General features: G+C 71.0%; 119 protein-coding genes and 4 tRNA genes (1 of these 123 running past the window's edge). 95 read left to right on the top strand and 28 right to left on the bottom strand.

Annotated features, from left to right (window positions below):
• The 3 genes from AB0469_RS08120 to AB0469_RS08110 all read right to left on the bottom strand — a co-directional run.
• Positions 1-3, bottom strand: partial view of a response regulator transcription factor gene (locus AB0469_RS08120; protein ID WP_366450496.1) — the beginning only. 657 nt of this gene lie to the left of the window's left edge; only the first 3 of its 660 coding nucleotides appear in the window; it begins with the start codon at positions 1-3; its stop codon lies beyond the left edge, outside the window.
• Between the two features lie 135 nt (positions 4-138).
• Positions 139-1,431, bottom strand: coding sequence for a sensor domain-containing protein (locus AB0469_RS08115; protein ID WP_366450481.1), 1,293 nt, complete (start codon positions 1,429-1,431; stop codon positions 139-141).
• A gap of 110 nt (positions 1,432-1,541) precedes the next feature.
• Complete coding sequence (locus AB0469_RS08110) at positions 1,542-2,702, bottom strand: sensor domain-containing protein (protein ID WP_366450480.1); 1,161 nt, start codon at positions 2,700-2,702, stop codon at positions 1,542-1,544.
• Between the two features lie 156 nt (positions 2,703-2,858).
• Here AB0469_RS08110 and AB0469_RS08105 point away from each other — a divergent pair, with 156 nt between their 5' ends.
• The 14 genes from AB0469_RS08105 to AB0469_RS08040 all read left to right on the top strand — a co-directional run bounded on the left by AB0469_RS08105 (position 2,859) and on the right by AB0469_RS08040 (position 15,820).
• On the top strand, positions 2,859-3,266 hold the full coding sequence (locus AB0469_RS08105; RefSeq protein ID WP_042820021.1) for an NADH-quinone oxidoreductase subunit A: 408 nt from the start codon (positions 2,859-2,861) through the stop codon (positions 3,264-3,266).
• On the top strand, positions 3,257-3,859 hold the full coding sequence (locus tag AB0469_RS08100; RefSeq protein WP_366450479.1) for an NADH-quinone oxidoreductase subunit B family protein: 603 nt from the start codon (positions 3,257-3,259) through the stop codon (positions 3,857-3,859). The genes AB0469_RS08105 and AB0469_RS08100 overlap by 10 nt, the downstream gene beginning before the upstream one ends.
• Positions 3,856-4,998: an NADH-quinone oxidoreductase subunit C gene (locus tag AB0469_RS08095; protein WP_366450478.1), complete on the top strand. Its 1,143-nt coding sequence runs from the start codon at positions 3,856-3,858 to the stop codon at positions 4,996-4,998. The genes AB0469_RS08100 and AB0469_RS08095 overlap by 4 nt, the downstream gene beginning before the upstream one ends.
• On the top strand, positions 4,995-5,963 hold the full coding sequence (locus AB0469_RS08090) for a complex I subunit 1 family protein (RefSeq protein ID WP_366450477.1): 969 nt from the start codon (positions 4,995-4,997) through the stop codon (positions 5,961-5,963). The genes AB0469_RS08095 and AB0469_RS08090 overlap by 4 nt, the downstream gene beginning before the upstream one ends.
• A complete protein-coding gene (locus AB0469_RS08085; protein ID WP_366450476.1) occupies positions 5,963-6,562 on the top strand; it encodes an NADH-quinone oxidoreductase subunit I in 600 nt (199 codons plus the stop codon). Before AB0469_RS08090 ends, AB0469_RS08085 begins: the two co-directional genes overlap by 1 nt.
• A complete protein-coding gene (locus AB0469_RS08080) occupies positions 6,559-7,221 on the top strand; it encodes an NADH-quinone oxidoreductase subunit J (RefSeq protein ID WP_366450495.1) in 663 nt (220 codons plus the stop codon). The genes AB0469_RS08085 and AB0469_RS08080 overlap by 4 nt, the downstream gene beginning before the upstream one ends.
• Positions 7,221-7,580: an NADH-quinone oxidoreductase subunit NuoK gene (nuoK, locus tag AB0469_RS08075; protein ID WP_366450475.1), complete on the top strand. Its 360-nt coding sequence runs from the start codon at positions 7,221-7,223 to the stop codon at positions 7,578-7,580. Before AB0469_RS08080 ends, nuoK begins: the two co-directional genes overlap by 1 nt.
• The gene (locus AB0469_RS08070) at positions 7,577-9,580 is read left to right on the top strand and encodes an NADH-quinone oxidoreductase subunit L (protein ID WP_366450474.1); all 2,004 of its coding nucleotides are present in this window, start codon (positions 7,577-7,579) and stop codon (positions 9,578-9,580) included. Before nuoK ends, AB0469_RS08070 begins: the two co-directional genes overlap by 4 nt.
• A gap of 14 nt (positions 9,581-9,594) precedes the next feature.
• A complete protein-coding gene (locus tag AB0469_RS08065; protein WP_366450473.1) occupies positions 9,595-11,172 on the top strand; it encodes an NADH-quinone oxidoreductase subunit M in 1,578 nt (525 codons plus the stop codon).
• The gene (locus tag AB0469_RS08060) at positions 11,169-12,710 is read left to right on the top strand and encodes an NADH-quinone oxidoreductase subunit N (protein WP_366450472.1); all 1,542 of its coding nucleotides are present in this window, start codon (positions 11,169-11,171) and stop codon (positions 12,708-12,710) included. Before AB0469_RS08065 ends, AB0469_RS08060 begins: the two co-directional genes overlap by 4 nt.
• 204 nt (positions 12,711-12,914) lie before the next feature.
• Positions 12,915-13,778 carry a zinc metalloprotease HtpX gene (gene htpX, locus AB0469_RS08055; RefSeq protein WP_366450471.1) on the top strand — a complete coding sequence of 288 codons (864 nt, stop codon included), beginning with the start codon at positions 12,915-12,917 and terminating at the stop codon, positions 13,776-13,778.
• Positions 13,775-14,167 (top strand): YccF domain-containing protein, encoded by a 393-nt coding sequence (locus tag AB0469_RS08050; protein ID WP_366450470.1) that lies wholly within the window; start codon positions 13,775-13,777, stop codon positions 14,165-14,167. The genes htpX and AB0469_RS08050 overlap by 4 nt, the downstream gene beginning before the upstream one ends.
• Complete coding sequence (locus AB0469_RS08045; protein ID WP_366450469.1) at positions 14,164-15,255, top strand: hypothetical protein; 1,092 nt, start codon at positions 14,164-14,166, stop codon at positions 15,253-15,255. Before AB0469_RS08050 ends, AB0469_RS08045 begins: the two co-directional genes overlap by 4 nt.
• Positions 15,256-15,304: 49 nt before the next feature.
• A complete protein-coding gene (locus AB0469_RS08040; RefSeq protein WP_366450468.1) occupies positions 15,305-15,820 on the top strand; it encodes an SMI1/KNR4 family protein in 516 nt (171 codons plus the stop codon).
• Here AB0469_RS08040 and AB0469_RS08035 read toward each other — a convergent pair.
• The 3 genes from AB0469_RS08035 to AB0469_RS08025 all read right to left on the bottom strand — a co-directional run bounded on the left by AB0469_RS08035 (position 15,804) and on the right by AB0469_RS08025 (position 19,204).
• A complete protein-coding gene (locus tag AB0469_RS08035) occupies positions 15,804-17,039 on the bottom strand; it encodes an APC family permease (protein ID WP_366450467.1) in 1,236 nt (411 codons plus the stop codon). The two genes, AB0469_RS08040 and AB0469_RS08035, sit on opposite strands and share 17 nt — an antisense overlap.
• Positions 17,040-17,058: 19 nt before the next feature.
• On the bottom strand, positions 17,059-18,486 hold the full coding sequence (locus AB0469_RS08030; protein WP_366450466.1) for a SulP family inorganic anion transporter: 1,428 nt from the start codon (positions 18,484-18,486) through the stop codon (positions 17,059-17,061).
• A 229-nt stretch (positions 18,487-18,715) separates the two neighbouring features.
• On the bottom strand, positions 18,716-19,204 hold the full coding sequence (locus AB0469_RS08025; RefSeq protein ID WP_042817112.1) for a YajQ family cyclic di-GMP-binding protein: 489 nt from the start codon (positions 19,202-19,204) through the stop codon (positions 18,716-18,718).
• A 204-nt stretch (positions 19,205-19,408) separates the two neighbouring features.
• Here AB0469_RS08025 and AB0469_RS08020 point away from each other — a divergent pair.
• A tRNA-Tyr gene (locus AB0469_RS08020) sits at positions 19,409-19,490 on the top strand.
• 70 nt (positions 19,491-19,560) lie between these two features.
• Here AB0469_RS08020 and AB0469_RS08015 read toward each other — a convergent pair.
• Positions 19,561-20,064, bottom strand: coding sequence for a hypothetical protein (locus tag AB0469_RS08015; protein WP_366450465.1), 504 nt, complete (start codon positions 20,062-20,064; stop codon positions 19,561-19,563).
• 104 nt (positions 20,065-20,168) lie between these two features.
• Between AB0469_RS08015 and AB0469_RS08010 the strand changes: the two genes are divergently transcribed.
• Positions 20,169-20,609, top strand: a complete 441-nt coding sequence (locus AB0469_RS08010) for a DUF3574 domain-containing protein (protein WP_366450464.1) — start codon at positions 20,169-20,171, stop codon at positions 20,607-20,609.
• A 205-nt stretch (positions 20,610-20,814) separates the two neighbouring features.
• On the opposite strand, the gene AB0469_RS08005 is transcribed toward AB0469_RS08010, so the two are convergent.
• Complete coding sequence (locus AB0469_RS08005; RefSeq protein WP_366450463.1) at positions 20,815-21,471, bottom strand: SDR family oxidoreductase; 657 nt, start codon at positions 21,469-21,471, stop codon at positions 20,815-20,817.
• Between the two features lie 55 nt (positions 21,472-21,526).
• Complete coding sequence (locus AB0469_RS08000; protein ID WP_366450462.1) at positions 21,527-22,981, bottom strand: amidohydrolase family protein; 1,455 nt, start codon at positions 22,979-22,981, stop codon at positions 21,527-21,529.
• A 369-nt stretch (positions 22,982-23,350) separates the two neighbouring features.
• On the opposite strand from AB0469_RS08000, the gene AB0469_RS07995 reads away from it, so the two are divergent.
• The 10 genes from AB0469_RS07995 (at position 23,351) to AB0469_RS07950 (ending at position 28,997) form a co-directional block, all read left to right on the top strand.
• A tRNA-Thr gene (locus AB0469_RS07995) sits at positions 23,351-23,423 on the top strand.
• 48 nt (positions 23,424-23,471) lie between these two features.
• A tRNA-Met gene (locus tag AB0469_RS07990) sits at positions 23,472-23,547 on the top strand.
• Between the two features lie 88 nt (positions 23,548-23,635).
• The gene (gene rpmG, locus AB0469_RS07985; protein WP_007265873.1) at positions 23,636-23,800 is read left to right on the top strand and encodes a 50S ribosomal protein L33; all 165 of its coding nucleotides are present in this window, start codon (positions 23,636-23,638) and stop codon (positions 23,798-23,800) included.
• Between the two features lie 121 nt (positions 23,801-23,921).
• On the top strand, positions 23,922-24,374 hold the full coding sequence (locus tag AB0469_RS07980) for a MaoC family dehydratase N-terminal domain-containing protein (RefSeq protein ID WP_042818570.1): 453 nt from the start codon (positions 23,922-23,924) through the stop codon (positions 24,372-24,374).
• 1 nt (position 24,375) lies between these two features.
• The gene (locus AB0469_RS07975) at positions 24,376-24,804 is read left to right on the top strand and encodes a MaoC family dehydratase (RefSeq protein ID WP_045945265.1); all 429 of its coding nucleotides are present in this window, start codon (positions 24,376-24,378) and stop codon (positions 24,802-24,804) included.
• 145 nt (positions 24,805-24,949) lie between these two features.
• Complete coding sequence (locus AB0469_RS07970) at positions 24,950-25,507, top strand: helix-turn-helix domain-containing protein (RefSeq protein ID WP_366450461.1); 558 nt, start codon at positions 24,950-24,952, stop codon at positions 25,505-25,507.
• A 101-nt stretch (positions 25,508-25,608) separates the two neighbouring features.
• Positions 25,609-27,036: an MFS transporter gene (locus tag AB0469_RS07965; protein ID WP_366450460.1), complete on the top strand. Its 1,428-nt coding sequence runs from the start codon at positions 25,609-25,611 to the stop codon at positions 27,034-27,036.
• Between the two features lie 22 nt (positions 27,037-27,058).
• Positions 27,059-27,478: a DUF3291 domain-containing protein gene (locus AB0469_RS07960; RefSeq protein ID WP_366450459.1), complete on the top strand. Its 420-nt coding sequence runs from the start codon at positions 27,059-27,061 to the stop codon at positions 27,476-27,478.
• Positions 27,479-28,579: a UDP-N-acetylmuramate dehydrogenase gene (locus AB0469_RS07955; RefSeq protein WP_366450458.1), complete on the top strand. Its 1,101-nt coding sequence runs from the start codon at positions 27,479-27,481 to the stop codon at positions 28,577-28,579.
• A gap of 1 nt (position 28,580) precedes the next feature.
• Positions 28,581-28,997, top strand: a complete 417-nt coding sequence (locus AB0469_RS07950; RefSeq protein ID WP_366450457.1) for a hypothetical protein — start codon at positions 28,581-28,583, stop codon at positions 28,995-28,997.
• Here AB0469_RS07950 and AB0469_RS07945 read toward each other — a convergent pair.
• Together AB0469_RS07945 and AB0469_RS07940 are read right to left on the bottom strand one after the other, a co-directional pair.
• Positions 28,987-30,006, bottom strand: a complete 1,020-nt coding sequence (locus AB0469_RS07945) for an adenosine deaminase (RefSeq protein WP_366450456.1) — start codon at positions 30,004-30,006, stop codon at positions 28,987-28,989. The two genes, AB0469_RS07950 and AB0469_RS07945, sit on opposite strands and share 11 nt — an antisense overlap.
• Before the next feature lie 136 nt (positions 30,007-30,142).
• Positions 30,143-31,369 (bottom strand): pyridoxal phosphate-dependent aminotransferase, encoded by a 1,227-nt coding sequence (locus tag AB0469_RS07940; protein WP_366450454.1) that lies wholly within the window; start codon positions 31,367-31,369, stop codon positions 30,143-30,145.
• A 192-nt stretch (positions 31,370-31,561) separates the two neighbouring features.
• Here AB0469_RS07940 and AB0469_RS07935 point away from each other — a divergent pair.
• The 10 genes from AB0469_RS07935 (at position 31,562) to AB0469_RS07890 (ending at position 44,870) form a co-directional block, all read left to right on the top strand.
• Positions 31,562-31,634 (top strand) — tRNA-Trp (locus tag AB0469_RS07935).
• Positions 31,635-31,741: 107 nt separating this feature from the next.
• Positions 31,742-32,023, top strand: a complete 282-nt coding sequence (gene secE, locus AB0469_RS07930; protein WP_366450453.1) for a preprotein translocase subunit SecE — start codon at positions 31,742-31,744, stop codon at positions 32,021-32,023.
• 84 nt (positions 32,024-32,107) lie between these two features.
• Positions 32,108-33,007: a transcription termination/antitermination protein NusG gene (gene nusG, locus AB0469_RS07925; protein WP_366450452.1), complete on the top strand. Its 900-nt coding sequence runs from the start codon at positions 32,108-32,110 to the stop codon at positions 33,005-33,007.
• A 172-nt stretch (positions 33,008-33,179) separates the two neighbouring features.
• Positions 33,180-33,614, top strand: coding sequence for a 50S ribosomal protein L11 (gene rplK, locus AB0469_RS07920; RefSeq protein ID WP_042818558.1), 435 nt, complete (start codon positions 33,180-33,182; stop codon positions 33,612-33,614).
• A gap of 87 nt (positions 33,615-33,701) precedes the next feature.
• Positions 33,702-34,430 carry a 50S ribosomal protein L1 gene (gene rplA, locus AB0469_RS07915; RefSeq protein WP_042818557.1) on the top strand — a complete coding sequence of 243 codons (729 nt, stop codon included), beginning with the start codon at positions 33,702-33,704 and terminating at the stop codon, positions 34,428-34,430.
• A gap of 149 nt (positions 34,431-34,579) precedes the next feature.
• Positions 34,580-35,488: an LppX_LprAFG lipoprotein gene (locus tag AB0469_RS07910; protein ID WP_366450451.1), complete on the top strand. Its 909-nt coding sequence runs from the start codon at positions 34,580-34,582 to the stop codon at positions 35,486-35,488.
• Between the two features lie 288 nt (positions 35,489-35,776).
• Entirely contained in the window at positions 35,777-36,307 is a 531-nt protein-coding gene (gene rplJ / locus AB0469_RS07905) for a 50S ribosomal protein L10 (RefSeq protein ID WP_042818555.1), read from the top strand.
• A 111-nt stretch (positions 36,308-36,418) separates the two neighbouring features.
• On the top strand, positions 36,419-36,805 hold the full coding sequence (gene rplL, locus AB0469_RS07900; RefSeq protein ID WP_042818554.1) for a 50S ribosomal protein L7/L12: 387 nt from the start codon (positions 36,419-36,421) through the stop codon (positions 36,803-36,805).
• 587 nt (positions 36,806-37,392) lie between these two features.
• On the top strand, positions 37,393-40,875 hold the full coding sequence (gene rpoB, locus AB0469_RS07895) for a DNA-directed RNA polymerase subunit beta (protein ID WP_366450450.1): 3,483 nt from the start codon (positions 37,393-37,395) through the stop codon (positions 40,873-40,875).
• 95 nt (positions 40,876-40,970) lie between these two features.
• Positions 40,971-44,870, top strand: a complete 3,900-nt coding sequence (locus AB0469_RS07890) for a DNA-directed RNA polymerase subunit beta' (RefSeq protein ID WP_366450449.1) — start codon at positions 40,971-40,973, stop codon at positions 44,868-44,870.
• A 61-nt stretch (positions 44,871-44,931) separates the two neighbouring features.
• On the opposite strand, the gene AB0469_RS07885 is transcribed toward AB0469_RS07890, so the two are convergent.
• From AB0469_RS07885 to AB0469_RS07855, 7 genes are all read right to left on the bottom strand, one after another.
• Positions 44,932-45,897: a M48 family metalloprotease gene (locus AB0469_RS07885; RefSeq protein ID WP_366450448.1), complete on the bottom strand. Its 966-nt coding sequence runs from the start codon at positions 45,895-45,897 to the stop codon at positions 44,932-44,934.
• Between the two features lie 25 nt (positions 45,898-45,922).
• Positions 45,923-46,417: a Pycsar system effector family protein gene (locus AB0469_RS07880; protein ID WP_366450447.1), complete on the bottom strand. Its 495-nt coding sequence runs from the start codon at positions 46,415-46,417 to the stop codon at positions 45,923-45,925.
• Positions 46,414-47,538, bottom strand: a complete 1,125-nt coding sequence (locus AB0469_RS07875) for a hypothetical protein (RefSeq protein ID WP_366450446.1) — start codon at positions 47,536-47,538, stop codon at positions 46,414-46,416. Before AB0469_RS07875 ends, AB0469_RS07880 begins: the two co-directional genes overlap by 4 nt.
• 13 nt (positions 47,539-47,551) lie before the next feature.
• Complete coding sequence (locus AB0469_RS07870; RefSeq protein ID WP_366450445.1) at positions 47,552-49,672, bottom strand: hypothetical protein; 2,121 nt, start codon at positions 49,670-49,672, stop codon at positions 47,552-47,554.
• The gene (locus AB0469_RS07865; protein WP_366450444.1) at positions 49,669-50,394 is read right to left on the bottom strand and encodes a hypothetical protein; all 726 of its coding nucleotides are present in this window, start codon (positions 50,392-50,394) and stop codon (positions 49,669-49,671) included. The genes AB0469_RS07870 and AB0469_RS07865 overlap by 4 nt, the downstream gene beginning before the upstream one ends.
• Positions 50,395-50,487: 93 nt before the next feature.
• On the bottom strand, positions 50,488-51,210 hold the full coding sequence (locus tag AB0469_RS07860) for a Crp/Fnr family transcriptional regulator (RefSeq protein WP_366450443.1): 723 nt from the start codon (positions 51,208-51,210) through the stop codon (positions 50,488-50,490).
• Between the two features lie 79 nt (positions 51,211-51,289).
• Entirely contained in the window at positions 51,290-53,779 is a 2,490-nt protein-coding gene (locus tag AB0469_RS07855) for a YfhO family protein (RefSeq protein ID WP_366450442.1), read from the bottom strand.
• A 401-nt stretch (positions 53,780-54,180) separates the two neighbouring features.
• Between AB0469_RS07855 and rpsL the strand changes: the two genes are divergently transcribed.
• From rpsL to glmM, 41 genes are all read left to right on the top strand, one after another.
• Positions 54,181-54,552 carry a 30S ribosomal protein S12 gene (gene rpsL, locus AB0469_RS07850; RefSeq protein ID WP_007265893.1) on the top strand — a complete coding sequence of 124 codons (372 nt, stop codon included), beginning with the start codon at positions 54,181-54,183 and terminating at the stop codon, positions 54,550-54,552.
• A 2-nt stretch (positions 54,553-54,554) separates the two neighbouring features.
• Entirely contained in the window at positions 54,555-55,025 is a 471-nt protein-coding gene (gene rpsG, locus AB0469_RS07845) for a 30S ribosomal protein S7 (RefSeq protein WP_007265894.1), read from the top strand.
• Between the two features lie 39 nt (positions 55,026-55,064).
• Positions 55,065-57,197, top strand: coding sequence for an elongation factor G (gene fusA / locus AB0469_RS07840; protein ID WP_042812323.1), 2,133 nt, complete (start codon positions 55,065-55,067; stop codon positions 57,195-57,197).
• A 149-nt stretch (positions 57,198-57,346) separates the two neighbouring features.
• Positions 57,347-58,540 (top strand): elongation factor Tu, encoded by a 1,194-nt coding sequence (gene tuf, locus AB0469_RS07835; RefSeq protein WP_042812325.1) that lies wholly within the window; start codon positions 57,347-57,349, stop codon positions 58,538-58,540.
• Positions 58,541-58,731: 191 nt separating this feature from the next.
• Positions 58,732-59,922: a hypothetical protein gene (locus AB0469_RS07830; RefSeq protein WP_366450441.1), complete on the top strand. Its 1,191-nt coding sequence runs from the start codon at positions 58,732-58,734 to the stop codon at positions 59,920-59,922.
• 455 nt (positions 59,923-60,377) lie between these two features.
• Entirely contained in the window at positions 60,378-60,686 is a 309-nt protein-coding gene (gene rpsJ / locus AB0469_RS07825) for a 30S ribosomal protein S10 (protein WP_003948644.1), read from the top strand.
• Between the two features lie 14 nt (positions 60,687-60,700).
• Positions 60,701-61,345: a 50S ribosomal protein L3 gene (gene rplC / locus AB0469_RS07820; protein WP_042812328.1), complete on the top strand. Its 645-nt coding sequence runs from the start codon at positions 60,701-60,703 to the stop codon at positions 61,343-61,345.
• 4 nt (positions 61,346-61,349) lie between these two features.
• Positions 61,350-62,000 carry a 50S ribosomal protein L4 gene (gene rplD / locus AB0469_RS07815; protein WP_042812330.1) on the top strand — a complete coding sequence of 217 codons (651 nt, stop codon included), beginning with the start codon at positions 61,350-61,352 and terminating at the stop codon, positions 61,998-62,000.
• Complete coding sequence (rplW, locus tag AB0469_RS07810; protein ID WP_007265901.1) at positions 62,000-62,323, top strand: 50S ribosomal protein L23; 324 nt, start codon at positions 62,000-62,002, stop codon at positions 62,321-62,323. The genes rplD and rplW overlap by 1 nt, the downstream gene beginning before the upstream one ends.
• A 39-nt stretch (positions 62,324-62,362) precedes the next feature.
• Positions 62,363-63,199, top strand: coding sequence for a 50S ribosomal protein L2 (rplB, locus tag AB0469_RS07805; protein WP_007265902.1), 837 nt, complete (start codon positions 62,363-62,365; stop codon positions 63,197-63,199).
• Between the two features lie 12 nt (positions 63,200-63,211).
• Positions 63,212-63,493: a 30S ribosomal protein S19 gene (gene rpsS, locus AB0469_RS07800; RefSeq protein ID WP_007265903.1), complete on the top strand. Its 282-nt coding sequence runs from the start codon at positions 63,212-63,214 to the stop codon at positions 63,491-63,493.
• A gap of 43 nt (positions 63,494-63,536) precedes the next feature.
• A complete protein-coding gene (gene rplV / locus AB0469_RS07795) occupies positions 63,537-63,884 on the top strand; it encodes a 50S ribosomal protein L22 (RefSeq protein WP_007265904.1) in 348 nt (115 codons plus the stop codon).
• Entirely contained in the window at positions 63,884-64,723 is an 840-nt protein-coding gene (rpsC, locus tag AB0469_RS07790) for a 30S ribosomal protein S3 (RefSeq protein WP_007265905.1), read from the top strand. The genes rplV and rpsC overlap by 1 nt, the downstream gene beginning before the upstream one ends.
• A gap of 5 nt (positions 64,724-64,728) precedes the next feature.
• Entirely contained in the window at positions 64,729-65,148 is a 420-nt protein-coding gene (gene rplP / locus AB0469_RS07785) for a 50S ribosomal protein L16 (RefSeq protein ID WP_007265906.1), read from the top strand.
• Entirely contained in the window at positions 65,148-65,372 is a 225-nt protein-coding gene (gene rpmC, locus AB0469_RS07780; RefSeq protein ID WP_007265907.1) for a 50S ribosomal protein L29, read from the top strand. Before rplP ends, rpmC begins: the two co-directional genes overlap by 1 nt.
• Positions 65,372-65,653, top strand: a complete 282-nt coding sequence (rpsQ, locus tag AB0469_RS07775) for a 30S ribosomal protein S17 (RefSeq protein ID WP_054222531.1) — start codon at positions 65,372-65,374, stop codon at positions 65,651-65,653. The genes rpmC and rpsQ overlap by 1 nt, the downstream gene beginning before the upstream one ends.
• A gap of 99 nt (positions 65,654-65,752) precedes the next feature.
• The gene (rplN, locus tag AB0469_RS07770) at positions 65,753-66,121 is read left to right on the top strand and encodes a 50S ribosomal protein L14 (RefSeq protein ID WP_003956455.1); all 369 of its coding nucleotides are present in this window, start codon (positions 65,753-65,755) and stop codon (positions 66,119-66,121) included.
• A gap of 2 nt (positions 66,122-66,123) precedes the next feature.
• Positions 66,124-66,435, top strand: a complete 312-nt coding sequence (gene rplX, locus AB0469_RS07765; RefSeq protein ID WP_007265909.1) for a 50S ribosomal protein L24 — start codon at positions 66,124-66,126, stop codon at positions 66,433-66,435.
• On the top strand, positions 66,435-66,986 hold the full coding sequence (rplE, locus tag AB0469_RS07760) for a 50S ribosomal protein L5 (protein ID WP_358893649.1): 552 nt from the start codon (positions 66,435-66,437) through the stop codon (positions 66,984-66,986). The genes rplX and rplE overlap by 1 nt, the downstream gene beginning before the upstream one ends.
• A 5-nt stretch (positions 66,987-66,991) precedes the next feature.
• Positions 66,992-67,177, top strand: coding sequence for a type Z 30S ribosomal protein S14 (locus AB0469_RS07755; protein WP_003956452.1), 186 nt, complete (start codon positions 66,992-66,994; stop codon positions 67,175-67,177).
• Positions 67,178-67,400: 223 nt separating this feature from the next.
• Entirely contained in the window at positions 67,401-67,799 is a 399-nt protein-coding gene (gene rpsH / locus AB0469_RS07750) for a 30S ribosomal protein S8 (protein WP_007265911.1), read from the top strand.
• Positions 67,800-67,819: 20 nt separating this feature from the next.
• Positions 67,820-68,359 carry a 50S ribosomal protein L6 gene (rplF, locus tag AB0469_RS07745; protein WP_344163490.1) on the top strand — a complete coding sequence of 180 codons (540 nt, stop codon included), beginning with the start codon at positions 67,820-67,822 and terminating at the stop codon, positions 68,357-68,359.
• 2 nt (positions 68,360-68,361) lie between these two features.
• Positions 68,362-68,745 (top strand): 50S ribosomal protein L18, encoded by a 384-nt coding sequence (rplR, locus tag AB0469_RS07740; RefSeq protein WP_030026334.1) that lies wholly within the window; start codon positions 68,362-68,364, stop codon positions 68,743-68,745.
• Positions 68,746-68,790: 45 nt separating this feature from the next.
• Positions 68,791-69,393: a 30S ribosomal protein S5 gene (gene rpsE, locus AB0469_RS07735; protein ID WP_007265914.1), complete on the top strand. Its 603-nt coding sequence runs from the start codon at positions 68,791-68,793 to the stop codon at positions 69,391-69,393.
• Positions 69,393-69,575: a 50S ribosomal protein L30 gene (gene rpmD / locus AB0469_RS07730; protein ID WP_005313525.1), complete on the top strand. Its 183-nt coding sequence runs from the start codon at positions 69,393-69,395 to the stop codon at positions 69,573-69,575. Before rpsE ends, rpmD begins: the two co-directional genes overlap by 1 nt.
• A gap of 2 nt (positions 69,576-69,577) precedes the next feature.
• Complete coding sequence (rplO, locus tag AB0469_RS07725) at positions 69,578-70,033, top strand: 50S ribosomal protein L15 (protein ID WP_042812339.1); 456 nt, start codon at positions 69,578-69,580, stop codon at positions 70,031-70,033.
• 184 nt (positions 70,034-70,217) lie between these two features.
• Positions 70,218-71,531: a preprotein translocase subunit SecY gene (gene secY / locus AB0469_RS07720; RefSeq protein ID WP_366450440.1), complete on the top strand. Its 1,314-nt coding sequence runs from the start codon at positions 70,218-70,220 to the stop codon at positions 71,529-71,531.
• The gene (locus tag AB0469_RS07715; RefSeq protein ID WP_366450439.1) at positions 71,531-72,178 is read left to right on the top strand and encodes an adenylate kinase; all 648 of its coding nucleotides are present in this window, start codon (positions 71,531-71,533) and stop codon (positions 72,176-72,178) included. The genes secY and AB0469_RS07715 overlap by 1 nt, the downstream gene beginning before the upstream one ends.
• 100 nt (positions 72,179-72,278) lie before the next feature.
• Positions 72,279-73,130 (top strand): type I methionyl aminopeptidase, encoded by an 852-nt coding sequence (gene map, locus AB0469_RS07710; RefSeq protein ID WP_366450437.1) that lies wholly within the window; start codon positions 72,279-72,281, stop codon positions 73,128-73,130.
• A gap of 139 nt (positions 73,131-73,269) precedes the next feature.
• Positions 73,270-73,491 (top strand): translation initiation factor IF-1, encoded by a 222-nt coding sequence (infA, locus tag AB0469_RS07705; protein ID WP_003956442.1) that lies wholly within the window; start codon positions 73,270-73,272, stop codon positions 73,489-73,491.
• Positions 73,492-73,553: 62 nt separating this feature from the next.
• On the top strand, positions 73,554-73,667 hold the full coding sequence (gene rpmJ, locus AB0469_RS07700; RefSeq protein WP_003956441.1) for a 50S ribosomal protein L36: 114 nt from the start codon (positions 73,554-73,556) through the stop codon (positions 73,665-73,667).
• A 196-nt stretch (positions 73,668-73,863) separates the two neighbouring features.
• The gene (gene rpsM / locus AB0469_RS07695) at positions 73,864-74,244 is read left to right on the top strand and encodes a 30S ribosomal protein S13 (RefSeq protein WP_007265919.1); all 381 of its coding nucleotides are present in this window, start codon (positions 73,864-73,866) and stop codon (positions 74,242-74,244) included.
• Positions 74,245-74,298: 54 nt separating this feature from the next.
• Complete coding sequence (gene rpsK, locus AB0469_RS07690; RefSeq protein ID WP_003956432.1) at positions 74,299-74,703, top strand: 30S ribosomal protein S11; 405 nt, start codon at positions 74,299-74,301, stop codon at positions 74,701-74,703.
• A 149-nt stretch (positions 74,704-74,852) separates the two neighbouring features.
• Positions 74,853-75,875 carry a DNA-directed RNA polymerase subunit alpha gene (locus tag AB0469_RS07685; RefSeq protein WP_030201531.1) on the top strand — a complete coding sequence of 341 codons (1,023 nt, stop codon included), beginning with the start codon at positions 74,853-74,855 and terminating at the stop codon, positions 75,873-75,875.
• Positions 75,876-75,959: 84 nt separating this feature from the next.
• Positions 75,960-76,424, top strand: coding sequence for a 50S ribosomal protein L17 (rplQ, locus tag AB0469_RS07680; protein WP_366450436.1), 465 nt, complete (start codon positions 75,960-75,962; stop codon positions 76,422-76,424).
• A 102-nt stretch (positions 76,425-76,526) separates the two neighbouring features.
• A complete protein-coding gene (truA, locus tag AB0469_RS07675; protein WP_366450435.1) occupies positions 76,527-77,378 on the top strand; it encodes a tRNA pseudouridine(38-40) synthase TruA in 852 nt (283 codons plus the stop codon).
• 41 nt (positions 77,379-77,419) lie between these two features.
• Complete coding sequence (locus AB0469_RS07670; protein ID WP_366450433.1) at positions 77,420-79,048, top strand: ATP-binding cassette domain-containing protein; 1,629 nt, start codon at positions 77,420-77,422, stop codon at positions 79,046-79,048.
• A 66-nt stretch (positions 79,049-79,114) separates the two neighbouring features.
• Positions 79,115-80,386 (top strand): glycosyltransferase family 87 protein, encoded by a 1,272-nt coding sequence (locus AB0469_RS07665; RefSeq protein ID WP_366450432.1) that lies wholly within the window; start codon positions 79,115-79,117, stop codon positions 80,384-80,386.
• Positions 80,387-80,620: 234 nt separating this feature from the next.
• Entirely contained in the window at positions 80,621-81,064 is a 444-nt protein-coding gene (rplM, locus tag AB0469_RS07660; RefSeq protein ID WP_366450430.1) for a 50S ribosomal protein L13, read from the top strand.
• 41 nt (positions 81,065-81,105) lie between these two features.
• Positions 81,106-81,621, top strand: a complete 516-nt coding sequence (gene rpsI, locus AB0469_RS07655) for a 30S ribosomal protein S9 (RefSeq protein ID WP_045945298.1) — start codon at positions 81,106-81,108, stop codon at positions 81,619-81,621.
• Positions 81,622-81,757: 136 nt separating this feature from the next.
• The gene (gene glmM / locus AB0469_RS07650; protein WP_366450428.1) at positions 81,758-83,116 is read left to right on the top strand and encodes a phosphoglucosamine mutase; all 1,359 of its coding nucleotides are present in this window, start codon (positions 81,758-81,760) and stop codon (positions 83,114-83,116) included.
• A gap of 104 nt (positions 83,117-83,220) precedes the next feature.
• On the opposite strand, the gene coaA is transcribed toward glmM, so the two are convergent.
• Positions 83,221-84,243, bottom strand: coding sequence for a type I pantothenate kinase (gene coaA, locus AB0469_RS07645; protein WP_366450427.1), 1,023 nt, complete (start codon positions 84,241-84,243; stop codon positions 83,221-83,223).
• Positions 84,244-84,618: 375 nt separating this feature from the next.
• Between coaA and AB0469_RS07640 the strand changes: the two genes are divergently transcribed.
• From AB0469_RS07640 to AB0469_RS07605, 8 genes are all read left to right on the top strand, one after another.
• Positions 84,619-85,419 (top strand): hypothetical protein, encoded by an 801-nt coding sequence (locus AB0469_RS07640; RefSeq protein ID WP_366450426.1) that lies wholly within the window; start codon positions 84,619-84,621, stop codon positions 85,417-85,419.
• 136 nt (positions 85,420-85,555) lie between these two features.
• The gene (glmS, locus tag AB0469_RS07635) at positions 85,556-87,427 is read left to right on the top strand and encodes a glutamine--fructose-6-phosphate transaminase (isomerizing) (RefSeq protein WP_366450425.1); all 1,872 of its coding nucleotides are present in this window, start codon (positions 85,556-85,558) and stop codon (positions 87,425-87,427) included.
• Positions 87,428-87,441: 14 nt separating this feature from the next.
• Positions 87,442-87,810 carry a holo-ACP synthase gene (locus tag AB0469_RS07630; protein ID WP_366450423.1) on the top strand — a complete coding sequence of 123 codons (369 nt, stop codon included), beginning with the start codon at positions 87,442-87,444 and terminating at the stop codon, positions 87,808-87,810.
• Between the two features lie 26 nt (positions 87,811-87,836).
• Positions 87,837-89,252: an NAD(P)H-hydrate dehydratase gene (locus tag AB0469_RS07625; RefSeq protein ID WP_366450422.1), complete on the top strand. Its 1,416-nt coding sequence runs from the start codon at positions 87,837-87,839 to the stop codon at positions 89,250-89,252.
• Between the two features lie 246 nt (positions 89,253-89,498).
• The gene (gene alr, locus AB0469_RS07620) at positions 89,499-90,635 is read left to right on the top strand and encodes an alanine racemase (protein WP_366450421.1); all 1,137 of its coding nucleotides are present in this window, start codon (positions 89,499-89,501) and stop codon (positions 90,633-90,635) included.
• Between the two features lie 40 nt (positions 90,636-90,675).
• Positions 90,676-91,866: an alpha/beta hydrolase gene (locus tag AB0469_RS07615; protein ID WP_366450420.1), complete on the top strand. Its 1,191-nt coding sequence runs from the start codon at positions 90,676-90,678 to the stop codon at positions 91,864-91,866.
• Positions 91,823-92,383, top strand: a complete 561-nt coding sequence (tsaE, locus tag AB0469_RS07610; RefSeq protein WP_366450419.1) for a tRNA (adenosine(37)-N6)-threonylcarbamoyltransferase complex ATPase subunit type 1 TsaE — start codon at positions 91,823-91,825, stop codon at positions 92,381-92,383. Before AB0469_RS07615 ends, tsaE begins: the two co-directional genes overlap by 44 nt.
• Positions 92,384-92,514: 131 nt before the next feature.
• Positions 92,515-92,697: a hypothetical protein gene (locus AB0469_RS07605; protein WP_366450418.1), complete on the top strand. Its 183-nt coding sequence runs from the start codon at positions 92,515-92,517 to the stop codon at positions 92,695-92,697.
• A gap of 70 nt (positions 92,698-92,767) precedes the next feature.
• Here the strand turns inward: AB0469_RS07605 and AB0469_RS07600 are convergent, their stop codons facing one another.
• A complete protein-coding gene (locus tag AB0469_RS07600) occupies positions 92,768-93,328 on the bottom strand; it encodes a hypothetical protein (protein WP_366450417.1) in 561 nt (186 codons plus the stop codon).
• Positions 93,329-93,485: 157 nt separating this feature from the next.
• Here AB0469_RS07600 and tsaB point away from each other — a divergent pair, with 157 nt between their 5' ends.
• The 5 genes from tsaB to AB0469_RS07575 are packed head-to-tail and all read left to right on the top strand — an operon-like array spanning position 93,486 to position 96,913.
• The gene (tsaB, locus tag AB0469_RS07595; protein ID WP_366450416.1) at positions 93,486-94,163 is read left to right on the top strand and encodes a tRNA (adenosine(37)-N6)-threonylcarbamoyltransferase complex dimerization subunit type 1 TsaB; all 678 of its coding nucleotides are present in this window, start codon (positions 93,486-93,488) and stop codon (positions 94,161-94,163) included.
• Complete coding sequence (gene rimI / locus AB0469_RS07590) at positions 94,160-94,750, top strand: ribosomal protein S18-alanine N-acetyltransferase (RefSeq protein ID WP_366450415.1); 591 nt, start codon at positions 94,160-94,162, stop codon at positions 94,748-94,750. Before tsaB ends, rimI begins: the two co-directional genes overlap by 4 nt.
• Positions 94,743-95,885 carry a tRNA (adenosine(37)-N6)-threonylcarbamoyltransferase complex transferase subunit TsaD gene (gene tsaD / locus AB0469_RS07585; protein ID WP_366450414.1) on the top strand — a complete coding sequence of 381 codons (1,143 nt, stop codon included), beginning with the start codon at positions 94,743-94,745 and terminating at the stop codon, positions 95,883-95,885. The genes rimI and tsaD overlap by 8 nt, the downstream gene beginning before the upstream one ends.
• A gap of 17 nt (positions 95,886-95,902) precedes the next feature.
• A complete protein-coding gene (locus tag AB0469_RS07580) occupies positions 95,903-96,163 on the top strand; it encodes a hypothetical protein (protein WP_366450494.1) in 261 nt (86 codons plus the stop codon).
• Positions 96,164-96,220: 57 nt separating this feature from the next.
• Positions 96,221-96,913: a hypothetical protein gene (locus tag AB0469_RS07575; protein ID WP_366450413.1), complete on the top strand. Its 693-nt coding sequence runs from the start codon at positions 96,221-96,223 to the stop codon at positions 96,911-96,913.
• A gap of 214 nt (positions 96,914-97,127) precedes the next feature.
• On the opposite strand, the gene AB0469_RS07570 is transcribed toward AB0469_RS07575, so the two are convergent.
• Positions 97,128-98,318, bottom strand: coding sequence for a methyltransferase domain-containing protein (locus AB0469_RS07570; RefSeq protein WP_366450493.1), 1,191 nt, complete (start codon positions 98,316-98,318; stop codon positions 97,128-97,130).
• 150 nt (positions 98,319-98,468) lie between these two features.
• Between AB0469_RS07570 and AB0469_RS07565 the strand changes: the two genes are divergently transcribed.
• Positions 98,469-99,341: a polysaccharide deacetylase family protein gene (locus AB0469_RS07565; RefSeq protein WP_366450412.1), complete on the top strand. Its 873-nt coding sequence runs from the start codon at positions 98,469-98,471 to the stop codon at positions 99,339-99,341.
• Positions 99,338-100,228 (top strand): polysaccharide deacetylase family protein, encoded by an 891-nt coding sequence (locus AB0469_RS07560; RefSeq protein ID WP_366450411.1) that lies wholly within the window; start codon positions 99,338-99,340, stop codon positions 100,226-100,228. The genes AB0469_RS07565 and AB0469_RS07560 overlap by 4 nt, the downstream gene beginning before the upstream one ends.
• A 1,360-nt stretch (positions 100,229-101,588) precedes the next feature.
• Here the strand turns inward: AB0469_RS07560 and AB0469_RS07555 are convergent.
• Genes AB0469_RS07555 through AB0469_RS07540 form a run of 4 tightly spaced genes read right to left on the bottom strand, consistent with a single transcriptional unit; the run spans position 101,589 to position 106,328 of the window.
• Positions 101,589-102,995, bottom strand: coding sequence for an FtsW/RodA/SpoVE family cell cycle protein (locus tag AB0469_RS07555; RefSeq protein WP_366450410.1), 1,407 nt, complete (start codon positions 102,993-102,995; stop codon positions 101,589-101,591).
• Positions 102,983-104,209 carry an LCP family protein gene (locus AB0469_RS07550; RefSeq protein WP_366450409.1) on the bottom strand — a complete coding sequence of 409 codons (1,227 nt, stop codon included), beginning with the start codon at positions 104,207-104,209 and terminating at the stop codon, positions 102,983-102,985. Before AB0469_RS07550 ends, AB0469_RS07555 begins: the two co-directional genes overlap by 13 nt.
• Before the next feature lie 52 nt (positions 104,210-104,261).
• Entirely contained in the window at positions 104,262-105,632 is a 1,371-nt protein-coding gene (locus AB0469_RS07545) for a HAMP domain-containing sensor histidine kinase (protein ID WP_366450408.1), read from the bottom strand.
• 6 nt (positions 105,633-105,638) lie between these two features.
• Positions 105,639-106,328 carry a response regulator transcription factor gene (locus AB0469_RS07540; RefSeq protein WP_366450407.1) on the bottom strand — a complete coding sequence of 230 codons (690 nt, stop codon included), beginning with the start codon at positions 106,326-106,328 and terminating at the stop codon, positions 105,639-105,641.
• A 291-nt stretch (positions 106,329-106,619) separates the two neighbouring features.
• Here AB0469_RS07540 and groES point away from each other — a divergent pair, with 291 nt between their 5' ends.
• Positions 106,620-106,928 carry a co-chaperone GroES gene (groES, locus tag AB0469_RS07535; protein ID WP_030230757.1) on the top strand — a complete coding sequence of 103 codons (309 nt, stop codon included), beginning with the start codon at positions 106,620-106,622 and terminating at the stop codon, positions 106,926-106,928.
• A gap of 111 nt (positions 106,929-107,039) precedes the next feature.
• Positions 107,040-108,668 carry a chaperonin GroEL gene (gene groL / locus AB0469_RS07530; protein ID WP_366450406.1) on the top strand — a complete coding sequence of 543 codons (1,629 nt, stop codon included), beginning with the start codon at positions 107,040-107,042 and terminating at the stop codon, positions 108,666-108,668.
• 79 nt (positions 108,669-108,747) lie between these two features.
• Here groL and AB0469_RS07525 read toward each other — a convergent pair whose 3' ends face one another.
• Both AB0469_RS07525 and AB0469_RS07520 read right to left on the bottom strand, forming a co-directional pair.
• A complete protein-coding gene (locus AB0469_RS07525) occupies positions 108,748-109,446 on the bottom strand; it encodes an ester cyclase (RefSeq protein WP_366450405.1) in 699 nt (232 codons plus the stop codon).
• Between the two features lie 86 nt (positions 109,447-109,532).
• Entirely contained in the window at positions 109,533-110,306 is a 774-nt protein-coding gene (locus AB0469_RS07520; RefSeq protein WP_366450404.1) for an SDR family oxidoreductase, read from the bottom strand.
• A gap of 107 nt (positions 110,307-110,413) precedes the next feature.
• Here AB0469_RS07520 and AB0469_RS07515 point away from each other — a divergent pair, with 107 nt between their 5' ends.
• Complete coding sequence (locus AB0469_RS07515) at positions 110,414-111,310, top strand: LysR family transcriptional regulator (RefSeq protein WP_366450403.1); 897 nt, start codon at positions 110,414-110,416, stop codon at positions 111,308-111,310.
• Between the two features lie 160 nt (positions 111,311-111,470).
• Here AB0469_RS07515 and AB0469_RS07510 read toward each other — a convergent pair whose 3' ends face one another.
• Complete coding sequence (locus tag AB0469_RS07510; protein ID WP_366450402.1) at positions 111,471-111,797, bottom strand: WhiB family transcriptional regulator; 327 nt, start codon at positions 111,795-111,797, stop codon at positions 111,471-111,473.
• Between the last annotated feature and the right edge of the window lie 42 nt (positions 111,798-111,839).

The following is a 111,839-nucleotide window of genomic DNA, read 5'->3' as shown; positions in this document are numbered from 1 at the left end:
CACCCTGTTTTCCACGTTGTGAAGCTCCCGCCCGCTCGCATACCCGTCTGGCACGCCAAGCATCCCAGCCGAAGCCACGGTTCCGGTCCGGCCGGGATCAAGGGCGGGGTCAAGGGCGGGGTGCAGGGCGGGCCACCCTCAGGCGCGCCAGGGGAGCTCCGCCGTCGCCGTCGTGCCGTGGCCCTGTGACGAGTCCACGACCAGTACCCCGTCCACCGCGTCCAGCCGCTCCGCGAGCCCCGCCGGCCCGCTCCCGGCCGAGGGGCCGTCCGGGTGCGGGCCGTCACCCGCGACCCGGATCATCAGCCGCTCCCCGGACCTCCACACCTCCACGCTGGCGCTCCGCGCCCCGGCGTGCCCGCTCACGTCCCGGAGCAGCTCGGACACGGTGAAGTACGCGAGCCCCTCGATCGCCGCCGCGGGCCGGGACGGCAGGTCCACGTCGACCCGTACCGGAACGGCGCACCGCGAGGCCACCGCCGACAGCGCCGCGTCCAGCCCCCGGTCGGTCAGCACCGCGGGGTGGATCCCCCGGGCCAGGTGCCGCAGCTCCCGCAGGGCGGTCTTCACCTCCCCGTGGGCCTCGTCCACCATGCGGGCGGCGGCCCGCGGGTCCTCGGCCAGCCGCTCCTTCGCCAGCCCCAGGTCCATGGCCAGCGCCGCCAGCCGCGCCTGGGCCCCGTCGTGCAGCTCCCGCTCGATCCGACGCAGGTCGGCCGCCGCGGTGTCGACGACCACCCCGCGGTCGGACTCCAGCTCGCTGACCCGCTCGTCGAGCCGCGACCGGCCGAGCAGCCCGGTGACCAGGACCCGGTCGACGGTCACCAGGGCCCGGATGACCCAGGGGGCGGCCAGCGTGAGGCACAGCCCGGCCAGAGCGGCGACGGCGACGGCCAGGGGCGAATCCAGGTAGAAGGTGTAGCCGTCGTTCTGGAACAGCTGCAGTCCGGGCTGGTCGGTGAAGGCCGGGAAGACCCAGAACCACAGCGGGTACAGGAGCATGCCCCACCCGTAGCCCCACAGGACGAGGGCGAGGCAGGCGGAGAACAGCGCCCAGGGGAAGTGGACCAGCGAGTACAGCACGTGCCGCCAGGCGCTGCCGCTCTTCAGCAGCGCCCCCATCGCGGCCGGCACCCCGGCCCTGCCCGCCCGCACCGGCGCCGGCGCGCCGACCGGCACCCGCAGCAGCCCGCGCACCCGGGCCCGCTCCACGATCCCGAACCCGCGGCACATGGCGAGCACCCCGGCCAGGACCGGCACCCCGACGAAGGTCACGAGCAGGCCGGCCCCGGCGGACACCCCGGCGATCGCGAGCCCGAAGTACACCGTGCTCAACGGCAGCCCGACCACCAGGTACAGCAACTCCCGCCAGGTCCGCCCGGCCACGGGCGCCAGCAGCGCCGCCCGCATCCCACCCCTGCGCTCCGCCATGTCCCGGACCCCTTCCATCCCGTTCGCCGACCCCTCCACCCTCCGTCGGCCCCCCGCCCCGGAACCATCCGGCGGGTCGGCGTCCCGCCCGGGGGGTTAACCCCACCCCCTCAGCCGCGCCCGCGCCACGGCAGCTCCGCCACCACCACCGTCCCCTCGCCCGCGGGGGACTCCACCACGAACCCCCCGTCGACCGCCCGCACCCGCTCCGCGAGCCCCGCCAGCCCGCTCCCCCCGGACGTGCGGGCTCCGCCCCGCCCGTCGTCCCACACCCGGATCAGCAGGCGGGTCTCCTCCCGCCACACCTCGACGCCCGCGCCCCGCGCCCCCGCGTGCTTGCTGACGTTCTGCAGCAGCTCCGACACCACGAAGTACGCGATGCCCTCGATCGCCTCCGCCGGCCGCTCCTCCAGCCGCACCGACACCTTCACCGGCACCAGGCACCGCGCCGCCACCGACGACAGCGCCGCGTCCAGCCCCCGGTCCGTCAGCACCGCCGGATGGATCCCCCGCGCCAGGTCCCGCAGCTCCTGGAGCGCGAGCTTGACCTCCCCGTGCGCCTCGTCGACCATGGCCGCCGCGCCCTCGGGGTCCTCCAGCAGCTTCTCCTTCGCCAGGCCCAGCCCCATCGCCAGCGCCACCAGCCGCGCCTGGGCCCCGTCGTGCAGGTCCCGCTCGATGCGCCGCAGGTCGGCGGCCGCCGTGTCCACGACCACCCCGCGCCCCGACTCCAGCTCGGCGATCCGCCGCTCCAGTTCGTCCGAGGGTGACAGCAGGCCCCGCACCATCGCCCGGTCCAGGTTCGCCATCAGACGCACGACGTACGGCAGCACCGGCCACAGCACGAACAGGCCCAGCAGGGCGATACTGAAGGTCAGCACCCCCCAGGGCAGCCGGACCAGCTCGAACAGCACGGTCCGCCACGCCACCGGGTCCTTGATCCCCGACCACAGCCAGGGGAAGAACCCGCCGGAGCGGCCAGGCCCCGGCAGCGGGCTCGGCTCGTCGACCCGCAGACCCAGCAGGGCCCGGGCCCGTATCCGCTCCAGCACTCCGAGCTGCCGGGACAGGTACAGCCCGGCCAGCAGCAGCGGCAGCCCGACCACCGTCACGGCCAGCCCGCCGGCGGTCGCAAGCATGACAACCGTGTAAACAAACCCGATCAGCGCCACCGGCAGATTGGTGACCAGATAGGCGATCTCCTTCCACGTGGCCGCGGCGAAAACGGGCCGGACGGGAGGAGGGGAGGAAGCATGATCGTTCGCGGTCATGCGGCCCAGCCTGTCAATTCCGCCCCGGCAATGCCATGGGGTGGCCAGGCGCGAGTAAACGGGGGGTAACCCCACCCCGTGCGGACCAGGGCCTAGACTCCCGTCCGTACCAGATCACCGAGAACGTCGACAGTGGCCGAGGAGCGAGGAACGGACGTGCCCGAACCAACGGTATCGACCGGGACCGTGACCGCCGCGGACTACTTCCAGAGCTATTCGGTCGTCGGCCTGCTCGCCGTCCTCGGCGTGCTCTTCGTCGCCGTGGCCTTCGGCGCCGGCCGCCTGCTGCGGCCCGTGGTCCCCACCCCCGAGAAGCTGCTGACGTACGAGTGCGGCGTGGACCCCGTGGGGGAGGGCTGGGCGCACACCCAGGTCCGCTACTACGTCTACGCGTTCCTCTACGTCATCTTCGCGGTCGACTCGATCTTCCTCTTTCCGTGGGCGACGGTCTTCGCCGCCGCCGGCTACGGCGCAACGACCCTGGTGGAGATGTTCGTCTTCCTGGGATTCCTGGCCGTGGGCCTGCTCTACGCGTACAAGAAGGGCGTCCTCGAATGGACGTGACACCGGCTGCCGTGACCCCGGAGCCCGTTCCGCTTCCGGAACCCAGGAGGCTGGGGGTCCTCTCCCGCCTGGCCCCCGAGCCGATGAAGGTGGTCCTGAACTGGGGCCGCCGCTACAGCCTGTGGGTCTTCAACTTCGGCCTCGCCTGCTGCGCGATCGAGTTCATCGCCGCGTCCATGGCGCGTCACGACTTCATCCGCCTGGGTGTCATCCCCTTCGCGCCCGGCCCGCGCCAGGCCGACCTGATGATCGTCTCGGGCACGGTGACGGACAAGATGGCCCCGGCCGTCAAGCGGCTCTACGAGCAGATGCCCGAGCCGAAGTACGTCATCTCCTTCGGTGCCTGCTCCAACTGCGGCGGCCCGTACTGGGACTCGTACTCGGTCACGAAGGGCGTCGACCAGATCATCCCCGTCGACGTCTACGTGCCCGGCTGCCCGCCGCGCCCCGAGGCCCTGCTCCAGGGCATCCTCAAGCTCCAGGAGAAGATCGCCCGGGAATCGCTGGCCGAGCGGTACGGCGACCGGCCGTCCGTCGCGCAGCTCACCAGCGGCCTGGTGACGCCCCCGCCCGCCCCGGGGGCCGGCACGTGAACCTCTACGACTCCCTCCCCGACGCGGCGGCGACCGTCTTCGGCGCCGAGGCCGTGGCCTCCGTCGCGTACGACGTCCTCACCGTGGACGTCCCGGCCGGCTCCTGGATCCCCTCGCTGGAGATCGCCCGCGACAAGCTGGGCTGCACCTACTTCGACTGGCTGAGCGCGGTCGACGAGCCGGGCACCGGCTTCCGGGTCTGCGCGCACGTCGTCGCCCTGGAGGGCGGGCGCGTGCGCCGCCTCCTGCTGCGCACGACCGTCTCGCACGGCGCCCCGAGCCTCCCCTCGGCGGTCGCCGTCTACGCGGGGGCGGCCTGGCACGAGCGCGAGACGTACGAGATGTTCGGCGTGGTCTTCACCGACCACCCGCACCTTGTCCACCTCCTGCTCCCCGAGGACTTCGAGGGACACCCGCTGCGCAAGGACTTCGTCCTGGCGGCGCGCGTCGCCAAGGCCTGGCCCGGCGCCAAGGAGCCGGGCGAGGCGCACGACCCGAACGCGCCCAAGCGCCGCCAGATGCTCCCGCCCGGGGTACCGGACCCGAACGAGTGGGGCCCCCTGAAGGGCCAGCTCCCGCCCGCCCCGGCCCGCCCGGCCCGCACCCCCCGCGCCGCCGGCGCGGCGGCCCGCGCCCCCCGTGAGGGGGCGCCGGCCCGCCGCGTCCGCCCCGGAGCGGAGGGCGCGACCCCGGACGCCGCCGCCGTGGAGCCGGCCCCCGACACCACCCGTCCGCCCCGCCGCACCCGCTCGGTAGCCGACGGCTCGGCGAGCCAGACCGCCCCGGAGCCGGCACCGGACACGGAAGCCCCGCGCCCGGCGCGCCGCACCCGCTCGGCTGCGGACGGTTCGGCGAGCCAGGCGGCCCCGGAGCCGGACGCCGAGGCGCCCGCACCGGGTGGACCGGCCGTGGAGGCCCCGAGCCCGGCGCGCCGCACCCGCTCGGCTGCGGACGGGTCCGCCAGTCAGGGACCCGCGCCGGAGCCGGAGGCTCCCCGGCGCCCCGCCCCGCGCAGCGCGGACGCGCCCTGGCACAACCCGAAGCCCGCCTTCGACGAGCCGGCCCCCGAGCCCGGCCCGAAGCCCGAAGCCGGGCCCGACCCCGATCCCGACCACGACACCACCGGAGGCGACGCGTGAACGACGTCCTCGACGTCGCCCTGCGACTGATCGTCGTCTTCGCCGTCTTCCTCGTGCTCCCGCTCGTCATCGGGCAGACCGAGCACAAGGTGATGGCGCACATGCAGGGCCGCCTCGGCCCCATGTACGCCGGCGGCTTCCACGGCTGGGCCCAGCTCGTCGCCGACGGCGTGAAGTTCGCGCAGAAGGAGGACATCGTCCCGGCCAACGCCGACCGGCGGATCTTCCAGCTCGCCCCCGCCGTCGCGCTGCTGCCCTACCTCCTCGTCCTCATCGCCATCCCCATCGGCCCGAGCGAGAGCGCCGTCGGCCAGGTCATCGACGCCGGCCTCTTCTACGCCCTCGCCGTCATGGGCGTCGGCGTGCTCGGCAGCCTGATGGGCGGCTGGGCCTCCGCCAACAAGTTCTCCCTCCTCGGAGGCCTGCGCACCGCCGCCCAGCTGCTCGCCTACGAGCTGCCGATGCTGCTGGCCGCCGCCTCCGTGGCGATGGCCGCCGGGACGGTGTCGCTGCCCGGCATCGTGGGCGCCTTCGAGTGGTGGTGGCTGCCCTGGCAGATCATCGGCGCGCTCGTCTTCTTCACCGCCGGGCTCGCCGAGCTCCAGCGGCCCCCCTTCGACATGCCCGTCGCCGACTCCGAGATCATCTTCGGCGCGTACACCGAGTACACCGGCCTGCGCTTCGCGCTGTTCCTGCTCGCCGAGTACGCCGGCATCGTCGTCCTGTGCGCCCTGACCACCGTCCTCTTCCTCGGCGGCTGGCACGGCCCCTTCGGCGGCGACGGCCTCGGCTGGGTCTGGACCCTGCTGAAGACCGCCGTCCTCGCCTTCGTGGTCATCTGGCTCCGCGTGAGCTACCCGCGCCTGCGCGAGGACCAGCTCCAGAAGCTCGCCTGGACCGTACTCATCCCCCTCGCGCTCGCCCAGATCGCGCTCACCGGCATCGTGAAGGTGGCGATCCAGTAATGCCCCCGATCCCCGGATCCGGCCTCGCCAAGGGCCTGGCCGTCACCCTGCGCACGATGACCAAGCGCGCGCACACCGCCCAGTACCCCGAGGTGCAGCCCGAGCTCCCGCCCCGCAGCCGCGGGGTCATCGGCCTGTTCGAGGAGAACTGCACGGTCTGCATGCTGTGCGCCCGCGAGTGCCCCGACTGGTGCATCTACATCGACTCCCACAAGGAGACGGTGCCCGCCGCCACCCCCGGCGGCCGCGAGCGCAGCCGCAACGTCCTCGACCGCTTCGCCATCGACTTCTCCCTCTGCATGTACTGCGGCATCTGCATCGAGGTGTGCCCCTTCGACGCCCTCTTCTGGTCGCCGGAGTTCGAGTACGCGGAGACCGACATCCACGACCTCACCCACGAGCGCGACAAGCTGCGCGAGTGGATGTGGACGGTCCCGGCCCCGCCCGCGCTGGACCCCGGCGCCGAGGAGCCCAAGGAGATCGCCGCCGCCCGCAAGGCCGCCGAGAAGGCGGAGGCCGCCGCCGCGGCCGCCGCCGGGTCCGGGGCGAACCCGCCCGCGGACGGCACCCCCGACACCCCGGCGGGAGGCACCGCCTGATGTACGCCGCCCACCTCGCCGCAGCCGCGGGCGCCGTCACGGCGGCCGTGCCCGGCGGCCCCGCCCCCGCGCCCGGCCCCGGCTTCCTCTCGCCGACCGGCGTCGAGATCGCCTTCCTCCTCGTCGGCCTCGCCACCCTCGGCGCGGCCCTCGTCACGGTCACCACCAAGCAGCTCGTGCACGCCGCCCTCTGGCTGGTCGTCGCGCTCGGCGGGATCGCCGTCGAGTACCTGCTGCTGACCGCCGAGTTCATCGCCTGGGTCCAGGTCCTGATCTACCTCGGCTCCGTGGTCGTCCTCCTCCTCTTCGGACTGATGCTCACCAAGGCGCCCATCGGCCGCTCCCCGGACGCCGACTCCGGCAACCGGTGGGTCGCCCTCGGCGTCGCCGGCGCCGCCGGCGCCACGCTCGTCTGGGTGGTGGCCGACGCGTTCCGCACCACCTGGATCGACCTCGACGGTCCCGCCCAGGGCTCCACCAAGGTCTCCGGCGAGATCCTCTTCCAGCACTGGGTGCTGCCCTTCGAGGCGCTCTCCGTCCTCCTCCTCGCGGCCCTGATCGGCGCCATCGTGCTCTCGCGCCGAAGCACCCCCGCCGAGGAGGCCGCCGACGCGGCCGACGCCGCCGCCCGCACGGGCGCCGAGAAGGGGCAGCGCTGATGCACCTCGCCTACCCCGCCGTCCTCGCGGCCCTCCTCTTCGCCATCGGCCTCTACGGCGTGCTCGCCCGCCGCAACGCCATCCTGGTCCTGATGTCCGTCGAGCTGATGCTCAACGCCGTCAACCTCAACCTGGTGGCCTTCGACGTCTGGCTGCGCGACACCCTGCACGCCGGCCAGGCCCTCACCCTCTTCACCATCGCCATCGCCGCCGCCGAGATCGGCATCGGCCTCGCGATCGTGCTGATGGTGTACCGCAACCGGGGCACCTCGGACGTGGACAAGCTGCGCGACACCGCCGAGGGCCACGAGCCCGCCCGGCCCGACGACATCACTGCCCGGCCGGAGGTCGCCGCGTGAGCACCACGACCCTCGCGGTCCTCGTCCCCCTCCTCCCCTTCCTGGGAGCGGCGGCAGGACTCCTCCTCGGCCGGACGGCGCCCGGCTTCGTCAAGCCGCTGGCCGTCCTGCCGACGCTGGCCGCCGCCGCCCTGGCCGTCCTCGTCGCCGTCCGGCAGGGCGGCGGCGCGGCGATCAACGCGGCGACCGAGCTGACCCCGACCGGCTCGGTGCCGATCGAGCTCTCGTTCCACATCGACGGCTTCGCCGCCCTGGTCGCCGTCGTGGTCGGCGTGGTCGCCACCTGCGTCCAGGTCTACTCGACGGCGTACCTCCGCGAGGACCCGCGCTATCCGTCGTACGCCGCTCTGGTCTCCCTCTTCACCTCCGCCATGCTGCTCGTCGTCTACTCCGGCGACCTGATGGTGCTGCTGGTCGGCTGGGAGGTCATGGGCATCTGCTCGTACTTCCTGGTCGGCCACTACTGGGAGACCGAGGCGGCCCGCTCCGCCTCCCTCAAGGCCTTCCTCGTCACCAAGCTCGGCGACGTCCCCTTCCTGATCGGACTGTTCGCGCTCGCCACCGACGCCGGCTCCTTCCAGATCACCAAGGTCCTCGGCACCGTCGCCTCGGGCGGGCTCGACCACCCGACGCTCATCGGGCTGCTCCTGCTCGCCGGCGTCGCCGGCAAGTCCGCGCAGTTCCCGCTGCACACCTGGCTCCCCGACGCCATGGCCGGCCCCACCCCGGTCTCCGCGCTGATCCACGCCGCGACGATGGTCGCCGCCGGCGTCTACTTCATCGCCCGCCTCCTCCCGGTCTTCACCGCCTCGCAGGCCACCCTGGTGGTCATGGCCCTCATGGCCGGGATCACGATGGTCGGATCCGGCCTCGCCGCCCTGGCCCAGGACGACATCAAGCGCGTCCTCGCCTACTCCACGGTCGGCCAGCTCGGCTACATGACCGGCGCCCTGGCCGTCGGCGACCGCGGCGCCGCCGTCTTCCACCTCATGTCCCACGGCGCCTTCAAGGCGCTGCTCTTCCTCGGCGCCGGCGTGATCATCCACGCCGCCGGCACGAACTCCCTCGCCGCCATGTCCCGCATGGACGGCCTGGCCCGGCGGATCCCCGACGCCTTCTGGACCATGACGATCGCGCTGCTCGCGCTCGCCGCCGTCCCGCCCTTCGCCGGCTTCTTCTCCAAGGAAGCCGTCCTCGTCGCCGCCGAGCACGCCGCCGGCGGACACTCCGACGTCGCGCCCAGCACGGCCGGCTGGGTGGTGCTCGTCGCCGGCGTGCTGACCGCCCTGCTCACCGCCGCCTACGCCACCCGCCTGTGGCTGATGGCCTTCCGCGGCCGGGGCGCCGCCGCCCCCGACCACGGCCGGGAGCCCCTCGCCATGACCGGCGTGCTGTGGCTGCTGTCCGTCCCCTCGATCGCCTTCGGCCTCGCCGCCGTCCCCCTCGCCGACTGGTTCGACGGCAAGGCGCTCACCCCGACCGTGACCACCTCGGTCCTCGGCACCGGCGCCTCGCTCGTCGGCGTGGTGCTCACCTACGCCCTGTGGCAGCGCGCCACCGCCCGGGCCGCCGCCGGCATCCGCAACGGAGACGCCGTCCCGGCGTCCGTCGCCGCCGCCGCATCCGCCGCCGAGACCCCCGAGGTCGCCGAGGTGACCCACGAGCACCCCGCCGTGCCGACCGCCCCCGCGGCCGACCCCGGCCGGGCCCTCCTCGGCCCGCTGCACCGGCACGCCGCCGACGGCTTCCACCTCGACGCCGTCTACGACCGGCTCTTCGTCCGCCCCGTCCGCGCGGGCGCGAGCCTGGTGCGCTTCCTCGACCGCGAGGTCGTCGACACGTACGTCCGCGGCGCGGGCGCCGGACCCCGGCTGCTCGGCGCACTCGTCCGCCGGGCCCAGACCGGCAACGTGCAGAGCTACCTGAGCGCCCTGCTCGCCGGCGCCGTGGTCCTGGCGATCGCCACCGCCGTCCTCGCCAACGTCAACGCCGGATCGTGAGCCGAGAGTCAGCCGTGATCGATATCAGCCCGTCCGTGATGCAGTTCCTTCTGGCGTTCATCGTGGCCGCACCGCTCCTCGGGGCCGTCGCCGCCCTCCTCCCGGCCCCGCCCGGGCTCAAGGGCAGGAGCCCCGAACAGGCCGTGCTCCGCCACGGCGTCACCCTCACCGGTGTCGTCCTCGCCGCGGCCGTCGCCCTCACCCTGGGCTTCGACCACGACACCCCGTCCCGCTTCCAGGCGACGACGGACATCAGCTGGATCCCGGCGCTGAACATCCGGATCCACCTCGGCGTCGACGGCATCTCGCTCCCCCTCCTCCTGATGACCGCGCTGCTGTTCTTCCTCTGCGCGGTGTACAGCTACTTCAAGCTCCCCGAGGGCCCCTCCCCGAAGGCCTTCGTGGCCCTGCTGCTCCTCCTCGAATGCGGCACCCTCGCGACCTTCGCCGTCCTCGACCTGATGCTGTTCTTCCTCGCGTTCGAGACGGTCCTCATCCCGATGTACTTCCTCATCGCCCGCTGGGGCGGTGCTCAGCGGCGCCCCGCCGCCTGGAAGTTCATCCTCTACACCCTCCTCGGCTCCGTGGTCATGCTCCTCGGACTGCTGCTGATCGGACTGGACAGCGGCACCTTCGACATGGTGGCACTCGCCTCTGACAACGGCCGCGGACTGGGGCACACCACCCAGATCCTGGCCGTCCTGGCCATCGGCCTCGGCCTCGCCGTCAAGACCCCGATGTGGCCCCTGCACAGCTGGCTGCCCGACGCCCACACCGCCGCCCCCACCGTCGGCTCCGTGCTCCTCGCGGGCGTCCTGCTGAAGATGGGCACGTACGGGTTCGTCCGCATCCTGCTCCCCGCCACCCCCGAGGGCATGCAGACCTTCGCCCCCTACCTCGGCGCCTTCGCCGCGGTCGGCATCATCTACGGATCCCTCGCCTGCCTCGCGCTGACCCGCAAGGGAGCCAAGGGCGACCTGAAGCGCCTCATCGCGTACTCCTCCGTCGGCCACATGGGCTTCGTGCTCCTGGGCATCGCGACCATGACCCCCACGGGCGTCAACGGCGCGCTGTTCGCGAACATCGCCCACGGCCTGATCACCGGCCTCCTCTTCTTCCTGGTCGGCGCCCTCAAGGACCGCTACGGCAGCAGCGACCTCGACACCCTCGCCGGAGCCACCGGCGCCGCCCTCTACGGCCGCGCCCCCCGCCTCGGCGCGCTCCTGGCCTTCGCCGCAGTCGCCTCCCTCGGCCTGCCCGGCCTGGCCGGCTTCTGGGGCGAGATGCTGGCCCTGTTCGGCGCCTTCGACCCGGCCGCGGGCCTGTCCCGCCCGGCCTTCCTCACCTACATGGCACTCGGCGCGCTCGGCACCCTGCTCACCGCCGCCTACCTGCTGATCGTCGTGCGGCGCGTCTGCATGGGCGACCCCAAGGCCGGTCCCGAGCTGACCCTCGCGGACGTCCGGCACTACGAGCTCGCCGCCTGGACCCCGCTGGTCGCCCTCACCGTCCTCGCCGGCCTGTGGCCCGCCACCCTCCTCGGCCTGACCGACCCGGCCGTCCAGAAGCTCCTCGCAGGAGGCAACGCATGACGGCCCTGACGGCCCTGGCCGCCGACACCCCCAGCCTGGTCCAGTCCGTCGACTGGCTCGCGATCGCGCCCGTGGTCCTGCCCGCCGCCGTCGCCCTGGCCGTCCTGGTCGCCGACCTCTTCCTGCCCGAGGCCCGCAAGCCGGTCCTCGGCTGGGTCTCGGTCGCCGGCCTGGCCGCCGCGACCGCCGCCCTGCTGCCGCTGCGCGCGGGCGACCGCGCCACCTTCTGCCTCACCGGCGACCCCGGCGCGTGCAGCTACACCGCCGACCACTTCGCGCTCGTCATCCAGTTCCTGGTGCTGGCCGGAGCCCTGGTCACCGCCCTGCTGTCGGTCACCGCCGTCCGCGAGGGCCGCATCCCGGCCGGCGAGTACTGGTTCCTGCTGCTCTCCTCCGCCGCCGGAGCGGCCCTGCTGCCCGCCTCCCGCGACCTCGCCACCCTGATCGTCGCCCTCGAGGTCGCCTCGCTGCCCGCCTTCGCCCTCGTCGGCATGCGCCGCGGCGACCGGATGTCCTCCGAGGCCGCCCTCAAGTTCTTCCTGTCCTCGGTCACCGCCACCGCCGTCTCCCTGATGGGCGTCAGCCTCGTCTACGCCGCCACCGGCACCCTGCACCTGGTGCGGGTCGCCGACCGGCTGGAGGACGTCCCCGGACAGCTCGACGTCCTCGCCATGGCGGGCGTCGCCCTCACCCTCGTCGGCTTCGCCTTCAAGACCGCCGCCGTCCCCTTCCACTTCTGGGTCCCCGACACCTACGTGGGCGCCCCGCTGCCCGTCGCCGGCTACCTCTCGGTGATCGGCAAGGCCGTCGGCTTCACCGGCCTGATCCTCGTCACGGTGATCGCCTTCCCCGCGTACTCCGACGTCTGGGGCCCCGCCCTGGCCGTGCTCGCCGCGCTCACCATGACCCTCGGCAACACCGCCGCCCTGCGCCAGTCCCCGGACCGCCCGCACAGCGCCGTACGGCTGCTCGCCTGGTCCTCCGTCGGCCAGGCCGGCTACCTGCTGGTCCCGATCGCCGCGGCCGCGTACTCCGACCGCGACCAGATCGGCTCCACCGTCGCCTACGCGCTCATGTACGCCGCCGTGAACCTCGGCGCCTTCGCCGTCGCCGCGCTGGTCGCCCGGACCAAGCCGCTGCACCGCATCAGCGACTACCGCGGCCTGTACGCCGAGCGCCCCGCCGCCGCCCTGTCGCTGGCGTTCTTCCTGCTCTGCCTGGCCGGACTGCCGCCGGGCGTCATCGGCCTCTTCGCGAAGGTCACCGTCTTCCAGTCCGCCGTCGACGCCGGCCTCGGCTGGCTCGCCGTCCTCATGGCCGTCAACGTCGTCATCGCCCTGTACTACTACCTCCGCTGGACCTCCCTCCTCTTCCGCGCCCCGGAGGCCGCGGGGGAGCCGGGCGGGACGCCCGCCCGGGCCAAGGCCCCCTGGCCCGTCGCGGCCGCCATCGCCCTCACCGCCGTGACGGCCCTGGTCCTCTCGGGCGCCCCCCAGCTGGTCCTGCGCTTCGCCGCCGGCTCCCTCTTCCCGCTGTAACCCGCCCGCCCCGCACGCCCTCACCCGTACGGAGCAACCCCCGCCGCCGCCCCCGGCCCGTGCCGCCCGGGCGCGGCGGGGCCCCGCCGCGCCCGGGAACCAGACGCCCCCACCTCGCGTTGACCACGAAGGGAGGGTCCACTGGACCGAAGACCCTCAGATCCACGACGGGGCTCCCCTGACGCACCACTTGGAGGGCGAACCGTGCACCGCCGGCACAACGGGCTGAAGACCGCCGTACTCCTCGGCGGGATGTCCGCACTCATCATCCTCATCGGCAGCTTCTTCGGCCGGGGCGGCCTGATCATCGCCGTACTCGTGGCCCTGGCGACGAACGCCTACGCGTACTGGAACAGCGACAAGCTGGCTCTGCGCGCGATGCGCGCGCGGCCCGTCAGCGAGTTCGAGGCCCCCGAGCTCTACCGCATGGTCCGCGAGCTCTCCACGTCCGCGCGCCAGCCCATGCCCCGGCTCTACATCTCGCCGACCGAGGCCCCCAACGCCTTCGCCACCGGCCGCAATCCGCGCAACGCCGCCGTCTGCTGCACCGAGGGCATCCTGCGCATCCTCGACGAGCGCGAGCTGCGCGGGGTCATCGGGCACGAGCTGAGCCACGTCTACAACCGCGACATCCTCATCTCGTCGGTGGCCGGAGCCCTCGCCTCCGTGATCATGTTCCTGGTGAACTTCGCCTGGCTGATCCCGGTCGGCCGCTCCGACGACGACGAGGGCCCCGGACTCATCGGCATGCTGCTGATCATGATCCTCGGCCCGCTGGCCGCCTCCGTGATCCAGCTCGCCATCAGCCGCTCGCGCGAGTACGAGGCGGACGCCTCCGGAGCCCAGCTCACCGGCGACCCGCTCGCCCTGGCCGGAGCCCTGCGCAAGCTCGACGCCGGCACCAAGCAGCTTCCGCTGCCCCCCGAGCCCCGCCTGGAGACGGCGAGCCACATGATGATCGCCAACCCCTTCCGTCCGGGCCAGGGAATCTCCAAGCTGTTCTCCACGCACCCCCCGATGGCCGAGCGCATCGCCCGGCTCGAACAGATGGCAGGACGCAGCCAGTGAAAACCATCCTGAACGTCATTTGGCTCGTGCTCAGCGGGATCTGGCTGTTCCTCGGCTACTGCGTGGCCGGCCTGATCCTCTGCGTCACCATCATCGGCATCCCCTTCGGCATCGCGGCCTTCCGCATCGCCCTCTACGCCCTCTGGCCCTTCGGCTACACCACCGTCGAGCGGCACGACGCGGGCGCGCCCTCCTGCATCGGCAACGTCCTGTGGCTGCTCCTCGCCGGCTGGTGGCTGGCCCTCGGCCACATCGCCACCGGAATCGCCCTCTGCGTCACGATCATCGGCATCCCCTTCGGCATCGCCAACTTCAAGATGGTCCCCCTCTCCCTGTTCCCGCTGGGCCGTGAAATCGTCCCCACGGACGCCCCCTTCGCCTCCCGGTGACGGCCGGCACGCGCTTCGCCCTGTGGGGCGAGGACGAGGACCACGAGGAGGAGCAGCTGTGGGCCCTGTGCGAGGAGGCGGAGAACCTCTTCGCCGACCCGCCGGAGCCCACCCGGCGCCACTACGAACTGCTGGGCTGCGCCTTCGAGGGGGAGCCGCCGTCGGCCCTGGGCTTCCTGAACCTCAAGCCCCTCGACAAGAACGGCGCCCCGCTGTGGGAGTGGTACCTGGAGGACGCCCGCGTCCTCACCACCCGCCCGTGCGCCCGTGACCTGTCGCGGCTGGACGTGACCATCGAGGCCGTGCGCTCCGCGCAGCAGCCGGCCTACCCGCAGAGGGTCGCCCTGTCGGTGGGCTTCAGCCTCTCGGACGTCGACGACCGGCTCCTGGGCCACTTCCGGGACCTCGCCGAGGTGCTTCCCGTGGAGGAGCCCGGTCCGCACCCCGTGCGCCTCCTCGGGTGCTCCCTGCACGGCCCGCTGCGGGACGTGGTGGAGGGCCGCAGGAAGCGGTACCTCGCCTACCGGCACCTCGACGCGCTGGACGACGCCGGGGAGGTCCTCACCCAGGCGGGGAACCCGGACGTCGTCGACTGGGAGCCGTCCCCGCGCGGCCCCGGCCTCTACGACCTGACCGTGCACATGGACCCCCAGCCGTCGGTCGCCGCGGCGATCTGGCCGCTGTGGCGCGGAGGCCGTCCGGCCGTCCCCAACCTGTGGGCGCCGTTCGGCCCCGCGGGCCGGGCCCGCTGGCTGGACCCGGCGGTGCACCACCGGCCGGGCCCGGACCGTCCGGCCGGCGGCACCTACCACCTCGACGGCCGGCACGTCACCGACTACGAGGGCTTCCTCTGCGCCCTCGGGGAGGCCGTCAACGGCCCCGGCGGGTACTTCGGCCGCTGCCTCAACGGCGTCTCGGACGCCCTGGGCGGGGGATTCGGGGCGACCTGGCCGTTCACCCTCGTCTGGCACGAGCACGAGACGGCCCGCCGCTGCCTGGGCGTACAGCCCCTGACCTTCGGCCCGCCGTCCTTCCCCGAGCTGCTCGCCTTCCTGCGGGAGAAGCGCATCGAGGTCGTCCTGGCCTGAGTTGTCCACAGGCCCGGCGGCTGTCAGTGCGCTGCGTCACCATGAACACATGGACGAGACCGAGCAGTTGCTGGAGCAAGTGACCGACCGCGTACGAGACTCCCTGCGCGAGCACGGAAGGCCCCTTCCCACGCCCCTGGCGGAGGGAGAGGCCGACCGGGCCGAGCGCGTCCTGGGCTTTGCCCTCCCGCCCCTGCTCGCCGCGCTGTACACAGGCGTCGGCGACGGCGGATTCGGACCCGAGTACGGACTGCTGCCGCTGCGTGAGGCCATGGCGGCGTACGAGGCGGGGCGCGCGTCGGACCGGGGCTGGCCCGAGGGTGTCCTGCCCATAGCCGACCTCGGCTGCGGCATGTCCGCGTGCGTGGACTGCCGCTCCGAGACCGCCCCGGTCCTGCTCTTCGAGCCGAATCCGGGCGATCCCGGCCTGGCCTGGTACCACCACTCCCCGAGCCTGGCGCGCTGGCTGCGCGACTGGCTCGACGGCGCCGGCTGGTTCCGCGAGGAGTGGGACGAGGACGAGATGGAGCTGCGCCCCTGGGCGGAGTTCAGCTCCCGGACCTGAACCGGCCCCGCACCCCGTAGGCCAGTGCGCCCAGCGCCAGGACCGCCGCGCCCGACACCGCCGAGGCGGCGGGCAGGGCGCAGGCCAGCAGCACGCAGCCGGACAGCCCCGCCGCTGCCACGGCCCGCCCCTTGACACCTGAACCGAGAGTCCACGCGGAGGCGTTCGCGATCGCGTAGTAGGCCAGCACTCCGAAGGAGGAGAAACCGATCGCGCCCCGCAGATCGGCGGTGGCCGCGAGCACCGCCACCACCGCACCCACGGCCAGCTCCGCACGGTGCGGCACCCGGTGCCGGGGATGCACCGCCGCCAGCGCGCGCGGCAGATGGCCGTCCCGGGCCATCGCCAGAGCGGTCCGCGACACCCCGAGCACGAGGGCCAGCAGGGAGCCCACCGCGGCCAGCGCCGCGCCCACCCGGACCACCGGGACCAGTCCGGGCCGCCCGGCCGCGCGCACCGCGTCGGCCAGCGGTGCCGACGACCCCGCCAGCCCGTCGGCACCGAGCACCGACAGGGCCGCCACCGCCACGGCGGCGTACACCAGCAGGGCGATCCCCAGCGCCAGCGGCACCGCGCGCGGGATCGTGCGCCGCGGATCGCGCACCTCCTCGCCCAGGGTGGTGATCCGGGCATAGCCGGCGAAGGCGAAGAACAGCAGGCCGGCGCCCTGCAACAGCCCGGCGACGCCCCAGTCCCCGCCGCCGAGGCGGCCCGCGGCGGCCGCGGGGGACGTCAGACACGCCACGACCACCCCGGCCAGCACCGCCAGGACCGCCGCCACGATCAGCCGGGCGATCCGGGCCGACTTCTGCACCCCGCCGTAGCCCGCGGCGGTCAGCGCCACCACCGCCGCCACGGCCACGGCGTGCTCCCGCCCCGGCCACACGTACGCCCCGACGGTCAGCGCCATCGCCGCGCAGGAAGCCGTCTTGCCGACCACGAAACCCCAGCCGGCCAGGTACCCCCAGAAGGGGCCGAGCCGCTCGCGCCCGTACACGTAGGTGCCACCGGAGGCCGGGTAGCGGGCGGCGAGCCGCGCCGAGGAGTGCGCGTTGCAATAGGCCACGAACGCGGCCAGGGCCAGGGCGGCCAGGAGCGCGCCGCCCGCCGCGCGGGCCGCCGGGGCGAGGGCGGCGAAGATGCCGGCGCCGACCATCGCGCCGAGCCCGACCACGACGGCGTCGGAGACACCCAGGGTGCGCTTCAGCTCGTTGTCCACGGGCGGGAGGGTAGCCCGGCTAGATGACGCCCTCCCGGCCGGGGAGCGGCGTCCGCCTGAGCTCCCAGCTCTCCAGCGCGGTCAGACAGGCGTGGTCCAGGTGTCGAAGCCCGCTGAGGTCGAGCCGCACCGACGGCCCGTGCGGCAGCGCCTCAAGGGAGTCCAGCAGCTTGGGCAGCCGCAGGAAGCTGGCGTTCCCCACGATCCGCACGCACAGCTCCTCGCCCTCCCAGACCTCCTCGACGTGGACGTGGGAGGTCTCCCAGGCGGCCTTGGCCACGGCGAGGCCCAGCCCGACCAGCACCCCCTCGAAGAGACTGGTCGCCAGGATCGAGACGGCCGTCACCACCAGCACCACCGCCTCGCCCCGGTGGGTCCGCCACAGCGCGGCCACCGCCCGCGCCGGCAGCAGCTTCCATCCCGCGTGCAGCAGCACCCCGGCCAGCGCCGCGAGCGGCACCACCTCCAGCACCTGCGGCAGCGCCACGGCGAACAGCAGCAGCCAGCCGCCGTGCAGGATCCGCGACGCCCGCGTACGGGCCCCGGCCTCCACGTTCGCGGAGCTGCGCACGATGACCGCGGTCATCGGCAGGGAGCCGAGCAGCCCGCACACCGCGTTGCCGACCCCCTGGGCGACCAGCTCCCGGTCGTAGTCGGTGCGCGGCCCCTCGTGCATCCGGTCGACGGCGGCCGCGCTGAACAGGGTCTCGGCGGAGGCGATCAGCGCGAGCGCGACCACGGTCCCGGCGGCCCCCACGGAGGCCAGCGCGCCGAAGTCCGACCAGCCCGGCGGCGCCACGGACTCCAGCACCCCCGTCACCCGGACGGTCTCCACGGGCAGCCGCAGCAGCGCGGCCGCGGCAGTGGCGGCCGCGACCCCGACCAGCGCCCCCGGCACGACGCGCAGCCGCGCCGGCACCCGCCGCCACAGCACCAGGACCGCGATGGTCCCCGCCCCGAGCGCCACGGCGGCCCAGTCGGCCCGTGTCCCGAGCTCGTGCACCCCGCCCAGCTTGGCGAGGGTCTCCCCGGGGGCCTTCACCCCGCCGAGGGCGTAGAGCTGCCCGGCGATCAGCACGAGGCCGATCCCGGCCAGCATCCCGTGCACCACGGCCAGGGAGATCGCCCGGAACCACCGCCCGAGCCGCAGCGCACCCAGGCCCAGCTGTACCAGGCCGGCGGCCAGCACCATGACCCCCAGCGCCGGCAGGCCGTAGGCGTCCACGGCCTCGTAGACCAGGACGGTCAGCCCGGCGGCGGGCCCGCTGACCTGGAGCGCGCTGCCCCGGAACCAGCCGGTGACCAGTCCGCCCACCACCCCGGTGACGATCCCCAGCTCGGCGGGCACCCCGGAGGCGACGGCGACCCCCACGCAGAGGGGGAGCGCCACCAGCGCGACGACGACGGACGCCCCGAGGTCCGCTCGGAATGTGCCGGCCCCAGGCATGCGGGAACCCCCTCGTGAACGCGGTGACGGACGTCACCCAGCCTGTGGGGCGCGCCCGGCCGCGCCCAGTGGCCACCGGGGGGCCGGGCGGGAGCGTGCGCCGCTCACGCCGGGCACACGCCACGGGCGCCGAAACGGCGGAGGGCACAACGCGGGCGCCCGCCGGGAAGGCCCCGGCGATCCGCCCCCGTTGTGCCCCACGGGGTCCGATCGGCGACGTACGCGCAGGTCAGCGGTAGTTCACGAACTGGATGGCGAAGTCCAGGTCCTTGCCCTTGAGCAGGGCCTGGACGGCCTGGAGGTCGTCACGGCTCTTGGAGCTGACGCGCAGCTCCTCGCCCTGGACCTGGGCCTTGACGCCCTTGGGGCCCTCGTCGCGGATCATCTTGGCGACCTTCTTGGCGTTCTCCTGGGAGATGCCCTCCTCGATGGACGCGAAGATCTTGTACTCCTTGCCGGACAGCTGCGGCTCGCCGGCGTCCAGCGCCTTCAGCGAGATCCCGCGCTTGACCAGCTTGGTCTCGAAGACGTCGAGGACGGCCTTGACGCGGTCCTCGGAGTTCGCCTCCATCAGGATCTTGTCGCCGGACCAGGAGATCGAGGCGCCGGTGCCCTTGAAGTCGTAGCGCTGCGACAGTTCCTTGGCGGCCTGGTTGAGGGCGTTGTCGACCTCCTGCCGCTCGACCTTCGAGACGATGTCGAAACTGGAGTCGGCCATGTGCTGTGGCTCCTTGAAATCGGCTGTGGTGGGCCCCGGGGGGCCGCGGCCGGACATCCCCGGACCGCTCCGCAAAGCCTAGCCACCGCACCCGGGTGAACGGCTGATCAATCCGGTGGCGAAGCACCCCTGCGCATCAGGTATCGTTTACGTCGTTGCCAGGGAACGACGCCGAAAGGCGGAGGAATCCGGGCAACATCCCATGGCGGTGTGCCCGAGTGGCCAATGGGAGCGGACTGTAAATCCGTCGGCTTAGCCTACCCAGGTTCGAATCCTGGCGCCGCCACGCGAGTGGAACCCCCGTTCATCTGCGGAAACGCAGTGGGCGGGGGTTTCTTCGCATGTTCCGGACGGGGCTAGGGGGCGGTCACCGTCAGGTGGTAGGTCGTGTCGACCCAGAAGCCGTTCGCGGCCGCCGCCTCGATCTCCAGGACGAACTGGCCCGGCGGGAGCGGCTCCAGGGCGCACCACAGCCCCCAGGCGACCTGCGGTACCCCCCGCACGGGAAAGGGCTTCGAGGCGAACTCGCGCAGGGGCAGCGGCGAGCTGTTCAGGGCCGCCGAGGCCCGCGTCGTCTCCAGCCGCCACGGCTTCGTCAGGAACGGGACCGCCGGGCGCCTGGTGTTCAGCACCGGGAAGAACAGCGGACGGCCCGTCGGGACGGCGCAGCGGCGTACCACCCGTCCGCCGTGGGTGCCCGCCAGGAACCACAGGTCTCCGGGCTGCCTCCGCCCGGCGTACGCGCCGGTCGCGTCCGCCACCGGGCTCTCGTCCTCCGGGGCCGACAGCGCCCACTTCCACCACCGGGCCGCGAGCCGGCCGCCCTCCGCCGCGTCGACCCGCCAGTTCCCGTCGCCCATCCCGCGCCCCGGTCCCCCGTACGGCCGCCCCCTGCGGCCGGATTCCGGGTGACCCTATCGGCCCCCGCCGCGCACCGAACCGGGCGGCCGGTCGTTCACGGGGCGTGAAATGGACTTCGGACACACGCGGAAAGGCCGGGGGCGGCGTCCTGCTCGCCCTGCTCGGCGCCGGCCTCCCGGCCCTGGTCGGGGCGGCGCTGCACAGCCACGCGGGGGAGCCGTACCGGGAGACGAGGCTGTCCTTCGGCACCCAGCGGCCCGATGGCCGCCCGCCCGTCGCGAAGGGGGAGTTCATGCGCTTCCTGGACCGCGAGGTCACCCCGGACTTCCCCGAGGGCCTCACCCTCCGGGAGGGGTACGCCCAGCGGCGAGGCGAGGACGGCACGATCCTCCGCGAGGCCGCGTACGACGTCGTGCTGTTCTACCCCGAGAAGGAGGCGCAGGAGCGCGGCGTCCGCGTCGAGCGGATCCGGCGGGCCTACGAGAAGGAGTTCCGGCAGGACGCGGTGGGACGCTCCGACGGCGAGGTCGAGGCCGGCTTCTGACCCCCGCCCGCACGGGGGCTGACGGCCCGTCGGCCCACCCTCTCGGACCGCGGCGTCCCCCGGCCCCGCCCCCGGTCACCGGCGGGGCTCCGTCCCCCGGCCCCGCCCCCGGTCACCGGCGGGGCTCCGGCCCCCGGCCCCGTCGCCGGTCACCGGCGGCGCCCCGCCCCGGCAGCCGGCCTCGCCCCGCCCCCCGCCGGGTCGCTCAGTTGCCGGCCACGTCCTTCACGGCGACCGAGACCGGTGTAGAGCCCGACAGGAGCTCCAGCGTCAGGCCGGCCGTGGCCGGGGTCTCGACCAGCTCCGCCAGCACCGTCGCCACGTCGTCACGCGTCACGCTGCCCGGCCCGGTACGCGCCTCCAGCCGGACCAGCCCCGTACCCGGGTCGTCGGTCAGCACCCCCGGGCGCACGATCGTCCACTCCAGACCGAGCCGGGTGCGCAGGTGGTCGTCGGCCTCGCCCTTCGCCCGCAGGTACTCGTCGAAGACCTCGTCCCCCTCGTGCCGCGCGTCCGACCCCATCGTCGAGACCATCAGGAAGCGGCGCACCCGGGCCCGTTCGGCGGCATCGGCGAACAGCAGCGCCGCGCCCCGGTCCACGGTCCGCTTGCGCTCGGGACCACTGCCGGGACCGGCCCCGGCGGCGAACACCGCCACGTCCGCGCCCTGGAGGATCCCCGCCACGTGCTCGACCGTGGCCGACTCCAGGTCGCACAGCACCGGTTCGGCGTCGACCGCGCGCAGGTCGGCGCCCTGCCCGGGATCCCGGACGATCCCGGCGACCTCGTACCCGCGCGCGGCGAGCAGGCGCTCCAGCCGCAGCGCGATCCGACCGTGTCCACCCGCGATGACGATGCGCATGTCCCGACCGTACGACGACCCGGGCGCCCCCGCCCGCGAACGGCAGGGGAATCCCTCAGGGGCCGGGCTCCGCCCGGCCCTGCCGGGGCAGGTCCAGGGCCACCGCGACCGCCGAGTCGCAGTACTCCCGCACGGCACTCGTCCGGGCTACCACCCGGCCCCGGTGGATCACGATCCGGCTGTAGGCCAGCGACAGCACCCCGGCGATCCGCTCCCCGCGCACGGCGAGCAGCTCAGCCGGGAAACCGGCCTCCACCCGCACCTCCGGCAGGGCCATCGCCTCGCGGGCGGCGGCGCTGACCGCCGCGTACGCCTCGGCGGCGCGCAGCCCGCCCTGGGAGGCCAGCAGGAACGCGGCTTCGAGGGGGTCGCCCCGCCCGACCGGGTTGCCCGCGTCCCGCAGCGCCCCGCTCCCCGCCGCGACCCGGACCCCGGCGGCCCGCAGGAGGCGCACCGGGGCGGTGCGCAGCCCCCGTCGCTCCAGCGCGGCACAGTCGCCCTGGGGCAGGCAGGTGACCCGTACGCCGGCCGCCGCGAGCCGGTCGGCGGCGCGGGAGGCGGCCTCCAGCGGCAGCCGGGACAGGCCGCCGCAGGGGCCGATGGTCACCCCGGGCCGCAGCCCCCCGGCCATCGCCGCGAGCCGGGCGAGGCGGCCGGGGTCGTCACCGTCCGTGTGCAGGTCCACGGGGCAGCCGTGCTCGGCGGCCAGCTCCAGGACCGCCTCGACGAAGCCCGTCGGATCGGGGTCCAGGTCCGGACAGCCGCCGATCACCGAGGCGCCCATCTTGACGGCGTCGCGCAGCATCGCGAGCCCGTCGGCCCCGGCGACGCCGGTCAGCAGCCGGGGCACGGCCACCGTGGTCAGGTCGGTGAGCCCCCGCAGGGAGCGGCGGGCCTGGAGGGAGGCCTCCATCGGGCCCAGCCCGTGCACGTCGCCGATCCGGACGTGGGAGCGCACGGCCGTGGCGCCGTGCCCGAGCTGGAGCAGCGCCGCCTCGGTGGCCCGGCGCTGCACCTCGTCGCGGGCGTACGAGACGGGCCCCTCGCCGTCGGCGGTCAGGGCGGTGTCCCCGTGGGCGTGGGGCTCGGCCGGGGCTGGCAGGAGCAGGTAGCCGCGCAGGTCGACCCGGGCCAGGGAGGGCGCCGGGAGGCTGCCCGCCGTGCCGACGGCCTGGATGCGGCCCCCGCTGAGCCGGACGTCGACGGTGCGGCCGTCGGTGAGCCGCGCCCCGGTGAGCAGGAGCCCCGTGGCCTCGGGGGCCGCGCCGCCGGCGGGAGCGCGGCCCGGGGTGCGCCCGGGGCCGTCGGCCGGACCGCGTCCCGGGCCGCCCGCGGAGGCCCGGCCCGGACCCCCGGCACCCCGGGGCGGGCCTCCCGCGGAGCCCTTGGGCGGGCCGCCGCCGGGGCCCCCGCCGGGCCCTCCGCCGGGCCCGCCGGCGGAGCCGCCGGACGGACCGCCCGCCGGGTTGCGCGGGGAGGGGGACGGCTGCTGCGGCTGGCTGTCGGACATCGCGCTCCTGCGGTGGCTCGGGCGGTTCCTGTGCCGTGGCCGCAGCCCGCGGCCCAAGATCACGCAGCGTGCTCAGAGCCTAGGGCGCGGGGCTCCCCGGTTCGGGGAAGAGCGCAATAGTCGTACCGGTGTGGTGCCCGCGCGCCCCGGAGCGTCCGGGCACGCCCGCGTGCGTCCCGAAGGGGCGGGCGGGACCCCCGGGGCCGGGGGAGTGGGAGGTGCCTCTGTGACCCCGGCCACAAAAGGGCCCGAAAGTGCCCCGGGGGAGGCCCGCGGCGGTTCGGGAAAGATCTGCGGAGGCCTTCCGAGGCCAGTCCCCCCAAAGGATTTGGGCGATCGGCGCGCAACCGTGTAATGTCTTCCTCGCTCGCCCCAATAGCTCAGTCGGTAGAGCGTCTCCATGGTAAGGAGAAGGTCTGCGGTTCGATTCCGCATTGGGGCTCTGGTGAGAGAGGTTCCCCGCCCTCGGGCGGGGAACGGATCTCATCAAAGCGGCGTAGCTCAGTCGGTAGAGCAAGCGGCTCATAATCGCTGTGTCACCGGTTCAAGTCCGGTCGCCGCTACCACACCCAGTAGCCGATTGCGGGGTCGGTCTCCCGATCGGCTACTCTTTTATGCGTTCATCCGTCCCATAGTCCGTCAAGGAGCACTCACGTGGCTGCCACCGACGTCCGCCCGAAGATCACGCTGGCCTGCGTGGAGTGCAAGGAGCGGAACTACATCACCAAGAAGAACCGGCGTAACAACCCGGACCGCATGGAGATGAAGAAGCACTGCCCGCGCTGCAACTCGCACACCGCGCACCGCGAGACCCGCTAATCACTGGCGAAGTCTCCGCATAGGCACCGTCACGAGGTCGTCCCCTTCCAGGGGGGCGGCCTCGTGTCGTTTCCGCACCCTTTCCTTGATCCGGAGTCCCTTCAACAGGAGGTAGTGAGCCATGGCACTCGACCAGACCTTCGTGGGGCGGACCTACCCGCCCACCGAGCCGTACGAGGTCGGCCGGGAGAAGATCCGCGAATTCGCGGTCGCGGTGGGCGACGCGAATCCCGTCTACACCGACCCCGAGGCCGCCAAGGCGCTCGGCCACCAGGACGTGATCGCCCCGCCGACCTTCGTGTTCGCCATCACCTTCGCGGCGGCGGGCCAGGTCGTCGAGGACCCGCAGCTGGGCCTGGACTACAGCCGCGTCGTGCACGGCGACCAGAAGTTCGCCTACGTCCGCCCCGTGCGCGCGGGCGACCGGCTGACCGTCACCTCCACCATCGAGGCCGTGAAGTCGCTCGCCGGCAACGACATCATCGACATCCGCGGCGAAGTCCACGACGAGTCCGGTGAGCACGTGGTGACCGCGTGGACCAAGCTCGTGTCCCGCGCCCCCGAGGAGGCCTGAGATGACCGCGCAGATCCAGTACGCCGACGTCGAGGTCGGCACCGAGCTCCCGGCGGCGTCCTTCCCCGTGACCCGCGCCACGCTCGTCCGCTACGCCGGCGCCTCGGGCGACTTCAACCCGATCCACTGGAACGAGAAGTTCGCCAAGGAGGTCGGGCTGCCGGACGTCATCGCGCACGGCATGTTCACCATGGCCGAGGCGATCCGCGTCGTGACCGACTGGGTCGGCGACCCGGGCGCGGTCGTCGAGTACGGCGTCCGCTTCACCAAGCCGGTCGTGGTCCCGAACGACGACCAGGGCGCGCTGATCGAGGTCACCGCCAAGGTGGCGCAGAAGCTGGACGACAACCGCGTGCGGGTCGACCTGACGGCGATGAGCGCCGGTCAGAAGGTCCTGGGCATGTCCCGCGCGGTGGTCAGGCTGGCCTGACCGGCCGCCTGCCCGGCTGCCCGGCTGACCGGCCGACGGGGCCGAGGCGCGGGGGGACGACCACCCCCGCGCCCCCTCCCCGGCCGGTTCCGCCGCGTACCGCCCCCCTTGACGAAGTTAGTGATTGAGCACTAACTTCGCCTGCATGGCAAGGATGAGCGCGGAAGAGCGGCGCGAGAGCGTGATCCGGGCGGCGGCGCGGGAGTTCGCCCGCGGCGGGTACTACGGGACCTCCACCGAGGCGATCGCCAAGCGGGTCGGCGTTTCCCAGCCCTACCTCTTCCGGCTCTTCCCGAACAAGCAGGCCATCTTCCTCGCGGCGTCCGCGCGCTGCCTGGAGACGACCCGGGCCGTGTTCGCCCGGGCCGCCGAGGGGCTGGCCGGCGAAGAGGCCAAGAGCGCCATGGCCGACGCGTACATGCGGCTGATCGCCGAAGACCCCCACGTGCTCCAGATGCAGCTCCAGATGTACGTCACCGTCGCCGCCGCCGAGGCCGCCGGCGACCGCGAGCTCGGGGAGCTCGTGCGGGCGGGCTGGCAGGAGCTGTGGGACACCGTGACGGTGCCGCTCGGCGGCGACGTCAGGGAGACGACCACCTTCATGGCCCACGGGATGCTCATCAACACCCTCACCGCCATGGGCTTCCCGTCCGGGCACCGCATCTGGGACGGGCTCCACCCGCCGGAGGGCGGGGAGGGGTAGCCCGCCCGTCCCGGCCCCTCCTCGCCGACGGAGGGTCCGGGCCGCTTTCTGCCCGCAAAAGTTAGTCATCAATAACTAACAAAACCAGCCCAGGGGGAAGCATGACCCAGCAGAAACTCGGACCGTCCGCGGTCTGGGCCCTCGTCCTCACCGGCGCCGCCGGCTTCATGGCCGCCCTCGACAACCTCGTCGTCACCACCGCCCTCCCCGCCGTCCGCGCCGACCTCGGCGGCCGGCTGGAGGACCTGGAGTGGACGGTGAACGCCTACACCCTGACCTTCGCCGTCCTGCTGATGTTCGGCTCCGCCCTCGGCGACCGTTTCGGCCGCCGCCGGCTCTTCACCGCCGGCCTCGCCCTCTTCACCGCCGCCTCCGCGGCCGCCGCCCTCTCCCCGGACATAGGCCGGCTCATCGCCGCCCGCGCGGTCCAGGGCGCCGGAGCCGCCGTGATGATGCCGCTCAGCCTCACCCTCCTCACCGCCGCCGTCCCCGCCGCCCGGCGCGGCACGGCCCTCGGGATCTACGGCGCCGTCACCGGCCTGGCCGTCGCGAGCGGCCCCCTCATCGGCGGCAGCCTCACCGAACACATCTCCTGGCAGTGGATCTTCTGGCTGAACGTGCCCGTCGGTCTCGCCCTGATCCCGCTCGCCCGCCTGCGCCTGGCCGAGTCCGCCGTCCCCGACGCCCGGCTCGACGTCCCCGGCACCCTCCTCGTCAGCGGCGGCCTCTTCGGCATCGTCTACGGCCTGGTGAACGCCAACGCCCACGGCTGGACCAGCGCCCCCGTCCTCACCGGCCTCCTCGCCGGCAGCGCCCTCGTCGGCGGCTTCGTCCGCCACGGATTCCGGAGCGCCGATCCCGTCCTGCCCATGCGGCTCTTCCGCGACCGCGGCTTCCTCGGCATCAACCTCGCCGGCCTGCTGATGTACCTCGGCATGTTCGGATCGATCTTCCTGCTCAGCCAGTTCCTCCAGGGCGTCGCCGGCTACTCGCCCACCGAGGCCGGCCTGCGCATGCTCCCCTGGACCGGCATGGGGATCGTCGTCGCCCCGCTCGCCGGGATCCTCGCCGACCGGACCGGCGGACGCCCCGTCGTCGCCGCGGGCCTCACCCTCCAGGCCCTCGGCCTCGCCTGGTTCGCCCTCGTCCTGAGCCCCGACGTCTCCTACGCCGCCCAGCTCCCGGCCCTCGTCCTCAGCGGGATCGGCATGTCCCTGTACTTCGCACCGGCCAACCACGTGCTCATGTCCACCGTGGCCCCCGCCGACCAGGGCAGGGCCTCCGGCACCAACAACGCCCTCCGCGAGGTGGGCGGCGCCCTCGGCGTGGCCGTCCTCGCCTCCGTCTTCTCGGCCCACGGCGGCTACCGCACCCCGCAGACCTTCACCGACGGCACCGTCCCCGCCCTGTGGATCGGCGCCGCCGCCGTCGCCCTGGCCGCCGCCCTGACCCTGCTGCTCCCGCGCCGGACGGAGACCGCCCCCGCCCCCGCGCAGGACCCGGCCCCCGCCCCGGCCCACGCCGCCTGACCCGCGAGGAGGAGACCCCGCCGTGCCCGACATCCCCTGGTCCACGCCCACCCCGGCCGCCCCGGACGCCGAGGTCCACGTCATGGCCTCCCGCTTCGAGACCGCCACCCTCACCGGCGCCCTCAGGTTCTTCCTCAAGGCCCCCGGGATCATCGCCCAGGTCCGCAAGGCACCCGGCGCCCACGGCGTCGCCCTCCGCGCCCGCGTCCTGCGCCGGACCTTCCTCACCCTCTCCGCCTGGGAGGACCGGGACGCCCTCCACCGCTTCGCCCGCAGCGAGCCCCACCGCTCCGGCTCCCGCGCCGCCGCCTCGTACATGCGGGAATCCACCTTCACCTTCTGGACCGTCCCCGCCGGCGAACTCCCCCTCACCTGGGCCGAGGCCGAGCGGCGCCTGGCCGCGGAGAGCGCCCGGCAGGACGAGCGCAAGCGGGGCCACTGAGTGCCCCGCCGGGATGCGAGGGGGACGGACCGTACTCTTGTCCACGTGCAGGAACTCCACGACGCCCCCCTCGCCCCGCTGACCACCTTCCGCCTCGGCGGCCCCGCGGCCCGGCTGGTCACCGCGACCACCGACGCCGAGGTCGTCGAAACCGTCCGCGCCGCGGACGCGAGCGGCACCCCGCTCCTGGTCATCGGGGGCGGCAGCAACCTCGTCATCGGCGACGAGGGCTTCGCCGGCACCGCCCTGCGCATCGCCACCACCGGCTTCACCCTCGACGGCACCACCCTGGAGCTCGCCGCCGGCGAGAACTGGAGCGACGCCGTCGCCCGCACCGTCGAGGCCGGCCTCGCGGGCATCGAGTGCCTCGCCGGCATCCCGGGCTCCGCCGGCGCCACCCCGATCCAGAACGTGGGGGCGTACGGCCAGGAGGTGTGCGACACCATCACCGAGGTCGTCGCCTACGACCGCACCACCGGCGAGACCGTCACCCTGACCGCCGCCGAGTGCGCCTTCCGGTACCGCCACAGCCTCTTCAAGGACCAGCCCGACCGCTACGTCGTCCTGCGCGTGCGCTTCGCCCTGGAGGACGCGGGCGGCCTCTCCGCGCCCATCAAGTACCCCGAGACGGCCCGCGCCCTCGGCGTCGAGGCCGGTGACCGCGTCCCGGCCGCCACCGCCCGCGAGACCGTCCTGCGCCTGCGCGCCGGCAAGGGCATGGTCCTCGACCCCGCCGACCACGACACCTGGTCCGCCGGCTCCTTCTTCCACAACCCGATCCTGACCGACGAGGCCTACGCCGCCTTCCTCGCCCGCGTCCAGGACCGCCTCGGCCCCGACACCGCCCCGCCCGCCTACCCGGCCGGCGAGGGCCGTACGAAGACCAGCGCGGCCTGGCTGATCGACAAGGCCGGCTTCACCAAGGGCTACGGCACCGGCCCCGCCCGCATCTCCACCAAGCACACCCTCGCCCTCACCAACCGGGGCGAGGCCACCACCGAGGACCTGCTGACCCTCGCCCGCGAGGTCGTCGCCGGGGTCCACGCGGCCTTCGGCGTCACCCTCGTCAACGAGCCGGTGACGGTCGGCGTCCGCATCTGACATGAACTGCCCCCTGCACGGGGCCGGCACGGACCCCACACGCCTGGTGGGACGCCAGATCAGCCGGGTCGTCGCGTCCTGGCACATCTGCGAGGGCGAGCGCTCCGAGGCCCCGCTCGACGTCTGGCTGATCGACAGCGCCGGCGAGTCCACCCGCATCACCACCGGGTCCGACCACTGCCTCATCGTCGAGTCCGCCCCGCCCCACGACCCGTACGACATGGGGGAGTGGGGCCGGGTCGAGGTCGGCGAGGACCTCGGGGAGCACCCCTTCCTGCGCCACCTCGGCCAGACCGTCGAATCGGTCGCCGAGTTCGCGCTGCCCGAGCAGGGCCGCACCCACCTGGAGATCGGCTTCCCCGACGGTCACCGGGTACGGGCCGACTGCCACCAGGGGGACCTGCGGCTCACCCGTTGAGCCAGTGGTCGATCCCGTCGAGCAGCTTCGCCTTGACCTCCTCCGGCGCGGCCGAACCCCGCACCGACTGGCGGGCCAGCTCGGCGAGCTCCGCGTCCGTGAAGGCGTGGTGGCGGCGGGCGATCTCGTACTGGGCCGCCAGCCGGGACCCGAACAGCAGCGGGTCGTCCGCGCCCAGCGCCATGGGCACCCCCGCCTCGAAGAGGGTGCGCAGCGGGACGTCCTCCGGCCGCTCGTAGACGCCCAGCGCCACGTTGGACGCGGGGCAGACCTCGCAGGTGACCTGCCGGTCCGCCAGCCGCTTCAGCAGCCGCGGGTCCTCGGCCGCCCGGACGCCGTGCCCGATGCGGGCCGCGTGCAGGTCGTCGAGGCAGTCGCGGACCGAGGAGGGGCCGGTGAGCTCGCCGCCGTGCGGGGCCGCCAGCAGGCCGCCCTCGCGGGCGATGGCGAAGGCCCGGTCGAAGTCGCGGGCCATGCCGCGGCGCTCGTCGTTGGAGAGGCCGAAGCCGACGATCCCCCGGTCGGCGTAGCGGACGGCCAGCCGGGCGAGGGTACGGGCGTCGAGCGGGTGCTTCATCCGGTTGGCGGCGATCAGCACCCGCATGCCCAGGCCGGTCTCGCGGGAGGCCGCGTCCACGGCATCGAGGATGATCTCCACCGCCGGGATCATGCCGCCGAGCAGCGGGGCGTAGGAGGTGGGGTCCACCTGGATCTCCAGCCAGCCGCTGCCGTCCCGCACGTCCTCCTCGGCCGCCTCGCGGACCAGGCGCCGGATGTCCTCGGGCTCGCGCAGGCAGGAGCGGGCGGCGTCGTAGAGCCGCTGGAAGCGGAACCAGCCGCGCTCGTCCGTGGCCCGGAGCTTGGGCGGCTCCCCGGCGGTCAGGGCGTCCGGCAGCCGGACGCCGTACTTGTCGGCCAGCTCCAGCAGGGTCGACGGGCGCATCGAGCCGGTGAAGTGCAGGTGCAGATGGGCCTTCGGCAGAAGCGTGAGATCGCGTACGTGCTCCATCTGGTGATCCTGCCGTATCGGTCACCCGATTGGCAGGGGATTACCCGAACGGGACATTGCCCGAACATGAATCTGACGCCGGACGCGCCGGAGCGGCGCCACCCGCGCGGGTGACGCCGCTCCGTTCGCCGGACGCCTAGGCCTTGGCCTCGCCCAGGAGGTTCTGGATCCGGGACACGCCCTCGACCAGGTCCTCGTCGCCCAGGGCGTAGGACAGGCGCAGGTAGCCGGGGGTGCCGAAGGCCTCGCCCGGGACGACCGCGACCTCGGCCTCGTCCAGGATCAGCGCGGCCAGCTCGACCGAGGTCTGCGGGCGCTTGCCGCGGATCTCCTTGCCGAGCAGCTCCTTGACCGACGGGTACGCGTAGAACGCGCCCTCGGGGGTCGGGCAGAAGACGCCGTCGATCTCGTTGAGCATCTTCACCATCGTCTGGCGGCGGCGGTCGAAGGCCTTGCGCATCTCGGCGACGGCCTCGAGGTCGCCCGAGACGGCGGCCAGCGCGGCGACCTGGGCCACGTTGGAGACGTTGGAGGTGGCGTGCGACTGCAGGTTCGTCGCGGCCTTGATGACGTCCTGCGGGGCGATGACCCAGCCCACGCGCCAGCCGGTCATCGCGTACGTCTTGGCGACGCCGTTGACGACGATGCACTTGTCGCGCAGCGCGGGGACCAGGACCGGCAGCGAGGTGAACGTCGCGTCGCCGTAGACCAGGTGCTCGTAGATCTCGTCGGTCAGCACCCACAGGCCGTGCGCGGCGGCCCACTCGCCGATCGCCTTCGCGTCGGCCTCGCTGTAGACCGCGCCCGTCGGGTTGGACGGGGAGACGAACAGGACGACCTTGGTGCGCTCGGTGCGCGCCGCCTCCAGCTGCTCGACGGAGACCCGGTAGCCGGTGGTCTCGTCGGCGACGACCTCGACCGGGACACCGCCGGCGAGCCGGATCGACTCCGGGTACGTGGTCCAGTACGGGGCCGGGACGATGACCTCGTCGCCCGGGTCGAGGATCGCCGCGAAGGCCTCGTAGATGGCCTGCTTGCCGCCGTTGGTCACCAGGACCTGGGACGCGTCCACCTCGTAGCCGGAGTCGCGCAGCGTCTTGGCGGCGATGGCCTTCTTGAGCTCGGGCAGGCCGCCCGCCGGCGTGTAGCGGTGGAACTTCGGGTCGCGGCAGGCCGCGACCGCCGCCTCGACGATGTAGTCCGGGGTCGGGAAGTCGGGCTCGCCCGCGCCGAAGCCGATCACCGGGCGCCCGGCTGCCTTGAGGGCCTTGGCCTTGGCGTCGACGGCGAGGGTCGCGGACTCGGAGATGGCGCCGATACGGGCGGACACCCGGCGCTCGGAGGAAGGCGTTGCAGAGGTCATGCGGCCAATCGTCCCAGACGCTCCGGAGGCCCCGCACAACGTTTCAATCACCGGACGGAGCAGGTCCGGATGTTCTCTGTTCGACGTCGGGCCCAGGACCACGTATGCTCTGCTGTCGTTGGTCCTCACCAAACGCCCCAGGGCGCGAGCACTCCGTGCACTCGTCCGGATGCGGTAGGTTGGGGAGCACAAAGGGTCGTAGCTCAATTGGTAGAGCACTGGTCTCCAAAACCAGCGGTTGGGGGTTCGAGTCCCTCCGGCCCTGCTCCACACTCCTTCTCGGACGTGTGTGCGCAGGTACGTATTTCGATGCAACGCCGTGCGGCGCAACCGGGCGCGGCTACGGCCACGACCCGGATTCAGGTGAGAGACGTGACGGACGCCCTGGGCTCCATCGACATGCCTGACGCCGACAGCGACACGCGCGAGAAGAAGACCCGCAAGGGTGGCAAGCGCGGGAAGAAGGGCCCTCTGGGCCGCCTCGCGCTGTTCTACCGCCAGATCGTCGCGGAGCTCCGCAAGGTCGTCTGGCCCACTCGAAACCAGCTCACGACGTACACCACCGTGGTGATTGTCTTCGTGGTCATCATGATCGGTCTGGTGACCGTGATTGACTATGGATTCCAGGAAGCCATCAAGTTCGTCTTCGGCTGATCCCCGCGGAGGGCGGCCCCTTGATGGGTGCCGCCCCTTTTCGCATGTTCCACCACCTTTTGTATCCAGGAAGAAGCAGCCACCGTGTCTGACCCGAACCTGAACGCGAGCCACGACTCCGTCGAGTCCGTCGAGGACGAGCTCGACATCGTCGAGGCGGCAGACGCTGTGGACCCCGACGAGGCCGAGCTCGCCGACGCCGAGGCCGGCATCGCCGCCGAGGACGCCGCCCTGCACGTCGAGGACGACGAGGACGCTGACGAGGACGACGCCGAGGCCGACGCCGAGGCCGAGGACGCCGAGGACGAGGGCGACGTCGAGGCCGCCGCGGAGGAGGAGGCCGAGGAGGCCGCCCCCGCCGAGCCCGTCGACCCGATCCAGGCGCTGCGCGACGAGCTCCGCCTGCTCCCCGGCGAGTGGTACGTGATCCACACCTACGCGGGCTACGAGAAGCGCGTGAAGGCGAACCTGGAGCAGCGCGCCGTCTCGCTGAACGTCGAGGAGTTCATCTACCAGGCCGAGGTGCCCGAGGAAGAGATCGTCCAGATCAAGAACGGCGAGCGCAAGAACGTCCGGCAGAACAAGCTGCCCGGCTACGTGCTCGTCCGCATGGACCTGACGAACGAGTCCTGGGGCGTCGTCCGCAACACCCCGGGCGTCACGGGCTTCGTCGGCAACGCGTACGACCCCTACCCGCTGACGCTGGACGAGATCGTCAAGATGCTCGCCCCGGAGGCGCAGGAGAAGGCCGCCAAGCAGGCTGCCGAGGAGGCCGGCCTGCCCGCGCCCGCCGTCAAGCGCACCATCGAGGTCCTGGACTTCGAGGTCGGCGACTCGGTCACCGTCACCGACGGCCCGTTCGCGACGCTCCAGGCGACGATCAACGAGATCAACCCCGACTCGAAGAAGGTCAAGGGCCTCGTCGAGATCTTCGGCCGCGAGACCCCGGTCGAGCTGAGCTTCGACCAGATCCAGAAGAACTGATCCAGATCTTCTGAGCGACGCTTCCGAAGCAGGTCAGGCCAGCCCGAAAAAGGCGGTCTGACCTGCTCGGTTTTTAGCCCCGCACCCATACCCGTTATCGTGGTGCGGTATGCCTCCATCCGGATGACCGGACGGACGGCTGGAAAACTCTCACTAGGACCCGGAGAGAGCAATGCCTCCCAAGAAGAAGAAGGTCACGGGGCTTATCAAGCTCCAGATCAAGGCCGGTGCGGCCAACCCGGCTCCGCCGGTCGGCCCCGCGCTCGGTCAGCACGGCGTCAACATCATGGAGTTCTGCAAGGCCTACAACGCCGCGACCGAGTCGCAGCGTGGCATGGTCGTGCCGGTGGAGATCACGGTCTACGAGGACCGCTCCTTCACCTTCGTGACCAAGACGCCGCCGGCCGCGCGCCTCATCCTGAAGCACGCTGGCATCGAGAAGGGCTCCGGCGAGCCGCACAAGACCAAGGTCGCGAAGCTCACGCGTGACCAGGTCCGCGAGATCGCCACGATCAAGATGCCCGACCTCAACGCGAACGACCTGGACGCCGCCGAGAAGATCATCGCCGGCACCGCCCGTTCCATGGGTGTCACGGTCGAGGGCTGATCAGCCCCCTCGCAGTTCCCCAGTGGTAGGGCCAAGCGCTGGTCCGTACCACGACTCCATGCCTGAAGCACTTACACAGGAGCAGAAGTGAAGCGCAGCAAGACTCTCCGCGCTGCGGACGCCAAGGTCGACCGGGAGAAGCTCTACGCTCCCCTCGAGGCCGTCCGTCTCGCCAAGGAGACCAGCACCACCAAGTTCGACGCCACCGTCGAGGTTGCCTTCCGCCTGGGTGTCGACCCGCGCAAGGCCGACCAGATGGTCCGCGGCACCGTGAACCTCCCGCACGGCACCGGTAAGACCGCCCGGGTCCTGGTCTTCGCGACCGGTGACCGTGCTGCGGCCGCGGAAGCCGCCGGCGCCGACATCGTCGGCGACGACGAGCTGATCAACGAGATCGCCAAGGGCAACCGCCTGAACGAGTTCGACGCCGTCGTGGCGACCCCGGACCTCATGGGCAAGGTCGGCCGCCTCGGCCGCGTGCTCGGTCCGCGTGGTCTCATGCCGAACCCGAAGACCGGCACCGTCACCATGGACGTCGCCAAGGCTGTCACCGACATCAAGGGTGGCAAGATCGAGTTCCGCGTCGACAAGCACTCGAACCTGCACTTCATCATCGGCAAGGTCTCCTTCTCCGATGAGCAGCTGGTCGAGAACTACGCCGCGGCGCTGGACGAGATCGTCCGTCTGAAGCCGTCCGCCGCCAAGGGCCGCTACATCAAGAAGGCCGCCCTGAGCACCACGATGGGCCCCGGCATCCAGCTGGACTCCAACCGCACCCGGAACCTCCTCGTCGAGGAAGACCCGGCCGCGGTCTGAGCCCCACGGCTCGCCTGAGTGGCTGAACGGGCCCCTCACCTCCCCCACGGGGAGGTGAGGGGCCCGTTTCGCTTTCCGCCCGGTCCGGTGGCGCGCACGACCGAAAAACCGCCACGACTTTTCGTTCTCTTTACCGTAGGGTCGAGCGGTTGGTCGATCACACCAGGGGTGGGGACTCCATGCTCGTGCACCGCAAGAACAAGACCGCCGTGGCCGCACTGGCCGCCGTACTGCTCGTGGGCGGCGCCACGACCGCCTGTGAGGGCGGCAAGAAGGACGAGGGGGCCGCGGCGGGGGCCACGCGGTCCGCGGAGCCCTCCGCGGCCGGCAAGCCCGCCCAGGGGGCGGCCGCCGCCACTCCGGCCGCCTACCTGGAGAAGGTGAAGAAGGACTCCGAGGAGATCACCTCCCTCCGCTACACCATGACCGGCACCTCCGGGGGCCAGCCGGTCAGCGCGGAGACCTCCGTCCGCCTCAAGCCCACCGTGGCGATGTCCGTGAAGATGGCGGCGCCGGGCCAGGAGGGGGCGGCGGAGATCCGCGTGGTCGACGACGCCGTGTACATGGGCTCCGAGGGGCAGTGGCTGAAGTTCGACGCGAAGAACCCGGACCCCGCGGCCTCGAAGCGGATGCAGGGCGCCGGCGGCCCCGCGGAGAACCCGGGCGACCGCGCCGGCGACCTGATGGGCGCCAAGGACCTCAAGGCCGTCGGCGAGGAGACGGTCGGCGGGGTGAAGACCCGGCACCTCTCCGGGACGGTCACCGTCGAGCAGATGAGGGCCTCGCTCGCCACCGCCACGCCCGAGGCCAGGGAGCGACGCGAGAAGTCCCTCCAGAAGCTGGAGGGCGAGGGCGTCACGAGCATGAACATGGACATGTGGATCGACGAGAGCGGCCACACCAAGCAGGTCCGCAACCGCGCCGACGCCAAGAGCGGCCCGTTGGACGTGACCATCACGTTCCTGGACTACAACAAGCCGGTCGACGTCACGGCCCCGCCGGCCGACCAGGTCCTGGACCTCGGCCAGGCGGCCGAGGGCGGCTCCGGCCAGGGCTGACGGACCGGCCTCCGGACCCGTCGGGGGGCGGGTCCGGGGGCCGATTTGCTCCGGCTCGCATGCTTCGCGTACGCTTCCCCAGAAGCCAAAGACCGCTGGTCGTTGCCGTGCCCGTCGAGGGTGCGGCGGCCGAAGGATCCGCTACTGCGGACGACCCGCGCAGGTGACTGTGGAATCGTTCCTGGAAATTCTTTCCGGTTGAGCTACGCCCTGACGCCTGCGTCGGGGCGTTTTGTATGTCAGCCCCTTCTGAGCGGTCCTCATCACCCGGAAGGAGGCCGACGCTCTATGGCAAGGCCCGACAAGGCTGCCGACGTAGCCGAGCTTGAGGACAAGTTCCGCAGCTCGAACGCCGTTGTGCTGACCGAGTACCGGGGTCTCACCGTGAAGCAGCTCAAGACGCTGCGTCGTTCGCTCGGTGAGAACGCCCAGTACGCCGTGGTGAAGAACACGCTGACCAAGATTGCGGCGAACAACGCCGGGATCACCTCGCTCGACGACCAGTTCACTGGTCCGACGGGTGCCGCCTTCATCACCGGTGACCCGGTGGAGTCGGCCAAGGGTCTTCGTGACTTCGCCAAGGAGAACCCGAACCTGATCATCAAGGGCGGTGTCCTTGATGGCAAGGCGCTGTCCGCCGATGACATCAAGAAGCTTGCGGACCTCGAGTCCCGCGAGGTTCTGCTCAGCAAGCTGGCCGGCGCGTTCAAGGGCAAGCAGTCCCAGGCTGCCTCGCTCTTCCAGGCGCTGCCGTCGAAGTTCGTCCGCACCGCGGAAGCGCTTCGCGTCAAGCTCGCCGAGCAGGGCGGTGCCGAGTAATTCGGCTCGCGCACTGATCCACGCCGCCTAGTGCGTGGGTCGTAGCGGGCCGTTACGCCCGCCTCTCTAGACATATCGGCACCTGCCGAATTAGTGGAAGGATCGCCCATCATGGCGAAGCTCTCTCAGGAAGACCTCCTCGCCCAGTTCGAGGAGATGACCCTCATCGAGCTCTCCGAGTTCGTGAAGGCCTTCGAGGAGAAGTTCGACGTCACCGCCGCCGCGGCCGTCGCCGTTGCCGCCCCGGGTGCCCCCGGCGCCGGTGCCGTGGCCGAGGTCGAGGAGAAGGACGAGTTCGACGTCATCCTCACCGGCGCCGGCGACAAGAAGATCCAGGTCATCAAGGTCGTGCGCGAGCTGACCTCCCTGGGTCTGAAGGAGGCCAAGGACCTCGTCGACGGCACCCCGAAGCCGGTCCTCGAGAAGGCCAACAAGGAAGCCGCTGACAAGGCCGCTGAGGCCCTCAAGGCCGCTGGCGCCTCGGTCGAGGTCAAGTAACACCTCTGAGGCCGCCTGACGGCCTCAACCAAGGGCGATCACCCGTAAGGGTGGTCGCCCTTTGGCGTATTCGCAGTGCCTGACTTGCCCTGGTCTCGTTGGGGAGTAGGGTGATCATCGTTGCCCCGACGCAGGGTCCGGAGATGATCCGCTCGGAGCACGGGGCCTTGACGAACGGCCAGCGGCGCGCAATTCTCAGTCCCGTCGTGAGGTCGCCCGGGTCGATCCGGGATCCGAGGCATGGATCGACTACGAAGAGGGCAGTACTGATACGCGCTCTGTGTGCGGGCGCCGCGGCAAGGGTCGCGGTGTTGGTGGGACGCGGTGTTGGTTGAGGACGTGGGGAAGGGCCTGTTGCCGGTTTCCGGAAACCTGGTCTGGACATCAGTGAGCCAAGTGGCTACACTGACCCTTTGCGCTGCCTGTTAGCTGTCCCCTGCCCGTCGCCAGGGGCATGCCCACGCTCGAGCACACCGGATTGATACGCCCTGACCTGGTCTTTTAGTCCAGCTGGGGAGGCTCTGTCTTCTGTGTCGGCTGGGACCGGTACGCGCGTAGTGAGTCCGAGCCCTCGGAAGGACCCCCTCTTGGCCGCCTCGCGCAACGCCTCGACCAATACGAACACCGGTGCCAGCACCGCCCCGCTGCGCATCTCCTTTGCAAAGATCAAGGAGCCCCTCGAGGTTCCGAACCTCCTGGCGCTGCAGACCGAGAGCTTTGACTGGCTGCTCGGCAACGCCGCCTGGAAGTCTCGCGTCGAGTCGGCGCTTGAGAGTGGACAGGACGTCCCCACCAAGTCCGGTCTGGAAGAGATCTTCGAGGAGATCTCGCCGATCGAGGACTTCTCCGGGTCGATGTCGCTGACGTTCCGCGACCACCGGTTCGAGCCGGCGAAGAACTCCGTCGACGAGTGCAAGGAGCGCGACTTCACGTACGCGGCGCCGCTCTTCGTCACGGCCGAGTTCACGAACAACGAGACCGGTGAGATCAAGTCTCAGACGGTCTTCATGGGCGACTTCCCGCTCATGACCAACAAGGGCACCTTCGTCATCAACGGCACCGAGCGCGTCGTCGTGTCGCAGCTCGTCCGTTCCCCGGGTGTCTACTTCGACTCCTCCATCGACAAGACGTCCGACAAGGACATCTTCTCCGCCAAGATCATCCCCTCCCGGGGTGCCTGGCTGGAGATGGAGGTCGACAAGCGCGACATGGTCGGCGTCCGCATCGACCGCAAGCGCAAGCAGTCCGTCACCGTCCTCCTCAAGGCCCTCGGCTGGACCACCGAGCAGATCCTCGAGGAGTTCGGCGAGTACGAGTCCATGCGCGCCACCCTGGAGAAGGACCACACCCAGGGCCAGGACGACGCGCTGCTCGACATCTACCGCAAGCTGCGCCCGGGCGAGCCGCCGACCCGCGAGGCCGCCCAGACGCTGCTCGAGAACCTCTACTTCAACCCGAAGCGCTACGACCTCGCGAAGGTCGGCCGCTACAAGGTGAACAAGAAGCTCGGCGCCGACGAGCCGCTCGACGCCGGTGTGCTCACCACCGACGACATCATCGCGACGATCAAGTACCTCGTGAAGCTCCACGCGGGCGAGACCGAGACCGTCGGCGAGTCCGGCCGGGAGATCGTCGTCGAGACCGACGACATCGACCACTTCGGCAACCGTCGTATCCGCAACGTCGGCGAGCTCATCCAGAACCAGGTCCGTACGGGTCTCGCCCGTATGGAGCGCGTCGTGCGCGAGCGCATGACCACCCAGGACGTCGAGGCGATCACGCCGCAGACCCTGATCAACATCCGGCCGGTCGTCGCCTCCATCAAGGAGTTCTTCGGCACCAGCCAGCTGTCGCAGTTCATGGACCAGAACAACCCGCTGTCGGGCCTGACGCACAAGCGTCGTCTCAACGCCCTCGGCCCGGGTGGTCTGTCCCGTGAGCGGGCCGGCTTCGAGGTCCGTGACGTCCACCCGTCGCACTACGGCCGCATGTGCCCGATCGAGACGCCCGAAGGCCCGAACATCGGTCTGATCGGCTCGCTCGCCTCCTACGGCCGCATCAACCCGTTCGGTTTCATCGAGACCCCGTACCGCAAGGTCGTCGAGGGTGTCGTCACCGACGAGGTCGACTACGTCACCGCCGACGAGGAAGACCGCTTCGTCATCGCCCAGGCGAACGCCCGCCTCGACGACGACATGCGCTTCACCGAGGGCCGCGTCCTGGTCCGCAAGCGTGGCGGCGAGGTCGACTACGTCGAGCCGTCCGACGTGGACTACATGGACGTCTCGCCGCGCCAGATGGTGTCCGTCGCGACCGCGATGATCCCCTTCCTCGAGCACGACGACGCCAACCGCGCCCTCATGGGCGCGAACATGATGCGCCAGGCCGTTCCGCTCATCAAGGCGGAGGCCCCGCTCGTCGGCACCGGCATGGAGTACCGCTGTGCGGTCGACGCCGGCGACTCGATCAAGGCGGAGAAGGACGGTGTCGTCCAGGAGGTCTCGGCCGACTACATCACCGTCGCCAACGACGACGGCACGTACACCACGTACCGCGTCGCCAAGTTCTCCCGCTCGAACCAGGGCACCTCGGTCAACCAGAAGGTGATCGTCAACGAGGGCGACCGGATCGTCGAGGCCCAGGTCCTCGCCGACGGCCCGGCCACCGAAGAGGGCGAGATGGCCCTCGGCAAGAACCTGCTCGTCGCGTTCATGCCGTGGGAAGGCCACAACTACGAGGACGCGATCATCCTGTCGCAGCGCCTCGTGCAGGACGACGTCCTCTCCTCGATCCACATCGAGGAGCACGAGGTCGACGCCCGTGACACCAAGCTGGGCCCCGAGGAGATCACCCGGGACATCCCGAACGTCTCCGAGGAGGTCCTCGCGGACCTCGACGAGCGCGGCATCATCCGCATCGGTGCGGACGTCGTCGCCGGCGACATCCTGGTCGGCAAGGTCACCCCGAAGGGTGAGACCGAGCTGACCCCGGAGGAGCGCCTGCTCCGCGCGATCTTCGGTGAGAAGGCCCGCGAGGTGCGTGACACCTCGCTCAAGGTGCCCCACGGTGAGATCGGCAAGGTCATCGGTGTCCGCGTCTTCGACCGCGAGGAGGGCGACGAGCTTCCTCCGGGCGTGAACCAGCTGGTCCGCGTCTACGTGGCCCAGAAGCGCAAGATCACCGACGGTGACAAGCTCGCCGGCCGTCACGGCAACAAGGGTGTCATCTCCAAGATCCTCCCGATCGAGGACATGCCCTTCCTCGAGGACGGCACCCCGGTCGACATCATCCTCAACCCGCTGGGTGTCCCGTCCCGAATGAACCCGGGACAGGTCCTGGAGATCCACCTCGGCTGGCTCGCCAGCCGCGGCTGGGACGTCTCCGGCCTCGCGGACGAGTGGGCGCAGCGCCTCCAGGCGATCGGCGCCGACCAGGTCGCCCCCGGCACCAACGTCGCCACCCCCGTCTTCGACGGTGCGCGCGAGGACGAGCTGGCCGGCCTGCTCCAGCACACCATCCCGAACCGCGACGGCGAGCGCATGGTGCTCCCGACCGGCAAGGCGCGCCTGTTCGACGGCCGCTCCGGCGAGCCGTTCCCGGACCCGATCTCGGTCGGGTACATGTACATCCTCAAGCTGCACCACCTGGTCGACGACAAGCTCCACGCCCGTTCGACCGGTCCGTACTCGATGATCACGCAGCAGCCGCTGGGTGGTAAGGCGCAGTTCGGTGGTCAGCGCTTCGGTGAGATGGAGGTGTGGGCGCTTGAGGCATACGGCGCCGCGTACGCGCTCCAGGAACTCCTGACGATCAAGTCCGACGACGTGACCGGCCGCGTGAAGGTCTACGAGGCCATCGTCAAGGGCGAGAACATCCCCGAGCCGGGCATTCCCGAGTCCTTCAAGGTGCTCATCAAGGAAATGCAGTCGCTCTGCCTCAACGTGGAGGTGCTGTCCTCGGACGGCATGTCCATCGAGATGCGCGACACCGACGAGGACGTCTTCCGCGCGGCGGAGGAGCTCGGTATCGACCTGTCCCGGCGCGAGCCGAGCAGCGTCGAAGAGGTCTGACGGGCCTGGCCGGGGGATCCGATCGATCCCCCGGCCGCCCCGGGACCGTTCAGACCATGATTGAGACTCGACCCCGAAAGAGGGATTGACGCACAGTGCTCGACGTCAACTTCTTCGACGAGCTGCGGATCGGCCTTGCCACCGCGGACGACATCCGAACCTGGTCGCACGGCGAGGTCAAGAAGCCGGAGACCATCAACTACCGCACCCTCAAGCCCGAGAAGGACGGACTCTTCTGCGAGAAGATCTTCGGTCCGACCCGGGACTGGGAGTGCTACTGCGGCAAGTACAAGCGTGTCCGCTTCAAGGGCATCATCTGTGAGCGCTGTGGCGTCGAGGTCACGCGCGCCAAGGTGCGCCGTGAGCGGATGGGCCACATCGAGCTCGCCGCTCCCGTCACCCACATCTGGTACTTCAAGGGCGTCCCGTCGCGCCTGGGCTACCTTCTGGACCTCGCGCCGAAGGACCTCGAGAAGGTCATCTACTTCGCCGCGTACATGATCACGTTCGTCGACGACGAGCGCCGTCAGCGCGACCTGCCGTCGCTGGAGGCCCACGTCTCCGTCGAGCGCCAGCAGATCGAGAACCGCCGCGACGCCGACCTCGAAGGCCGCGCCAAGAAGCTCGAGAGCGACCTGGCCGAGCTGGAGGCCGAGGGCGCCAAGGCCGACGTGCGCCGCAAGGTGCGCGAGGGCGCCGAGCGCGAGATGAAGCAGCTCCGCGACCGCGCCCAGCGCGAGATCGACCGCCTCGACGAGGTGTGGAACCGCTTCAAGAACCTCAAGGTCCAGGACCTCGAGGGCGACGAGCTCCTCTACCGCGAGCTGCGTGACCGCTTCGGCACGTACTTCGACGGCTCGATGGGTGCCGCGGCGCTGCAGAAGCGCCTGGAGTCCTTCGACCTGGAGGAGGAGGCCGAGCGCCTCCGCGAGATCATCCGCACCGGCAAGGGCCAGAAGAAGACCCGTGCGCTCAAGCGCCTCAAGGTCGTCTCCGCGTTCCTGCAGACGAGCAACAGCCCCAAGGGCATGGTCCTGGACTGCGTCCCGGTCATCCCGCCGGACCTGCGTCCGATGGTGCAGCTCGACGGTGGCCGCTTCGCGACCTCCGACCTGAACGACCTGTACCGCCGCGTCATCAACCGCAACAACCGCCTGAAGCGCCTTCTCGACCTCGGTGCCCCCGAGATCATCGTGAACAACGAGAAGCGCATGCTCCAGGAGGCCGTGGACGCGCTCTTCGACAACGGTCGTCGCGGCCGCCCGGTGACGGGCCCCGGCAACCGCCCGCTGAAGTCCCTCAGCGACATGCTGAAGGGCAAGCAGGGTCGATTCCGTCAGAACCTCCTCGGCAAGCGCGTGGACTACTCCGCGCGTTCCGTGATCGTCGTCGGTCCGCAGCTCAAGCTGCACCAGTGCGGTCTGCCGAAGGCGATGGCGCTGGAGCTCTTCAAGCCGTTCGTGATGAAGCGCCTGGTCGACCTGAACCACGCGCAGAACATCAAGTCGGCGAAGCGCATGGTCGAGCGCGGCCGCACGGTCGTGTACGACGTGCTCGAAGAGGTCATCGCCGAGCACCCGGTCCTGCTGAACCGTGCGCCCACGCTGCACCGCCTCGGCATCCAGGCCTTCGAGCCCCAGCTGGTCGAAGGCAAGGCCATCCAGATCCACCCGCTCGTCTGCACCGCGTTCAACGCGGACTTCGACGGTGACCAGATGGCCGTCCACCTGCCGCTCTCCGCGGAGGCGCAGGCCGAGGCCCGCATCCTGATGCTGTCCTCGAACAACATCCTCAAGCCGGCCGACGGCCGTCCGGTCACGATGCCGACGCAGGACATGGTCCTGGGTCTGTTCTTCCTGACCACCGACGGTGAGCTCCGTGACGTCAAGGGCGAGGGCCGCGCGTTCGGCTCCACCGCCGAGGCGATCATGGCGTTCGACGCCGGCGAGCTCGCGCTGCAGTCGTCCGTCGACATCCGCTTCCCGGTGGGCACCATCCCGCCGCGCGGCTGGGTGGCGCCGGTCGCCGAAGAGGGCGAGCAGGAGTTCCAGCCGGGCGACAGCTTCCGTCTGAAGACGACCCTGGGCCGTGCGCTCTTCAACGAGCTGCTGCCCGAGGACTACCCGTTCGTCGACTACTCGGTGGGCAAGAAGCAGCTCTCCGAGATCGTCAACGACCTGGCGGAGCGCTACCCCAAGGTCATCGTGGCGGCGACGCTCGACAACCTGAAGGCGGCCGGCTTCCACTGGGCGACCCGTTCGGGCGTCACCGTGGCCATCTCCGACGTCGTCGTGCCCGAGGCCAAGAAGGCCATCGTCGCGGGCTACGAGGCGATGGACGAGAAGGTCCAGAAGCAGTACGAGCGCGGTCTGATCACCAAGGACGAGCGCACGCAGGAGCTCATCGCGATCTGGACCAAGGCGACCAACGAGGTCGCCGAGGCGATGAACGCGAACTTCCCCAAGACCAACCCCATCTTCATGATGGTTGACTCGGGTGCCCGAGGAAACATGATGCAGATGCGACAGATCGCCGGTATGCGTGGTCTGGTGTCGAACGCGAAGAACGAGACCATCCCGCGTCCGATCAAGGCGTCCTTCCGTGAGGGCCTCACCGTTCTGGAGTACTTCATCTCCACGCACGGTGCCCGTAAGGGTCTGGCGGACACCGCCCTGCGCACCGCCGACTCGGGTTACCTCACCCGTCGTCTGGTGGACGTCTCGCAGGACGTCATCATCCGCGAGGAGGACTGCGGCACCGAGCGCGGCCTCAAGCTCAAGATCGGCACCAAGGACGAGACGGGTGTCCTCCGCAAGGCGGACGACGTCGAGACCTCCGTGTACGCCCGCATGCTGGCCGAGGACGTCGTCATCGACGGCAAGGTCATCGCGCCGGCGAACGTGGACCTCGGTGACGTGCTCATCGACGCCCTCATCGCGAACGGCGTCGAGGAGGTCAAGACCCGCTCGGTCCTGACCTGTGAGTCCGCCGTCGGCACCTGTGCCTTCTGCTACGGCCGCTCCCTGGCCACCGGCAAGCTGGTCGACATCGGTGAGGCGGTCGGCATCATCGCCGCCCAGTCCATCGGTGAGCCCGGTACCCAGCTGACGATGCGTACCTTCCACACCGGTGGTGTGGCCGGTGACGACATCACGCAGGGTCTGCCGCGTGTCGTCGAGCTCTTCGAGGCCCGTACCCCGAAGGGTGTCGCCCCGATCTCCGAGGCCGCCGGCCGCGTGCGGATCGAGGAGACCGAGAAGACGAAGAAGATCGTCATCACGCCCGACGACGGCAGCGAGGAGACGGCCTTCCCGATCTCCAAGCGCGCCAAGGTCATCGTGCACGAGGGCGACCACGTCGAGGTGGGCCAGAAGCTCACCATGGGTGCCACCAACCCGCACGACGTGCTGCGCATCCTCGGCCAGCGTGCCGTCCAGGTCCACCTGGTCGGCGAAGTCCAGAAGGTCTACAACTCGCAGGGCGTGTCGATCCACGACAAGCACATCGAGATCATCATCCGGCAGATGCTGCGCCGCGTGACGATCATCGAGTCCGGCGACGCGGAGCTCCTCCCGGGCGAGCTCGTCGAGCGCTCCCGCTTCGAGACCGAGAACCGTCGTGTGGTCACCGAGGGCGGTCACCCCGCCTCCGGCCGTCCGCAGCTGATGGGTATCACCAAGGCCTCGCTGGCGACGGAGTCCTGGCTGTCGGCCGCCTCCTTCCAGGAGACGACCCGAGTCCTGACGGACGCGGCGATCAACGCCAAGTCCGACAGCCTCATCGGCCTCAAGGAGAACGTCATCATCGGTAAGCTCATCCCGGCCGGTACGGGTCTGTCCCGCTACCGCAACATCCGGGTCGAGCCGACCGAGGAAGCCAAGGCCGCGATGTACTCGGCCGTCGGCTACGACGACATCGACTACTCCCCGTTCGGCACCGGCTCCGGCCAGGCCGTCCCGCTGGAGGACTACGACTACGGCCCGTACAACGGCTGAGTCGAGCGCAGGCAGTAACCGCAGGGCGGTCACCCGACAGGGTGGCCGCCCTGCGGCGTTCCTAGCCGTGTTGCGCCAGGTATCGCCGGAGGTGGTACAGCCGGGTGCGGTGATCGGGATGGTGGGCCAGGAGGCGGGAGGCGAATCCGGGTCGCTGCGCCGCACCGGGGAGCGAGGACTTCTCGGCCAGCCGCTCGTGGAGTGTCCGGGCGAGGGGCTGCCCGAAGCCGAGGCGAGCCGCGTGCACGTCGGCACGCAGCTCCGCTCGCCTGGCGACCGCTGCCGTCAGGCAGGGCAGCACGAGCAGGAGCAGCGGAAGGCCGTAGGTGGCCTTCAAGGCGGTGAACGCCAGGTAGCAGCCGAGGATCACGAGCACGCTCAGGGTCGTGCCCGAAGCACCGCGTGCGGCCCGGATCAGCCAGGGTCTCCCCCGGGCCAGTCCCCGCCACACCAGGCGTCCCGGTACCGCGTACCACCAGCCGAGCAGCCCCGACCACGAGTGACCACTGGTGTGGTGTCCCAGCTCGTGTGCGAGTACGGCGGCCAGTCTCGACGTGGGCAGGTCCCGCAGCGCCCGCCTGCTCACGGCGACGATGTGGCCGGCTGCGGCGAGGGCGTTCACCTCGTCGCTGTCCTCGACCCACAGTTCGTAACGGCTTCCGTCCACCCCGGCGCGCGCCGTGACCTCGCGCCACACCGGCACCAGCCTGGTCAGCTCGGCGGGGACGGGGCGGTGCAGGCGTAGTAGGTGACGGGCGAGGAACGCTTCGGCCGGCCGGTGGAAGGCGAGGATCCCGGAGGTGGCCCACAATGCGGTGGGCAGCCACACCGGTACGCCCAGACATGCGCGCAGGGCCAGCGCCGCCGCGAGGACCACGGCGCAACTGAGCAGGAATGCGGGAAGGTGCAGCGCGAGCCCGAGCCACACGGTGTGATCGGTCCTACGCTGCCGGGCCCGGTAGGTGACACGGGTACCGGGGCCGTTGCGGTACTCCAGGTCGTCGGGTGGCGCTGGTGTGTCTTCCACAGGGCCCTCCAAGGGCGGGATCGGATCAGCGGAGGAGCAGGGCCGTGGGCAGCATCAGCGCACCGAAGCCGTAGGCCAGCAGGCCGGCCCGGATCCACTGGTGCTTGCGGACCGCGATCCGGCTGTTCGCGGCGAGCGCGGCGCACACCGCACTGCCCGGGTCGTGACCGGTGTCGGCGAGGGCCTCGGCCAAGCGGCCCTGCCGGTCGGCGGAATGGATGTCGCCGAAATAGGCCAAGGGACTTCCCGTCTGCCAGGCGGAGCGCAGGGACCGCGGCAAGACGGCGAGGAGCAGGGCCAACAGGGCCAGCGCCAAGGCCACGACCCCGGCCCACCAGAGGACCGGGCCCCAGCCCGGCAGGGAACCGGGAGACCGGTGCGGCCCGGACGGCTGGCCACCGACCACACCGGCAGTCATCCCCAGAGCCCCGACGAGCAGGGCCGCCTTGGTGTCAGCGCGGGCTATCTCGACGCGCAGGTCGGCGAGGAGCCGGACGGCGACCTCTTCATCGGTGGTCATCGCCGATCACCGGAGGCTTCGGCAGGGGCGGGAGGAACGACCGGCTGCCAGGTGGGGACGTCCGTCGGCGGCTGTGCGGGCAGGCGGACCCGATCGGGCGCAGCCCGGGGCGGCTCCGGCTCCTCGTCCACCGCCGCATGGCTCGCGGCCCGCTTGTCGGGCACGTGCTGGCCGAAAACGGAATGGAACGCGTCGATCGCGAGCTGTCGCGGTCCTTCCAGCTCGAAGGGCTCGGTGCCCGTCTTGGTCAGCAGGTCCTTGATCAGGTTCATCTGAGCCCGCACGCGCTCCCGCTGGTCCTCGTGGAGGGTGGCCATGGCGCCGGCAAAGGCTTCGGGATGCTGGACCAGGTGCAGGGCCCAGGTGTCGATGCCGCCGCGGGCCAGGTATTCGCGGTAGAAGTCGATCCGTCGGGCCTCGTACTCCTGCAGCTCCAGGCGCTGCCGCTGCTGGGCCTGGGCCCGTGAGGCCCTTTCCCGGTCGATCCGGGCTCCGCTCTGTTCCGTGAGGAGCTCTTCGGCGGTCGTGTGCTCGATCGCCTGGAGGCGCCGGGCATGGGCGACATTGTCTTCGTCGCGCCGGAGCCGGACGGTCCAGACGACCCGCAGGCCTGCTTCTTCGCCCAGGGGTTTTCCCTCGTGGACCAGGGCCAGCACCTCCGCCTCGGCGCCCGCGCTGTCGGCTATGGGGAACCGGCGGGTGGCCGGACGGGCGGCCCGTTCGAGCTGGCCCAAGAGGAGACGGGGGACGTCGCGGTGCCCGCTGCGGACGAACCGGACCGGGTCGGTGACCTGCCAGTCGAGTTCGACGCTCACATCGAACTCGTGGGCGTCGTCGATGCTGGGCAACGGCATCCGAGTCCGTATGGCGTGCACCCCCATGTCCACCTCGTACACCGCGGTGTAGCGCCGGGGGATCCGACGAGGTCGGTGCGGCGGGAGGTACACCTCGTAGCCGCCGCGCCTCGTCGTGTAGACGAGGGTGTGGTCGATACGGGTGGGAGGCCCGCCGGTCAGGCCCAGACGACCCAGCTGGTGGACGGTGACGACGGGGTCCTTGAGCAGGGTGTGCCGGTCGGCGTGCTGGTCCCAGTCGGTGGAGCGGTACAGCGGGCTGGCCATGTCGGGCCTCCTGTCAGGTGTGGGCCAGGGGACGGGCGAGTGCGGCGCGCATCCGGTCCGCGACCGCAGGCCGGGGCCGGCCGTCCAGCCCCCGCACGGTGTCCAGCAGGTGGTCGAGCCGGGCCGCGTCGCGGGTGCCGACGGCGACAGAGGACAGCAGGTCCGCGAGGACCCGAGCCGTCCCCGGGTCCTCGTCCGCGGTTCGGACCCAGCCCCGTACCGCCTCTTCGGCCCGTTCGTTGGCCGTCCGGTCGTTGAGTGCACCCCGGAGCAGCCGGGCGATGGCGGCGGAGGAGGAATGCGACCGGGCCGCCACCCTCAGCAGCGGAGGACAGGCGCGCTCGTCCCACCGTTCGCAGGCGGTGAGGAAGCCCTCCAGGGCCAGCGCACGCGCCGAAGGGTGGCCTTTGAGGGCCGGCACCAGGGCGTCCAGGGCGGCATCGGACGCCGGCGAGAGCAGCAGCAGAGCGACGGACTGGGGGAGCTCTTCGGAGACCTGCTGGTCTCCCGCGCCCGTACGGGACTGGTTCAGCCCCTTGTCGTACAGGTGCCGGGCTTGTGCCTGAAGGGCGGAGAGGGTCTCGGCCGGGCGCTCGGGCCCGATCAGCCCGAGTGCACGGACACCCACCCAGCAGCGCTTCGGGTCCTGCCCGGACACGCTCCAGGCGTCGACGATCCGCGGGATGTTCGGGGCTCCGATGCGGTGGGCCAGGGTGAGGGCACTGACCGCCGTCAGCTGCCGACGGGATTCCCTCGCCCCCGCCCAGGGCTCGATGATCAGAGCCATCGTCGACGGCAGGTCGGTGTAGGCGAGGACGGCGACGGTGGCTGCCGCCCGGGTCCGTACGAAGGGCCGCCCGTCGACGGAGAGGGCGTTGAGCCATTTGATCAGCGCGGGTCGCGCGGCGGGGTGGCCGGTCCAGACCTCGCGCAGCACGACCGGTGCCACCCGTTCGTCATGGAAGGCCGCCTTGACCTGCGTGACCGGACCCCACTCGGTCGTTTCCTCGTCCTCATAGCTGTACGCGCGTGAGTTCTGCAGGCGTTTGCCGATATGGGTACCGAAGACCGGTATGGGCTTCTGGTACGTTTCGTCGCCAGTGCTGCGTAGGGCGCTGTACAGGATGTCGCTCAGCTCCGCGGTGAGCGCGTACGGCCCGCGGTCGAAGGCGGCCAGTGCGATCAGGAAGGCCTTCTCCCGCAGCTGCACGGGTGTCTCCGCCTCCTCGAACCACTCCTGGACCTGCGCCACCAGCGTGTCGAGCGAGTACTGCTTGATCCGGTCCTCGTCGGCCTCCGCGAGAACGGCGACGTACCGCACGACCTCGCGGATCTGCCGCTCGTGCGTGAGGAACTCGGCGACGGCGGGCAGGGCCAGTAGCCGCCGGGCGTGTTCGGCGCCGGTCTTCTTGGGGACCAGGGCCGCGAGGACGGTCAGTGCCGCGGGCGGATGCCAGGCGGAGAGCTCGACGGTGTCCTCGACGTAGGGACTGCGGCCGGCGGTGACGACGAGGTACCCGTCGAGTTCGCGCATGCGGCCGCGCAGCGCCAGCACGTGGGCTTCCCGCAGCGGGTGCTCACGCGAGATGTCCAGGTCGCACAGCACGTAGCCGGTGGCGCCGTCACCCGCGGTCAGCCGCAGGCTCAGCTCGCTCGGCCTCACGTCCCGGTCCAGGGCACAGACCGGCGTGGCGCCGAGGTGGTGCAGCAGCATGAGGGCCGCAGTGCGGCGGCCGGTGAACGGGTCACCGGCCAGGACGATCACCCGTTCCTCGCGCAGCTTCTCCAGCAGCCGGGCGAACGGGGTGCCTTCCGGTACGAAGTCGTCGGCGAGCCGTTCCAGGGTCTCCGCCGGGATCTCGCCGGAGACCTGGGTGCCGCCGAGACCGCCGAAGTTGTAGTGGTTCTCGGTCTTCCCGCCCGTGATGATGTCGCCGATGACCTGCCGGGCCGTGACGCCGTGGTTGGTCCCGCGGAAGTGGAGCCCCATGGAACTCGGGGCGTGGTCGTCCAGGTCCCGGCGGGCGGCCCAGGGTTCCTGCGCGGGTCGCTCGGCCTCGGCCGCCTGCGCACCCCCGGCCTGCTCGGCGGCGGGTCCCTTCGGTCCGCTCGGCGGTACCCCTTCCTCGCTCACCGGCGCTCGCCCGGGCCGCCGAAGGTGATGTCTCCCTGCACCTGGTTCGCGACCAGGCCGTGGTTGGTGCCGCGGAAGTCGACGCCGACCGGTGCGGGCGACTGGGGGTGGCGCAGCGGGGGCTGCAGGGGCGTGGGAGGTGCGGCGGGTAGGGGACCGTGGAGCCAGGCGGCCATCCGACCGTTCTTGGTGGGGACGGTGATCGCGTGGAACTCGTCCCTCGGGATGCCGAGGTGGTCGTGGGCGACGATGCCCGCGTGCACGGATTCGGACACGCACAGCGCGAAGTCGTCCGCACGCTCGCGCAACGAGTCCCGCAGCTGGTCACCGTCGAGGAGGCGGCAGGCGTTGTTCACGTCCGTGCCCACCCAGCCGCCGAACTCGTCGATGTCGACGAAGCCTGTGGCGAGGACGGCCCGGAGCCGGATCTGCGCCGAGCTGGCGGCCAGCCGGTTGACGGCGCGCAGTTCGGCCGGCGCGTCCTTCAGCAGCGCGCGCAGCAGCTCGGTCAGCGGAACGGCGGGATCGATGAGCTCCATGACCGCGTCACCGCGGTCCTCCCGGCGCCGCAGGCTCTGGTCGGCGCCGGCCCGGAGCAGGACTCGGTCGACGATCCCGAAGAGCATTCGCCGGAGGTAGCCCTGCTGGACGTCGTCGCGGTCGCTGAACCGCTCGGTGTCGATCAGGAGCAAGGTACGGAAGAGGGGCTGTGGGTGCGTCATGCGAGCAGCGTCGGGCAGGCGGGCCCGTCGCCGTGAGGGAGGAAGACGCACCCGAGTGTGACCGTGTGCACTGAAGGGGGCGGTGCGCCTTCCTCAGACGGCGGGCGACTGGGCCCGGGCGATCCGATGCAGCACGTCCGGCCGCGTGATCACCAGCGTGCGCCGGCCGGTGCTGATGACACCCCTGTCCCGCAGGCTCTTCAATTCCCTCTGCACCATCTCGCGTGAGGCGCCCACGGCGCCCGCCAATTCCTGCTTGGTCAGCGGGACGGCCACATCCACCCCCTCCGTGGTGCGTCTGCCGTGGATCCGCGCGAGGTCGAGCAAGAGCACCGCGAGCCGTTCGCGGACCGGCATGGAGGCGAACTGGAGGTTGCGCCGGTCGGCCTCGCGCGTGCGGTCGGAGGACAGGGCCAGTAACTGGAGCGCGACGCCGGGGTGCCGGCCGAGGAACACGCGGAAGGATTCGTGCTCGATGACGACCGCGCGGACCTGTTCGAGTGCGGTGATGGTCGCGGAGCGGGGCCGGCCGGTGAGCGCCGCGGACTCTCCGATGATGTCTCCCGGCCCGCGCAGGGCGAGGAGGGCCTGGTAGCCGTTGGGGTGCGTTGCGGTGACCTTGGTCCAGCCCCGCAGGATCAGAAGGACGTGCGCCGTGGGCTCGTCCTGGTGGAGCAGGGTGCTGCGGGGTGGGTAGGCCACCTCGCGCCCGAGTGCCCGTAAGGCGGCGCCATCGGCCTCCTCCAACCGGGCGAGCAGGGGGACCCGGTCGTCCAGCCCGCCTTCGCCGTACGCCGGGTCCGCACCGTCTGCCATCTGCAACCGCCCCCGCCCCTGTCGATCAGGGCGGTCAATGTACTCAACAACGGCCTTCGGCGGTTCCGGAACTGGGGGATCAACCCGCAGCGCGCTCGCGGCGGCGGCGGACGAAGTCCGCCGTGGTGACCGAGGTCAGGGTCAGGAGGGCCAGGGTGGCCGCGGCGAGGCCCGGGGTGAGGCCCTTGGGGGTGTAGGTGCAGGAGAGGTGGCGGGTGCCCGGGGTGAGGGGGACGGCCAGGAGGCCGTGGAAGTCCGTCGTGGGAGCCGAGCACTGCCAGCCCGGGATGTCCGTCATCGCGAAGACGGCGGTGCCGGCGGCGGTCGCCGGGAGGGTGGCCTCGATCGTGTGGCCGCCGACGCGGACCGCGGTGGCGCCCGTGGCGGTGAGGTCGCGGACCCGGGCGTCCAGGGCGGCGCGGTCCAGGCAGCCGAGGGGGTGCGGGCCGGCGGTGGCGTTCTCGGTGCGGGTCTCCACCGTCGCGGTGACCGTGCCGGACGCGGGGACCGGGCCCAGGGGGAGGACGCCGGTCATCCGGTCCTCCAGGGGGAGGGAGCGATCGCCGGCGCGGAGGGTGCCGTAGAGCTCGGGGGAGTACCAGTAGGCCTCGGAACCCGGGGTGCAGGCGGCCGTGTAGGTCTGGGAGGCCTGCGTGCCCGTGCGGGTGGTCTGCGGGACCTCGTAGACCGTCGCGCCCAGGACGTTCTCCTGGCGGGCGTAGACGCTGTCGGCCGGGTTGGGGGACGTGGCGGGGGCGGGGCGGACCGTCACCAGGGGAGGGGCGGCCTGCTTCGTCGCCGTCCAGGTGCCGGGGGCGGTGCCCGGGCGGACCCGGGCGCCGATCGAGAAGATCGCGTCGAGGACCGGGTTGTCGGCGCCGAAGAAGGTCCGGCCGTCGTTCTTGTAGCCGTACCCCAGGGGCTCCAGGGCCTTGTACGTCGCCTCCGGCAGGTAGCTGCTGTAGTACTGCGGGCCCTCCGCCCGAAGCGCCAGGGCGTCGTTGTACGAGGTCTGCGGCGCGCCCGAGTCCGTCCGGTAGGCGGGCCAGCCGTCCACCTGGCGGACCGCCTCGAAGTGGTTCGTGATCGAGCGGTTCGAGGTCGGGGCGGGCTGGGCCCAGCGTTCGCGCGAGCGGCGGGCGTCCGCGTTGGCCGCGGCGACCGTCGATTCGGCGAAGACCACGCCGATCATGAGCACGGCGGCCAGGGCCACCAGCCCGCGCCGCTTCCCGCCCAGCGCGAGCAGGGTCAGGGCCAGCAGGGAGAGCGCGCCGCCGCCCAGGACGGCCGGCCAGGTCCAGCCGCCGAAGTCGTCGGTGTGGCGCAGGACGAAGGTGGCCAGGACCAGGAGGGCGGCCGTCAGGGCCAGGTGCAGCGGCCGCGGGCGGTTGGCCAGGGCCAGCCAGGCCAGGACGACGACCATCCCGCTGAACACGAACGTCTCGCGGTACGGGTTGCCGTTCGGCACCGCCAGCCCGTGCCACACGTACTGGGTCGGGGGGAACTGGAAGGAGGCCAGGACCAACAGCGTGGCCGCCGCCCAGACCAGGCGGGTGCGCCCGGCGATCCGGGTGTTCAGCAGGAAGGAGCCCGCCAGGATCAGGCCCAGCGAGGCCACGTACAGGCGCGGCCGGCCGCCCCACAGGTGGGTGGCCGGGAGCATGCCCGCCAGGAAGACCTCGACGCGCACCGGGTCGAAGGCCGCGGCCTTCGTCGGCTGCGAGGCGCCACTGGAGAGGAACGACGGCAGGAGGAGGGGGAGGGTCAGGAGGATGCCGGTCGCGGCGGCGGTGGCCGCGCGCCACAGGGCGCGCAGGCGCTGGGCTCCCGTCATGTCCAGGGTCAGCATCCGGACGGCCAGCAGCACGCACGCGGCCATCGTGGCCATCATCGCCGTGTAGAAGTTCCCGTACCAGGCGAGCGCCACCAGGAGTGCCGCTCCCGGCCAGCGCCGGCCCTCCAGGCACCACTCGACCGCGATGCCCAGCAGGGGCAGGGCGACCAGGCCCCACAGCCACATCGGGATGTACGAGGCGTCGCTGAGCGCCCAGCCGCACAGGCCGTAGCAGGCGCCGAGGACGCCGCGCTGCCACCACGGGCCGCTCTGGAGCCTGCCGAGGTAGACCGTCATCAGGGCGGCGGCCGCACCCATCGTGACCGGGGTGATCAGGAAGACGGCCAGGTCCACGTGGGCCCGCGGGACGAGGACGGCGAGCCACGAGAAGGGGTTGCCGAGGTACGTGTAGTAGTCGGACAGGAACTGCTGCCCGAAGCCCCCGCGCCAGCTGAAGAGGACGTCGCCGGCGGCCTGGCCGTGGACCAGGTCCCACAGGGCGCGGTGGAAGGGCACGTACTGGTTGGCCTGGTCGTTGACGGCCCGGCCGGTGTTGCCGAAGGGGAAGCTGCCGCGGGCCGCCCAGGCGGCGCAGAACGCGCCCGAGGTGAGCAGGAAGGCCAGCAGGGGCCCGTACAGGCGCGGGAGGGCCGCGCGCCGCCGTGCCGCGGGGGCGCGGCCGCCGCCGGGGGGCGGGGCTGCCGCCGTCGTCGGCTCCGTGGTGACCGTCCCCAATGTCCTGCTCCTGGCGCTCGTACGTTTTTGAACTGACTCGCTGGGATTCGCTGGCAGTGTAGTTCGCCCGCACTACCACGCCCGTGTGACCTTCGCGAGGCCGCCCCGGCTCCGGGGCCCCATACCCAAGGGGCGCCTGAGCTGCGCGGCCGTGCGGGCGGCGGCGGCGCGGCTTATGTTTTGACCGGAGTGGATGCGGTGGGTACGCTCAGACCTTGTGCCTGGGGTGTGCCTGGGCTCCCGCGCGTGTCCATCAACCGCACGGCGAGCCGCATCGGCCACCGAGATTCATGCGCCTCCACGCTTGCGCGGAGCTCCGCCGAATCCGACACACCCGACCGCGTGGGTCGGAAAAGTTCCAGGTTAGCTTCACTACACGGCACACAGAAACCGGAGAAGTAGTGCCTACGATCCAGCAGCTGGTCCGGAAGGGCCGGCAGGACAAGGTCGAGAAGACGAAGACCCCCGCGCTCGAGGCTTCGCCTCAGCGTCGTGGTGTCTGCACGCGTGTGTTCACGACCACCCCGAAGAAGCCGAACTCGGCGCTCCGTAAGGTCGCGCGTGTGCGTCTGACCTCCGGCATCGAGGTCACCGCTTACATTCCGGGTGAGGGTCACAACCTGCAGGAGCACTCGATCGTGCTCGTGCGTGGTGGCCGTGTGAAGGACCTGCCGGGTGTTCGTTACAAGATCATCCGCGGTGCGCTTGACACCCAGGCTGTCAAGAACCGCAAGCAGGCCCGCAGCCGCTACGGCGCCAAGAAGGAGAAGTAAGAATGCCTCGTAAGGGCCCCGCCCCGAAGCGCCCGGTCATCATCGACCCGGTCTACGCCTCTCCTCTGGTGACCTCGCTCATCAACAAGATCCTCCTGAACGGCAAGCGCTCCACCGCCGAGCGCATCGTCTACGGCGCCATGGAAGGCCTCCGCGAGAAGACCGGCAACGACCCGGTCATCACGCTGAAGCGCGCGCTGGAGAACGTCAAGCCGTCGCTCGAGGTCAAGTCCCGCCGCGTCGGTGGCGCGACCTACCAGGTTCCGGTCGAGGTCAAGCCGGGTCGTCAGTCGACCCTGGCCCTCCGCTGGCTCGTGGGTTACTCCCGCGCCCGCCGCGAGAAGACCATGACCGAGCGCCTGATGAACGAGCTTCTCGACGCCTCGAACGGCCTCGGTGCGGCCGTCAAGAAGCGCGAGGACACGCACAAGATGGCCGAGTCCAACAAGGCCTTCGCGCACTACCGCTGGTAGTCCCAACCCACATCGAGACCGAGAGAAGACTGAGCCGATATGGCTACCACTTCGCTTGACCTGGCCAAGGTGCGCAACATCGGCATCATGGCCCACATCGACGCGGGCAAGACGACCACCACCGAGCGCATCCTGTTCTACACCGGTGTGTCTTACAAGATCGGTGAAGTCCACGACGGCGCTGCCACGATGGACTGGATGGAGCAGGAGCAGGAGCGCGGCATCACGATCACGTCCGCCGCGACGACCTGCCACTGGCCGCTCGAGGACGTCGACCACACCATCAACATCATCGACACCCCGGGTCACGTGGACTTCACGGTCGAGGTGGAGCGTTCGCTCCGCGTCCTCGACGGTGCCGTCACCGTGTTCGACGGTGTCGCCGGTGTGGAGCCGCAGTCCGAGACCGTTTGGCGTCAGGCGGACCGCTACGGCGTGCCGCGTATCTGCTTCGTCAACAAGCTCGACCGTACGGGCGCCGAGTTCATGCGCTGCGTCGACATGATCAAGGACCGCCTCGGTGCGGTTCCGATCGTGATGCAGCTGCCGATCGGTGCCGAGGCCGACTTCCAGGGCGTGGTCGACCTCGTCCGCATGAAGGCCCTCGTGTGGTCCGCCGAGGCCACCAAGGGTGAGATGTACGACGTCGTCGACATCCCCGCCTCGCACACCGAGCTGGCCGAGGAGTGGCGCGCCACCCTCGTCGAGCAGGTCGCCGAGAACGACGAAGAGATGATGGAGCTGTTCCTGGAGGGCGTCGAGCCCACCGCCGAGCAGCTGCACGCGGCCGTGCGCCGCATCATCCTCGGCTCCGGCAAGGGCAAGGGCGAGCCCACGATCACCGCGGTGTTCTGCGGTACGGCGTTCAAGAACAAGGGCGTCCAGCCCCTGCTCGACGCCGTCGTGCGCTACCTCCCGTCGCCGCTCGACATCGAGGCCATCGAGGGCCACGACGTCAAGGACGCCGAGGTCGTCGTGAAGCGCAAGCCGTCGGACGAGGAGCCCCTCGCCGCGCTCGCGTTCAAGATCATGAGCGACCCGCACCTCGGCAAGCTCACCTTCGTCCGGGTTTACTCGGGCCGCCTGGAGGCCGGCACCGCGGTGCTGAACTCCGTCAAGGGCAAGAAGGAGCGCATCGGCAAGATCTACCGCATGCACGCGAACAAGCGTGAGGAGATCGACGCGGTGGGCGCCGGCGACATCGTCGCCGTCATGGGCCTGAAGCAGACCACCACCGGTGAGACGCTGTGTGACGACAAGGCCCCCGTGATCCTGGAGTCCATGGACTTCCCGGCTCCGGTCATCCAGGTCGCCATCGAGCCCGCCTCGAAGGGCGACCAGGAGAAGCTGGGTGTCGCCATCCAGCGCCTCGCGGAAGAGGACCCGTCGTTCCACGTCCACTCGGACGAGGAGACCGGCCAGACCATCCTCGGCGGTATGGGCGAGCTGCACCTCGAGGTGCTGGTCGACCGTATGAAGCGCGAGTTCAAGGTCGTCGCCAACGTCGGCAAGCCGCAGGTCGCGTACCGCGAGACGATCCGCAAGGCCGTCGAGCGTCACGACTACACCCACAAGAAGCAGACCGGTGGTACCGGTCAGTTCGCCAAGGTGCAGATCGCGATCGAGCCGATCACGGACGCCGATGGTCCGGCGTACGAGTTCGTGAACAAGGTCACCGGTGGCCGCGTGCCGAAGGAGTACATCCCTTCGGTCGACGCCGGTGCGCAGGAGGCCATGCAGTTCGGCATCCTGGCCGGCTACGAGATGACGGGCGTCCGCGTCACGCTTCTCGACGGTGGCTACCACGAGGTCGACTCCTCCGAGCTCGCCTTCAAGATCGCTGGTTCGCAGGCCTTCAAGGAGGCCGCGCGCAAGGCTTCGCCCGTTCTGCTCGAGCCGATGATGGCCGTTGAGGTCACCACGCCCGAGGAGTCCATGGGCGACGTCATCGGTGACATCAACTCCCGCCGTGGCCAGATCCAGGCCATGGAGGACCGTCACGGAGCCAAGATCGTCAAGGGCCTCGTGCCCCTCTCGGAGATGTTCGGCTACGTCGGCGACCTCCGCAGCAAGACCTCGGGTCGCGCCAGCTACTCGATGCAGTTCGACTCCTACGCCGAGGTTCCCCGGAACGTCGCCGAGGAGATCATCGCGAAGGCCAAGGGCGAGTAACTCTTCCGAGTTCACGTTTTAGGCTTGCCACCGGAGCCTCTGGGGCAACAGGAGCAACCCTCCCGTTGCCCCGGGGGAGCCGGCTTTCCAGCAAAGATCACCTGGCGCCGACGATTCAAGGCGTACAGAACCACTCTCAGGAGGACCCCGTGGCGAAGGCGAAGTTCGAGCGGACTAAGCCGCACGTCAACATCGGCACCATCGGTCACATTGACCACGGTAAGACGACCCTCACGGCCGCCATTACCAAGGTGCTGCACGACAAGTACCCGGACCTGAACGCGGCGTCGGCGTTCGACCAGATCGACAAGGCTCCTGAGGAGCGCCAGCGCGGTATCACCATCTCCATCGCGCACGTCGAGTACCAGACCGAGGCGCGTCACTACGCCCACGTCGACTGCCCGGGTCACGCCGACTACATCAAGAACATGATCACCGGTGCCGCGCAGATGGACGGCGCCATCCTCGTGGTCGCCGCCACCGACGGCCCGATGCCGCAGACCAAGGAGCACGTGCTCCTGGCCCGCCAGGTCGGCGTTCCGTACATCGTCGTCGCCCTGAACAAGGCCGACATGGTGGACGACGAGGAGATCCTGGAGCTCGTCGAGCTCGAGGTCCGTGAGCTGCTCTCCGAGTACGACTTCCCGGGCGACGACCTGCCGGTCGTCCAGGTCTCCGCGCTGAAGGCGCTCGAGGGCGACAAGGAGTGGGGCGACAAGCTCCTCGGCCTGATGGACGCCGTGGACGAGGCCATCCCGACCCCGCCGCGTGACACCGACAAGCCGTTCCTGATGCCCGTCGAGGACGTCTTCACGATCACCGGTCGTGGCACCGTCGTCACCGGCCGCATCGAGCGTGGTGTCCTGAAGGTCAACGAGACCGTTGACATCATCGGCATCAAGCAGGAGAAGACCACCACCACGGTCACCGGCATCGAGATGTTCCGCAAGCTGCTCGACGAGGGCCAGGCCGGTGAGAACGTCGGTCTGCTCCTCCGTGGCATCAAGCGCGAGGACGTCGAGCGCGGCCAGGTCATCATCAAGCCCGGTTCGGTCACCCCGCACACCGAGTTCGAGGCCGCTGCGTACATCCTGTCGAAGGACGAGGGTGGCCGTCACACCCCGTTCTTCAACAACTACCGCCCGCAGTTCTACTTCCGTACCACGGACGTGACCGGCGTCGTGACCCTCCCCGAGGGCACCGAGATGGTCATGCCGGGCGACAACACCGACATGTCCGTCCAGCTGATCCAGCCGGTCGCCATGGAGGAGGGCCTGAAGTTCGCCATCCGTGAGGGTGGTCGTACGGTCGGCGCCGGCCAGGTCACCAAGATCACGAAGTAATTCGTGTTCTGACCTGGTAGCTCGCTCCAGCGGGCACCATGTTTGACGGGAGGGCCCCTTTCCCACCGCTCCGGCGGCGGGGGAGGGGCCCTTCGTCGTTCCCGCGGGCGGGACCCCCGTAAGGACGGGATAAAGGCCTGTGAGAGGCTCCGCAGCAGATCACGTGCGACGGAGCGTTCAGGGTGGGAAGCATGGACCGGCAGGGCGACGGACGGCCGGAGATATCCGACGAGGAATGGGCCCGCTTCAGCGAGCAGGTCGCGCGGGAGAGCGCCGGCGCGCCGAAGGAGCCCTCGGCGCGGGCCCGGATGGTCACCGCGCGCCTGCGGGCCGAGGACGAGGAGCGGGCGCGGGCCGGGCGCCGCCGCCTCGGCCGCACGCGGAAGCCGCAGCGCAACGAGCCGCCCGGCTGGAGGACGGGGCCCGCCTGGCAGGAGAGGGAGGGCCGGGGGCGGGGCAAGCGGCGGCTCAAGGCCGCGGCCGCGATCGTCGCCATCGCGGGGCTCGCGCTGGTCGCCGTACGGCCCGAGCTGGTCATCGACCGGCTGACGGGGAAGGCGCAGGCCCGCCAGGAGGCCCGTGGCGCCGCCCCGCTGCCCGCGGAGTCCGTACGTCCGACGGCGGCCCCGGAGGCCGTGTACCCGGACCGGCCGACCTTGAAGGAGCCCTTCCGCGGCTCGCCGGCCGCGCAGTGGGCCGACGGCGCCGCCGGTATCGAGGTGCCGGCCGCGACGGCCGTCGGCGGGCTGAGCGAAGGGCAGGTCGCCGAGGCGCTCGCGAAGGCGAAGCAGTTCCTGGTCGCGGCCAACCTGGATCCGGTCGTGCTGCGCGGGGAGTGGCCGAAGGCGGCTCTGGAGGTGCTGGACCCCCGGGACGAGGAGCTGCCCCGGAGGCTGAAGGAGTCCTACGAGCGGCCCGCCCGGGACCGGGACCCGCTGGTGCTGTCCACCCGGTACGACCCGGCCGAGCTGAAGCCCGTGGGCGACGTGGTCAAGGTGCGCGGCCGGATGTGGGTGGAGCCGGGGGAGAAGGCGGGCGTGGCCGTGGTGAAGGCGGACTACACGTTCGTCCACCCGTTCGTGAAGGTGAACGGGAATCCGGAGGACGTCGCGCGGACCATCGTCCGGCGAGAGCTCGGCTTCTCGGTCGTCGACCCCGGCAAGTGGCGCGGGACGCCCGGCGCGCTGCTGCTCACGACCCTCCGGCACGACCTCGGCAACAGTGCCTGCGACCGGTTCGACGGGTACGTGCACCCGTCGTTCTTCTCGGACCCGGACCAGAGCGGACCGGCGCCCACCGGACCCACCGTGGACCCGTACGACCGCTCCCGGGCGATCGGCGCCGACCGGCAGGAGGGCTGCGGGACCGTATCCCGCTCCTGACCAGGGATCCCCGTCGCGTGCCGTGGTTTGACGTGATCGCGCGGCGGGGTATTCTCTTCGGCCCGATTGGCCAGGTACGTGTCTCGTATGGCAGACTACTCAAGTTGCTCGGCTGTGTGCCGATGCTGCGCGCCTCCCGCCGGGAGGACCGGAAGCGAGTCCCACAGTACTCGTCGTCCTTAATCTGCCTTTCGGGGCAGCAATGAGGGCGGACGTACGGGAATCTTCTGGGAAGTGTCAGCACGGCCCGCACCAGGCACTCGGTGGGTGTTTCTCCCCCGATGCGCGGTCCAGGACCGCACCCCCTTGGATGAGGGAATTTCCGTATGGGAATTTTTTCGGAGGGAGTGCGACACGCCCGACCGCGTGGGTCGGAGGAGAGGCCGCGGAACCCCGTTCCGCAGCCGGCCGGGAGCCAGAGCGTTTCCATACAGAGACAGGACTACGGAGTAGCCATGGCGGGACAGAAGATCCGCATCCGGCTCAAGGCCTACGACCACGAGGTCATCGACTCCTCGGCGAAGAAGATCGTCGAGACGGTGACCCGCACTGGTGCGTCGGTCGCGGGCCCGGTGCCGCTGCCCACTGAGAAGAACGTGTACTGCGTCATCAAGTCGCCGCACAAGTACAAGGACTCGCGCGAGCACTTCGAGATGCGCACGCACAAGCGCCTGATCGACATCCTCGACCCGACGCCCAAGACCGTTGACTCGCTGATGCGCCTGGACCTTCCGGCCGGCGTTGACATCGAGATCAAGCTCTGAGAGGCGTCGAGAAGATGGCTAAGCAGATCAAGGGCGTCCTGGGCGAGAAGCTCGGCATGACCCAGGTCTGGGACGAGAACAACCGTGTCGTCCCGGTGACCGTCGTCAAGGCCGGGCCCTGCGTCGTTACCCAGGTCCGTACCAATGACACCGACGGCTACGAGTCGGTCCAGATCGCCTTCGGCGAGATCGACCCGCGCAAGGTGAACAAGCCCCTCAAGGGCCACTTCGCCAAGGCCGACGTGACCCCGCGCCGCCACCTGGTGGAGCTCCGTACCTCCGACGCCAGCGAGTACACGCTCGGCCAGGAGATCACGGCTGCCGTGTTCGAGTCCGGCGTCAAGGTTGACGTCACGGGCAACAGCAAGGGCAAGGGCTTCGCCGGTGTCATGAAGCGCCACAACTTCCGGGGCCTCGGCGCCGGTCACGGTGTGCAGCGCAAGCACCGCTCCCCCGGTTCGATCGGTGGCTGCGCCACCCCTGGGCGTGTCTTCAAGGGCATGCGCATGGCCGGTCGCATGGGTAACGAGCGCGTCACCACCCAGAACCTGACCATCCACGCGGTTGACGCGGAGAAGGGTCTGCTCCTCATCAAGGGCGCGGTCCCCGGTCCGAACGGCGGCCTCGTCCTGGTCCGTACCGCGGCCAAGGGGGCTTGAGGTAATGAGCACCATTGACATCCTTTCGCCGGCTGGCGACAAGGCCGGTACCGTCGAGCTCCCCGCGGAGATCTTCGACGCGAAGACCAGCGTTCCGCTGATCCACCAGGTCGTCGTCGCCCAGCTGGCCGCTGCCCGTCAGGGCACGCACAAGACCAAGACCCGTGGCGAAGTCCGTGGTGGTGGCAAGAAGCCTTACCGCCAGAAGGGCACCGGCCGCGCCCGTCAGGGTTCGACCCGCGCTCCGCAGTTCGCCGGCGGTGGCGTCGTCCACGGCCCCGTGCCGCGTGACTACTCGCAGCGCACCCCGAAGAAGATGAAGGCCGCCGCCCTCCGCGGTGCCCTCTCGGACCGCGCGCGCCACTCCCGCATCCACGTCGTCACCGGCGTGGTCGAGGGTGCCGCCTCCACCAAGGCCGCGAAGACGCTGTTCGGCAAGATCTCGGAGCGCAAGAACCTGCTCCTGGTCGCCGAGCGCTCTGACGAGCTGGCGTGGCTGTCCGCCCGCAACCTGCCCCAGGTTCACATCCTGGAGCCGGGCCAGCTGAACACGTACGACGTGATCGTCTCTGACGACGTGGTCTTCACCCAGGCCGCGCTCGAGTCCTTCGTGTCTGGCCCCAAGGCCGATGAGACCGAAGGGAACGAGGCCTGATGTCTGAGGCGACCGTTACCAGCAAGACCTTCACCGACCCGCGCGACCTGCTGATCAAGCCGGTCGTCTCGGAGAAGAGCTACGCGCTGCTGGACGAGAACAAGTACACGTTCATCGTCGCGCCCGGCGCCAACAAGACCCAGATCAAGCAGGCCGTCGAGGCGGTCTTCTCGGTCAAGGTCACCGGGGTCAACACGATCAACCGTCAGGGTAAGCGCAAGCGCACCAAGACCGGTTTCGGCAAGCGCGCCAACACCAAGCGCGCCATCGTGACCCTTGCCGAGGGCAACCGTATCGACATCTTCGGCGGCCAGGCCTCCTAACGGGGGTCTAGTCGTCCGGAATCGGACGAGGACTGAGAAATGGGTATCCGCAAGTACAAGCCGACGACCCCGGGCCGTCGTGGCTCCAGCGTCGCCGACTTTGTCGAGATCACGCGGTCCACGCCGGAGAAGTCGCTGGTCCGCCCCCTGCACAGCAAGGGCGGCCGTAACAACACCGGTCGTGTGACCGTTCGCCACCAGGGCGGTGGCCACAAGCGCGCCTACCGCGTGATCGACTTCCGTCGTCACGACAAGGACGGCGTGCCGGCCAAGGTCGCGCACATCGAGTACGACCCCAACCGCACCGCGCGCATCGCGCTGCTGCACTACGCCGACGGCGAGAAGCGCTACATCATCGCGCCGCGCGGTCTGCAGCAGGGCGACCGGATCGAGAACGGCCCCACGGCCGACATCAAGCCGGGCAACAACCTCGCGCTCCGCAACATCCCGGTCGGTACCACGATCCACGCGATCGAGCTCCGCCCCGGTGGCGGCGCCAAGTTCGCGCGTTCGGCTGGTGCCTCCGTGCAGCTGCTCGCGAAGGAGGGCGTGATGGCCCACCTCCGCATGCCGTCCGGTGAGATCCGTCTCGTCGACGCGCGCTGCCGCGCCACGGTCGGCGAGGTCGGCAACGCCGAGCAGTCGAACATCAACTGGGGCAAGGCCGGCCGCATGCGCTGGAAGGGCGTCCGCCCGACCGTCCGCGGTGTCGCGATGAACCCGGTTGACCACCCGCACGGTGGTGGTGAGGGCAAGACCAGCGGTGGTCGCCACCCGGTCTCCCCGTGGGGTCAGAAGGAGGGTCGTACTCGCTCGCCGAAGAAGGCTTCGAGCAAGTACATCGTCCGCCGCCGCAAGACGAACAAGAAGCGCTAGGAGCGGGTTTAGATGCCGCGCAGTCTCAAGAAGGGGCCCTTCGTCGACGACCACCTCGTAAAGAAGGTGGACGCCCAGAACGAAGCCGGCACCAAGAACGTCATCAAGACCTGGTCCCGTCGCTCGATGATCATCCCCAGCATGCTGGGTCACACGATCGCGGTGCACAACGGCAAGACCCACGTCCCGGTGTTCGTCACCGAGTCGATGGTCGGCCACAAGCTCGGCGAGTTCTCGCCGACTCGCACCTTCCGCGGCCACGTCAAGGACGACCGGAAGTCGAAGCGCCGCTAATCGCGGGGTGGTTACGACTATGACTAACACCGAAGGGACAACCATGGAAGCCAGGGCCCAGGCGCGGTACATCCGCGTCACGCCCATGAAGGCCCGCCGCGTGGTGGACCTCATCCGTGGCATGGATGCCACGGAGGCTCAGGCGGTCCTGCGTTTCGCCCCGCAGGCCGCGAGCGTGCCGGTCGGCAAGGTGCTGGACAGCGCCATTGCCAACGCCGCGCACAACTACAACCACCCGGACGCCTCCACGCTGGTCATCAGCGAGGCGTACGTGGACGAGGGCCCGACCCTGAAGCGGTTCCGTCCGCGTGCCCAGGGCCGTGCCTACCGGATCCGCAAGCGGACCAGCCACATCACCGTGGTCGTCAGCAGCAAGGAAGGTTCCCGGTAATGGGCCAGAAGGTAAACCCGCACGGGTTCCGACTCGGCATCACCACGGACTTCAAGTCCCGCTGGTACGCCGACAAGCTGTACAAGGACTACGTCAAGGAAGACGTCGCCATCCGTCGGATGATGACGTCCGGCATGGAGCGCGCCGGCATCTCGAAGGTTGAGATCGAGCGCACCCGTGACCGCGTGCGTGTGGACATCCACACCGCTCGTCCCGGCATCGTCATCGGCCGCCGCGGCGCCGAGGCCGACCGCATCCGCGGCGACCTCGAGAAGCTCACGGGCAAGCAGGTCCAGCTGAACATCCTCGAGGTCAAGAACCCCGAGCTCGACGCTCAGCTGGTTGCTCAGGCCGTCGCCGAGCAGCTCTCCTCCCGCGTCTCCTTCCGTCGTGCCATGCGCAAGAGCATGCAGGGCACCATGAAGGCCGGCGCCAAGGGCATCAAGATCCAGTGCGGCGGCCGTCTCGGCGGCGCCGAGATGTCCCGCTCCGAGTTCTACCGCGAGGGTCGTGTGCCGCTGCACACGCTGCGCGCGAACGTGGACTACGGCTTCTTCGAGGCCAAGACCACCTTCGGCCGTATCGGCGTGAAGGTCTGGATCTACAAGGGCGACGTCAAGAACATCGCCGAGGTTCGCGCCGAGAACGCTGCGGCCCGTGCGGGTAACCGCCCGGCCCGTGGTGCCGGCGCTGGCGACCGTCCCGCCGGCCGTGGTGGCCGTGGTGGCGAGCGCGGCGGCCGTGGTGGCCGCAAGCCGCAGCAGGCTGCTGGTGCCGAGGCCCCCAAGGCCGACGCTCCCGCCGCCGCTCCGGCTGAGAGCACCGGAACGGAGGCCTGACCGACATGCTGATCCCTCGTAGGGTCAAGCACCGCAAGCAGCACCACCCGAAGCGCAGCGGTATGGCCAAGGGCGGTACTGAGGTCTCGTTCGGCGAGTACGGCATCCAGGCGCTCACCCCCGCCTACGTGACGAACCGCCAGATCGAGGCGGCTCGTATCGCGATGACCCGCCACATCAAGCGTGGCGGCAAGGTCTGGATCAACATCTACCCGGACCGTCCGCTGACGAAGAAGCCTGCCGAGACCCGCATGGGTTCCGGTAAGGGTTCCCCGGAGTGGTGGATCGCGAACGTGCACCCGGGCCGGGTCATGTTCGAGCTGTCCTACCCGAACGAAAAGATTGCGCGTGAGGCTCTCACTCGTGCGGCCCACAAGCTGCCGATGAAGTGCCGCATCGTCAAGCGCGAGGCAGGTGAGTCGTGATGGCGACGGGAACCAAGGCGTCCGAGCTCCGCGAGCTCGGCAACGAGGAGCTCGTTGCCAAGCTGCGCGAGGCCAAGGAGGAGCTGTTCAAGCTCCGTTTCCAGGCGGCCACCGGCCAGCTGGAGAACAACGGCCGGCTCAAGTCCGTCCGTAAGGACATCGCTCGCATCTACACCCTGATGCACGAGCGTGAGCTCGGTATCGAGACGGTGGAGAACGCCTGATGAGCGAGAACAACGTGACTGAGACGAACGAGCGCGGCTTCCGCAAGACCCGTGAGGGTCTCGTCGTCAGCGACAAGATGGACAAGACCGTCGTCGTCGCCGTCGAGGACCGCGTCAAGCACGCGCTGTACGGCAAGGTCATCCGCCGTACGAACAAGCTCAAGGCTCACGACGAGCAGAACGCTGCCGGCGTCGGCGACCGCGTCCTCATCATGGAGACGCGTCCGCTGTCGGCGAGCAAGCGCTGGCGCATCGTCGAGATCCTCGAGAAGGCCAAGTAATCACTCCGGGGGGCTTCCCCCGGATTCGTTCCGCCAGGCTCGGCCGGGGCTCCGCGAAGGAGCCCCGGCCGGGAACCGGCAGACAAACAGGAGATAGACGTGATCCAGCAGGAGTCGCGACTGCGTGTCGCCGACAACACTGGTGCCAAGGAGATCCTTTGCATCCGTGTTCTCGGTGGCTCCGGTCGCCGCTACGCGGGCATCGGTGACGTCATCGTCGCCACCGTCAAGGACGCGATCCCCGGCGGCAACGTGAAGAAGGGTGACGTCGTCAAGGCCGTCATCGTTCGCACCGTCAAGGAGCGCCGCCGCCAGGACGGCTCGTACATCCGCTTCGACGAGAACGCCGCCGTCATTCTGAAGAACGACGGCGACCCTCGCGGCACCCGTATCTTCGGCCCCGTCGGCCGTGAGCTGCGCGAGAAGAAGTTCATGAAGATCATCTCGCTCGCGCCGGAGGTGCTGTAAGCATGAAGATCAAGAAGGGCGACCTGGTCCAGGTCATCACCGGTAAGGACAAGGGCAAGCAGGGCAAGGTCATCGCGGCCTTCCCGACCGAGTCCCGCGTCCTGGTCGAGGGTGTCAACCGGGTCAAGAAGCACACCAAGGCTGGGCAGAACCAGGCCGGCGGCATCGTGATCACCGAGGCCCCCGTCCACGTGTCCAACGTCCAGCTGGTCGTGGAGAAGGACGGCAAGAAGGTCGTCACCCGCGTCGGTTTCCGCTTCGACGACGAGGGCAACAAGATCCGCGTTGCCAAGCGCACGGGTGAGGACATCTGATGGCTACCACTCCGCGTCTGAAGACGAAGTACCGCGAGGAGATCGCGGGCAAGATGCGTGAAGAGTTCTCCTACGAGAACGTCATGCAGATTCCCGGCCTCGTCAAGATCGTCGTGAACATGGGTGTCGGCGACGCCGCCCGTGACTCGAAGCTGATCGACGGTGCCATCCGCGACCTGACGACGATCACCGGTCAGAAGCCGGCCGTCACGAAGGCCCGCAAGTCCATCGCGCAGTTCAAGCTGCGTGAGGGTCAGCCGATCGGCTGCCACGTCACCCTCCGTGGTGACCGCATGTGGGAGTTCCTGGACCGTACGCTGTCGCTCGCGCTGCCGCGTATCCGTGACTTCCGTGGTCTGTCGCCGAAGCAGTTCGACGGCCGTGGCAACTACACCTTCGGTCTCACCGAGCAGGTCATGTTCCACGAGATCGACCAGGACAAGATCGACCGTACCCGGGGTATGGACATCACCGTGGTGACCACGGCGACCAACGACGCTGAGGGCCGCGCGCTCCTCCGTCACCTCGGCTTCCCCTTCAAGGAGGCGTAAGCGAGATGGCGAAGAAGGCTCTCATCGCGAAGGCTGCCCGCAAGCCCAAGTTCGGTGTGCGTGCGTACACCCGCTGCCAGCGCTGCGGTCGCCCCCACTCCGTGTACCGCAAGTTCGGCCTCTGCCGCGTGTGCCTCCGTGAGATGGCTCACCGTGGCGAGCTGCCGGGCGTGACCAAGAGCTCCTGGTAAATCCCTTTCACCCTTTGGGTGTTGAGGTTTTCCAGACGCTCTCGGTAAGCATCAGGTCGGCGGACCGCCCTGCCCGCATGCCGTAGGCTTGTGGGGTTGGGCGTCCGCCGCCCTATCGACTTACTACGCCGTAGGTCCCCGTGCCGCACCCGTCCCGCCACCGAGTGGGGAGAGGGATGGCACATACAGGAAACCCCGGCGAGAGAGGCCGAAGGCCACTTTCATGACCATGACTGACCCGATCGCAGACATGCTCACGCGTCTGCGTAACGCTAACTCGGCGTACCACGACACCGTCGTGATGCCGCACAGCAAGATCAAGTCGCACATCGCGGAGATCCTCAAGCAGGAGGGTTTCATCACCGGCTGGAAGGTCGAGGACGCCGAGGTCGGCAAGAACCTCGTCCTCGAGCTGAAGTTCGGGCCGAACCGTGAGCGCTCCATCGCGGGCATCAAGCGGATCTCGAAGCCCGGTCTGCGCGTGTACGCGAAGTCCACCAACCTGCCGAAGGTCCTCGGTGGCCTGGGCGTGGCGATCATCTCCACGTCGCACGGTCTCCTGACCGGTCAGCAGGCAGGCAAGAAGGGCGTAGGTGGGGAAGTCCTCGCCTACGTCTGGTAGTCGGGAACGGAGGAAAAGCAATGTCGCGAATCGGCAAGCTCCCCATCCAGGTTCCCGCCGGTGTGGACGTCACCATCGACGGCCAGACGGTCGCGGTGAAGGGCCCCAAGGGTTCCCTCACGCACGTCGTCAAGGCGCCGATCGAGATCGTCAAGGGTGAGGACGGCGTTCTGAACGTCACCCGCCCGAACGACGAGCGTCAGAACAAGGCCCTGCACGGCCTGTCCCGCACGCTGGTGGCGAACATGATCACCGGCGTGACCGCGGGTTACGTCAAGGCTCTCGAGATCAGCGGTGTCGGTTACCGCGTGGCCGCGAAGGGCTCCGACCTGGAGTTCCAGCTCGGCTACAGCCACCCGATCCTGGTCGAGGCGCCCGAGGGCATCTCGTTCAAGGTCGAGTCGCCGACCAAGTTCTCGGTCGAGGGCATCGACAAGCAGAAGGTCGGCGAGGTCGCCGCCAACATCCGCAAGCTGCGGAAGCCCGACCCGTACAAGGCCAAGGGTGTCAAGTACGCCGGCGAGGTCATCCGCCGCAAGGTCGGAAAGGCTGGTAAGTAGCCATGGCATACGGTGTGAAGATCGCCAAGGGCGACGCGTACAAGCGCGCTGCCAAGGCTCGCCGCCACATCCGCATCCGCAAGAACGTCTCGGGTACGGCGGAGCGTCCGCGCCTCGTCGTGACGCGTTCGAACCGCAACATCGTTGCTCAGGTCATCGACGACCTCCAGGGCCACACCCTGGCGTCCGCGTCGACCCTGGACGCTTCGATCCGCGGTGGCGAAGGCGACAAGAGCGCCCAGGCCCAGGCCGTCGGCGCGCTCGTGGCCGAGCGTGCGAAGGCTGCCGGCGTCGAGACCGTCGTCTTTGACCGCGGTGGCAACCGATACGCCGGGCGCATTGCCGCTCTGGCTGACGCCGCCCGCGAAGCCGGGCTGAAGTTCTAAGCCCCGGTTCCGGGACTCACGGACGTAACAGAGAGAGGTAATCCAATGGCTGGACCCCAGCGCCGCGGCAGCGGTGCCGGTGGCGGCGAGCGGCGGGACCGGAAGGGTCGCGACGGTGGCGCTGCCGCCGAGAAGACCGCTTACGTTGAGCGCGTTGTCGCGATCAACCGCGTCGCCAAGGTTGTCAAGGGTGGTCGTCGCTTCAGCTTCACCGCGCTCGTCGTGGTGGGTGACGGTGACGGCACCGTAGGTGTCGGTTACGGCAAGGCCAAGGAAGTTCCCGCGGCCATCGCCAAGGGCGTCGAGGAAGCCAAGAAGAACTTCTTCAAGGTTCCCCGCATCCAGGGCACCATCCCGCACCCGATCCAGGGCGAGAAGGCGGCCGGCGTTGTCCTGCTGAAGCCTGCTTCCCCCGGTACCGGTGTTATCGCCGGTGGCCCGGTGCGCGCCGTTCTGGAGTGCGCCGGCGTTCACGACATCCTGTCGAAGTCGCTCGGCTCCGACAACGCGATCAACATCGTGCACGCGACCGTGGAGGCCCTCAAGGGCCTGCAGCGTCCCGAGGAGATCGCGGCTCGCCGTGGTCTGCCCCTCGAGGACGTCGCCCCCGCGGCTCTCCTCCGTGCGCGTGCAGGGGCGGGTGTCTGATGGCCCGCCTCAAGATCACGCAGACGAAGTCGTACATCGGCAGCAAGCAGAACCACCGCGACACGCTGCGTTCGCTCGGGCTCAAGCGCCTGAACGACGTCGTCGTCAAGGAGGACCGCCCCGAGTTCCGCGGCATGGTGCACACCGTCCGCCACCTCGTGACGGTTGAGGAGGTTGACTAATCATGGCTGAGAACAGCCCGCTGAAGGCTCACAACCTCCGTCCCGCCCCCGGTGCCAAGACCGCGAAGACCCGTGTCGGTCGTGGTGAGGCGTCGAAGGGTAAGACGGCTGGTCGTGGTACCAAGGGTACGAAGGCCCGCTACCAGGTTCCGCAGCGCTTCGAGGGTGGGCAGATGCCCCTCCACATGCGCCTGCCGAAGCTGAAGGGCTTCAAGAACCCGTTCCGCACCGAGTTCCAGGTCGTCAACCTGGACAAGCTCGGTGCCCTCTACCCCGAGGGTGGAGAGGTCACGGTGGCCGACCTGGTCGCCAAGGGCGCGGTTCGCAAGAACAGCCTCGTCAAGGTCCTGGGCCAGGGCGAGATCTCCGTGGCGCTGACGGTTTCGGTTGACGCCGTCTCCGCCTCCGCCAAGGAGAAGATTGCCGCCGCCGGCGGTTCCGTGACCGAGCTCGTCTAAGACGAACTCTGTGACAAATAGCTAAAACCCGACCGGGGATGCCTCACATATGGGGCATCCCCGGTTGGTCGTTCCACGGGGGGCGCAGTCGCCGGTAAGGTGGCCTGCACCTTTGCTTGTACGTAATCGTCGATCCTCAGACCGTCACCTCTGACGCAGTAGCGCGGGGGTCGCAGGAGGCACCGTGCTCACCGCGTTCGCCCGGGCGTTCAAGACGCCCGACCTGCGCAAGAAGCTGCTCTTCACGCTCGGCATCATCGTGCTGTATCGGCTCGGGTCCCACATCCCGGTACCCGGCGTGAGCTACAAGAACGTTCAGATCTGTGTGGACCAGATGGGGAGCAGCAACAGCCTCTTCGGTCTGGTCAACATGTTCAGCGGCGGTGCGCTGCTGCAGATCACGATCTTCGCGCTCGGCATCATGCCGTACATCACGGCGAGCATCATCCTGCAGCTGCTGACCGTGGTCATTCCGAAGCTGGAGAACCTCAAGAAAGAGGGTCAGGCCGGCACCGCGAAGATCACCCAGTACACGCGCTATCTGACGGTCGCGCTCGCGATCCTCCAGGGCACCGGCCTGGTCGCCACCGCGCGTACCGGCGCCCTGTTCGGCACCTGCCCGGTCGCTCGCGAGATCGTCCCGGACCGCTCGATCTTCACCACGGTCACCATGGTGATCACCATGACCGCCGGTACCTGCATCGTCATGTGGCTCGGCGAGCTCATCACCGACCGCGGCATCGGCAACGGCATGTCGATCCTGATGTTCATCTCGATCGCGGCCGGCTTCGTCACCGCCCTCTGGACGATCAAGCTCCAGGGCAAGATCGCTGATGGCTGGGTGGAGTTCGCGGTCGTCATCCTCGTCGGCCTCGCGATGGTGGCCCTGGTGGTCTTCGTCGAGCAGGCCCAGCGCAGGATCCCCGTCCAGTACGCGAAGCGCATGATCGGCCGCCGTGCCTACGGGGGCACGTCCACCTACATCCCGCTCAAGGTGAACCAGGCCGGTGTCATCCCGGTCATCTTCGCCTCGTCGCTGCTGTACATCCCGGCCCTGATCGTGCAGTTCAGCGGTTCGACCGCCGGCTGGGCGACCTGGATCCAGAAGCACTTCGTCAAGGGCGACCACCCGTACTACATCGCCGCCTACTTCCTCCTGATCGTCTTCTTCGCGTTCTTCTACGTGGCGATCTCGTTCAACCCCGAGGAAGTTGCCGACAACATGAAGAAGTATGGTGGGTTCATCCCGGGCATCCGCGCCGGCCGGCCTACCGCTGAGTACCTGAGCTACGTACTCAACCGGATCACCTGGCCGGGGTCGCTGTACCTGGGTCTCATCGCTCTAGTGCCGACAATGGCGTTGGCCGGCTTCGGAGCGAACCAGAACTTCCCGTTCGGCGGGACGAGCATCCTGATCATCGTGGGTGTGGGTCTGGAAACCGTGAAGCAGATCGAGAGCCAGCTCCAGCAGCGCAACTACGAAGGGTTCCTCCGCTGATGCGAATCGTCCTCGTCGGACCCCCCGGGGCGGGCAAGGGAACGCAGGCCGCGTTCCTCGCCAAGAACCTGTCGATCCCGCACATCTCCACGGGCGACCTCTTCCGCGCCAACATCAGCCAGGGCACGGAGCTCGGCCTGCGTGCGAAGGCGTTCATGGACGCCGGTGAGCTCGTTCCCGACGAGATCACCATCGGCATGGCCAAGGACCGCATGGAGCAGTCGGACGCCGCGGGCGGCTTCCTGCTCGACGGCTTCCCGCGCAACGTCGCCCAGGCCGAGGCCCTGGACGAGATGCTCACCGGTGCCGGCATGAAGCTGGACGCCGTCCTCGACCTGGAGGTCGAGGAGGACGAGGTCGTCAAGCGCATCGCCGGCCGCCGGATCTGCCGCCAGGACTCCGCGCACGTCTTCCACGTGATCTACGCGGCTCCGAAGGCCGAGGGCGTCTGCGACCAGTGCGGCGGCGAGCTGTACCAGCGGGGCGACGACTCCGAGGCCACGGTCCGCAACCGGCTGGAGGTCTACCACACGCAGACCGAGCCGATCATCGACTACTACAAGGCCCAGGGCCTGCTGGTGACCATCTCCGCCCTCGGCGAGGTGCACGAGATCACCAAGCGGGCGATGGACGCCCTGAAGAAGTAGTCACTCCTGTTCGTGACCGACAGTACGGCCGCGGTGTCCTTCGGGCATCGCGGCCGTACTGTTGGGAAGACCCCGTTTTTCGAAGGTGGAAGGCCGTTTCATGGTTCAGCTGAAGACCCCCGAGCAGATCGCGAAGATGCGCGAGGCAGGGCTGGTCGTCGCCGCGATCCACGCGGCGACCCGTGAGGCGGCCGTGCCGGGCGCCACGACGCGCGACCTGGACATGGTGGCCCGCAAGGTCATCGCGGACGCCGGGGCGAAGTCGAACTTCCTCGGCTACGGCGGTTTCCCCGCGACCATCTGCACCTCGGTGAACGAGGTCGTCGTCCACGGCATCCCGGACGACAAGACGGTCCTCAAGGACGGCGACATCATCTCCATCGACGCCGGCGCCATCGTCGACGGCTGGCACGGGGACGCGGCGTACACGGCCTTCGTGGGCACCGGTCACGCTCCGGAGCTGGTCGAGCTCTCCCGGGTCACGGAGGAGTCGATGTGGGCCGGCATCGCCGCGATGAAGGCGGGCAACCGCCTCGTGGACATCTCGAAGGCCATCGAGGGCTACATCAAGCGCCAGCCCCGCCCGTCCACCGGTGAGCACAGCCTCGGCAAGTTCGGGATCATCGAGGACTACGGCGGCCACGGCATCGGCACCGAGATGCACATGGACCCCCACCTGCTGAACTACGTCTCGCGCAAGCGGGGCAAGGGCATCAAGCTGGTCCCGGGCCTGTGCCTGGCGATCGAGCCGATGGTGTCCCTGGGCACCCCCCAGACGGAGGTACTCGCCGACGACTGGACGGTCATCACCACGGACGGCACCTGGTCCTCGCACTGGGAGCACTCGGTCGCCCTCACGGAGGCCGGTCCGATCGTCCTGACCAGCCCGGACTGCGGCAAGGCGAAGCTCGCGGAGTACGGTGTCACCACGGCGCCGGACCCCCTCGGGTAGCCGTCGGTTAATGATCTAGACTCTGGGGCAAACTTTCCGGATTCGTCTTTCTGGGTGCCCTGACGTAGACTGACTCGTCGGCTCACGTGCATTCGCATGTCCGTGGGCTGATCAAGGTAGCCGATTCGAAAGGCGAAGCGTGGCCAAGAAGCAAGGTGCCATCGAGATCGAGGGCACCGTGATCGAGTCCCTCCCGAACGCCATGTTCAAGGTGGAACTCCAGAACGGTCACAAGGTCCTCGCGCACATCAGCGGCAAGATGCGTATGCACTACATCCGCATCCTTCCCGATGACCGGGTCGTTGTGGAGCTGTCTCCGTACGACCTGACGCGTGGCCGGATCGTCTACCGATACAAGTAGATCTTGCCCCCGCACCCCGCTCCGGCGCGGGTGGTGGCACTGACCCGGAGAACCTCACCCACATGAAGGTCAAGCCGAGCGTCAAGAAGATCTGCGACAAGTGCAAGGTGATCCGCCGTCACGGCCGGGTCATGGTCATCTGCGACAACCTGCGCCACAAGCAGCGCCAGGGCTGACGCACGCCGACCGACCTGCCTTACGCAGTTCTTCGCGCGACGTAAGAAAACGTACATAAGCAGAACCCGCCCAGCCCTCACGGGCCGGCGGCACCTCCGGCGGGGGCCGGGGACCCGGACGTACCACTGCCCATACGGGTGGTCGGCGGTCGGGAGCGGTTCTGTTGCAGACCCCCGAACACACAGGAGCCATTGAATGGCACGCGTTTCCGGTGTTGACATCCCGCGCGAAAAGCGTGTGGAGATCGCACTCACCTACGTCTTCGGTATCGGGCGCACCCGGTCCAAGGAGATCCTCGCCTCCACCGGCGTGAACCCGAACACCCGCGTTCGTGACCTGGCCGAAGAGGACCTCGTCAAGATCCGCGAGTACGTGGACGCCAACCTCCGTACCGAGGGTGACCTCCGCCGCGAGATCCAGGGCGACATCCGCCGCAAGATCGAGATCCAGTGCTACCAGGGCATCCGCCACCGCCGTGGCCTGCCCGTGCACGGTCAGCGCACCAGCACGAACGCGCGTACCCGCAAGGGCCCGCGTCGCGCGATCGCCGGTAAGAAGAAGCCGGGCAAGAAGTAGTCCTGTTCAGCGGTCTTGCGCTGTAGGACCGACCACCTCCCGTAGGAGTAAGAGATGCCCCCCAAGGGTCGTCAGGGCGCTGCCAAGAAGGTGCGCCGCAAGGAAAAGAAGAACGTCGCTCACGGGCACGCCCACATCAAGAGCACGTTCAACAACACCATCGTTTCGATCACGGACCCGTCCGGCAACGTGATCTCCTGGGCCTCCGCCGGCCACGTCGGCTTCAAGGGCTCGCGCAAGTCCACCCCCTTCGCCGCGCAGATGGCCGCCGAGTCGGCCGCCCGCCGCGCGCAGGAGCACGGCATGCGCAAGGTCGACGTCTTCGTCAAGGGTCCCGGCTCCGGCCGTGAGACCGCGATCCGCTCCCTCCAGGCCACCGGCCTCGAGGTCGGCTCGATCCAGGACGTCACCCCCACCCCGCACAACGGCTGCCGCCCGCCGAAGCGCCGCCGCGTCTGACGCAGCGGACGCACCTGTGCGTCTTTGAGTGTCCGGGCGGTACGTACCCCCTCGGGGGGACGTACCGCCCGTACCCTTGTAAGTCAGCGGCCCGCGGGCCGCACCTGTCGGGCGTCAAATAGTGGGCGTCCACGACTGAAGGAACAGACATGCTTATCGCTCAGCGTCCTTCGCTGACCGAAGAGGTCGTCGACGAGTACCGCTCGCGGTTCGTGATCGAGCCGCTGGAGCCGGGCTTCGGCTACACCCTCGGCAACTCCCTGCGCCGTACCCTCCTGTCCTCCATCCCGGGTGCCGCTGTCACCAGCATCCGCGTGGACGGCGTCCTGCACGAGTTCACCACCGTGCCGGGCGTCAAGGAAGACGTCACGGACATCATCCTCAACATCAAGCAGCTGGTCGTCTCCTCGGAGCACGACGAGCCGGTCGTGATGTACCTGCGCAAGCAGGGTCCCGGCCTGGTCACCGCTGCCGACATCGCGCCCCCGGCCGGTGTCGAGGTGCACAACCCGGACCTGGTCCTCGCCACGCTCAACGGCAAGGGCAAGCTGGAGATGGAGCTGACCGTCGAGCGCGGTCGCGGCTACGTCTCCGCCGTCCAGAACAAGCAGGTGGGCCAGGAGATCGGCCGTATCCCGGTCGACTCCATCTACTCGCCCGTCCTGAAGGTCACCTACAAGGTCGAGGCGACCCGAGTCGAGCAGCGCACCGACTTCGACAAGCTCATCGTCGACGTCGAGACCAAGCAGGCCATGCGCCCGCGCGACGCCATGGCGTCCGCCGGCAAGACCCTGGTCGAGCTGTTCGGCCTGGCCCGCGAGCTCAACATCGACGCCGAGGGCATCGACATGGGCCCGTCCCCCACGGACGCCGCCCTGGCCGCCGACCTGGCGCTGCCGATCGAGGAGCTCGAGCTCACGGTCCGCTCGTACAACTGCCTCAAGCGCGAGGGCATCCACTCCGTGGGTGAGCTCGTGGCCCGCTCCGAGGCCGACCTGCTCGACATCCGCAACTTCGGTGCGAAGTCGATCGACGAGGTCAAGGCGAAGCTCGCCGGCATGGGCCTGGCCCTCAAGGACAGCCCGCCCGGATTCGACCCGACCGCCGCCGCCGACGCCTTCGGCGCCGACGACGACGCGGACGCCGGTTTCGTCGAGACCGAGCAGTACTAAGCAATGACTTTCCCGGGGCGTCCGCCCCGGGGGAACTGACACCGGTACCTGACACGGCCGGTGCAGATATGAAGGAGTAACACCATGCCGCGTCCCGCCAAGGGTGCCCGTCTGGGCGGCTCCGCCGCGCACGAGAAGCACCTTCTCGCGAACCTCGCGAAGGCGCTCTTCGAGCACGGCCGCATCACCACCACCGAGGCCAAGGCCCGCCGCCTGCGTCCCTACGCCGAGCGTCTGGTCACCAAGGCCAAGAAGGGCGACATCCACAACCGTCGCCTGGTGCTGCAGACGATCACGGACAAGAGCATCGTGCACACGCTGTTCACCGAGATCGCCCCGCGCTACGAGAACCGCCCCGGTGGTTACACGCGCATCACCAAGATCGGCAACCGTCGTGGCGACAACGCCCCGATGGCCGTGATCGAGCTCGTCGAGGCCCTCACGGTCGCCCAGCAGGCCACCGGCGAGGCCGAGGCCGCCACCAAGCGTGCGGTCAAGGAAGCGGAGGCCGCCGAGGCTCCCGCCGCCGAGGAGACCGAGGAGGCCTGATCCCGCTCCGGGATCGAGCTTGCTTGATCGGCTCTGAACGGGCCCGCCCCTTCCCGGGGCGGGCCCGTTCTGCATTTCTGTGCGTCTGAGAGGATCTGTCACGTGAGTGACGAGGTGGAGCCCGGGTACGTCCGGGTACGGCTGGACCTGTCCTACGACGGCAAGGACTTCTCCGGCTGGGCGAAGCAGCGCACGCTGCGGACCGTCCAGGGCGAGCTGGAATCGGCCCTGAAGACCGTGATGCGGCTGCCCGAGCCGGTCGAGCTGACCGTCGCCGGGCGCACCGACGCCGGCGTGCACGCCCGCGGGCAGGTCGCGCAGTTCGACATCGCCGGGGAGGTGTGGGCCGAGCACCACGACAAGCTGCTGCGCCGGCTCGCGGGCCGCCTCCCGCACGACATCCGGGTGTGGAAGGTCGCCGAGGCCCCCCAGGGCTTCAACGCGCGGTTCTCCGCGATCTGGCGCCGCTACGCCTACCGGGTCGGCGACCACCAGGGCGGCGTGGACCCGCTGCGCCGCGGGCACGTGCTGTGGCACCAGTGGCCGCTGGACGTGGACGCCATGAACGAGGCCTCCCGCGCCCTGCTCGGCGAGCACGACTTCGCCGCGTACTGCAAGAAGCGCGAGGGCGCCACGACGATCCGCACCCTCCAGGAGCTCAGCTGGGTGCGGGCCGAGGACGGCATCGTCACCGCGACCGTCCGCGCCGACGCCTTCTGCCACAACATGGTCCGCTCACTGGTCGGCGCGCTGCTGCACGTCGGCGACGGGCACCGGCCCGTGGAATGGCCCGGCCGGGTGCTGGCCGCGGCCGTGCGGGACTCCTCCGTGCACGTGGTCAAGCCGCACGGGCTGACCCTGGAGGAGGTCGGCTACCCGGCGGACGAGCTGCTGGCCGCCCGCAGCAAGGAGGCGCGGAACCTGCGCACCCTGCCCGGCAAGGGCTGCTGCTAGGCACGTATTCCGTTTGGGTCCGGCGCCGCCGGACCGGGAGAATGCCCGGCATGGGACATCTCGAAGCCAGCCACCTGGAGTACTACCTTCCCGACGGGCGGGTGCTCCTCCCCGACGTCTCCTTCCGGGTGGGGGAGGGGGCGGTGGTCGCCCTCGTGGGGGCCAACGGCGCCGGCAAGACCACCCTGCTCAAGCTGATCTCCGGTGAGCTCCAGCCGCACGGCGGCGCGGTCACCCACACCGGCGGCCTCGGCGTGATGTCCCAGTTCGTGGGCTCGGTGCGGGACGAGACGACCGTCCGGGACCTGCTCGTCTCGGTGTCCCAGCCGCGGATCCGGGAGGCGGCGAAGGCCGTGGACCGGGCCGAGGAGCTGATCCTCACCGTCGACGACGAGGCCGCCCAGATGGCCTACGCCCAGGCGCTGAGCGACTGGGCCGACGTCCAGGGCTACGAGGCGGAGACGCTCTGGGACGTCTGCACGATGGCCGCGCTGGCCGTCCCCTACGACCAGGCGCAGTTCCGCGAGGTGCGCACCCTCTCCGGGGGTGAGCAGAAGCGGCTGGTGCTGGAGGCGCTGCTGCGCGGGCCGGACGAGGTGCTGCTGCTCGACGAGCCGGACAACTACCTCGACGTCCCGGGCAAGCGCTGGCTGGAGGAGCAGCTGCGGGCCACCCGCAAGACGGTCCTGTTCGTCTCCCACGACCGGGAGCTGCTGACCCGGGCCGCCCAGAAGATCATCAGCCTGGAGGCGAGCCCGACGGGCTCCGACGTCTGGGTCCACGGCGCGGGCTTCGGCACCTACCACGAGGCCCGCAAGGAGCGCTTCGCCCGGTTCGAGGAGCTCAAGCGGCGCTGGGACGAGGAGCACGCCCGGCTGAAGGCCCTGGTGCTGCGGCTGCGCAACCAGGCCGCGAGCAGCCCCGACATGGCCTCCCGCTACCGGGCGATGCAGACCCGCTTCCAGAAGTTCGAGGAGGCCGGCCCGCCGCCGGAGCCGCCGCGTGAGCAGGACATCAAGATGCGGCTGAAGGGCGGCCGTACGGGCGTGCGCGCGCTGACGGTGGAGAACCTGGAGCTGACCGGGCTGATGAAGCCGTTCTCCCTGGAGGTCTTCTACGGGGAGCGCGTGGCGGTGCTCGGCTCGAACGGCTCCGGCAAGTCGCACTTCCTGCGGCTGCTGGCGGGCGAGGACGTCCAGCACACCGGTGACTGGAAGCTCGGCGCACGGGTGGTTCCCGGCCATTTCGCGCAGACGCACGCCCACCCGGAGCTCTTCGGCCGGACCCTCGTCGACATCCTGTGGACGGAGGCGGCCAAGCCCCTGGGGCAGGCGATGGGGGCGCTGCGCCGCTACGAGCTGGAGCGCCAGGCGGAGCAGCCGTTCGAGAAGCTGTCGGGCGGCCAGCAGGCGCGGTTCCAGATCCTGCTATTGGAGCTGGCCGGGACCACGGCGCTGCTGCTGGACGAGCCGACGGACAACCTCGACCTGGAGTCGGCGGAGGCGCTCCAGGACGGCCTGGAGTCGTACGAGGGCACGGTGCTGTGCGTGACGCACGACCGCTGGTTCGCGCGCACATTTGACCGTTACTTGGTCTTCGGTTCAGACGGTGTTGTGCGGGAGACTCAGGAGCCCGTGTGGGACGAACGTAGGGTCGACCGGAAGCGCTAGGGGGCGGACCTCCCCCTCGCGGGTCGAGGGGGAGGCGTCGTGGGGCTGCGGCCTAGCATCTGGCTCATGCGCATCTGGGTGACGGGCGGTGGCCGTCCGGTCACGGGCGGCCGGCGGGTGGCCTGGCTGCTCGGGCCGGCGCCGCGGTCCTGGCGGGCGGTGGCGCTGGTGGTGCTGCTGGCCGTGTCGGTGTCGACGAGCCTGCGGGCGAACTGGGGCTCGGACAACGCCTTCGTGGTCAAGGCGGCGGACGCGCTGCTGGAGGGGGTCTCCCCGTACGAGGACAAGCGCTTCCTGTACCTGCCCAGCGCCGTGCTGATGGCGGTGCCGGAGGCGCTGGTGCCCCGGGAGGTGCTGCGGTGGCTGCTGCCGGCGGGGATCTCGGGGCTGGTGGCCGTCGGGTGGTGGGCGTCGCTGAGGCTGTTCTCGGTGCCGCTGTGCTCGCGGTTCGCGGTCGGCGGGCTCGGGCTGCTGGGGCTGGCGTACAAGCCGTACCTGAACCTGGTCCTGATCGGTAACTGGACGGCGATCTCGGTGGCGGCCCTGCCGGTGGCGCTGCTGCTGGCGCACCGGAGGTCCTGGGCTGCGGCGGGGCTGGTGGTGGGGCTGGCGATCGCCTGCAAGCCGATGCTGGTGCCGGTCGGGCTGGTCTTCGTCCTGGCCCGGCGGTGGCGGGGGCTGGCCGTGGCGGTGCTGGTGCCGGCGGGGCTCTCGCTGGCGGGGGCGCTGCTGATGCCGAGCCCGACCCTCTTCTTCACCAAGACGCTGCCGTTCCTGCTCCAGGGGCAGGACGCGTACGCGCTGCCCTGGGACGCCTCGCCGATCGCGGTGCTGCCGCGGCTGGGGGTGCCGCAGCCGGTGGCGGTGGTGGTGGCGGGCGCGGGGGCGGCGGCCGGGCTGTGGGCGGCCTGGCGGCGGTGGCGGCGGCCGGATCCAGAGGGTGACGGGGGCGAGCTGCGGCTGGTGGAGACCGCCTGCACGGTGATGCTCGCCGTGTTCCTCGTCTCACGTCCGTCCTTCGACCACTACCTGCTGCTGGTGCTGCCGCCGCTGCTGGCGTCGGGGGTCAGGGAGGGCTCCGCACCCCGTTCGGGCTGGTTCTGGGCGGCCCTGGTGCCCCAGGCGGCGGGGATCCCGTGGCCCTCGGAGATCGCCCACAAGAGGCGGGCCTTCCGGGACTGCCTGACCCTGTGCGGGCTCGCGGGACTGCTGGTGCGTCGTGCGCTGCGCTCCGGCCGGGTTACTCTGGAACCCGTAACAACTGCGGGGTCCCCACCCAGGACCGAACCGGAGTGCGCCGCGGCGCCGGCAGTGTCGGCATCGCGGACCGCGTTTTGACCCGTACGGGTCTGCTTGGGTATCCTGCTGGTTTGTTATGCGTATTGGCTTTCTCATTCTCACGTGAAAGGGCCTTACGCCGGTCCACCGGACCGATGACCAGCAGTTCACGCGGGTGCGTCCCCGCTGTGAACGAGGGCTGTCGTGATCGTCCGTGGTGACCCTGTCAGGACCCTTCCCGCGGGGCTTGCGCCCTATGGGATGACCCACCACTGAAGAAGCGAAGGCATACGCGTGCGTACGTACAGCCCCAAGCCCGGCGACATCTCGCGCCAGTGGCTCGTCATTGACGCCCAGGACGTCGTCCTCGGCCGTCTGGCGACTCAGGCCGCTACCCTCCTGAAGGGCAAGCACAAGCCGACTTACGCCCCCCACATGGACATGGGCGACTTCGTCATCATCATCAACGCCGACAAGGTTCACCTGTCCGGCAACAAGGCGTCCCAGAAGATGGCCTACCGTCACTCCGGTTTCCCGGGTGGTCTGCGTTCCGTGCGCTACGACGACCTGCTGGCGAACAACCCGGAGAAGGCCGTCGAGAAGGCCGTCAAGGGCATGCTCCCCAAGAACTCCCTGGGCCGTCAGATGCTCTCGAAGCTGAAGGTCTACTCGGGCGACCAGCACCCGCACGCTGCGCAGCAGCCGGTGCCGTTCGAGATCACCCAGGTCGCGCAGTAGTTCCGGCCACCCCCTAAACACAGAGAATTCTGAGGAGCATCGTGGCCGAGACCACCGCCGAGACCCCCGTCGACGAGTTCGAGGGCGTCGAGGAGTACACCACCGAGTCGGACGTCGTCGTCGAGGGCGACTACACCTCCGAGTCCCTTGCCGGTCGCTTCGGTGACCCCCAGCCGGCCGCCGGCCTGGGCCGTCGCAAGAACGCCATCGCCCGCGTCCGGATCGTTCCGGGCACCGGCAAGTGGAAGATCAACGGTCGCACCCTTGAGGACTACTTCCCCAACAAGGTGCACCAGCAGGAAGTCAACGAGCCCTTCAAGCTCCTCGAGCTTGACGGCCGCTACGACGTCATCGCCCGCATCTCGGGTGGCGGCGTCTCCGGTCAGGCCGGCGCCCTGCGCCTCGGCGTGGCCCGCGCGCTGAACGAGGCGGACGTGGACAACAACCGCCCGGCGCTGAAGAAGGCCGGCTTCCTCTCCCGCGACGACCGTGCGGTCGAGCGCAAGAAGGCCGGTCTCAAGAAGGCCCGTAAGGCTCCGCAGTACAGCAAGCGTTAATCTGCGCCTGCTGTTCAGCAACGAAACCGCCCCGGCAGCACTCTCCGTGCTGTCGGGGCGGTTCGTTTACCGCCAAAAGCGGCAAACATCTGTCACTAGCGGTCACCTAGCGAAGCGTGAACTCGGGAGGACAACAGTGGGACGACTCTTCGGGACGGACGGTGTACGAGGCGTCGCCAACGCGGATCTGACGGCTGAGCTCGCGCTCGGCCTCTCCGTGGCGGCCGCGCACGTACTGGCCGAGGCGGGCACCTTCGCGGGCCACCGCCCCACGGCCGTGGTCGGCCGCGACCCCCGCGCTTCGGGCGAGTTCCTGGAGGCCGCGGTCGTCGCGGGCCTCGCCAGCGCCGGCGTGGACGTCCTGCGCGTCGGTGTGCTGCCCACCCCGGCGGTGGCGTATCTCACCGGTGCGCTGGGCGCCGACCTCGGCGTCATGCTCTCCGCGAGCCACAACGCCATGCCCGACAACGGCATCAAGTTCTTCGCGCGCGGCGGCCACAAGCTCGCCGACGAGCTGGAGGACCGCATCGAGTCCGTCTACGAGGAGCACCGCACCGGCGCTCCCTGGGACCGGCCCACCGGTTCCGGCGTGGGCCGCGTATCGGACTACGACGAGGGATTCGACAAGTACGTCGCCCACCTGATCGGCGTCCTGCCCAACCGCCTCGACGGGCTGAAGATCGTCCTGGACGAGGCGCACGGCGCGGCCGCCCGCGTCTCGCCCGAGGCCTTCGCCCGGGCCGGCGCCGAGATCGTCACCATCGGTGCCGAGCCCGACGGCCTGAACATCAACGACGGCTGCGGCTCCACCCACCTCGGCCTGCTCAAGCAGGCGGTCGTCGAGCACGGGGCGGACCTGGGCATCGCCCACGACGGCGACGCCGACCGCTGCCTGGCGGTGGACGCCGAGGGCAACGAGATCGACGGCGACCAGATCCTCGCCGTGCTCGCCCTCGCCATGCGCGAGTCCGGCCAGCTGCGCGAGAACACCGTCGTCGCCACCGTCATGTCGAACCTGGGCTTCAAGCTGGCCATGGAGGGCGAGGGCATCGCGTTCGTCCAGACCGCGGTCGGCGACCGGTACGTCCTGGAGTCGATGAAGGAGCACGGCTACGCACTGGGCGGCGAGCAGTCCGGCCACGTGATCATCCTCGACCACGCCACCACGGGCGACGGCACCCTCACCGGCCTCATGCTGGCCGCCCGGGTCGCCGCCACCGGCCGCTCGCTGGCCGAGCTCGCCGGGATCATGACGCGGCTCCCGCAGGTCCTGATCAACGTCAAGGACGTCGACAAGTCCCGCGTCTCCACCTCCGCCGAGCTGGCCAACGCCGTCACCGAGGCGGAGCGCGAGCTCGGCTCCACCGGACGGGTGCTGCTGCGCCCCTCGGGCACCGAGCCCCTCGTCCGCGTGATGGTCGAGGCCGCCGACATCGAGCAGGCCCGCGCGGTCGCCGGGCGGCTCGCGGACGTGGTGAAGTCGGCCCTCGGCTAGGACCTCACCCCGCAAGGCCGCGTGGCGCACCCTGGGGGGGGGGCGGAGCCCCCGCCCCCCCAGGGTGCGCCTCGGCCGTTTCCGGGCCCGCCCGCGGCGGGCGCTCAGAGCTTGCGCAGGCTCAGCTTCGTGACCTTGTGGTCGGGGCCCTTGCGGACGACGAGGGTGGCGCGGCCGCGCGTGGGGGCGACGTTCTCCAGCAGGTTGGGCTTGTTGATGGTCCGCCACATGGTCTTCGCGTACTCCAGGGCCTCCTCCTCGGAGACCTGGGTGTACTTGCGGAAGTAGGAGAACGGGTTCTGGAACGCGGTCTCGCGCAGCTTCCGGAAGCGGTTGAGGTACCACCGCTCGATGTCCTCGGGGCGGGCGTCCACGTACACGCTGAAGTCGAAGTAGTCGGCGAGGCCGACCCGGGTCCGGCCGTCCTTGCCGGGCAGGGCGGGCTGGAGGACGTTGAGCCCCTCGACGATGAGGATGTCCGGGCGCCGCACGACCAGCCGCTCGTCCGGGACGATGTCGTAGATCAGGTGCGAGTAGACCGGGGCGGTGACCTCGTCCTTGCCGGCCTTGATGTCGGCGACGAACTTGGTGAGGGCGCGGCGGTCGTAGGACTCGGGGAAGCCCTTGCGGGAGGTCAGGCCGCGGCGCTGGAGCTCCTTCATCGGGTAGAGGAAGCCGTCCGTGGTCACCCGTTCCACCCGGGGGTGCTCGGGCCACCGGGCGAGGAGGGCCTGGAGCAGGCGGGCCACGGTGGACTTGCCGACGGCGACGGAGCCGGCGACGCCTATGACGAACGGGGTTCCCTGCTGGGCGCCGTGGCCGTTGCCGCCGGCGTCGCCGAGGAAGGTGTTCAGGGTGCCGCGGAGGTTGCTGGTGGCGCCGACGTACAGGTTGAGCAGGCGGGAGAGCGGGAGGTAGACGTCCCGCACCTCGTCGAGGTCGATGACGTCGCCGAGGCCGCGCAGCCGCTCGACCTCCTCCGCCGTCAGGGGCAGGGGGGTGCGCTCGCGCAGGGCGCTCCACTCGGCCCGCGTGAGGTCGACGTAGGGCGAGGGCTCCGGCACCCGTCGGGGGCCGGGACGCTCCGTTGCGTGCTCCGGCGTACAGCGCGTCGGCGATGTGATCACACCGCCATTGTCGGGGCTCGGGGCCCCGCGTGGGTGGTGGGGTCGGTCACGTGGCGGGCGGGGGAGGCGGAAACGCCCAGGTGGGGCGGTGGCGCCCGACCGGGTCTCGATCGGAAGCCCGTCCTGTCTCGTGCCGGTCACGATTCCCCCGTGTGACCAGGAAGATCCCGCGTATGTGCCATTAACACCGGTCGCGTGATCGAGCAAGTCGTACATTGTTCGTCACCGCGGCGTTGACCGGCGTCCTGGCGGTGATCTGCTGCATGGGGGAGAGCTCTACGTGGGTACCGCGTTCGTGCCGCGCGGCGTGCCGGCCGTGTCCGGCGCGTCCTTGTGTCTGCCGGCCGCCTTCGGGGCGCGGGCCGAGAAGCCCGTATGAGAGCGGTGCGCGTGCGGCGCGCGGCCGCACTGACCGTCGCGGGGCTGGCGCTGGCCCTGCCGGTCACCGGGTGCGGGGCCGGCCGGCCCACCGTGATCGTGGTGGAGGAGGGCCTCCCGGCCGCCGAGGTGCCGGCCTCCGACGCGGACACCGGGCCCGCGCGCAAGGGGCAGCAGGTCGTCCCCCCGCAGAAGGGCAGGCCGCAGCAGGCTCCGGAGCGCCTGCTGGTGGCGCAGGAGGACCTGCCGGACCACAAGGTCACCCCCGAGGCCCACGACAGCGTGCCGGGGAGCGTGGACCGGCCCGAGTGCCTGGAGCTGGCCCACGCCGTGTCCGGGTACCTGCCGGCGGGGCGGACCGGCTGGGCCAAGGCCGCCGTGGTCGCGGTGGCGTCGGCGCTGCCGGACGACGCGCCGGAAGGGCAGAAGCGGGCGGCCGCGCTGGACGCCGCCAGCTCGACGGTGACGGTGGTGACCCTCGGCTCGTACGCGGGGGACGCCGCCCGCGGGCACTTCGCCGAGCTGCAGACGGCGGGACGGGCCTGCGAGGGCGGGTACACGGCGACGGCGGGCGGGGAGAGCGTCACGGTGACCCGGGTCGTCCCGCACGCCGCGTCCGGCGGCGACGAGGCCCTCGCGTACACCGTCGAGGCGGAGCGCGACGGGGAGCCGTACCAGACGGAGCTCATGGTGGTCCGCAAGGGCGGCACGCTCGTCAACTTCCACGCGGACCGGCTGTCCGGCGAGGCGCAGCTGGCGGCGCCCGCGATCGAGGCGCAGGTCAGACGGCTGGGCTGACGCTCCGGCAGGGCGACGGGCCGGCCGACGGGGGTCGCCTGCGCCCGGGCGGACGGGCCGGGCGGGTCCGACGGGCGGGTTTTTCGTCCTGTTCGGGTACCCGACAGGCGCGCAACTCAGGCGTACCCTGCGGCCTATGTGCGGAATTGTGGGATACGTGGGAGCGCAGTCGGCGCTCGATGTGGTCATCGCCGGACTGAAGCGGCTGGAGTACCGCGGCTACGACTCGGCCGGGGTCGCCGTCCTCGCCGACGGGAAGCTCTCCAGCGCCAAGAAGGCCGGAAAGCTCGTCAACCTGGAGAAGGAGCTGGTCGCACAGCCGCTTCCGGCGGGCTCCACGGGCCTGGGCCACACCCGGTGGGCGACCCACGGCGGGCCCACCGACGTCAACGCCCACCCCCATCTGGACAACTCCGGCCGGGTGGCCGTCGTCCACAACGGCATCATCGAGAACTTCGCCGGGCTGCGCGCCGAACTGGCCGAGCGGGGGCACCGGCTGGAGTCCGAGACGGACACGGAGGTCGTCGCGCACCTGCTGGCCGAGCGCTTCGACGCGGTCCGGGCGGCCGGCGGCGCGACGGGCGCCGGGCTCGCGGAGGCGATGCGGCAGGTGTGCCGGCGGCTCCAGGGCGCGTTCACGCTGGTCGCGGTGCACTCCGACGAGCCGGACGTGGTGGTCGGGGCGCGCCGGAACTCCCCGCTGGTGGTGGGCGTCGGGGAGGGCGAGAACTTCCTCGCCTCGGACGTGGCCGCGTTCATCGCCCACACCCGGTCCGCGATCGAGCTGGGCCAGGACCAGGTGGTCGAGCTCCGCCGCGACGGGGTCACGGTGACCGGCTTCGACGGGGCGCCCGCCGAGGTGCGGGCGTACCACGTGGACTGGGACGCCTCGGCCGCGGAGAAGGGCGGGTACGACTACTTCATGCTCAAGGAGATCGCCGAGCAGCCGAAGGCCGTCGCCGACACCCTCCTGGGCCGGATCGACGCGGGCGGCCTGCTGACCCTCGACGAGGTGCGCATCCCCGCCTCGGTGCTCCGCGAGGTCGACAAGGTCGTGATCGTGGCGTGCGGTACGGCGTACCACGCGGGCCTGATCGCGAAGCTGGCCATCGAGCACTGGACCCGCATCCCGTGCGAGACCGAGCTGGCCAGCGAGTTCCGCTACCGCGATCCGATCCTGGACCAGCGGACGCTGGTGATCGCGATCTCGCAGTCCGGCGAGACCATGGACACCCTGATGGCGCTGCGGCACGCGCGGGAGCAGGGGGCCAGGGTGCTGGCGATCTGCAACACGAACGGGTCGACGATCCCGCGCGAGTCGGACGCCGTGCTGTACACGCACGCCGGGCCGGAGGTGGCCGTCGCCTCGACGAAGGCGTTCCTGACGCAGCTGGTGGCCTGCTACCTCGTCGCCCTGTACCTCGGCCAGGTGCGGGGGACGAAGTGGGGCGACGAGATCGGGGCGGTGGTCCGGGAGCTCTCGGACATCGCCGCGGCCGTGGACCGGGTCCTGGAGACGATGGAGCCGGTACGGGCCCTGGCCCGCTCGCTGGCCGACAAGGACACGGTGCTGTTCCTCGGCCGCCACGTCGGCTACCCGGTGGCCCTGGAGGGGGCGCTCAAGCTCAAGGAGCTGGCGTACATGCACGCCGAGGGCTTCGCGGCGGGCGAGCTCAAGCACGGGCCGATCGCGCTGATCGAGGAGGACCTGCCGGTGGTGGTCGTCGTCCCGTCGCCGCGCGGCCGGTCGGTCCTGCACGACAAGATCGTCTCCAACATCCAGGAGATCCGGGCGCGCGGGGCGCGGACCATCGTGATCGCGGAGGAGGGCGACGACGCCGTCGTCCCGTACGCCGACCACCTGATCCGCATCCCGGCGACGCCGACGCTGCTCCAGCCGCTGGTCGCGACGGTCCCGCTCCAGGTGTTCGCGTGCGAGCTGGCGACCGCGCGCGGCAACGAGGTGGACCAGCCGCGTAATCTCGCGAAGTCCGTGACGGTGGAGTAGTTGGGGTTGTCGTTGTGATTGTCGGTGTGGGGATTGACGTGGCCGAGATCGAGCGGTTCGGCGCGGCGCTGGAGCGGACGCCGCAGATGGCGGAGCGGCTCTTCCTCGACACCGAGTTGACGCTGCCGAGCGGCGAGCGGCGCGGAGTCGCCTCGCTCGCCGCCCGGTTCGCGGCCAAGGAGGCCCTGGCCAAGGCACTCGGCGCGCCCGGCGGGCTGCTGTGGACCGACGCCGAGGTCTACGTCGAGGAGACCGGGCAGCCCCGGCTGCGGGTGTCCGGCACCGTCGAGGCCCGGGCCCGGGCGCTCGGCGTGAAGTCCTGGCACGTCTCGCTGAGCCATGACGCCGGGATCGCGTCGGCGGTGGTGATCGCCGAGGGCTGACGCCCCGCGTGCGGCACGCTGGTGGCATGCGTACTGCTTACAGCGTGGAGACCGTACGGGCCGCCGAGCGGCAGTTGATGGCCCGTCTGCCGGAGGGTGCCCTGATGGCGCGGGCCGCGGCCGGGCTGGCCGTCGTGTGCGCGGAGCTGCTGGCCCGGCGCCGCGGCCGGGTCCACGGGGCCCGGGTGGTCCTGCTGGCCGGGCCCGGCGACAACGGCGGCGACGCCCTCTACGCGGGCGCGCGGCTGGCGCGGCGCGGGGCCGCGGTGACGGCGGTCCCGATGGACCCGGAGCGGATGCACCCGGGCGGGCTGGCCGCGCTGCGGGCCGCCGGGGGACGGGTCGGGGCGTCGGTGCCGGAGCGGGCCGACCTGGTCGTGGACGGGCTGCTCGGGATCGGCGGGCGGGGCGGGCTGCGGCCGGCCGCGGCCGCGCTGGTGGAGCGGATCCCGGCCGGGACGCCCGTGGTCGCGGTGGACCTCCCGAGCGGGGTGGACGCGGACACCGGGGAGGTGGCGGGCCCGGCGGTGACGGCCGACGTCACCGTGACCTTCGGGGCGTACAAGCCGGGGCTGCTGACCGATCCGGGGGCCTCGCGGGTGGGGGCGGTGCGGCTGGTCGACATCGGCCTGGACCTGGCGGGCGCCCCCGTGGAGACCGAGGCGCTGCAACACGCAGACGTGGCACGGCTGCTGCCGGTGCCGACGGCGTCGAGCGACAAGTACCGGCGGGGCGTGGTCGGGGTCGTCGCCGGGTCGCAGCAGTACCCGGGCGCGGCGGTGCTCGCCGTGGCGGGGGCCCTGCGGGGCGGCGCGGGCGCGGTGCGGTACGTGGGGCCGGCGGCGGACGCCGTGCTGGCCCGCTTCCCCGAGGTGCTGGTCGGACGGGGGCGGGTGCAGTCCTGGGTGGTCGGGCCCGGACTGGGCTCGGGGCGCGCGGAGGAGGTCGAGCGGGCCCTGGCGGACGCGGACGTGCCGGTACTGGTCGACGCGGACGGGCTGCGCGGGCTGGACGGCGCGGTGGTGCGCCGGCGGCGGGCCGCGACCCTGCTGACCCCGCACGCGGGGGAGGCGGCGGCGCTGCTGGGGGCGGCGCGGGAGGCGGTGGAGGCCGGCCGGCTGGCCGCCGTAAGGGAGTTGGCGGGGCGGTACGGGGCGGCGGTGCTGCTGAAGGGGTCGACCACGCTGGTCGCCCCCGCCGGGGGCGGGGCCGTGCGGGTGAATCCGACGGGGACGCCCTGGCTGGCCACCGCCGGGAGCGGGGACGTGCTGTCGGGGCTGGCGGGGGCGTTGCTGGCGGGGGGCCTCGGCGCGGTGGACGCGGGCTCGGCGGCGGCGTACCTGCACGGCCTGGCGGGCCGGTTCGCGGCGGACGGCGCGCCGGTGGTGGCGCAGGAGGTGGCCGCGGCGCTGCCGCGGGCGTGGCGGAGCGTCATGGCCTAGGGCCTGTCGGCACACTTCCGTCTGCCCCGCGGCGCACCGAGAGCACGCACCATGCGCCGCGGGGCCGCCCTCCGGGCGACGACGGGACTTCGACGACAGGCCCTGGGCCGGGAGCGGACACCCCGCCGGCGCGGCCGGGAGAGGCCGCCCCGCCGGTGGCCCCGGGTGCCCGTCCGGCGAGCCGGACGAGGAGGGGCGAACCATGCCCGATCACCGAGCGGTGGGGGTTCTGAGAGACTGTGGGCGATGAACGAGACACCGATGCGCGTGTACGCCGAGATCGATCTTGACGCGGTACGGGCGAACGTGCGCGCACTGCGCGCACGGGCGCCGCGGGCCGAGCTGATGGCGGTCGTCAAGTCGAACGCCTATGGGCACGGCGCCCTCCAGTGCGCCCGGGCGGCCCAGGAGGCCGGGGCCACCTGGCTCGGCACCGCCACCCCCGAGGAGGCGCTGGAGCTGCGCGCCGCCGGGATCCAGGGGCGGATCATGTGCTGGCTGTGGACCCCCGGCGGCCCCTGGCGGGAGGCCGTCGAGGCCGACATCGACGTGTCCGTCAGCGGGATGTGGGCCCTGGACGAGGTCCGCGCCGCCGCCCGCGCGGCCGGCCGCACCGCCCGGATCCAGCTCAAGGCCGACACCGGCCTCGGCCGCAACGGCTGTCAGCCCGCCGACTGGGCCGACCTCGTCGGCGCGGCCGTGGCCGCCCAGGCCGAGGGCACCGTCCGGGTCACCGGCGTCTGGTCCCACTTCGCCTGCGCCGACGAGCCGGGCCACCCCTCCATCCGGCTCCAGCTCGACGCCTTCCGCGACATGCTGGCCCACGCGGAGAAGGAGGGCGTCGACCCCGAGGTCCGGCACATCGCCAACTCGCCCGCGACCCTCACCCTCCCCGAGAGCCACTTCGACCTCGTGCGCACCGGCCTGGCCGTGTACGGCGTCTCGCCCTCGCCCGAGCTCGGCACCCCCGCCCAGCTCGGCCTGCGGCCCGCGATGACGCTCAGGGCCTCCCTCGCGCTGGTCAAGACCGTCCCCGCCGGCCACGGCGTGAGCTACGGGCACCACTACGTCACCGAGTCCGAGACCCACCTCGCGCTCGTCCCCGCCGGCTACGCCGACGGCATCCCGCGCAACGCCTCCGGCCGCGGGCCCGTGCTCGTCTCCGGCAGGATCCGCCGGGCCGCCGGGCGGATCGCCATGGACCAGTTCGTCGTGGACCTCGGCGAGGACCTCGCCGAAGCGGGCGACGAGGTGGTCATCCTGGGCGACGCCGAACGCGGCGAGCCGACCGCCGAGGACTGGGCTCAAGCGGCGCATACGATCGCGTATGAGATCGTCACCCGTATCGGAGGTCGGGTGCCCCGGGTCTACCTCGGCGGCTGAGGCTGAGTGAGGACGGCGACGTCGTGAGCGGGAACGTGTCGTGAGCGAGAACTGGCGCAAGGCCGGCTGGGCCGGCGCCGCCATCGGTGTCATAGCGGCGGGCGCCGCTGCCGGTGTCGCCGTCGAAAGGATCACCGTGGGCCGGGGCATCCGCCGGAAAGCACGCCTCGCCCTCGACGCCGCGGGGGACTACGGCTCCCTGCGCGGTACCGAGGGCACCTGCCGCGCCGAGGACGGCACCGAGCTCTACTACGAGGTCGACGAGCTCGACGGGGCCGGTGCGGCCGCCGGCGGCGGCGGGAAGCGCCGGCCGCGGCGCAAGGGCGCGGCACCGGCCACCGTCGTGTTCTGCCACGGCTACTGCCTCAGCCAGGACTCCTGGCACTTCCAGCGCGCCGCCCTGCGCGGCGCCGTCCGCTCCGTCTACTGGGACCAGCGCAGCCACGGCCGCAGCGCCCGCGGCCTCGCCCAGGCCGACGGCGAACCCGTCACCATCGACCAGCTCGGCCGCGACCTCAAGGCCCTCATCGACGCCGCCGCGCCCGAGGGCCCGCTCGTCCTCGTCGGCCACTCCATGGGCGGGATGACCGTCATGGCCCTCGCCGAGCAGTACCCGGAGCTGGTGCGCGACCGGGTCCTCGGCGTGGCCCTGATCGGGACGTCCAGCGGGCGCCTCGACGAGGTCACCTACGGGCTGCCGTCCATCGGACAGGGCGCGGTGCGCCGCCTGCTGCCGGGCGTGCTCAAGGCCCTCGGCTCCCAGGTGGAGCTCGTGGAGAAGGGCCGCCGGGCCACCGCCGACCTCTTCGCCGGAATGATCAAGCTCTACTCGTTCGGCTCCCGCGACGTGGATCCCGGCGTCGCGCGCTTCGCCGAGCGGCTGATCGAGGCCACCCCGATCGACGTGGTCGCCGAGTTCTACCCGGCCTTCCAGGGCCACGACAAGAGCGCCGCCCTCCAGCGGTTCGCCGACGTGCCCGTCACCGTCGTGGCCGGGGACCGGGACATGATCACCCCGGCCGGGCACAGCGTGGCGATCAAGGAGGAGCTCCCGGCCGCCGAGCTCGTGGTCCTGGAGGAGACCGGGCACCTGATGATGCTGGAGCGCCCCGAGATCGTGACGGGGCTGCTCACCGGCCTGCTGGCCCGCGCCGGAGCCGTCCCCGCACCGACTAACGTTGGGGCGCATGGAAGACGTACAGCGGGAAGCGCCGCGCAGCCCGGCCGCTGAGGCCCTGGCCGAGGCCGCCGCCGAAACCCTGATCACCGTCGACTCGCCCGCCTCCATGCAGGAGCTGGGCCGCCGGATCGCCGGTCTGCTGCGCCCCGGCGACCTGGTCCTGCTGACCGGTGAGCTCGGTGCGGGCAAGACCACCCTGACCCGGGGGCTGGGGGAGGGGCTGGGCGTGCGCGGAGCCGTGACCTCGCCGACCTTCGTGATCGCCCGGGTGCACCCGTCCCTGGGCGACGGGCCGCCGCTGGTGCACGTGGACGCGTACCGGCTGGGCGGCGGGCTGGACGAGATGGAGGACCTCGACCTCGACGTCTCGCTGCCCGAGTCCGTCGTCGTGGTGGAGTGGGGCGACGGCAAGGTGGAGGAGCTCTCCGACGACCGGCTGCACGTGGTCATCGGGCGGGCGGTCGGCCACGAAGAGGTCCTGGACGACGTGCGCGAGGTCGCGCTGCGCGGTGTCGGCGCCCGCTGGGAGCAGGCCGGGCCGCAGCTGGCGGCGCTGTCGCCGGCCTAGCCGGTCCGCCGACGGGGTACCGACAACCCGTCGGGAAGATATTGCGCCGGTGCGGGCCCGCGTGATGACATGGTACCGAGCGTTGGTTAGGTGTACCTAAGTACCGCGTCCCGGGGTCCCAGGAGGCAGCCATGTCGGCAGCAGGAGCAGAGCGAGCGCCCGTCGTGTCCATGCGGGCCCTGCTCGCGGCGGGCGCGGCCGCCACCGCGGTGTCCACGCCGCCCGCCCGCTCGGAGCCGGCTCCCCGGGACCCCGCGGCCGAGGACGCCGCGGACGCGGAACAGGCCGCCTCCACGGAACCGGAAGCGGCCTGAAGCCCGCGGTGGCCCGGGCACGGAGCCCACGTACGGGTGAAAAGCGTGCCCGGACCCGGGCGGGGGCGTCCTACTGGACGACGACGACCTTCGAGTTGTAGAGCGCGAAGGCCCACATGGCGTCGCCGTCCGCACGCGACATCCGGATGCCGCCCGTCTTCTTCGCCGGGTCCGGCTGCGGCAGCGCACCGTCCACACGGGCGCTGAAACCGATCGCGATCCCCTCGCTGCTGCTGGCGAACCGCACGACGTGCTCGATCGGCACCCCGTCCGAGCCCGTGACCGTCCCCGCGCGCGAATTGACCAGGTAGCTGCCGGGAGCGGGCTGCACCGTGCTCGGCACCACCGTGAACGTCTTCGGGTCCTTGCCGTCCGCGGCGACCAGCCACACCCGCTTCTGCGACACCGAGTACACGACCCGCTGCCCGGCCCCCGACTCGGCCGGCAGCACCGCCGGCTTCGCCGCGTCCTGCTGCGCCGGAGCCTGCTGCTGCGGGGCCGCCGGAGCCTTCTCGGCGGCCTTCGCGGGGTGCGCGGGAGCAGTCGCGTGGGCCTGGTAGCCGAGGAAGCCGATCGCGGCGATCGCCGCGGCGGTGAGCCCGGCCACGATTCCCGAGCTGCTGCGTGACACCTTGCTCCACCTCTCCGCGCCTGCGCGTACCGGTTCTGCGGCGAAGCCGGGCCGTTGCCGCCCGACGCCGCGTCGTACTCCCGGTCGAAAGGTAGCAGCCGGGCCCCGTCCCGACCGGCCGCAAGGCCCGGGGCCCGGGGAGTCGTAGGCTGTTCGCGTGCTCTTGCTCGCCGTAGATACCGCCACGCCCGCCGTCACCGTCGCCCTGCACGACGGGGAGTCCGTCCTGGCCGAGTCCCACCAGGTCGACGCCCGCCGCCACGGGGAGCTCCTGCTTCCCTCCGTGGACCGGGTCCTCGCCCGGGCCGGGGTGAAGCTCGAAGCCCTCACCGGCATCGTCGTCGGCGTCGGCCCCGGCCCCTACACCGGGCTGCGCGTGGGCCTCGTCACCGCCTCCACCTTCGCCGCCGTCCTCGGCGTCCCCGTGCACGGCCTGTGCACCCTCGACGGCCTCGCCTACGCCGCGGGCGCCGCCGGGATCGAGGGCCCCTTCACCGTCGCCACCGACGCACGTCGCAAGGAGGTCTACTGGGCGCGCTACGAGGACCCGCGCACCCGCGTCGGCGAGCCCGCCGTCGACCGCCCCGCCGACATCGCCGAGCAGGTCGCCGGCCTCCCGTCGGTCGGCCAGGGCGCCCGCCTGTACCCGGAGGTCTTCACCGACGCCCGCGGCCCCGAGCACCAGTCCGCCGCGGCCCTGGCCGCCCTGGCCGCCGAACGCCTCGCGGCCGGCATCCCGTTCGAGAACGCCGACGGCGCCGCCCCGGCCCCGCTCTACCTGCGCCGCCCCGACGCCCAGGTGCCGAAGAACTACAAGGTGGTCACCCCGCAGTGACGGCCCCGACCGCAGTGCTCCGCGAGATGCGCTGGTGGGACATCGCACCGGTGCTGGAACTGGAGCACGAGCTCTTCCCCGAGGACGCCTGGTCGGCCGGCATGTTCTGGTCCGAGCTCGCCCACGCCCGCGGCCCGCGGGCCAGCCGCCGCTACGTCGTCGCCGAGATCCCGCCCGACAGCGGCTCCGCCGCGGGGGCCACCGGCCGCCTGGTCGGCTACGCGGGCCTGGCGGCCTCCGGCGACCTGGGCGACGTACAGACCATCGCGGCGGCCAAGGACCAGTGGGGCACCGGACTCGGCGCCCGGCTCCTCACCGAACTGCTGCGCGCCGCGACCGCCTTCGAATGCGCCGAGGTGCTGCTGGAGGTCCGGGTCGACAACACCCGCGCCCAGCGGCTCTACGAGCGCTTCGGCTTCGAGCCGATCGGCTTCCGGCGGGGCTACTACCAGCCGGGGAACGTCGACGCGCTGGTGATGCGCCTGACGGACCCGGCCCGCACGGCCGCCCCGGCCGACCCCGCCGGCCCGGCCACCTCGACCCCTGAGACCCACGAACACCCTGAGAGCAGTGAGACCCATGGCTGACGAACCGCTCGTCCTCGGCATCGAGACCTCCTGCGACGAGACCGGCGTCGGCATCGTCCGCGGCACCACCCTGCTCGCCGACGCGGTCGCCTCCAGCGTCGACGAGCACGCCCGCTTCGGCGGGGTCGTCCCCGAGGTCGCCTCCCGGGCCCACCTGGAGGCGATGGTCCCGACCATCGAGCGCGCCCTGAAGGAAGCCGGCGTCAGCGCCCGCGACCTCGACGGCATCGCCGTCACCGCCGGCCCCGGCCTCGCGGGCGCCCTGCTCGTCGGCGTCTCGGCCGCGAAGGCGTACGCGTACGCCCTGGGCAAGCCGCTCTACGGGGTCAACCACCTCGCCTCGCACATCTGCGTCGACCAGCTGGAGCACGGCCCGCTGCCCGAGCCCACCATGGCCCTGCTGGTCTCCGGCGGCCACTCCTCGCTGCTCCTGGCCCCGGACATCACCAGCGACGTACGGCCGCTCGGCGCCACCATCGACGACGCGGCCGGCGAGGCCTTCGACAAGATCGCCCGCGTCCTCCAGCTGGGCTTCCCCGGCGGCCCGGTCATCGACCGGCTGGCGAAGGAGGGCGACCCCAAGGCCATCCACTTCCCGCGCGGGCTCACGGGGTCGCGCGACCCCGCGTACGACTTCTCCTTCTCCGGCCTCAAGACGGCCGTGGCCCGCTGGATCGAGGCGAAGCGGAACGCGGGCGAGGAGGTGCCGGTGCGCGACGTGGCGGCGTCCTTCCAGGAGGCCGTGGTGGACGTGCTGACGCGCAAGGCGATCCGGGCCTGCAAGGACGAGGGTGTGGACCACCTGATGATCGGCGGCGGTGTGGCGGCCAACTCCCGGCTGCGCTCGCTCGCGCAGGAGCGGTGCGACGACGCCGGCATCATCCTGCGCGTCCCGCGGCCCAAGCTGTGCACCGACAACGGCGCGATGGTCGCGGCCCTGGGCGCGGAGATGGTCAAGCGGAACCGTCCGGCCTCGGACTGGGACCTGTCGGCGGACTCCTCCCTCCCGGTGACCGACCCCCACGTCCCGGGCACGGCCCACGACCACGACCACTCCCACGGCCACGGCCACGGGGGCGGCGCCCACTCCCACGACCACGTGCACGAGCTGAGCAAGGACAACCTCTACTCGTGAACACCGTCGTCGCCCTGATGTGGGAGGCCCGGGCCGCCGAGGGCCGGGGCAACGAGCTGCTGGAGTGGGCCCGCGCCCAGGTCCTGGCCCGGGAGCCGCTGCGCCGCGAGGTGCTGCGCGCCACCCAGGACCGGGTCCTCGTGATCACCTGGTGGGAGGTCCCGGAAGGCGGCACGGCGGCCGGACTGCCCGAGCTGCCGGAGCCCGCGGCGGACCTGATCACCCGGGCCGTGCACCGCTGGCGGTTCGAGTCCGTCGAGGTCACGGACGGCGGCTGACCGAGGGTCGAGGAGCGCTGCGGTGAAGCTCGACGGGGCGCCGCTAGGGTCGTCCGCATGCCTAGCCGCCGAGACCTGCCGCCCCCGCCGCCGCCCGCGCACCTGCGCGAGTGGCTGGACGAGAGCGTCGTACGGGCCGACCGCGCGCGCTTCCTCGCCGACCTGAGCCGCCGCAGCCTGGGCCTGGGACGACTGGTGCTGCTCTGGCTGGTGGCGGCGGTCTTCGCACTCGGCTGGACCTTCGTCGGCATGGCCGTGATGACCTTCGAGTCCGGTGCGGGGCTGGACCACCTCTTCGGCGCCGTCTTCGCGGTGATGGGCCTGGGGGTGCTGGGACCGGCCGGATACTGCTTCGTGCGGGGCGCCCGGCAGGAGCGCCGGGTGCACCGGCTGCTGTGCGCCTGGGTCGTCGCCGGCCGGGACCCCGGGACGGACGCGGTCCTGCGCGCCCCGGGCCGGAGCGCGGTGTGGCTGGTGGCCTCACTGGCCCTGGGCGCCCTCGGCCTCTGGACGGCCTTCGCCGCGGCGGCGGGCGCCCGGCCGGACACGGACACCGTCGGGCAGATCGCGTACGTCATGGGCCTCGGCATGATCCTGTGGATCACCGCCCTCCTGGGCCTGGCCAAGGCCGCCACCCACTACAGCTGGTCCCTGCGGGCACGCACGGCCCGCCCGAACCGGCCCCGCGCCGGCACCGCCACCGCCCCGATCCACCCCCGCCCGACGAAGTCCAGCCTCGCGGGCGCCTGAGCCCCGGCGACGCGCCACCTGCCCACCGGGGGCCGGCCGGAATCCGGCCCCGCCGGTGAGGCGCCGCCATGCGGCACTGGGCCACGGGGGGTCGGCCGTAATCCGGCCCCGCCGGTGAGGCGCGGCGATGCGGCACTCGGCCACGGGGGGTCGGCCGCAATCCGGCCCCGCCGGCGATCGAGGCGCGGGGTCCGGGGCGGAGCGCCGTGGACCCCTAGGAAACCGGCGAGCCGATGAGCATCGCCGGCGCCCCCGCCACCCGCGTCAGGAACACCGTCGCCGAATGCGGCCCCGACGGCTTGACCTTCCGCCGCAGCTCCTCCGGCTCGATCGCCGACCCCCGCTTCTTCACCGTCAGCACCCCCACCTCCCGCTCCCGCAGCAGCGCCTTCAGCTTCTTCAGCCCGAACGGCAGCACGTCCGTGATCTCGTACGCCGTCGCGTACGGCGTGGCCCGCAGCTCGTCGGCCGTGATGTACGCGATCGTCGGGTCGATCAGCCGTCCGTCCAGCCGCTCCGCCACCTCCGCGACCAGGTGCGCCCGGATCACCGCCCCGTCCGGCTCGTACAGCCAGCGCCCCACCGGCCCCGCCCCGGGATCCGGCAGCGGCTCGGCGGTGTGCAGCCCGACCGGCCCCGGCAGCAGGGTCGCCCGTACCGTGCCGGGCGCGGTGCCGAACCAGAGCACGGCCTCCTTCACGTCCCCGTGGTCCGAGATCCACTCCGCCTCGGCCTCCGCCGGCACCGCCTCGTGCGGGATCCCGGGTGCGATCTTGACGGCGGCGTACTTCGCCGCCCGCGCCGCCCCGACCGCCCACGACAGCGGCGGCGAGTACGACTCCGGGTCGAAGATCCGGCCCCGCCCGCCGCGCCGCGCCGGGTCGATGAAGACGGCGTCGTACGAGGAGACGTCGACGGTCGTCACGTCCGCCTCCCGGACCTCGATCAGGTCCGCCAGCCCCAGCGCCTCCGCGTTGGCCCGCGCGACCGCCACCGTCAGCGGGTCCAGGTCCACGGCCAGCACCCGGATCCCGCGCCGCGCCAGGGCGAGGGCGTCCCCGCCGATCCCGCAGCACAGGTCCGCCACGCTCCGTACGCCCAGCTCGGCGAGCCGGTCGGCCCGGTAGGAGGCCACCGACGCGCGGGTGGCCATCTCGCCGCCGCCGGGGGTGAAGAACATCCGGAACGCGTCCTCGGCGCCGAACTTCGCCACCGCCCGCTGCCGCAGCCGGGCCTGCCCCAGCGCGGCCGACACCAGCCCGGCGGGGTGCTCGCGGCGCAGCCGGGTGGCGACGGCCAGTTCCCGGGCCGGGTCGTAGTCGCGGAGCGAGTCGAGGAGCGCGCGGCCCTCGGGGGTGAGGAGCGCGGCGAAGTCTTCGGGAGTCACGGCTCCATTGTCGGCCAGTCGGTGGAAGGGGGGACTGCGGCCGTGGTGTCGGCCGGTGAGCCGGGCCGTGGGGTGCAAGGATCCGCTGCTATGCAGCTAGTACGACAAAAGGGAAATCCCACGCAGTTTGGTCACCGGTCCGCGGCGCGCCCGCGCGGCCGGTACGGGGTGGCCGCGGCCGCGCTGCTGGTCGCCGCCCTGGGCACGGGGTGCGGCGCCGCGGACCCGGGTACGCCGGTCAAGGGCAAACCGGACAGGGCCGCCGAGGCCGGCTCCGGCGCGGCCGGCGCCCTCCCCGGCTCCGCCGAGCAGCTCAAGGCCGCCCAGCAGGCCCGCGTCGCCATGGCGAAGAAGTGGGGCCTGGCCAAGACCCCGCTCATGGCACCGGCCGGACCCAAGACGAAGCCCGAGATCACCACCCGCGAGGGCTTCGAGGTCGAGGGCCAGGACGAGCTGCCCCCGGTCTTCACCACCGTCCCGACCGAGGACAAGGTCGTCTTCCTGACCGTCGACGACGGGGCCGAGAAGGACCCCGAGTTCATCCGGATGATGCAGGAGCTGAAGCTCCCGTACACGGCGTTCCTCAGCGACTACCTCGTCCGCGACAACTACCCGTACTTCAAGGAGATGCAGGCCGCCGGCGTCACGCTGAACAACCACACCCTCAACCACCGCTACATGCCCGGTCTCAACTACGAGCAGCAGCGGGACGAGATCTGCGGTCAGCAGGACACCATCCAGAAGCAGTTCGGCAAGCGGCCCCAGCTCTTCCGGCCCCCGTACGGCAACTACAACCAGGACACGCTGCGCGCGGCGAAGTCCTGTGGCATCAAGGCCGTTCCGCTGTGGAACGCGGAAGCCTTCCCGAACCGGATGGACTACCGTGAGTGGGACAGGGACCTGCACCCCGGGGACATCATCCTCACGCACTTCCGGGGTCGAGAGGACTGGAAGGGCACGATGCCTGACATGATCCGTCATGTCATGAAGACCGTCACGGACAAGGGGTACGCCGTGGCCCGCCTGGAGGATTACCTGTGAAGTACGCGCGCCGGCTGATGGCCGGGACGCTGACGGCCGGCGCGCTCGCGCTGTCCCTGTCGGGATGCGGGAACAGCGTGGATCCGATCGAGAGGCTGGGCCGCAAGGCCGGGCAGACGCCGGGGGCCCCGTCGGCCTCCCCGTCCGCCCCGGCCTCCGCGGCCGCCTCCGCCCAGGCGGGCACCCCGGGGGACGAGGCGTACCGCAAGTGGGGGCTGACCGCCCCGCTGCAGTACGCCCCGAAGCCCGCGCAGAAGCCCCAACTCCCCAAGCCGGCGGGGCCGGGCAAGCCGGTGGTGCTGGACCGAATACCCGTGGCGCCGAACGACAAGGTCGTCTTCCTGACCTTCGACGACGGCGCGGAGAAGGACCCCGAGTTCCTGAAGATGGCGGCCGACCTGAAGCTGCCGATCAGCATGTTCCTGACGGACAACGTGGCTTCGTCGGACTACGGCTACTTCGAGAAGATCCGCGACAACGGCTCGAACAGCACGGTGAACAACCACACCCTGACGCACCCGAACATGCGCACGCTGGCGTTCGCGGCGCAGAAGAAGGAGATATGCGGCCAGCAGGAGCGCCTGGAGAAGCGCTTCGGCAAGCGCCCCGTCCTCTTCCGCCCGCCGTTCGGCAACTACAACGACGACACCCTGAAGGCCGCATCCGAATGCGGCATCAACACGGTCGTGCTGTGGCGGGCGTCGATGCAGATAAACGACTTCCAGTACGCCGAGGGCTCGGCCCTCAAGCCCGGTGACATCATCCTGGCCCACTTCCGCGGCCCGTCGGAACTCAAGGGCGCGACGGAGATCCACATGACGCAGCGGATGCTCCAGCACATACAGGAACAGGGCTACAAGATCGCCCGCCTGGAGGACTACCTGTAGGGAACCCGGCGCGGGGCGGCCATCTCCCCCGCGAGGGGTTGGGCGCGGTGCCCCGCGGGACGGGACCTGAACGGCGGGGCGGTACCGGGGAACGGCGGGGTCTCGGCGGGACGGGATGGGGAGGGCTTGGGGTTTCCCGTCCGTCTCATCGTCCTTCCGCGTCGGGGCGGCCCGTCAAGGGCGCTCCTTCGTCGCGTCGCTGCGCGATGGCCTTCGGCCACCCTTGACAGACCGCCCCGCCACGAAAAGCCGAAGACTGCCGGGAAACCCCCAAAAGAACGGCACGGTTCCTTGATGGACATGCGGCCGTGTCAGGGACGAGGCGGGGTGGTCGGGGGCGGCCTCACCGCCCATCCGGCCCCTTTGAGCATGCGACCGGGGCCGCTCTCACGCGTCAGATCGCTACGCGCTTCGCTCGTCTCGGCGTCCGCAGTCCGTCCGGGGCCGATCCCCGCACCGAAGGACGAGGAGATGGGCCTCCGGAGCCGACAGGCGCCTCAGATCGCTACGCGCTCCTGAAATCTCAGCGTCTGCGCCCCGTCCGGGGCCGATCTCCGCACCCAAGGACGAGGTGATGGGCATCCGGGCAGGTCAGGCGCATCAGATCGCTACGCGCTGCCCTGGTGTCGGCGTCCGGCCGCCGTCTGGGCACAGGACGACCGACAGGGCATCCCAGCCCAAGGCGGCTGCCAGACGCCGAGAAATGAGGAGCGCGTACCGATCTCACGCGCCTGGCGTCGCCCCATGGCGTCCTGGTCGTCCTTTGGCGCGGGGATCGGCCCCGGACGGACTGCGGACGCTGAGGAATGAGGAGCGCGTAGCGATCTGAGGCGCTTATCGGCTCCGGAGGCCCCTCTCTTCGTCCTTTGGCGCGGGGATCTGCCCCGGGCGGTCGCCGGACGCTGAGGAAAGAGGAGCGCGTAGCGATCTGATGCGTGGGGGCGGCCCCGGTCGCAGGCTCAAAGGGGCCGGATGGGCGGTGAGGCGGGCCCCGGCGACCTCGTCTGATTGCTGTCCTGCCGGTTGTCCATCAAGGAACCGTGCCGTTCTCTTGGGGGTTTCCCGGCAGTCTTCGGCTTTTCGTGGCGGGGCGGCCTGTCAAGGGTGGCCGAAGGCCATCGCGCAGCGACGCGACCGGAGGGAGCGCCCTTGACGGGCCGTCACGACGCGGAAGGACGATGAGACTGACGGGAAACCCCCAAGCCCTCCCCCTGCCGCCCAGCCGAGGTCCCGTCGTTCCCCGGTCCCGGCCGCCGTCTTCGCCACCGCCCCGTCAGGTACCGCTGCGAGGTGGGTGGGCAGCCACCGCCCGGCCCCCGACCCCTCGCGGGGGCGATGGCCGTCCCGCGGCGCAAGTCCCCTACCGTGCCCCCGCCCCCGCCACCACCGGTGTGATCGTCGTCTCCGCCGGTCCTCGGGCGTCGGCCTCCCGCTGGCGTTCCGCGCTGTCGCTGATCCGCAGCAGGAGGGCGATCATGATCCAGTTGGCCAGGAGTGACGAGCCGCCCTTCGCCAGGAAGGGGAGGGCCTTGCCGGTCAGGGGGATCAGGCCCGTGACGCCGCCCGCGACGACGAAGACCTGGAGCGCCAGCGCCGCCGCGAGCCCCACCGCGAGCAGCTTGCCGAACGGGTCCCGCGCGGCCAGGGCCATCCGCAGGCCCCGCTGCACGAGGAGGGCGTACAGGAGCAGGACGGCCATGACGCCGGCCAGGCCGAGTTCCTCGCCGACCGTCGTCAGGATGAAGTCGCTGCGCCCCGCGAACTTGATCAGCTCGGGGTGGCCCATCCCCAGGCCCGTACCCGTGACGCCGCCCGTGCCGAAGCTGAACAGCGCCTGCGCCGACTGGTCGGAGGTGACGCCCGGCGGGCGGTGCTCCCAGTAGTAGGACAGCGGGTTGAGCCAGGCCGCCACGCGCGCCTTGACGTGCGGCTCGGTCGAGCCGACCACGAAGGCGCCGCCCGCCGCCATGACCAGGCCGCAGACGATCCAGCTGGTGCGCTCGGTGGCGACGTACAGCATCACCACGAACACCCCGAAGAAGATCAGCGAGGTGCCGAGGTCGCGCTCGAAGACCAGCACGAGCAGCGAAATGATCCACACCGTGATGATCGGTCCGAGCTGGCGCATCGGCGGCAGCCGCATGCCCAGGAACTTCCGGCCGGTCAGGGCCAGCGAGTCGCGGTGGATGACCAGGTATCCCGCGAAGAAGATCGCGATCATGATCTTCACGAACTCGCCGGGCTGGAGCGAGAACCCGAAGAGGATGATCCAGCGCTTCGCGCCGTACGTGTCCGCGCCGAAGAACGCCGGCGCGATCAGCAGCACCAGGGCGACGGCCATCGTGATGTAGATGAACCGCTGGAGCAGCCGGTGGTCGCGCAGCAGTGCCACCACCAGCAGGCAGGCGGCGACCCCGACCACCGTCCACATCAGCTGGCCGGGCGCGTTCGCGTCGGAACCGTAGCGCTCGATGTACCCCTGGTCGAGCCGGTGGATCAGGACGAGCCCCAGCCCGGTCAGCAGCATGGCGAGCGGGAAGATCAGCGGGTCGGCGTACGCCGCGAACCGGCGGATGCCGAGATGCCCCACCAGGGAGAGCAGCGTCATGCTGATCACGAAGCTGGTGAGGTGCTGCGGCAGCTCGCCGTTCATGGCCAGGCCCGCGCTCACGTGCCCGAAGACGGCGATGCCGACGACGAAGACCAGCAGGAGTGCTTCGGTGCGGCGGCGGGCGCCCGCCGCCGTCAGCGGCCTCAGTCCACGCACGGAACGCCGCCGCCGTCGATGGTGTCCGGCTCGGGCCGTGACGGCGGAGGGGCTGACGGCGATGGGGGGAGGGAGGAAGGAGATGCGGCGCCCGGTGCACTCGGGGTCGTCGCAGTGGCGGTCCGGGGACCGATCTGCTCGGCAATGAGGCGCTTTATCTTCATATCATCTACGACGTTGACGTCCTCCCCATGGTTCCTTGCGAAGCCCTCGACGGGGAGTGTCGAAAATTGCACTTTTCCACCGGCCAGGTTTTTCGCCTGCTTCACGAACGACAGCAGATCCCACCCCGCATCCGTCACGACGTCCTGTTTCGCGGTGTCGATCAGCTTGATCAGCTTTACCGGATCGGTGAAGGTCCCGGCCGAATTCAGTTTGTGCGCGGCCCCCGCCAGGAACGCCTGCTGCCGCTTCGTCCGGTCCAGGTCGCCCCCGTCCAGCCCGTGCCGCTGCCGTACGAACGCCAGCGACCGGATCCCGTTGAGCGTCTGCCGGCCCGCCGGGAAGTCCGCCCCCGAGTACCTGTCCTTCACCGGCTTCTTCAGGCACACCGGTACGCCGTCCAGCGCTTCGGCCAGGTGGTAGAAGCCGGCCAGGTTCAGTTCCGCGAAATGATCGACCGGCACGCCCAGGAAGTTCCGCACCGTCTCGATCTGGGCCCTGCGCCCCGCCTCGCGGCCTTCCCGCTCCAGCTGCCGCCGGTCCTTGACCCCCTGCGCGGCGAGCTGCTCCTCCCTGGCCCCCTTCGCCAGCCCGTACGCCTTCTTGATCTTGTCCTTGCGCCCGGGCCCGGCCGGCCCGGCCGGCCCGGCCGCCCCTCCCGCCCCCGACAGCTCGACGAAGTCGTCCCGGGGTATCGAGAAGGCCTTGGCCTGCCCGCCGTCGCCCGGCACGTGCAGCAGGATCATGGTGTTGGCGTTGTAGCCGCCGATGTCCGAGCTGCCCGCGTGCAGCTGGTCCAGCACCGCCTCCGGGAGCGGGTCGCCGTTCTGGTCGCGCCGGCTGTCCAGCCCGATGAGCAGCACGTTCACATCGCCGTGCGCCGACTTCTGCGCCCCGTCCAGCGCCTTCGAGCTGCCGATGCCCGCCGCCAGGTCCCGGTAGGCGTACCAGACGGCGCCGCCCGCCAGCAGTGCCGCCGCGCAGGCGGCGACCAGCAGCCTGCGGGCGGTCCGTGTGCGTGTGGTGCCGGGTTTCCTCCGTCGTGCGCTCATGCCCGTCGATCCTGGCCCAGCCCCGCTGAAGGAAACCTGAGAGCCGGGCGGCTCAGCGCCCCCCGGCCGGGATCCGCAGCTCCAGCAGGGCGCCCCCGCCCGGTGCCGCCAGGGCGCGCACGTCGCCCCCGTGCGCCCGCGCGATCTCGTGGGCGATCGCCAGGCCCAGGCCGGTGCCGCCGCTGGCCCGGCCCCGGTCCGCATCGAGCCGTACGAACCGCTCGAAGATCCGGCCCCGGTCCGCCTCCGGGATCCCCGGGCCGTCGTCCACGACCTCCAGCACCACCCACCCGTCGCGGGCGAGGGCCCGCACCACGACCCCTCCCCGGGCGTACCGCAGGGCGTTGTCCACCAGGTTGGCCAGCGCCCGCTCCAGCCGCGCCGCGTCCCCGTACGCCGGGACCGGCGCCGGTGCCTCCAGCCGCAGCGGCACCCGGGGCGCGGGCCGGCGCGCCGCGTCCTCCGCCGCCAGCAGCGAGAGGTCCACCGGTTCGGGGCGCGGCGCGGGCCCGCCGTCGAGGCGGGCCAGGAGCAGCAGGTCGGCGGCGATCCGCTGGAGCCGCTCGGTGTCGGCCAGCGCTGCGGCCACCGACGCCCGGTCGGGGCGCTCCATGGCCAGGGCCACCTCCAGCCGGGAGCGGACGGCGGCCAGCGGGTTGCGCAGCTCGTGCGAGGCGTCGGCGGTGAACTGCCGCTGCCGGGCGTCGGAGCGCTCCAGCCGGTCGAGGGTGTCGTTGACGGTCCGGGCCAGCCGGGCGATCTCGTCCGCGCCGCCCGGGTCGGGGACGCGGCGGTCCAGCTCGCTCGCGGTGACGGCGGCCAGCCCGGAGCGGATCGCGGCGACGGGGCGCAGCGCGTGCCCGGTGGCCCACCAGGCCAGGGCCGCCGCGAAGGCGGTCAGCGGCGGGGCGCCGGCGAGCAGTCCGACCGCGACGGCGCGGGTGGCGTCGTCGACGTCGCCGAGGACGGTCATCGCGTACACGGTGTGCGGGGCGGCCGGATCGTGCGCCGCGGGCGGGCCGGGGGCGGCGACCGCGACGACCACGCGCCGCTGTCCGCCGGCGTGCGCGGGCGCCAGCACGGCCGACCGGGAGTCCTGCCCGGGCCCGGGGCGCAGCCCGTCGAGGCGGGGGATGTCCCGGGGCTCCCCGCCGGCGGCGGTGCTCGCCACGGTCCGGCCCTGCGCGTCGCGTACGAGGACCAGGTCGACGCCCGTCTCCGGTGCGGGCAGCCGGCCGCCGGGCGGGAGGGTCCGGGTGTCGACCTGCGCGGCGACCTTCCGCGCGGCGAGCTCGGTGCGGCCGGTGGTGTTGTCGAGGAGGTTGCCGCGCAGCAGGGTGTACAGCCACAGCCCGCCGGTGGCGAGCACGGCGGCCATCGCGAGCGCGGCGGCGAGCGCGGTCCGCGCGCGGAGACTGCTCACCACCCGTCAGCCGCCGTCGGGGGCCATGCGGTAGCCGGTGCCGTGGACGGTGAGGATGGAGCGGCGGCCGAAGGGCGCGTCGATCTTCTTGCGCAGGGAGGAGACGTAGACCTCGACGATGTTGGGGTCGATGCCGTGCGGGGAGTCCCAGACCTCGTCGAGGATGTCCTGCTTGGCGACGGCCCGGCCGGGCCGCTCCATCAGGCAGGCGAGGACGCCGAGCTCGCGGGCGGTGAGTTCGATGTCCCGCGCGCCGCGGCGGCAGCGGCGGTCGTGCGGGTCGAGGACCAGGTCGCCCGCCCGCAGGACGGCGGGTCCGGGGGCGGCGGGACCGGCGGCGCGGCGGGCGAGCGCGCGCAGGCGGGCGCCGAGCACGACGAAGGAGAACGGCTTGGTGAGGTAGTCGTCGGCCCCGGCGTCGAGGCCTTCGGCCTCGTCGTACTCGCCGTCCTTGGCGGTGAGCACCAGGACGGGGGTGGGGTCGCCGTGGGCGCGCATGCGGGCGCAGATCTCGGCGCCGCCGGGGCCCGGGAGCATGAGGTCCAGCAGGACGACGTCGTACGGCCCGCCGGTGAGGGCCAGTTCCAGCCCCCGGTGCCCGTCGTGGGCGACCTCGACGCGGTGGCCCTCGGCGGACAGGCCCTGCCGGAGGGACTCGGCCAGGTTCTCTTCGTCTTCGACGACCAGGATGCGCACCCGTCCAGCCTCACACACCGCGTGCCGGACCGGTCCGGGGGCGGGGCCGGACGCGGCGGGGGCCGGGTTTGGGCCAAACGGGGCGACCGGCGGCCGGAATGCATGGAACCAGTGGACCGTGTTGGCACTCCGCTTGACCGAGTGCTAATCGCCGGAATAGTGTCACACCTGGCACTCGCCCCCGGTGAGTGCCAACACAGCGACAGGCAGGTCCGGCACCCGCGACGACGGATCGACCTGGTCGCCACCTCAGACAGTTAACCCCGGATCTCCGAAGGGGGAGGTCGGATCGTGACGACCGCCAGCTCCAAGGTTGCCATCAAGCCGCTTGAGGACCGCATCGTGGTCCAGCCGCTCGACGCCGAGCAGACCACGGCCTCCGGCCTGGTCATCCCGGACACCGCGAAGGAGAAGCCCCAGGAGGGCGTCGTCCTCGCGGTCGGCCCGGGCCGCTTCGAGGACGGCCAGCGTCTCCCGCTGGACGTCTCCGTCGGCGACATCGTGCTGTACAGCAAGTACGGCGGCACCGAAGTGAAGTACAGCGGCGAGGAGTACCTCGTCCTCTCGGCCCGCGACGTGCTCGCGATCGTCGAGAAGTAATCACTTCTCACGCATTGCTTTGAACTGCGCCCCTGGTCACCCCGCTGATTGCCGGGCGGCGAGGGGCGCGGTTCGTTAAACCCGAGTTTTCGAGAGGGCTGAACCGCTCCCATGGCGAAGATCCTGAAGTTCGACGAGGACGCCCGTCGCGCCCTCGAGCGCGGCGTCAACAAGCTTGCCGACACGGTCAAGGTGACGATCGGCCCCAAGGGCCGCAACGTCGTCATCGACAAGAAGTTCGGCGCCCCCACCATCACCAACGACGGTGTCACCATCGCCCGCGAGGTCGAGCTGGACGACCCGTACGAGAACCTCGGCGCCCAGCTCGTGAAGGAGGTGGCGACCAAGACCAACGACATCGCGGGTGACGGCACCACCACCGCCACCGTGCTCGCCCAGGCGCTCGTCCGCGAGGGTCTGCGCAACGTCGCCGCCGGCGCCTCCCCGGCCGCCCTGAAGAAGGGCATCGACGCCGCGGTCAAGGCCGTGTCCGAGGAACTCCTCGCGACCGCCCGCCCGATCGAGGACAAGTCCGACATCGCCGCCGTCGCCGCGCTCTCCGCGCAGGACTCGCAGGTCGGCGAGCTCATCGCCGAGGCGATGGACAAGGTCGGCAAGGACGGTGTCATCACCGTCGAGGAGTCCAACGCCTTCGGCCTGGAGCTGGAGTTCACCGAGGGCATGGCCTTCGACAAGGGCTACCTCTCGCCGTACATGGTCACCGACCAGGAGCGTATGGAGGCCGTCCTCGACGACCCGTACATCCTGATCAACCAGGGCAAGATCTCCTCCATCCAGGACCTCCTGCCGCTGCTGGAGAAGGTCATCCAGGCGGGTGGCTCCAAGCCGCTGCTGATCATCGCCGAGGACGTCGAGGGCGAGGCGCTCTCCACCCTCGTCGTCAACAAGATCCGCGGCACCTTCAACGCGGTCGCCGTCAAGGCCCCGGGCTTCGGCGACCGCCGCAAGGCGATGCTCCAGGACATGGCCACCCTCACCGGTGCCACCGTCATCGCCGAGGAGGTCGGCCTCAAGCTCGACCAGGCCGGTCTGGACGTCCTCGGTTCCGCGCGCCGCGTGACCATCTCCAAGGACGACACGACCATCGTCGACGGTGGCGGCAACGCCGCTGACGTCGCGGGCCGCGTCAACCAGATCAAGGCCGAGATCGAGTCCACGGACTCCGACTGGGACCGCGAGAAGCTGCAGGAGCGCCTGGCGAAGCTCGCCGGCGGCGTCTGCGTCATCAAGGTCGGCGCCGCCACCGAGGTGGAGCTCAAGGAGAAGAAGCACCGTCTCGAGGACGCCATCTCCGCGACCCGCGCCGCGGTCGAGGAGGGCATCGTCTCCGGCGGTGGCTCCGCGCTCGTCCACGCCGTCAAGGTGCTCGAGGGCAACCTCGGCCTGACCGGCGACGAGGGCACGGGTGTGGCGGTCGTCCGCCGCGCCGCCGTCGAGCCGCTGCGCTGGATCGCCGAGAACGCCGGCCTCGAGGGCTACGTCATCACCTCGAAGGTGGCGGAGCTGGAGAAGGGCAACGGCTTCAACGCCGCCTCCGGCGAGTACGGCGACCTGGTCAAGGCCGGCGTCATCGACCCGGTCAAGGTCACCCGCTCCGCGCTGGAGAACGCCGCTTCCATCGCCTCCCTGCTCCTCACGACCGAGACCCTGGTCGTCGAGAAGCCGGCGGAGGAGGAGGCCGAGGCCGGTCACGGTCACGGCCACGGTCACAGCCACTGAGGCTGAGTCCGAGCGCTAGCCGAGAAGGCCCTGGTCACCGCTGCAACGCGGGGGTGACCAGGGCCTCTTGCGTGCCGGCCTACTCGGGCATCATGCCCATCTGGCGCATCAGGCCGGGCGCGTCGTAGTACCACCAGCCCTCGGCGATCCGGCCGTTGTCGAGGCGGAAGGTCGTACACCCCGACATCGTCACTTCCCTGCCCGTGGGGGCGACGCCCATGAACGTGCCCTTCTGGGTGCCCTTCCAGTTCCAGAGCGTCGTGACGCAGTCGCCTTCGGCGATCTGGCGGGTCTGGTCGAAGGAGAAGTCGAAGGCTTCCCTCCACATGCTGATGGTCTGCTGCATGCCGTCGCGGCCGTTGCTCTGGCCCTCGCCCTCCATGATGTCGTGGTCGGTGTAGTCCATGGCCAGGCACTCCTCCAGGGCGGCGAAGTCGCCCTTGAGGATGCACTCCTCGAACATCCGGTTCACGACGAGCTTGTTGAGGTACTCGTCGCGGACCACGTCGAGGTTCATGAACTTCGGCATTCCCTCACAGAGGGCGACCATCTCCTGGAACATCCGGTCGGTCTCGGGGAGGTGGGAGTTCTTCATCGCCTCCTCGTAGGAGGGGAATTCGACGAGGTCCACGTAGTGGTTCTGGGCCTCGCGGTCCCGGCCGATCATGGTGTGCGTGACGGTGCGCTTCCCGCTGGTCTGTTCCGCGTAGCGGTCGATGAGGGCGTTCATCTCGTCGAACCGCCTTGTTTCGTAGTCAATCACCTGTACGAACGTCATCGCGTCGCCTCCCGCAGTGGATGAGACACGTCCAGTTTAGGGAGATTTCACCCGTTTGCCGTGGCTACTGGCCGGTCGGGCAGGGGTCACTGCGGCCCGTACTTGCGCCCCGTCCGGGAGGACACGCCGCCGAGCAGCCCGCGCGGCGTCAGCTTCACCACGCCCATCAGCGCCTTGTACCGCGGGTCCGGGACGGACACCGTCTTCCCGCGCGCCAGGTCGGCCAGCGCGGCGGCCACCAGCTTGTCGGCGTCGAGCCACAGCCAGCCCGGGATGTTGTCGGTGCCCATGCCGGCCCGCTGGTGGAACTCGGTGCGCACGAAGCCGGGGCACAGCGCCATCATCCGCACCCCGGACCCGGCCAGGTCCCGGGCCGCGCCCTGGGTGAACTGGACGACCCAGGCCTTGCTCGCGCCGTAGGTGCCGCGGGGGACGAAGGCGGCGACCGAGGCGACGTTGACGACCCCGCCGCGGCCGCGCGAGCGCATCGACTCCGTCGCCGCCGAGGTCAGCCGCAGCACCGCCTCGATGTGCACCTTGAGCATGGCCAGCTCGTCGGCCATGGAGACCTCCAGGTAGCGGCCCTTGTTGCCGAAGCCGGCGTTGTTGACCAGCAGGTCCACCGGGTGCGTACGGTCGCCGAGGCGGGCCTCGACCGCAGCGATGCCCTCGTCCGTGGAGAGGTCGGCGGCCAGGACCTCGGCCTCGATGCCGTGCCGGTCGTGCAGCTCGGTGGCCTGCTCGGCCAGCCGCTTCGCGTCCCGGGCCACCAGGACGAGGTTGTGCCCCTGGGCGGCGAGCCGCCGGGCGAAGGCGGCGCCGATGCCCGCCGTGGATCCAGTGATCAACGCAGTCGTCATGTGCGCAAAATAGCCGCCCGCGCCGACTCCCGTACCCCTGCGCGCCCCTTCCCAAAGGCGCGGCTGGACATGGCGGCCGCGGCAAAAGGCGGGCTTATGCTCGAAGGGTGATTGAGGCACGCCACCTGCGGATCCTGCGCGCTGTCGCCGGGACCGGTTCCTTCTCCGCCGCCGCCCGTGAACTCGGGTGCACCCAGCCCGCCGTCTCCCAGCAGATGAAGGCGCTGGAGCAGTCGGCCGGCACCCCGCTGCTGGTCCGTACGGGCCGTGAGATGCGGCTGACCCAGGCGGGGGAGGCCCTCGTGCGGCACGCCGCCGGGATCCTGGCCGGGCTGACCGCCGCCGAGGAGGAGGTCGCGGCCATCGCCGGGCTGCGCGCGGGGCGGGTACGGCTCGTCTCCTTCCCCAGCGGCAGCTCCACGCTGGTGCCGACCGCGCTCGCGGCGATGCGCGCCGGGCATCCGGGCACCCGCATCTCCCTGGTGGAGGCGGAGCCGCCGCGTTCGGTGGAGATGCTGCGCGAGGGGGACTGCGACCTCGCGCTGGCCTTCCGCTACGCCGGGGCCTCGGCCGTGGCCGAGTGGGAGGACCTCGTGGTCACCCCGCTGCTGACCGACCGGCTCGTCGGGCTGGTGCCCGAGGCGCACCCGCTGGCCGGCGCCGGCCGGGTGGGCATGGCGGAGCTGGCCGACGAGCCCTGGATCGCGGGCTGTCCGCGCTGCCGCCGCCACCTGGTGGAGGTCTGCGAGGGCGCGGGGTTCACCCCGCGCATCGACTTCGCCACCGACGACTACCCGGCCGTGGTCGGCCTGGTCGGCGCCGGGCTGGGGGTGGCGGTGCTGCCGGAGCTGGCGGTGGAGTCCGTACGGGCGAAGGGCGTGAGCACCCTGGCCGTGGAGCCGGCGGTGGAGCGGGAGGTCGTGGCGCTGACGCTGCCCGACCTGGCGCGCGTGCCGGCGGTGGCGGCGACCCTGGGGGAGCTGGTGCGGGCCGCCGCCCGCTGACCGGCCGCGCGCCCCGCGGGTGCGCGTCGGTGCGACACGCCCGGTGCGCGGGCGGATCCGGAAGGGGTTCGAGGGGGTCGGGGACGGTCCGAGAGATGGAGGGGAAACGTTCCTTCGTACGCTTCTCCGGCCGCCCATCCGTGCGTCGTGCGGCCGGCGGTCAGTTCGGCGCGCTGGGGCCGATCGTGCTGGAGGCGGGGATCAGACGGTGCCGCGCGCGGCCCATCAGCTCCTCGCGCTCGTCCTCGGTGAGGCCGCCCCACACCCCGTAGGGCTCGCGGACGGCGAGGGCGTGCGCGGCGCATTCCGAGCGCACCGGGCAGCGCATGCAGACCTCTTTAGCCGAGGCCTCGCGCGCACTCCTGGCCGCGCCCCGCTCGCCTTCCGGATGGAAGAACAGGGAGCTGTCGACTCCGCGGCAGGCTGCGAGCAGCTGCCAGTCCCAGAGGTCGGCGTTCGGTCCGGGGAGGCGGGAGAAATCTGCCATGGGTAGTCCTCTTGGTGCCGGTACTGAGGCGGATAGGGTCCA

It is taken from the genome of Streptomyces sp. NPDC093801 (assembly GCF_040701585.1).
Classification (GTDB): domain Bacteria; phylum Actinomycetota; class Actinomycetes; order Streptomycetales; family Streptomycetaceae; genus Streptomyces.
The sequence above is the reverse complement of the archived record's forward strand: the minus strand, read 5'-3'. Positions and strand labels throughout refer to the sequence as shown.

What these genes read in the sequence shown, in the direction of transcription:
- AB0469_RS08115 (WP_366450481.1), bottom strand. Translation starts at nt 1,431, where the DNA reads ATGGCGGAGCGCAGGGGTGGGATGCGGGCGGCGCTGCTGGCGCCCGTG.
- AB0469_RS08110 (WP_366450480.1), bottom strand. Translation starts at nt 2,702, where the DNA reads ATGACCGCGAACGATCATGCTTCCTCCCCTCCTCCCGTCCGGCCCGTT.
- AB0469_RS08100 (WP_366450479.1), top strand. Translation starts at nt 3,257, where the DNA reads ATGGACGTGACACCGGCTGCCGTGACCCCGGAGCCCGTTCCGCTTCCG.
- AB0469_RS08085 (WP_366450476.1), top strand. Translation starts at nt 5,963, where the DNA reads ATGCCCCCGATCCCCGGATCCGGCCTCGCCAAGGGCCTGGCCGTCACC.
- nuoK (WP_366450475.1), top strand. Translation starts at nt 7,221, where the DNA reads ATGCACCTCGCCTACCCCGCCGTCCTCGCGGCCCTCCTCTTCGCCATC.
- AB0469_RS08060 (WP_366450472.1), top strand. Translation starts at nt 11,169, where the DNA reads ATGACGGCCCTGACGGCCCTGGCCGCCGACACCCCCAGCCTGGTCCAG.
- AB0469_RS08040 (WP_366450468.1), top strand. Translation starts at nt 15,305, where the DNA reads ATGGACGAGACCGAGCAGTTGCTGGAGCAAGTGACCGACCGCGTACGA.
- AB0469_RS08030 (WP_366450466.1), bottom strand. Translation starts at nt 18,486, where the DNA reads ATGCCTGGGGCCGGCACATTCCGAGCGGACCTCGGGGCGTCCGTCGTC.
- AB0469_RS08025 (WP_042817112.1), bottom strand. Translation starts at nt 19,204, where the DNA reads ATGGCCGACTCCAGTTTCGACATCGTCTCGAAGGTCGAGCGGCAGGAG.
- AB0469_RS08015 (WP_366450465.1), bottom strand. Translation starts at nt 20,064, where the DNA reads ATGGGCGACGGGAACTGGCGGGTCGACGCGGCGGAGGGCGGCCGGCTC.
- AB0469_RS08005 (WP_366450463.1), bottom strand. Translation starts at nt 21,471, where the DNA reads ATGCGCATCGTCATCGCGGGTGGACACGGTCGGATCGCGCTGCGGCTG.
- AB0469_RS08000 (WP_366450462.1), bottom strand. Translation starts at nt 22,981, where the DNA reads ATGTCCGACAGCCAGCCGCAGCAGCCGTCCCCCTCCCCGCGCAACCCG.
- AB0469_RS07980 (WP_042818570.1), top strand. Translation starts at nt 23,922, where the DNA reads ATGGCACTCGACCAGACCTTCGTGGGGCGGACCTACCCGCCCACCGAG.
- AB0469_RS07975 (WP_045945265.1), top strand. Translation starts at nt 24,376, where the DNA reads ATGACCGCGCAGATCCAGTACGCCGACGTCGAGGTCGGCACCGAGCTC.
- AB0469_RS07970 (WP_366450461.1), top strand. Translation starts at nt 24,950, where the DNA reads ATGGCAAGGATGAGCGCGGAAGAGCGGCGCGAGAGCGTGATCCGGGCG.
- AB0469_RS07965 (WP_366450460.1), top strand. Translation starts at nt 25,609, where the DNA reads ATGACCCAGCAGAAACTCGGACCGTCCGCGGTCTGGGCCCTCGTCCTC.
- AB0469_RS07950 (WP_366450457.1), top strand. Translation starts at nt 28,581, where the DNA reads ATGAACTGCCCCCTGCACGGGGCCGGCACGGACCCCACACGCCTGGTG.
- AB0469_RS07945 (WP_366450456.1), bottom strand. Translation starts at nt 30,006, where the DNA reads ATGGAGCACGTACGCGATCTCACGCTTCTGCCGAAGGCCCATCTGCAC.
- AB0469_RS07940 (WP_366450454.1), bottom strand. Translation starts at nt 31,369, where the DNA reads ATGACCTCTGCAACGCCTTCCTCCGAGCGCCGGGTGTCCGCCCGTATC.
- rplK (WP_042818558.1), top strand. Translation starts at nt 33,180, where the DNA reads ATGCCTCCCAAGAAGAAGAAGGTCACGGGGCTTATCAAGCTCCAGATC.
- rplJ (WP_042818555.1), top strand. Translation starts at nt 35,777, where the DNA reads ATGGCAAGGCCCGACAAGGCTGCCGACGTAGCCGAGCTTGAGGACAAG.
- rplL (WP_042818554.1), top strand. Translation starts at nt 36,419, where the DNA reads ATGGCGAAGCTCTCTCAGGAAGACCTCCTCGCCCAGTTCGAGGAGATG.
- AB0469_RS07880 (WP_366450447.1), bottom strand. Translation starts at nt 46,417, where the DNA reads ATGACCACCGATGAAGAGGTCGCCGTCCGGCTCCTCGCCGACCTGCGC.
- AB0469_RS07875 (WP_366450446.1), bottom strand. Translation starts at nt 47,538, where the DNA reads ATGGCCAGCCCGCTGTACCGCTCCACCGACTGGGACCAGCACGCCGAC.
- AB0469_RS07865 (WP_366450444.1), bottom strand. Translation starts at nt 50,394, where the DNA reads ATGACGCACCCACAGCCCCTCTTCCGTACCTTGCTCCTGATCGACACC.
- AB0469_RS07860 (WP_366450443.1), bottom strand. Translation starts at nt 51,210, where the DNA reads ATGGCAGACGGTGCGGACCCGGCGTACGGCGAAGGCGGGCTGGACGAC.
- rpsG (WP_007265894.1), top strand. Translation starts at nt 54,555, where the DNA reads ATGCCTCGTAAGGGCCCCGCCCCGAAGCGCCCGGTCATCATCGACCCG.
- fusA (WP_042812323.1), top strand. Translation starts at nt 55,065, where the DNA reads ATGGCTACCACTTCGCTTGACCTGGCCAAGGTGCGCAACATCGGCATC.
- AB0469_RS07830 (WP_366450441.1), top strand. Translation starts at nt 58,732, where the DNA reads ATGGACCGGCAGGGCGACGGACGGCCGGAGATATCCGACGAGGAATGG.
- rpsJ (WP_003948644.1), top strand. Translation starts at nt 60,378, where the DNA reads ATGGCGGGACAGAAGATCCGCATCCGGCTCAAGGCCTACGACCACGAG.
- rplC (WP_042812328.1), top strand. Translation starts at nt 60,701, where the DNA reads ATGGCTAAGCAGATCAAGGGCGTCCTGGGCGAGAAGCTCGGCATGACC.
- rplD (WP_042812330.1), top strand. Translation starts at nt 61,350, where the DNA reads ATGAGCACCATTGACATCCTTTCGCCGGCTGGCGACAAGGCCGGTACC.
- rplW (WP_007265901.1), top strand. Translation starts at nt 62,000, where the DNA reads ATGTCTGAGGCGACCGTTACCAGCAAGACCTTCACCGACCCGCGCGAC.
- rplB (WP_007265902.1), top strand. Translation starts at nt 62,363, where the DNA reads ATGGGTATCCGCAAGTACAAGCCGACGACCCCGGGCCGTCGTGGCTCC.
- rpsS (WP_007265903.1), top strand. Translation starts at nt 63,212, where the DNA reads ATGCCGCGCAGTCTCAAGAAGGGGCCCTTCGTCGACGACCACCTCGTA.
- rplV (WP_007265904.1), top strand. Translation starts at nt 63,537, where the DNA reads ATGGAAGCCAGGGCCCAGGCGCGGTACATCCGCGTCACGCCCATGAAG.
- rpsC (WP_007265905.1), top strand. Translation starts at nt 63,884, where the DNA reads ATGGGCCAGAAGGTAAACCCGCACGGGTTCCGACTCGGCATCACCACG.
- rplP (WP_007265906.1), top strand. Translation starts at nt 64,729, where the DNA reads ATGCTGATCCCTCGTAGGGTCAAGCACCGCAAGCAGCACCACCCGAAG.
- rpmC (WP_007265907.1), top strand. Translation starts at nt 65,148, where the DNA reads ATGGCGACGGGAACCAAGGCGTCCGAGCTCCGCGAGCTCGGCAACGAG.
- rpsQ (WP_054222531.1), top strand. Translation starts at nt 65,372, where the DNA reads ATGAGCGAGAACAACGTGACTGAGACGAACGAGCGCGGCTTCCGCAAG.
- rplX (WP_007265909.1), top strand. Translation starts at nt 66,124, where the DNA reads ATGAAGATCAAGAAGGGCGACCTGGTCCAGGTCATCACCGGTAAGGAC.
- rplE (WP_358893649.1), top strand. Translation starts at nt 66,435, where the DNA reads ATGGCTACCACTCCGCGTCTGAAGACGAAGTACCGCGAGGAGATCGCG.
- AB0469_RS07755 (WP_003956452.1), top strand. Translation starts at nt 66,992, where the DNA reads ATGGCGAAGAAGGCTCTCATCGCGAAGGCTGCCCGCAAGCCCAAGTTC.
- rpsH (WP_007265911.1), top strand. Translation starts at nt 67,401, where the DNA reads ATGACCATGACTGACCCGATCGCAGACATGCTCACGCGTCTGCGTAAC.
- rplF (WP_344163490.1), top strand. Translation starts at nt 67,820, where the DNA reads ATGTCGCGAATCGGCAAGCTCCCCATCCAGGTTCCCGCCGGTGTGGAC.
- rplR (WP_030026334.1), top strand. Translation starts at nt 68,362, where the DNA reads ATGGCATACGGTGTGAAGATCGCCAAGGGCGACGCGTACAAGCGCGCT.
- rpsE (WP_007265914.1), top strand. Translation starts at nt 68,791, where the DNA reads ATGGCTGGACCCCAGCGCCGCGGCAGCGGTGCCGGTGGCGGCGAGCGG.
- rpmD (WP_005313525.1), top strand. Translation starts at nt 69,393, where the DNA reads ATGGCCCGCCTCAAGATCACGCAGACGAAGTCGTACATCGGCAGCAAG.
- rplO (WP_042812339.1), top strand. Translation starts at nt 69,578, where the DNA reads ATGGCTGAGAACAGCCCGCTGAAGGCTCACAACCTCCGTCCCGCCCCC.
- AB0469_RS07715 (WP_366450439.1), top strand. Translation starts at nt 71,531, where the DNA reads ATGCGAATCGTCCTCGTCGGACCCCCCGGGGCGGGCAAGGGAACGCAG.
- map (WP_366450437.1), top strand. Translation starts at nt 72,279, where the DNA reads ATGGTTCAGCTGAAGACCCCCGAGCAGATCGCGAAGATGCGCGAGGCA.
- rpmJ (WP_003956441.1), top strand. Translation starts at nt 73,554, where the DNA reads ATGAAGGTCAAGCCGAGCGTCAAGAAGATCTGCGACAAGTGCAAGGTG.
- rpsM (WP_007265919.1), top strand. Translation starts at nt 73,864, where the DNA reads ATGGCACGCGTTTCCGGTGTTGACATCCCGCGCGAAAAGCGTGTGGAG.
- rpsK (WP_003956432.1), top strand. Translation starts at nt 74,299, where the DNA reads ATGCCCCCCAAGGGTCGTCAGGGCGCTGCCAAGAAGGTGCGCCGCAAG.
- AB0469_RS07685 (WP_030201531.1), top strand. Translation starts at nt 74,853, where the DNA reads ATGCTTATCGCTCAGCGTCCTTCGCTGACCGAAGAGGTCGTCGACGAG.
- rplQ (WP_366450436.1), top strand. Translation starts at nt 75,960, where the DNA reads ATGCCGCGTCCCGCCAAGGGTGCCCGTCTGGGCGGCTCCGCCGCGCAC.
- AB0469_RS07670 (WP_366450433.1), top strand. Translation starts at nt 77,420, where the DNA reads ATGCCCGGCATGGGACATCTCGAAGCCAGCCACCTGGAGTACTACCTT.
- AB0469_RS07665 (WP_366450432.1), top strand. Translation starts at nt 79,115, where the DNA reads ATGCGCATCTGGGTGACGGGCGGTGGCCGTCCGGTCACGGGCGGCCGG.
- AB0469_RS07640 (WP_366450426.1), top strand. Translation starts at nt 84,619, where the DNA reads ATGAGAGCGGTGCGCGTGCGGCGCGCGGCCGCACTGACCGTCGCGGGG.
- glmS (WP_366450425.1), top strand. Translation starts at nt 85,556, where the DNA reads ATGTGCGGAATTGTGGGATACGTGGGAGCGCAGTCGGCGCTCGATGTG.
- AB0469_RS07625 (WP_366450422.1), top strand. Translation starts at nt 87,837, where the DNA reads ATGCGTACTGCTTACAGCGTGGAGACCGTACGGGCCGCCGAGCGGCAG.
- alr (WP_366450421.1), top strand. Translation starts at nt 89,499, where the DNA reads ATGAACGAGACACCGATGCGCGTGTACGCCGAGATCGATCTTGACGCG.
- tsaE (WP_366450419.1), top strand. Translation starts at nt 91,823, where the DNA reads ATGGAAGACGTACAGCGGGAAGCGCCGCGCAGCCCGGCCGCTGAGGCC.
- AB0469_RS07605 (WP_366450418.1), top strand. Translation starts at nt 92,515, where the DNA reads ATGTCGGCAGCAGGAGCAGAGCGAGCGCCCGTCGTGTCCATGCGGGCC.
- tsaD (WP_366450414.1), top strand. Translation starts at nt 94,743, where the DNA reads ATGGCTGACGAACCGCTCGTCCTCGGCATCGAGACCTCCTGCGACGAG.
- AB0469_RS07580 (WP_366450494.1), top strand. Translation starts at nt 95,903, where the DNA reads ATGTGGGAGGCCCGGGCCGCCGAGGGCCGGGGCAACGAGCTGCTGGAG.
- AB0469_RS07575 (WP_366450413.1), top strand. Translation starts at nt 96,221, where the DNA reads ATGCCTAGCCGCCGAGACCTGCCGCCCCCGCCGCCGCCCGCGCACCTG.
- AB0469_RS07550 (WP_366450409.1), bottom strand. Translation starts at nt 104,209, where the DNA reads ATGAGCGCACGACGGAGGAAACCCGGCACCACACGCACACGGACCGCC.
- groL (WP_366450406.1), top strand. Translation starts at nt 107,040, where the DNA reads ATGGCGAAGATCCTGAAGTTCGACGAGGACGCCCGTCGCGCCCTCGAG.
- AB0469_RS07525 (WP_366450405.1), bottom strand. Translation starts at nt 109,446, where the DNA reads ATGACGTTCGTACAGGTGATTGACTACGAAACAAGGCGGTTCGACGAG.
- AB0469_RS07520 (WP_366450404.1), bottom strand. Translation starts at nt 110,306, where the DNA reads ATGACGACTGCGTTGATCACTGGATCCACGGCGGGCATCGGCGCCGCC.
- AB0469_RS07510 (WP_366450402.1), bottom strand. Translation starts at nt 111,797, where the DNA reads ATGGCAGATTTCTCCCGCCTCCCCGGACCGAACGCCGACCTCTGGGAC.